Genomic DNA, 115,343 nt, shown 5'->3' with positions numbered 1-115,343 from the left:
CGCCCCTCGGCGGGAACGCGACATTCTAGCCGTTCACGGGGCGTGATGAGTGAATCCGGACGGGCCGCCCGGCGCTTCCCGCATCAATGAAAAAAGGCCGCTTTCGCGGCCTTTTTCCATGTCGCAGCCCCTCGCGGGACGCGGCGCTTACTTCAGCTTCGCATCGCTGCGCAGCGCGTCGGCGCGGTCGGTCTTCTCCCACGAGAAGGCCGTGGCGGTCTGCTTCTTGCCGGCGCCGTCGACGTAGGTCACTTCCTTCGGCTTGCGGCCGAAGTGGCCGTAGGCGGCCGTGTCCTGGTAGACCGGGTGGATCAGGTCGAGCATCTTCACGATGCCGTACGGGCGCAGGTCGAAGTGCTTGCGGATCAGCTTCTCGATCTTCTCGTCCGGGATCTTGCCGGTGCCGAAGGTGGTGACCGAGATCGAGGTCGGCTCGGCCACGCCGATGGCGTAGGAGACCTGCACCTCGCAGCGGTCGGCCAGGCCGGCGGCCACGATGTTCTTGGCGACGTAACGCGCGGCGTAGGCGGCCGAACGGTCCACCTTCGACGGATCCTTGCCCGAGAACGCGCCACCGCCGTGACGGGCCATGCCGCCGTAGCTGTCGACGATGATCTTGCGGCCGGTCAGGCCGCAGTCGCCCACCGGGCCGCCGATCACGAAGATGCCGGTCGGGTTGATGTGGATCTTGTTCTTCGGCAGCGACTCGAGCCACTTCTTCGGCAGCACCGGGCGCAGGATGTTCTCGTACACGCCTTCGACCAGGTCCTTCTGCTTGATGCCCGGATCGTGCTGCGTGGACAGCACGACGGCGTCGAGGCCGGCGACGTTGTGGTTGGCGTCGTAGCGCAGGGTGACCTGCGACTTCGCGTCCGGACGCAGCCACGGCAGCGGCGAGTTCTTCTTCTTGCGGATCTTGGCCTGCTGCTCGACCAGGCGGTGCGAGTAGTAGATCGGCGCGGGCATGAATTCCGGCGCCTCGTTGCAGGCGTAGCCGAACATCAGGCCCTGGTCGCCCGCGCCCTGTTCTTCCGGCTTCTTGCGATCCACGCCCGCGGCGATGTCCGGCGACTGCTTGCCGAGCATGTTGATGATCGCGCAGGTGTGGCCGTCGAAGCCGACGTCGGAATTGTTGTAGCCGATCTCGTTGATGACGCGGCGCGCCAGCGACTCGATGTCGACCCACGCGGTGGTGGTGACCTCGCCGGCGACGATGGCGGCGCCGGTCTTCACCAGCGTCTCGCAGGCCACGCGCGCGCGCTTGTCCTGGGCCAGGATCGCGTCCAGGACGGCATCGGAGATCTGGTCGGCGATCTTGTCCGGATGGCCTTCGGAGACGGATTCGGAGGTGAACAGGTAGCTGGACATCGAGGTCAATATCCCTTGATTCGGATGAAAGGATGGCCGGGCATGATACAGGCTTGCTCCGGTCGGCGCATTGTGCGCCACGGAGATGTTGCGCGGTGGTTAAGCGCGAGCCCGCCGTGACGGGCTTCCGGCCGCCGGCACGGCTGTCACGGTCCTGACGCGAAACCGCCACCGCCCTGTCGCCGGGGCGTCCCAACCTTCCGCGGCGAAAGCCCCGCCGGGGCGATCCGCGCCGACGCATGCCACTCGAACGCCGCCTGCAAGAACGATTTCCGCACTGGTTCCGGGGACGCCGTGCGAACGTCGCCCGGCCGCTGCTGCGAACGATCGGCCGCTGGTCGGGCTTCGACCAGGTCGAGGCGTTCCTGTCGGCCAACGGCCACCTGCGGGATTTCGATTTCGTCGCCGCCGGACTCGATCACCTGCAGGCGCGCTACGTGGTCGATGCCGCGGAACTGGGGCGGATTCCCGCCAGCGGCCGGCTGCTGATCGTCGCCAACCACCCGTCCGGCGCGCTCGACGCGCTGGCGCTGCTGGACGCCGTCGGCCGCGTGCGGCGCGACGTGCGCATCGTCGCGAACGACCTGCTCGGTGCGCTGGAGCCGCTCTCGGGGTTGCTGCTGCCGGTGCGCATCCTGGGTGGCCGCCCGACGCCGCAGAGTCTTGGGGCGATCGACGACGCGCTGCGCGCCGACCAGTGCGTGATCGTGTTTCCGGCCGGCGAAGTGGCACGGCTCGGGCTGGGCGGGGTAACGGACGGACGCTGGCGCCGCGGTTTCCTGCGCTTCGCGCGCACGGCCGATGCGCCGGTGTTGCCGGTGCGCATCGAGGCGCGCAATTCGGCGCTGTTCTACGGCGCGTCGGCCTTGTTCAAGCCCGTCGGCACCGCGTTGCTGGCGCGGGAGATGTTCGCGCGCCGTGCGCACCGCATCGTGCTGCGCATCGGCCATCCGCTGACGCTGCCACCGGACGGCGATCCCCAGCAGCTGCTGCGCGAGGTGCGCCGCGAGCTGTTCTCGCTCGGCCGGCGTCGCGCGGGCATGCATGTCGCGCCTGTCGAAACGAATGTCGTCCCGCTCATCGCGCCGCTGATCGATCCGGTCGATGCGACGCAGGTGCGCGACGGCATCGAAGCACTGGCGCTGCTCGGCCGCACTATCGACGGCAAGCAGATCCGCGTCGGGCGACTTGCCGCCGGCTCGCCGCTGTTGCAGGAAATCGGCCGCCTGCGCGAACTCACGTTCCGCGCGGTGGGCGAGGGCACCGGCCAGCGGCTGGACGTCGATCTCTACGACAGCTGGTACGAACACATCGTGCTGTGGGATGCGGAGGTGTCGAAGATCGCCGGCGCGTACCGCATCGCGCGCGGCGCAAGCGTGCTGGCCGAACGCGGCTTGGCCGGCTTCTACACCGCCTCGCTCTTCCAGTACGCCGACGACGCGGTGCCGCGCATCGCGCAGGGCATGGAGCTGGGCCGCAGCTTCGTCGTGCCCGACTACTGGGGCAGCCGCAGCATCGACTACCTGTGGCAGGGCATCGGCGCGTACCTGGGCAGGCATCCGAGCGTGCGCTACCTGTTCGGCCCGGTGTCGATCAGCGCAGCCCTGCCGGCCTCGGCGCGCGAGCAGATCGTCGCGTACTACGCGCGCTACTACGGCAGCGAGGCCACGCGCGCGGTATCGCGCCAGCCTTTCGTCTACCAGGCTGCGCCGCCGCAGTTCGGCGAGGTCGATGCGGGCACCGCGTTCCGCGTGCTGAAGACCAACCTCGACGCGCTCGGCGCCACGCTGCCGATGCTCTACAAGCAATACACCGACCTGTGCGAGCCAGGCGGCGCGCGCTTCCTCGCTTTCGGCGTGGACCCGGCCTTCAGCGATGCGGTCGATGGATTGATCGAAGTCGACCTGAATCTGCTTCGACCGAAAAAACGCGAACGCTACCTCGGCGTCGCGCCCGTCGAGCCGTGCATGGAGACCGCAGGATGACGTCGATGCCGACCGTGTTGCCGCCGCGCCGTCGCGCGGTCTTCGTGTCCGACGTCCACCTGGGTTCCAAACACTGCCACGCCGCCGAATTCGCCGACTTCCTCGGCGGACTCCGCTGCGATCGCCTGTACCTGGTCGGCGACATCGTCGACCTGTGGTGGATGGCGCAACGCCGCGCGCGCTGGGGCGCGCCGCACAACCGCGTGGTCGAGGCGCTGCACGCGCTGCGTCGCAGCGGCACCGAACTGATCTACGTGCCGGGCAACCACGATCGCCCGATCCGCCGCTTCTGCGGTCTCGCGTTGCCGCGCATGCGGGTGCGCCGACGCATGGTGCATGTCACCGCCGACGGACGCCGCCTGCTGGTCACGCATGGCGACGACTACGACGGCGTCACGCATTTCGGCGGACTGCAGGAGCAGTTCGGCGACTGGCTGTACTACCGCATCCTCACCGGCAACCAGTGGCTTAACCGCGCACGGCGCATGGCCGGCCAGCGTTACTGGTCGCTGTCGGAATTCCTGAAGCGGCAGAGCGGTGCGGCCGAACGCTACATCGAACGCTTCGTCCACGCGGGACTCGATGACGCGCGACGTCGCGGCCTGGACGGCATCGTCTGCGGCCACATCCATCGCGCGGCGCTCATCGAGCGCGACGGCCTGATCTACGCCAACGACGGCGACTGGGTCGAAAGCCTCAGCGCGCTGGCGGAGGATCCGGACGGCACGTTGCGTCTCCTGACGCATACGGGCGACACGCGCGCACTGATCGAGCCGCGTCACCGTTCCGAGGCGATGGAGCAGCCGCGGGCGGCGTGAGTCCGCCGGTTCGCTGCGGTGACGACCTGGAGTCGCGAAGCCGCTAGCATCGCCGGATGGATTCCTTCACGCAGATCGTCCTCGGCGCGGCCGTCGCCGCCGCCATCGCCCCGCCGCAACATCGTCGTGCCGCGCTCATCGCCGGCGCAGCACTGGGCACCTTGCCCGACCTCGACGTGTTGCCCATCAACCTGATCACCGACGACCCGGTCGCGCGCATGACATGGCATCGCAGCTGGAGCCATTCGTTGCTCGTGCTGCCGTTCGTCGCGTGGGCGCTGTGGGCGTGGTTCCGGTCGCGCGGCGGCCGTGTGGCCCAATCGCCAACGCGGTGGTTCTGGGCGATGCAGGGCGCGTTGCTGACGCATCCGCTGCTGGACGCCTTCACCGTCTACGGCACGCAGCTGCTCTGGCCGTTGCCGACGCAGCCGGTGATGTGGTCCAGCGTGTTCATCATCGATCCGCTCTATACGGTGTGGCTGCTGCTCGCGTGCGTCGTCGCATGGTTCGCGCGCGAGCGCCGGATCGCGCAGCCGGCGCTCATCGCGGGACTGGCCTTGAGTTCGCTGTACCTGGGCCTGTCCCTCCTCGCGAAACATCAGGTCGAACGCGCGGCGGAACAGGCACTGGCCTCGCAGGAACTCGCGACCGCGCCGAGGCTTTCCGTGCCGATGCCGTTCAACATCCTGCTGTGGCGCGTGGTGGCGATGACGCCGGAGGGCTTCGTCGAAGGCGAACGCTCACTGGTGGCCGACTCGGGACCGATGCAGTTTCGCCGTCATGCATCGGACGTGGCCGCGATGGAGCAGGTGCGCGACTTTCCCGCCGTGCAGCGGCTGCAGTGGTTCAACCGCGGGTTCATGAAGGCGCAGGTACGCGAAGGCGAACTCGTGCTCTCCGACCTGCGCATGGGCGCCGAGCCCGACTACAGCTTCCGTTTCGCCGTCGCGCGCAAGGACGCCGACGGCCGCTGGGCGCAGATTCAGCCGCGACAGCTGCAGTGGCCATGGGAAGCCGGGCGTCGCCTGCGCACGATGTGGGAGCGCATCTGGCACGAACCCGCAGACGGAACCGCTGCGGCCGACGCCGACGGCGTGACGATCGAACGATCCCCAGGATCTGGAAACTGAAAAGGCGAACATTGACGCCGGGGCCGCGTGGCGTGCACACGCGGTCCCTTCAGGCGGACGTTGAGCTGTTCACTTTCAGCACCTTGTGAAGGACGAAACCCGGCCGGTCCGGAGCGCGCGCGTCGCGTGCGCCCCGAACCGACTCACAGCGCGTTGTGCGCTTCCAGCAACGCGTCGTCGATCTGCACGATGTACTCGTTGCCCTTGGCGTCGTGCAGCGCGACGGCTTCGCCGTCCATGAGGCGGTTGTAGTTGTCCTTGCCGATGGCGGCGACGAATTTGTCGAGCGCGCGATCGTAGGTATACGGATACTCGGCAAACGCGGTGCGGTTGCCGACGATCATCTGTACCTTGCGCTCGGACAGTCCGGTGATCTTCGACAGATCGCCCACCGGATCGGCGGCCCATGCCGGCGCCGTTACCGCCATCGCCAGCGCGATGAATGCAATCTTGGCTTTCATGTGTGGCCTCCTGGTCCGCCGGGGCGCTGCGGTGGCCCGCAGAGGGGACGCCCCGACGCTTGCAGGTTGGGTCATGCGGACCAGAAAAACATCGGCCGAAGGGGGCTGTTACTTTCGACCTGCACCGCTCGTCGCGAGCGCGATGAGCGCACATGCGCATGAAGGTTTCATGCGAAAGCGCTTCGCGTTCTTCACCTTTCTCACGAAACCGGAAACCTCAGTAAACGACCGCGCGCGCCTGCACGAACGCATAGAAGAACACGGCGTTCGGATCGTTCTGCACCTGATGCATTTCGCGTCGCATGCCATCGACGACGTCCTGCGTCACCTTGCCGGCCTGGATGAGCTGGTCGGCCGCGGACAGCAGCAGCTCTTCCCAGAACGCGATCATCGTCTTGCGCCGCGCGGGTTCGCGGTTGTCGAAATAGAACGTCTTCACGTCGGTGGTGACATCGCGGAACCCGCCCGCCAGTAGCAGGTTGCCGAGCTTGGCGCCGACGAACGGATCGCCGCCGCTGTCGTACTGGAAATCGTTGAATGCCATCCAATAACGCCACACGTTCGGCGAGTACGGATCGAGCAGGAAAGAGGAGTTCATCACCTCGGTGATGTACACCGGCGAGCCCGGCGCGAGCACGCGACGCACCTCGTTGAGCACGCGCGCCGGCGAGGGCACGTGTTCGAGCACCCAGCACAGGAACGCGGCATCGAAGGTGCGCGGTTCGAATGGCAGGTTCGTCGCGTCGGACTGATGCAGTTCGTAGCGCCCTTTCAGCCACGGCATCGCGTCGAGGTTGGTGCGGGCCGCATCGAGCTGCGCCTCGTTGAGGTCGACGCAGGTCGCGTGCAGCTCGGGAAAGCGGCGCAGCAGGATCTCGGTCTGCGCGCCGACGCCGCTCCCCACTTCGAGCAGCCGCCTCGCGTTGCTGTAGTCGATGTCGTGGAAGATCGTCGATTCGGCCAGCCGGGCCTGCTTCACCAGGCGCGCCTGTTCGGTCGAGGAGAAGCCGTGCAGATAGGGAAAGTCGGAGCAGGAAGACGACGTGTCGGACATGGCCGCACCCTTGGCGTTCGGATGCGCAGATGCTCGCACGGGAGAAGTTAAGGGCGAGCCGTCGTCCCGACTTTCGTCTACGCGGCGACGCCCAGCGGCTGCACGCCTGCGATCAGCGCGTCGAAGTAGTCGCGCGTGAGTGTCAGCTGGGCTTCGGCGGTCTCGGCACGATTGACCACGGCGCGGAACGCCGCGTTCTCCGGCCGGTCCTTCGCGTACCACCCCAGGTGCTTGCGCGCGATGCGCACGCCGGAGGTCTCGCCGTAGAACGCGTGAAGGTGTTCCAGGTGCCCGAGCAGCACATCGCGCACCTCGGCCAGTGTCGGCTCCGCAAGCACGTCGCCGTGTTCGAGGTAATGCGCGATCTCGCGGAAGATCCACGGCCGGCCCTGCGCGGCGCGGCCGACGAGCACCGCGTCGCAGCCCGTATGCGCCAGCACCTGCGCCGCCTTCTGCGGCGAATCGATGTCGCCGTTGGCGAACACCGGGATCGACAGCGCGGCCTTCACCTCGGCGATCGTGTCGTACTCGGCGACGCCGGTGTACTGCTGGTCGCGCGTGCGGCCGTGGACGGCGAGCGCGGCGATGCCGGCGTCCTGCGCGATGCGCGCGATCTGCAGCGCGTTGCGCTGGCCTTCGGCCCAGCCGGTGCGGATCTTCAACGTGACCGGCACGTTCACCGCGCGCACGACGGCGTCGAGGATGCGCGCGACGAGTTCGGGTTCGCGCATCAGCGCCGAACCCGCCCACGCGTTGCACACCTTCTTCGCGGGGCAGCCCATGTTGATGTCGATGATCTGCGCGCCGTGGTCGACGTTGTAGCGCGCCGCGTCGGCCATCACCTCGGGCACCGTGCCGGCGATCTGAACGCTGATCGGCGACGGTTCGCCGTCGTGGTCCATGCGATGGCGCGATTTCGAGGTCGACCAGAAGCGGGGATCGGACGTCGTCATCTCCGACACGCACAGCCCGGCCCCCATGCGCTTGCACAGGATGCGAAAGGGCTTGTCGGTCACGCCCGCCATCGGCGCCAGGACGACGCGCGGGGCGATTTCGTGCGGACCGATGCGGAAGGAGAGGGCGGACATGGGTCGATTGTACCGGGCCCCCAACCGTCATCCCGGCGAAAGCCGGGACGCGGGGTCCCGAACCATCCGCGAGCCCGAAGTTCAGCGCTTCCCGCGCCGCCGCCGCCAGAACAGGAAACCGGTGACCAGCAGGAACATCGGCAACAGGCCGGTGAACGCGGTGATCCATTTCATCGCCGTGCCGCCCACCGCGCCGACGTGCAGCGGATAGAAGGCCTGGCTCATGCGCATACCGAGCCTGTGCGTCGTCGCGTCGAAGGCCTGCACGACGCGGCCATCGCGCGACATCACCACCGTGCTGCGGCCGACGGGGTGCCATTCGCCCTTCGCCTGCAGGCGGAACGACACCGCACCTTCACTCGCATCGGGCACCGACACGCGCGCCAGCCGTGCCTCGGGAATCGCGATGCGCGCTTGCGCGATGGCGCGCGTCCAATCGATCGCCGCATCGCTTGCGGGCAGTTCCGGCGCCTTCACGTTCTTCCCGCCGAACGTTGCCGTCAGCGCCTTCTGGAAGGCCTTCGAATACACCATGCCGACGCCGGTCACCGTCGCCAGCAACAGCAGCGGAAGCAGGATCACGCCGGAGCTGCGATGCCACGTGAGCCAGCGCCGCACCGGCGGGCCGGCGTGCATCTTTAGCTGTGCAACGAATCGCCCGCGTTTCGGCCACCACAGGTACAGGCCGATGAGGATCATCGCCAGGCTGATGCAGCCGATCACGCCCCACACTTCGCGGCCGGTCTTTCCGCCGAGCAGGTCGACGTGCCATTCGTGCAGCCACAGCAGCACGTCGTCGTGCTGGCTGCGATAGAGCAGCAGCGCGCCGTCTTCGGGCGCGAAGTACTGGCGATGACCATCCTCGAAATACGCCTGCCAGACCGGCAGTTCATCACGCGGAACGTCGAGCGAGCGCATGCCCTCCGGGCCCCAGCGTTCGATCAGCTGCGCGAGCACGCGTCCATCGGCAACGGGCGCGTGCTGCGCGAGTTGCGGATGCTGCAGCTTGAGCAGGTCGACATGGAACACCAGCACCGTGCCGGCGAGCGAGGCCAGCGCGAACACCAGCCCCGCCGTCAGCCCGGTCCACAGGTGCAGCCAGGACAGCACCGCCCGCAGCCGCCGTTTCGGCACTGCTTTCGTGGCGGGCGTTGTCGCGGCCATGTCCATCGGAGCGATTTATCAGAACCGGTGCGACCAGCCCACCGTCAGCACGCGACCGCGGCCTGCGGTGTAAGTGTCGGCGCGCGGCGTGGTCTGCGAGTAGTACGTCGTGTACTGCTCGCCGAACAGGTTCTCGACGCCGACGTTCAGCGCGCCCAGCGGCAGCTGGAAGCGCGCCTGCAGGTCGACCGTCGTGTAGCCCTCGAAGTCGTCCGGCAGCGTGGTGCCGCGATAGTCGAAATCGCGATCGAACGAATGGCTGGCCTGCAGGCGCGTGGAGATCGCCTGTGTCCACGTCTGGTCCCAGAACGCGGTCGCGCGGTCGGGCGCGACGTTGATGCCGGGCAGGTCGCTGTCGACGCGGTCGTCGCCGTTGCTGTCGTAGCGGCCGTCGGTCTTCGCGTAGGCCACGCCGACGCGCGTGGCGTCGGTGAACTGGTAGGCGACGCTGCCTTCGAAACCGTCGATCTCGGTGCGCTCGCGCACGACGTTGTACGTCTGCGTGGCGTTGTCGAACGCCAGGCGCGAACCGAGGTCGGAATCCGACCAGTACGCGGCCAGGTGCACCAGCCAGCGGCCGTCGTCGTAGTCGAGGCCGATTTCCTGGTTGTCGGCGATCACCGGCTGCAGGTCGACGAGCGTGTCCACGCGCTGGTTCGGCGTGTTGATCGCGCGCAGCACGCGACCGATGTCGGCGACCGTATAGCCTTCCGAATACGACGCGTAGAGCTTCAGCGCGTCGGTGGCTCCCCACACGATGCCGACGTTGGGCAGCGTTTCGCTCGTTTCCGGAGAGCCGCCTTCGACCAGGTAGCGGCGACCGTGCACGGCAGGCGCGAGGCGCTGGTCGGGAATGGTGAGGTAGTCGTCGACGTCCAGCTTGCCGCGCTCGTGGCGCAGGCCGCCGGTGAGCATGACCGAGTCGGCCACCCACCATTCCAGCTGCACGAAGGGCGACACCGATTCGTACGAAGTTTCCGGGACCCAGTCCATGCCCGCGCGCACGAGTTCCTGCGAGGTCGTATCGCGCGCGATGTCCAGGCCGACCGTAGCGCGCAGGCGCAGGCCGAACAGGTCGCCGCGCGACCAGCTGAACTTGCCACCGAGCTTCTCGGAGAGGTTCTGCGACTGGTCGAACCAGTTTGGATCGCGGCCATCGCCCCAGAAATCGCCCCAGTAGCTGCCGCCGTAGAGGGCTTCGAAATCGACCCAGTACAGCTGCGCCTGGAAGTAGCCGCCGGCAAGCGCCTTGTCGGTGTAGTCCAGCGTCAGCGACGTGGAGCGGTTGCGCGGGCCCTCGCCGATGCTGCCGCCGCGCGCGGACGTCGCCAGCTGGCCCGTCGCGGGGTTGCCGTTGACCGCGTGGTAGTTGTTGTTGCCCTGCAGTTCGTAGCGGTTCGCGCTGAGCTGCAGGCGGCGGGTTTCGCCGAGGTTCCAGCCGGCCTTCGCGAAGAGGTTGTAGCTCTCCGCGTCCATCAGGTCGCCCTGCACGTCGTTGACCGCGATGGAGTCGCCGTCGCCGTCGTAGTACAGGCCCTCGCTGGCGAAGGACGCGCCGCCGACGAAATCGAACGCACCCGAGCGCGTGCCGAACAGGTACGAGGCGCGATAGCCGGTGCTGTCGCTTTCGTGCGGAACGGCCGTCGATGCGGCGACGGAAACGTCCTGGAACGTCGCGCCATCCTCGCGCGGCGCGCGCTTGGTGATGATGTTGATGATGCCGCCCGACGCGCCCAGGCCCTGCAGCGCGTTGGCGCCGTGGATGACCTCGATGCGTTCGATCATCGACGGATCGATGGTGTGGCCGTCGCGGCCGCCGTCGCGCAGCGGCGTGGACTGCGGCACGCCGTCCACCAGGTACAGCGGCTTGCGGCCGCGCAGCGTCTCGCCGCTGTTGGTGAGCTTCTGGCGGGACGGCGCGAAGGAGGGAATCAGGTTCGCCAGCACCTGCGAGACGTCCTGCGTCAGCGCGAGCTGCTGCTGCAGCTGCGCCTGGTCGATCACCGTGATCGTGTTGGGCAGCGCGGCTTCGGAATCGGGAACGCGGCTGGTGCTGGCCGAGACGGTGACGCGATCGATGTCGGTGGCCTCATCGGCGTGGGCGACGGGCACGACAAGGGCGGCCAGCAGGGCGCTGGCGAGGGCATGGCGGCGGAGCATCGTGGAATCCGGGACTTTCGAAGCCCGCCATGGTAATGCGAATAATTCTTATTTGATAGGGCGCGGGCTTGTGGCAGCGGGCCGGGCAGGCGCGCGCATCCCGACGGTTAAAGCCCCTCTCCCGGTGGGAGAGGGCTCAAGCGTCAGCTGAAGCGCTTCCGCACATCCACGTCGCGCGGCATCGAAGCGGCTGCGCCCGCGCTTTCCGTCGACAACGCCGCGTACCGGTTCGCGTAGTGCAGGTGGTCGGCGAACGCGGCGTCCGGTCGCAGCGCCCACGACGCCGCAAGCGCGCCGTTGAACGCATCGCCGGCGCCGGTGGTGTCCTGCGGCTGCACCTTCGCGCCGGGCACGCGGTAGTGCGTCCGGGCGTCGCGGTGCAGTACATCGTCGGCGTGCGAAACGAAGCAGCCCGCCGCGCCCAGCGTCACGACCACCGTGCCGTGCGGAAGCAGGCGGCGGCACCAGGCGTGGAGCGTGTCGTCGTCCTGCGTGGCGACGATCGACGCATCGACGCGCTCGCCGACGTGCCGTTCAAGCTGCGCGCAGAACTCGCTTTCGTTAGGCGTGATCACGTCGCTCAACGCGAGCAGCGAAGCCGGCACGCGCGCGTCGGCCGGCGCGGGATTGAGCATCGTGCGCACGCCGGCGTCGCGTGCGATCGCGAATGCGGCCTCGATCGACGCCAGCGGCGATTCCAGCTGTGCGAGCAGCACGTGCGCGCCATGGATGACGTCGCGCTGCGATCGCACGAAATCAACGGGAAGGTCGGCGTTGGCGCCAGGGCCGATCACGATGGAATTGCGGCCGTCGTGATCGACGTAGATGCCGGCGGTGCCGGTCGGCGCCTGGCTGGAATGCTCGCGAAGATCGAGCCCGTCGGCGGTGGCAAGCGCGCGTGCGAGCTGCCCGCCGAGGTCCTCGCCGAGGGCGCACACGAACGTCGTCGCCGCGCCCGCGCGGACCGCGGCGGTGGCCTGGTTGAAGCCCTTTCCGCCGGGGCCGGTGTGGTACTGCCCGCTGAGCGTCTCGCCCGGCCGCGGCAGCGCCGCGACGGTCCACACGTGGTCGACGTTGAACGAACCGACGACGACTATGGAGCCGGGATTGGTGATTCGTGATTCGTGATTCGTTGAAGCAACGCTCATCGCTACGCCTGCCGAAGGTTGTGGCCGATCGGGGATCCGCCTTTGCGAATCACGAATCCCCAATCACGAATCACGGCATCTTCAGCTGCCAAACCACGTCAGCACGCCCGCGATCGTTGCCGTCATGAACGTCGCGATCGAACCGCCGAGCACGGCGCGCAGGCCGAAGCGGGCGAGGTCCTGGCGACGTTCCGGCGCGAGGCCCCCTATGCCGCCGATCTGGATCGCAATCGACGAGAAGTTGGCGAAGCCGCACAGCGCGTAGGTCGCGATCAGGCGGCCCTGGTCGGTCAGCGTCACGCCGGCGACCTTGCCGTTGACGATGTCGGCCAGCTGCAGGTACGCCACGAACTCATTGATGACGATCTTCTGGCCGATCAGGCTGCCGACGGTGGACGCGTCCTGCCACGGCGTGCCGATCACCCACGCCAGCGGCGCGAGCACGTAGCCGAAGATGGTCGCCAGGTCGAACGGCTTGCCGATGGCGGCCGAAATGCCGGTGACGTCGCCGAACCACGACAGCGGCCAGTTCACCAGCGCGATCAGCGCGATGAAGGCCAGCAGCATCGCGCCGATGTTCAGCGCCAGGCGCAGGCCGTCGCCCGCGCCGGCTGCGGCGGCGTCGATGATGTTGGCGGTGTTCTTCTCCACTTCCATCTTCACCGTGCCGCGCGTGAGCGGTTCGCCGGTTTCGGGAATGAGGATCTTGGCGATGACCAGCGTCGCCGGCGCGGCCATGATCGACGCCGCGAGCAGGTGCTTGGCGTAGAACGCCTGCTGCTCCGGATCGCCGCCGCCGAGCATCCCCACGTATGCCGCGAGCACGCCGCCGGCAATGTGCGCCATGCCGCCGATCATCATCGTGATCAGCTCCGACTCGGTCATCTTCGGGATGTACGGGCGCACCGTCAGCGGCGCCTCGGTCTGGCCGATGAACACGCTGGCGCAGACACTGGTGGTTTCCGCGCCGGACACGCGCATCACCTTGGTGATCACCCACGCCATGCCGCGCACGACCGCCTGCATCACGCCCAGGTGGTAGAGCACGCCCATCAGCGCGGCGAAGAAGATGATCGTCGGCAACACCTGGAAGGCGAAGATGAAGCCGTAGGTGTTCACGTCCATCAGGTTGCCGAAGATGAACTTCGAGCCTTCGCCGACGAAGCTGAGCACCTTCACGAAGCCGTGGCCGATGGCGTCGAAGACGTCCTTGCCGCCGGGCACCAGCAGCACCAGCGCGGCGAAGGCGACCTGCAGGCTGACGCCGGTGATCACCAGCTTCCAGTCCACGCGACGCTTGTTGTTCGAGAACAGCCACGCGATGCCGATGAGCACCGCAAGACCAAACAGGCCAAAGGCCACCCGGGTAATGGCTTCCACTCAGTTCTCCCCTGCAACCGGCGGCCGGCAGCGAGTCTTGTCGTTCAGGAATGATGCGGCCTGAGCCCTCGCGGGGGCGGGTCATGGCTGCGGCGGCGCGTAGTTTACGACGAGGCCGCCCGGCCGCGAGGGCCGGTACTTCCAGAGGGGACCGCCGCGGCAGCGTGTCGGAAAAATGCGCGTCGTGGGGTCAGGTATCGCGCGCGACGACCCGGTTCCGTCCCTGGAGCTTGGCCTGCTGGAGACGGCCGTCCGCGCGGCGCAGCAGGCGCGAGAGGTCCGAGCCCTCGTGCGGGAAGCCCGCCAGTCCGGCGCTGAAGCTCAGCGCGACGGTGTCGGCGCCGCGCTCGGGTTCGAACGGCCGCTCGCCGAGGGCGCGGCGGATGGCGTCCACGCGTTCCCAGGCCGTGCCGATCGGCTTGCGCAGCAGCAGCACGAATTCCTCGCCGCCGATGCGCACCAGCCATTCGCCCGGTTCGGCCAGCTCGCGCAGGACCGACACGACGTGGCGAAGCGCGCGGTCGCCCGCGTGGTGGCCGTGGGCGTCGTTGATGCGCTTGAAGTGGTCCAGGTCGATCAGCGCCAGGGTCAGGCTGTCGCCGTCGTGGCGGACGCTGTCGAACAGGCGCGGCACGCGGTACATCAGCCACGTGCGATTCGGGAGGCGCGTCAGGCCGTCGGTGCCGGACATCTCGACCAGCCGCTGCATCCGGTAGACCACCATCGCGGTGATCAGCGTGAACACGCCCAGCAGGATCACGCGCTGCAGCTGGCCGGGCAGGGTGATCGCGCCGTAGTCGCTGGAAATCAGCTGCTCCGGCGAACCGGCAGATGCGAACGCCCACAGCGCGAGCAGGCTGTACTGGCCGATCGCCAGCGCGCCCGCGAACAGCGCAATGCGGCCGTCGCTGCGCGGCGCGGTGAGCACGATCGCCACCACGTAGCCGCACCAGGCGGTGAGGTTGTTGAGGCCGGCGGGCAGGTGATCGGCGGCGAGGATGATCAGCAGTACGGTCGTGGCGGTGACGTCGAACGCCGACGACGCGAACGGCAGCCAGCGGAACAGCCGCCGCCGACGCGCGAGCGCCAGCCACAGGTGCGCGAAGATGTTGATGACGATCGCGCCGGCGAGGCCGATCAGGGTGTCCTTGACGCTGCCGCCGGCGAGCGCGTTCGTCACCGGCAGCACCAGAAGCATCGCGGCGATGACCACGCGCAGGCGCGCGACCATCAGCTCGCCGCCGGCGCCGATCTCCAACATGATTTCGTCCGGCCGCGCCAGCAGCGCGGCGACGACGTCGCGGACCCTTCCGCCGGTTCCGAGCATGCGCTTCCCCCGCTTGCCGGCCCGTCACGGGCCGCGCCGAGCATAACGCGCCCGGGCGGCCTGCCGCGTGGCGCGCTCCTTCGGCCTGAAGCAGCGCGCCGACGCAGGCTTATCCGATGCCGCGCACCGCGGCCCAGATCGCCAGCACCAGGAAGACCACTGCCGCCGTATAGCGCGCCGCCTTCAGCGGCAGGCGGTCGGCCAGCTTGCTGCCCAGCAGCACCACCGGCACGTTGGCCAGCAGCATGCCGACGGTCGTGCCGACGACCACTTCCCACAGTGGCGAATACTTGGCGGCCAGCAGCACGGTCGCGACCTGCGTCTTGTCGCCGATCTCGGCCAGGAAGAAGGCGAACGTCGTGGCGACGAACGCCCCGCGTGCCGGCAGCGATTCCTCGCCTTCGTCGAGCTTGTCCGGCTTGAGCGTCCAGATGGCGACCGCCAGGAAGCTGATCGCCACGACCCAGCGCAGCACGTCGGGCGTCAGCCATTGCGCCACCAGCGTGCCGAACCAGCCGGCCAGCGCGTGGTTGAGCAGCGTGGCGACCAGGATGCCGGCGATGATCGGCAGCGGCTTGCGGAAGCGCGCGGCGAGCAGCAGCGCGAGCAGCTGCGTCTTGTCGCCGATCTCGGCCAGCGCGACGGTGCCCGTGGAGATCGCGGCCGTCATCAGGGGAAAGTGATCCATCATGAAACTCCGGGGTCGGGCTTTCGCGTGGACGCGAAAGGCAGCCGTCACACGGCCCGACCCGGCTGATTGCCAGTTGCGCGCGCGACGCCTGCCTTCGGTCTTGCCCGTGGTCGCTGGCCGTGCCCGAGGGCGTCCGGCTGGCTGCCGCTCCCGCGCCATGGCCTGTGGGCCAAGTGTGTTGACGCGGGTCCCCGCCGGCGTGCCGCGGGCGGAGGGGCTACTCCCCGGAGGAGGAAGTGCGCGCATTGTACCGACCGGACGCGCACGGCGGCAGGGCTAAACTGAACGACTCCGCCCGCCAGCCCCAATCCGGAGCACCCCACATGCAATACCGCCGCCTCGGTTCATCCGGCCTGCAACTTTCGGCGCTGTCCTTCGGCGCCTGGCTCACCTTCGGCGCGCAGATCGGGCGCTCGACCGCGCGCGACCTGGTCGCCGCCGCCTGGGACAACGGCGTCAACTTCTTCGACAACGCCGAGACCTACGCCAATGGCGAGGCCGAGAAGGTCATGGGCGACGTGATCGCCGACCTCCGCCTACCGCGCGACGGCTTCTGCGTTTCAAGCAAAGTGTTCTTCGGCGCGGTCGATGCTCCCGGCCCGACGCAGCGCGGCCTGTCGCGAAAGCACGTCACCGACGCCTGCCACGCGGCGCTCAAGCGGCTGCGCGTGGAGACGCTCGATCTGTACTACTGCCATCGTCCCGATCCGGACACGCCCATCGAGGAAACCGTAGGTGCGATGGACGCGCTTATCCGCCAGGGCAAGGTGCTGTACTGGGGAACGTCGGAATGGACCGCGGCGCAGATCCGCGACGCGCACCGCATCGCGCACGCACGCAACTGGTATGCGCCGACGATGGAACAGCCGCAGTACAACCTGCTGCATCGCGAGCGCGTCGAACTCGAGTACGCGCCGCTGTACGCCGAATACGGACTGGGTACGACGATCTGGTCGCCGCTCGCGTCGGGCCTGCTGACGGGCAAGTACAACGCCGGCGTTCCGACCGAAGCGCGCCTGGGGCGCGAAGGCCTCGGCTGGCTGCAGCGTTCGGTGCTCGGCGAGGAGGGCGCACGCGTCGAACGGGCGCGTCGTTTCGTCGCCACCGCGCAGGAACTCGGCGTCGCGCCGGCGCCGCTCGCCATCGCGTGGTGCCTGCGCAACCCGCACGTGTCGAGCGTGATCCTGGGTGCGAGCCGGCCGGAGCAGCTGATCCAGAACCTCGAGGCGCTGGAGCTGGCCGAACGCCTGGCCCAAGGCGACTGGCAGCGGGTCGAAGCCGCCGTCGGATGAGCGGTCGCGGGGCGGGTTGACTGTCAAATGAGAATCATTATCATCCGTGGCGAGCCCTCGAACGAGCCACGCCCATGTCGACGCGCCCCACGCTGCTACAGCTCAAGCCCCGAACCCAACGCCTATCGCCGCCGATCGCGTCCGTAGCCGCGATCCCGTCGGCCTCGACGCTGCCCGCCAGCGCACCGTTCGCCCAGGGGTTGCTCGACAGCGACGACCTGCTGCGCGGTGGCCGTGAAGTGCTGATCCGCCACGGCGACGAGGTCTATCGTCTGCGCCACACGCGCAACGACAAGCTGATCCTCACCAAGTAATCCTTCCCTGACGGCGGCCCCTGCGGCCGCCGCAATGCACGACCGCGCGGCGATTCCTTGGGGAAGGACGCCGCGCACGGCCGCATCCGGCGGCACCACCTTCTCTCAATCCCACTCTCTCTCCCAAGGCAAGCAAGCCCGCCGGCAACGGCTGCCAGCCGCCTCGGAATCACTCCGAGACCGCGCATGCACCCTGTACGCAACACCCTGGCCCTTGCCCTGATGCTCGCCATTCCCGCCGTCGCGATCGCCGACGACGTGGCGCCCGACGGTAGCGACCCCTCGATCGCTGCCGCCGCCACGGGCGCAATCGCCGCCAACGAGTTCGACCGCATCGTCGTCACCGCCACCCTGACCGAGCGTGCGCTGGACGACGTGCCGAACGTCGTCACCGCGATCAATCGCGACGAGATGGACCGCAACCTCGTGCGCGACCTGAAGGGCCTGTTCCGCTACGAGCCGGGCATCACCGTGTCGGGCGGTTCGGGACGTTTCGGCGGATTGGGCGACATCCGCATCCGCGGCCTCGGCGGCAACCGCGTGCGCATCGAAACCGACGGCATCGCGGTGCCGGACGCGTTCTCGATCGGCAGCTTCTCCAGCGCGAACCGCAACTTCGTCGATCTCGACACGCTCAAGGCGGTCGAAGTCGTGCGCGGCCCGGGCAGCGCGCTGTACGGTTCCGACGCGCTGGGTGGCGTGGTCTCGTTCGTCACGAAGGATCCGTCGGACTACCTGACGGACGGCAAGGACGCCTATTTCGGCCTGAAATTCGGCTACTTTGGCGAGGACAACGGCCTGTTCGGCGGCGCGACGGCGGCCTTCGGCGGCGAGCGCTGGTCGGGCCTGGCCGCGATCGGGCATCACCAGGGCCAGGAACGCGAGAACATGGGCGAGAACCGCGGCACGGGTTCGTCGCGCACCGCGCCGAATCCGCAGGAGTACGACGGCCGCAGCCTGCTGGCGAAGCTGGTGTTCGAAACGAGCGAGAACCAGCGCTTCAAGCTCACCGTCGAAGGCAACGAGGACAATGTCGATACCGACGTGCTCACCGCGCTCGGCGACACCTCGACGATTCCCGGTACGCCGCCGTCGGTGCGCGTCGCCTCGCAGACCGGCGACGACAAGCAGACCCGGGCGCGGGTCGCGTTCTCGCATGAGGTCGATGCGCTGGATGCCGCGTTCGCCGATTCGCTGCAGTGGCAGCTCTATCGCCAGGACAGCGAAACCACGCAGCGCACGCGCGAGGAACGCGCCACGCTGCGCAATGGCGTGGCCATCAATCCGGTGCTGCGCGAACGCGAGTTCAACTTCGACCAGCGCCTCACCGGTTTCGACGCCGTGCTGCACAAGGAGGCCACGACCGGCCCGGCAGACCACGCCATCACCTACGGCTTGGAACTCGCGCGCACCGAGTTCAAACAGAAGCGCGACGGCCGCGCGACCAACCTGCTGACCGGCACCGTGACGAACGTGATTTCGCCCGACACGTTCCCGGTGCGCGACTTCCCCGTCAGCGACACGACGCAGGCCGCGCTCTTCGTGCAGGACGAGATGTCGTTCGCCGGCGGCACGTTCCGCCTGATCCCGGCCGTGCGCGTGGATTACTACAAGCTCGAACCCAAGCCCGACGCGACCTTCACCGACGACAACCCGGGCGTCGAAGTGGCGGAGCTGAGCGAGACCAGCGTATCGCCCAAGCTCGGCGCGGTCTGGCACTTCAGCGAGGGCTGGTCGCTGTTCGGCGGCTACCAGCATGGCTTCCGCGCTCCGCCCTACAGCGACGTCAACCTCGGCTTCACCAACCTGCAGTTCGGTTACACCGCGATTCCGAATCCGGACCTGAAGCCGGAGAAAAGCAACGGCGTCGAACTCGGCCTGCGCTTCTCGAACGAGGCGGTGTACGCCGAAGTGTCGGGCTACTACAACCGCTACGACGACTTCATCGAATCTTCCGTGCAGTTGAGCGCGCCGCCGCAGACGCCGTTGATCGTGTTCCAGTCGCAGAACATCGAGGATGCGGAAATCCACGGCATCGAAGCGCGCGCGGGTGTGGACCTGGGCGCGTACAGCGACGCGCTGGCGGGCTGGTCCATTCGCGGTGCCGCCGCGTGGTCGAAGGGCGAAGACCGCACGACGAACGAGCCGCTGCCGTCGATCGATCCGCTGCGCGCCACGCTTGGCGTGGCGTACGACGCCGACACGTGGGGTGTCGAACTCGCCGGTCGCTTCGCCGCACGCAAGGATGACCTGCCCGCCGCGAACCAGTTCGAAGTGCCGGGTTACGGCGTCGTCGACCTGCTCGCGCACTGGAATTTCGCGCCGGGCGCGGTGTTCGACGTGGGCGTGTTCAACCTGGCCGATCGCAAGTACTGGGACGCCGCGGATGTGCCGGCCGGGACACTCGCGTCGAGCACGGTGCTCGACCGTTACACCAGTTCGGGCCGAAACGTCGGCGTCAGCCTGGCGGTGAGCTGGTGAGCCGTCTTTCATTCCTTCCGACCAACCCAAACGAGCCAGCCATGAAAATCCGCACGCTCGCCCTGAACCTGGGCCTCCTCGCCGCTGCCGCTTCACCAGCCGCGTTCGCCGGCACCTCGCGCGACCACGATTCGATCCTGGCGATGCAGGGCGAATACATCGTCGATTTCGCTTTCGATGAAACCGTGCTGCTTCAACCGGGCTATGAGCGCCATCCGGCGATGCGCAGCGGCGGCAACGAAACGGTGATCGTCGTGCAGGACACGCCGACGAAGATCGTGCTGCAGCACATCCTCGTGGACGGGAAGAGCGGCCACGTGACCAAGCACTGGCGGCAGGACTGGACGTTCGAGGCGCCGACGCGTTTCGAGTTCAGCGGCGACCAGACCTGGCAGGTCCGCGCGATTCCGGCGGAACTCACGCGTGGCGCGTGGACGCAGTGCGTGTACGAGGTCAGCGACGCGCCGCGCTACTGCGGCACGGGCAAGTGGACTTACGACAACGACGTGCCGACGTGGACGAGCGATACCAGTTGGCGACCGCTGCCGCGTCGCGAGTACACCAGGCGCAGCGATTACAACGCCATCAGTGCGGTCAATCGCCACACGCTGACCCCGAGCGGCTGGACGCACGAGCAGTTCAACACCAAGGTGCTGCGCAAGCCGGACGGCACGCACGTGGAACTGGCGCGTGAGTTCGGTTTCAACGACTACCAGAAGACCACCGATGTCGACTTCAAGCCCGCCTACATGTACTGGACGGCGACGAAGGAGTACTGGGCGAAGGTGCGCGCCCGCTGGGAGCGTTACCTCGGCCAGCCGCCGGGCGTGCGCCTGAAGACGAAGGTGGACGGCATGGCGATGATCATTCCGCTGTTCGAGCAGGCCGGCTCGCTGGAAGAGGGCAGGAAGGTGCGCGATGCGCAGATCGATGCGGTGTTCGACAAGTGGGTCGAGCGCGCGCCGACGGAGGCTTCGGCGCAGCGGTGATCGCGAGGTAAGCAATATCTTCGGGAAGCCGTCATCCCGGCGAGGGCCGGGATCCAGGCCGTCACGCTTTTCGAACTCCCGGCGTCATCGACCGACCGCTGCTTCTCTCTCCGACAGCATCGCGATCGACGCCGAACAACTTGCGGGCTCCCTCCCTCACCCCAACCCCTCTCCCGCGCTACGGGGGAGGGGCTTTTTTTATTCACTACTTATTGGTGTGGTTCATTGCTGTGGTTCCGCTCACAGCGAGATCGCGTAGTTCACGAGTTCCTGCGGGGGTTCCGGCGCCTTCGGTGGCGCGGGAGGCGCCGGCGGCGTCACCACCTGCGCGGGTTTGGGGAGCGCGGGCGGTGCGGCCGGAGCGGCAGGCGGTGCGGGCACAGCCGGAGCGCCCGGTGCCTTCGGCGCGGCGGGTGGCGCCGGCGGCATCGGCGGACGCGGAATGCGCAGCATCGCGGTCTTCGGCACGGTGATCTGCGTCGTCGCGCTCTTGCGATCGCGCAGGTAGGTCACCGCCACGCGGCTGTCGGCCGGCTTGTCGCGCAATGCAGCCATCGCCTCGCGCGGAGAGTTCACCGGCTTGCCGTCGATGCGCTGGATCACATCGCCTGTCTGCAGGCCTGCCAGGTCCGCTCCGGTGCTCAGCACCAGCACGCCGCGATCGGCGCCGAAGTAGCGGCCCAGCTGCGCGTCGACGGTCGCCAGGTTCAGTCCGTTCCAGCGGAAGGCCTCCGACAGCAGCGGCAGGCGGCAGTCGCTGTCGTCGTCTTCGCAATCGAGCCGGATGAGTTCGTTGCGCACCTGCGGCGCGACCATCGGCATCGAGCGTGCGAGCGGGTTGCCGTCGGCATCGCGCGCGACCACCAGGCGATCGCCGAGCATCGGCGTGGCGCGCGCGGTCGCGGTGCGGCCGTCGCGCGTGTAGGTCAGCGCGACCGTCTTGCCGGTTTCCAGCAGGCGCAGCCGCGAACGCGCCTTCTCCAGGCGCGCTGTCGGACTGCCGGTATCCAGCCGCGTGTCGCCGATCGAGGTGAGGACGTCGCCGGCGCGCAGGCCGGCCTTCGCCGCCGCGCTGTCGGGCGTCACGGCCGCGATGCGCACGCCGGACTTCGGATCGGGCGACAGCACCACGCCAAGCACGGGTTGGCGTGCGAAGCGCTTTTCGAATTCGCGCTCGAACTGCGCGCGGTCGAAGTCCGCGTGGCGCCGCGTGAGTTCGGCGTAGCGCTGTGCGGCGCGGTTGAGGTCGGCGCGTGCGGCTTCGATCTGTCGCGTGCGTTCGGCATCCTGCCGCGCCTTGCTGGCGTCCTGTCGGGCGTGCTCGGCTTCCTGCCGCGCCTTCGCGGCGTCCTGGCGCGCGCGTTCGGCATCGGCCTTCGGCGTCTGCGCGCCGGCGCCCATGCACATCAGGAGCAGGGCGATCGTCGCGGCCAGGCGCGTCGTGTTGCGGGTACGGATCATGGGCGTGGGTCCTGCGGGTGAAAGGGGTCAGTCGACGCTCACGAGCGCGCCGTCGTAGCGTTCGCCGCTGGACTGCAGCCAGCGCTGGGTGGTTTCGATGCCGGCCAGTTCGCGCATCGTCGACACGCGCGCCTGCCACAGCGCCGCACGATCGACGTCGTCCAGGCCCGGCTGCGAGAGCGAGGCGTCGATGCGGCCGATGCGGCGATCGAACTCGACCGCGAGCGCCGCGCCGCTTGCCGAGGCGACGCGGTCGTCGCGCGCAATGGCCAGCAGCGCTTCCAGCTGCGCCGACTCGGACTGCAACGCGGCCACGTGGTCGCGAAGTTGCGCGGCGCGTGCATCGCGCCCGGCGTCGTCCGGCGTCTTGGTCGCGACGCGGGTCGCGTCGTCCGGCTTCAAGGCAGGCGGCGCGCTTTCGGCGGGCTTCGTGTCGTTGGACGGTGCGGCTTCGGTCGTGTCCGCCACGCGCGTTTCCGGACGCTTCGATGCCGCCAGCGGCGGGCGCGAGGTGTCGATCGGCGCGCGCTTGCGGGCGGCCAGTTCGGTGGATTCCGACGGAGCCTGGCGATCGGCGAGACGAAGCACCGGCACGAGCGCGACGGCGCCGATCGCGGCCGCGGCGAGCCACATCGGCCACTGGCGTCGCGTCCGGCGGGCGGGCGTCGCATCGAGCGCGCGCTGCATGCGCTGCCATCCGCCGGCCGGCGGCGTTTCCATCGGCAGCGCGGCGAAGGCGCCGCTCCAGTCGGCGGGCGAATCGTTGCGGTCGGTGTCAGGCATGGGCCTTCTCCGGTTCGAGTAGTTCACGCAGGCGGCGACCGCCGCGTGCGAGCTGGGATTTCGAGAAGCTCGCCGTGCGCTGCATCAGCGCCGCGATCTCCTCGTGGGTGTAGCCCTCGGCGTGGTACAGCCAAAGCACGCTGCGCGTGGCGGCGGGCAGGCGGGCGAGGGCGCGGTTCAGTGCGGCCGCGTCGGCCGCCGCGGTGGGCAGCGGGCCGGTGTCGACGGCGAACTCGTCGTCTTCCAGCGCCACGTCGTGCAGGTGCCGGCGCTGGCCGCGCAGCCGCATCAACGTTTCGTTCACCGCGATCTGCCGCACCCAGCCCCAGAACGGACTGGCGCCGTCGCCGTTGCCGCCGCTTGCCGCGCCGCGGAAGTCGCCGATCTTGTTGAACACCTTGAGCATGGTTTCCTGCAGCACGTCGGCCGCCTCCTCGACGCCGTCAGGCCCGTGCGCGCCGCCGAGCATGCGCAGCGCCAGGTTGAACACGGGCCGCTCGAAACGGCGGTAGATCTGTTCGAATGCCGCCCGTTCGCCGGCGCGAACGCGCGCCAGCAACGCCTCGGGGACGTCGATGGCGAAGCTGCTCCGGGGCGCGTCGGTGGCGGTTGGCACGCTGGTGGGCAAGGGCTCGCGTCCTGCGTTTGTTGGATCGTCCTTCCCCTAGATGCAGGGGGCGCGGAAACCGTCGCAGCCGTCGGCCTATACTCGGCTCGACAACAAGGAGGGGATCATGGGACTGAGTGCGGTGCTGAGCGTCGTCCTGCTGTTCGCGGGCGTCATCCTGGTGCTGAAGGCCGTGCGGATGGTGCCGCAGGGTTATGAATGGACGGTGGAGCGGTTCGGCCGCTACACCCACACCATGGACCCGGGCCTGCATTTCCTGATCCCGATCGTCTACGGCGTGGGCCGCAAGATCAACATGATGGAGCAGGTGATGGAGGTCCCCAGCCAGGACGTCATCACCAAGGACAACGCCGTGGTGAAGGTCGACGGCATCGTCTACTTCCAGGTGCTCGACGCCGCCAAGGCCGCTTACGAGGTCGCGCAGCTCGAGGTCGCCATCCTCAACCTGGTGATGACCAACATCCGCACCGCGATCGGCTCGCTGGACCTGGACGAATCGCTGTCGAAGCGCGACGAGATCAACGCGAAGGTGCTCGTCGCCGTGGACCAGGCCACGCACCCGTGGGGCCTGAAGGTCAACCGCATCGAGCTCAAGGACATCCAGCCGCCGCGCGACCTGGTCGATTCGATGGCGCGCCAGATGAAGGCCGAGCGCGAGAAGCGCGCCAACATCCTGGAAGCCGAGGGTCACCGGCAGTCGGAAATCCTGCGCGCCGAAGGCGACAAGCAGGCGGCGATCCTGGAAGCCGAAGGCAAGCGCGAGGCCGCCTTCCGCGAAGCCGAAGCGCGCGAGCGCCTGGCCGAAGCCGAAGCCAAGGCGACGCAGCTGGTGTCCGACGCCATCGCCGGCGGCAACGTCAACGCCATCAACTATTTCGTGGCGCAGAAGTACATCGAGGCGTTCAAGGCGCTGGCCGAGGCGCCGAACCAGAAGTTCGTGATGATGCCGATGGAAGCCACCGGCGTGATCGGCTCGCTCGCCGGCATCGCCGAACTGGCGAAGAACGCGCTGGGCAGCGACGCGCTCGCCGCGCAGGCATCGACCACGCGCACGCCGCCGCCGTCGCCGCGCCCGGGAGGCTGACCCATGCAATGGAACACCGAAACGGTGACCTGGGCGGTGGTGGCGCTGCTGCTGTTCGCCGCCGAGGCGATGGCGCCGGGGGCCTTCATGCTGTGGCTCGGCTTCGCCGCGGCCGCGGTGTTCGCCATCGTGCTCCTGGTCCCGAACGTGCCGGTGCTCGCGCAAGTGGCGGCGTTCGTGGTGCTGAGCTTCGTGTCGATCCAGGTGTACCGCAGCTGGTTCCGCGGCCGCGAACCGCGCAGCGACAAGCCCACGCTCAACCGGCGCACCGAAGCGCTGGTCGGGCAGGTCGTGCCGCTGGAGCGCGCGATCGTCAACGGACACGGTCGCGTGCAGATCGCCGACGCGTTCTGGGACGTCACCGGCCCCGAGCTTCCCGCCGGCACGGTGGTGCGCATCGTCTCCAGTCGCGGCATGAGCCTGCTGGTCGAGCCCGCCGTATGACGCGAACGTCCGCTGCGTGCTGGCTCGCGACGCTGTGCGTCGCGGGCAGCGCGTGGGCGGGGGGCAATCCGATGATGATCGGCAAAGTCGTGCCGCCGTATCCCGAGGGCTTCCGGTCCAACACCGGCAGCTGCGTGGGCGTGGGCACCGGCATCGACCAGTTGTGCGCACGAAGCATCGCCACGCTCGACGACGACGAGGACCGCACGGTCCAGCTGCTCGCCGCGCAGTTCGTCGACCGCGTCGGCGACCAGCCGCGCTGGCGCATCACCGATTCGGTTCCGTATCCGGCATTGCGTCGCGACGAGCTCGTTGCCATCGCCACCTGCCAGCGCAACGGCGTCGACGACACCGGCGTGGTCGCGATCATCGACACCGGTGCCGACGGCGCGTCTGGACTGGAGATGCTTCCGGCCGTGCGCTGGGCGATGCGGCTGGATCGCGGTACCGGCAAGTTCCTGCGTGTCACGCCGTCGAGCGTGCGCTGCTACAACGAAGGCCTGAGCGAGTAGCGGAACCGTTTTCGACGGCGACCATTCGCCGGCGTAGGCGCGAGCAGAATCCGCACGAAAGCCGGCGCCGCCGGGTTCTGGGATAATCGCGGGCTCGCTCCCGCAGACAGGTTCCCAGCGCCATGACCCAGAAGACCATCCTCAACCAGACCCACCGCGACCTCGGCGCCAAGATGGTCGACTTCGGTGGCTGGGACATGCCGATCCATTACGGCTCGCAGATCGAGGAACACCACCAGGTGCGTCGCGACGCCGGCATGTTCGACGTGAGCCACATGACGGTGGTGGACCTGCGTGGCGCGAAGGTGCGCGACTTCCTGCGTCGCCTGGTCGCCAACTCGGTCGACAAGCTCAAGGTGCCGGGCAAGGCGCTGTACACCTGCATGCTCAACCCGCAGGGCGGCGTGATTGACGACCTCATCATTTATTACCGTGCCGAGGACTTCTTCCGCCTTGTCGTCAACGCCGCCACGCGCGAGAAGGACCTGGCGTGGATCACCGAGCAGGCGAAGGCCTTCGACGTGACCGTCACCGAACGTCCCGACTTCGGCATGATCGCCGTGCAGGGCCCGAACGCCCGCGCGAAGGTGCTGGGCCTGCTGCGCGAGGAAGACCGTGATGCGATCGGCAAGCTCGGCAAGTTCGCCGCCGGCGAAGCGAAGACGACCGGCGGCATCGACGTGTTCGTCGCGCGCACCGGCTACACGGGCGAGGACGGTTTCGAGGTCGTGGTACCGGAAGCGCAGACGGTCGCGTTCTGGAACGCGCTGCTCGACGTGGGCGTGAAGCCGGCGGGCCTGGGCGCGCGCGACACGCTGCGCCTGGAAGCCGGCATGAATCTTTACGGGCAGGACATGGACGACACGGTCTCGCCGTACGAAGCCGCGCTCGCGTGGACCGTGGCGCTCGACGAAGGGCGGGACTTCATAGGCCGCGACGTGCTCGAAGCGCAGAAGGCCGCCGGTGCGCCGCGCCAGATGATTGCGCTGGTGATGGACGAGAAGGGCGTGCTGCGTCACGGCCAGAAGGTGATCACCGAGCACGGCGATGGCGAAATCCTCTCGGGCACCTTCTCGCCGACGCTCGGCAAGGCGATCGCGTTCGCCCGCGTGCCCGCGGGCAAGATCGCGCTGGGCACGGCAGGCAACGTGCGCGTCGACATCCGCGGCAAGGAAGTGCCGGTTCGCGTCGTGAAGTTCCCGTTCGTGCGCGATGGGCAGCCGCAGGAAGGCGTGCTCGCCTGAGTGCCGTGCCCGCGACGGAAGGCCCCTGTCGCACGCCCCATCCGGCGCCGTTAGACTAGGCGCCGACAACCGCTGTCCCGTGCCCCCGCAAACGTTTCGAGGCTCCCGTCATGAGTGAAATTCCCGGCGATCTGAAGTTCATGAAGTCCCATGAGTGGGCCCGCGTCGATGGCGACGGCAAGGTGACCGTCGGCATCTCCGACCACGCACAGGGCCTGCTCGGCGACCTGGTGTACGTCGAGCTGCCGAACGTCGGCGACCGCGTCGAAGCCGGCGCCGCTTCCGCCGTCGTCGAGTCGGTCAAGGCCGCTTCCGACGTCTACGCGCCGGTCACCGGCAAGGTCGTCTCGGTCAACACCGCGCTGACCGACAAGCCGGAGACCATCAACGAGGACGCCTACGGCGAAGGCTGGATCTACACGCTGGAGATCGAGGACGCCGACCAGCTCAACGAGCTGCTCGCTCCGGACGACTACGCCGAGCTGCTGGAAGAAGAAGACCACTGATCGAACTGCGCATTCCCGCCACGCGCGGGAGCAAGCGATCACCGACCGGCCGCCTCGTGCGGCCGGTTTTGTTTTTGCGGCATGCGATGCGCGTTGCGGAAAGTGACGGTCCGGTGAGCAACCCCTCGCACGCCTCCGCGAAAAACACCGGATCAAGCGCATCGGTGGACCCGCGCGACGCGACAGGCGACACGTTCCGGGCGCGCGTCGAACCGTGTCGACGGGTTCGTCGGGTGCGATGCGGGTGGCGCGTCGAAGTGCATCGACTGCATCGCGAAGGTCGTCGCCGACATGCCCGATGCGATGTTCGCGAACGCGTCGGATGGTCGTCGAAGCGACGTCGGCACCTCGTCGGAGTTCGCGCACTTTCGCGCAAATCGGGTTTGTGCGACGCGAAACGAGGGCGTCGTCGGAGATTTTTTTCGGGCGTCTCGAACCGCCTTTCCGGGAGACTGTCGCGACCGCCACGCGTGGATGCGAACGCGTCGTCGAACATGCCGCTGCGTCGATGCGTTTTCGCAAACCCCTTAAAAAAAGCGGTTTGCGAAAAGCATGTCGGCGATGCAGACGAACAGCGATCGTCGTCGTCGTCGTTCGACGCGTCGTCCGGACAGGCGATGGCCGTGACGCCACGCCGACCTGCCTGAAAAAAAAATGAGCGAAGTTGTTGACAGTGCGAAAAAGCGTGATTAGGTTTCGCCCAGCAGCGTCTCCTGCGGAAGAGAGTGAGTACAGACAACGCGACAACTCGCGGCACAAAACGAACCTCCGACCGGGCTGTCGAAACGGTGGACGCAGGGTTCGTTTCCCCCGCGAAAACGCGCACCGTGCACACGCAGGCCAGGCACTCCATCCAACCCGGTCCGCTCATGGCGCGCCGGGTTTTTGTTTGCCCGCACATGCGGGCGGCACCAAATCCGTACCGGCGCGTCCGCGCGTCGGCGGCTGCTCGCGGGTCCGACTCCCGCGGCTTAGGTTCTACTGGGCGATAGACCTGCACGACCACTGATCAATGCTGATCAACCACTGACGAGGAGCCATACCATGGCCATGAAGAAAGCTGCGAAGAAAAAGACCGCCGCCAAGAAGGCGACGAAGAAGGTCGCCAAGAAGGCTGGCGCGAAGAAGACCGTGAAGAAGGCCGCCAAGAAGGCGACCAAGCGTCCGGCCAAGAAGGTCGCGAAGAAGGCCGCCAAGAAGACCGGCGCCCGCAAGACCGCGAAGAAGGCGACCCGCAAGACCGCCGCCAAGAAGGCCACCAAGAAGACTGGCGCCCGCAAGACCGCCGCCAAGAAGACCGCGAAGAAGGCCACCAAGAAGGCCGGCGCGCGCAAGACCGCCAAGAAGGCTGGCGCGAAGAAGACCGCCAAGAAGGCGACCAAGAAGGCGGCTCCGAAGAAGGCTGCCAAGAAGTCGAGCCGCAAGAAGACCGCCAAGAAGGCGGCTGTGACGGCGATGCCGGCCACCCCGGCGCCGATGATCTAAGAAAGCCCCGAAGACCGTAATCGAGCTCTCTCCCCGCAGCCCAGGCGGGGGGAGAGTTTTTTTTGGGAGATCGAAAGGCGCGGGCGACGCATCGTCGGCCTTGGCTTCCGGCACAGGTGCGCGCTTGGCAGCGCGTTCCCGCAGGCGCAACGTCGCGGAACGATCGAGCGACAGCCGGTGTCCCGCCGAGTGGCAGCCACGAACCTGCCTAATGAGTTGGCTCCAAGGACGGCGCGGTTGCCGTCATCGGCAGCAGGTTGACCTACGCATAGCCTGGACCAGTAAGAGGCGGCAGCCGGCCTTCATCGCTACGGTGGGTGGACGGCGTGCCGTCATGTCACCGACGCGCTGCCCTTGAACAGCGAACGCGGCTGCAGCCGGATAAGCGGGCGCGCACCCGAGTGCTGTCACGCCCACGCCGGGTGCGCTGCGCTTACCCGGGCTACAAAGGCTGGAATGGGCGCATAGCCGCACGTCGGATGACGGCGCGAGCATCGTGGCGCCCGCGCCAATGCGAACACCGAACGCTTCGGCGGCACCCGACGGCGAACATGGAATCAAGGGGGAACGAACGCCGGGAACTGCACCGGCGTCCATGACGCGCGAGTCGCGCGGGTCGAAGCGAAGCCGCTTACTGCGGCGCGGCGGTCGAAGCCGACGCGTGCGCGCCCGGTGCGTGCGGGGCATCGGGCGACGTATCGTCGGTCGCCTCGGCGTACAGCGTCGGGTCGATGTCGTCGTCCAGCCACTGGCCCGGCGGCAGGCCGAGGGCGGTGTCGAGGATGGTCGGCAGCATGCCGGAGGGAAGCGAGCTCTCGCTGTTCCACATCAGCGCCACGCCGAAATCGAGCTCCGGCACCATCGCGATCAGGCCGCGATAGCCCTGCACGGCGCCGCCGTGGAAGACCACGTCGTGCCCGGCGTACTTGTAGGTGCGCCAGCCGAGTGCGTAGCCGGCGCCGGTCAGGCGCGTGCGACGCCACGACGAACCGCGGATCTCGCTCGGCGTGTCGACCAGCTGGTGGTGCAGCGTGGCCAGCAGCGGCGCGGGCAGCACGTCGGGACGATGGCCGGTGTGCGCGAGCAGGTACTGCGCCATGTCGCTGGCGCTGGCGTTGACGCCCGCGGCCGGCAACACCTGGTAGTAGGTGGTCTTGGGCATCATCGACACCCAGCCGCCGCGACCGCGCACATGCGGGCGGGCCCAGCTCGGGCTGGCCTGGATACCTTCAAGGCCCAGGCTCGCATCGTTCATGCCCAGCGGCTTGAAGATGCGGCGCTGCACTTCCTGCGCGTAGAAGTCGCCGGTCGCGGCGAACACCATGTCGCCGACCAGGCTGAAGGCGACGTTCTGGTAGCTGTAGCAGGTGCCCGGCGCGCACTGCAGCGGCGCGTAGGCGAGCTTCTGCGTGAGCGTGCGGAAATCGACGTACTGCTCGAGGTCGCGATCGAATGCGTTGTGCGTCAGGCCCACGCGATGGCTGAGCAGGTCGGCGACGGTGAGCTGCTGCGACGCGGCCGGATTGCTCAGGCGGAAGGAGGGCAGGTAATCGACGAGCTTGCTGTCCCAGCGGAGCGAACCGTCATTGACGAGCAGGCCCGTCATCGTGCCGGCGAAGCTCTTGGACAGCGAGGCCAGGCGGAACACGGTGTGCGAATCGACCGGCGTCGCGCGGCTGGTATCGGTGATGCCGTACCCACGCGCGCTGAGGATGCGGCCGTTGTGCACCATCGCCATCGCAAGGCCCGGTACGCGCTGGCCCGCGACGAGCTGCTGCGCCATCGATTCGAACTGACGTACGTCGAAGTCGGCAGGCAGCGGCACGGCAGGCGGAAGCGGTGCCGCGACCGGGCGGACGTTCGCCGTGGTGAAGGCATTGGGCATGGCGACCGGCGCGCCCGAGTGCTGCGGCGTCTGCGCGGTCGAGCCGAGCGTGAGCGGCAACAGCAGCGCGATGGCACCGATGCGGCGCAGGCTGCGCGAAGGCTTTTTCACGTTGCTTTTCATGGCCTTCGCCCCTGCTTCACGATCTCGCGGGATCATAGCGCCAATCTCAGGGGGCAGCGCAACACTCCGCAACACAGCACTGATTTTTCAGGCTTTAGTGGACTGTGTCGCAGTTCGTGAGCCGCCCTTTTTCGTATTCACTTTTGTGGATGCGCCCGACTGCGTGAAGACTGCGCGAACCGGCGCGTTCAGATTGCGCGGCTCAGGACCATCAGCCGGCGCGGATGAGGTCGGCCGCGCGCTCGGCGATCATCATCGTCGGCGCGTTGGTGTTGCCGCCGATGAGCGTCGGCATCACCGATGCATCGACCACGCGCAGGCCTTCGACGCCGCGCACACGCAACTGCGGATCGACCACCGACAATGCGTCCGAACCCATGCGGCACGTGCCCACCGGGTGGTAGATGGTTTCGGCCTTCGCGCGGATGAAGGCGACGAGATCGTCGTCGTCGAGGTCGTCGCGCGCGGGGAAGATCGGGGCGCCGCGGTACTCGTCGAACGCGGGCTGCGCGAGCAGTTCGCGCGAGAGCTTCGCGCACTCGACCATCATCTTCAGGTCGAAGCCCTCCGCATCGCTGAGGTAGTTCGCCTCGATGCGCACGTGGTCGCCGGCATGCGCGCTCATCAGTCGCACGCGACCGCGACTGCGCGGCCGCAGGAAACAGGCGTGCACGGTGTAGCCGTCGCCGGGTAGGCGATGGCGGCCGTGATCGTCGAGCATCGCCGGTACGAAATGCAGCTGGATGTCGGGGCGTTCGTCCGGCGCAAGGCGCGAACGCACGAAGCCGCCGGCTTCGGCGATGTTGCTCGAGCCGATGCCGCTGTGCCCGCGCAGGTAGTAGTCGAACGCGATGCGCGCGTCGCTGAGGCGGTCGTAGGTGATCGGCTTCGGGCAATGCCGCAGCGTGCAGATGTCCAGGTGATCCTGCAGGTTCTCGCCGACCTGCGGCGCATCGACCACCACGTCGATGCCGTGCCGGCGCAGCTGCATCGCCGGGCCGATGCCCGACAACATCAGCATCTGCGGCGAGTTGAGCGCGCCGCCGCACAGCAACACTTCGCGCGCCGCGGCCTGGTGGAAGGCGCGCCCATTCGCCCGATACACCACGCCGTTCGCGCGGCCGTGCTGGAAGGTGATGCGGTTGGCCTGTGCGCCGGTGACGATGGTGAGGTTGGGGCGACGGCGCACCGGGTCGAGGTAGGCGACCGCGCTCGAACAACGCGCACCGTTCTTCTGCGTGACCTGGTAGAGGCCGAAGCCGTCCTGCCGCGGGCCGTTGAAGTCGTCGTTGACCGCGAAACCCGCCTGCCGGCCGGCTTCGACGAAGACGTGCGAAAGCGGATTGCTGTAGCGAAGGTCGGACACGTACAGCGGGCCGTCGTCGCCATGAAGCGCATCGGCGCCGCGCGAGTTGCGTTCGCTGCGGCGGAACCAGGGCAGCACCGAGTTCCAGTCCCAGCCCGTCGCGCCCTGCATCGCCCACTCGTCGTAATCGACGGGGACGCCGCGCGTGTAGCACATGGCGTTGATCGAGCTGGAGCCGCCCAGCACCTTGCCGCGCGGCCACCACAGCGTGCGGTCGTCGAGCGCCGGCTCCGGTGCGGTGTGGTAATCCCAGTTCACGCGCCGGTTGTTCACCAGCTTCGCCAGGCCGGCGGGCATGTGGATGAAGGGGTGGCTGTCGCGCGGGCCGGCTTCCAGCAGCAGGACCTTGACGTCGGGATCGGCGGAGAGCCGGTTGGCGAGCACGCAGCCGGCCGAGCCGGCGCCGATGATGATGTAGTCGAACACGTGTGCCCTTGTCCCGAACCGCCGAGTTGCCGGCCGACCGTAAGTGGCGCCATTAGAGCAAATGCTCCCCGTGCGCACCCGTTCCCGCGCCCAAGCCCGCTTCGGGCATGGCGGGCGGGGCGGGCAGGCGAGTGAGGCAAAGCCCGGTCATCGGGGCCGGTTAGACTCGCGCCATCGTCCCCGGAGTTCCCACCGCGATGCCGCAGGCTCACGAAGAAGGCGTGCCCGCAGCAACGGGCGCCCGCGTCCGCGGCGGCGAATGGCCTGCGGTGGCGCTGTCGTTCGCCTACTTCTTCTGCGTGCTCGCGGCGTACTACGTGATCCGGCCGCTGCGCGAGCAACTCGTGGCCGCGGTCGGTTCGACGCAGCTGCCGTGGTTCTACGGCGCGACGTTCATCGCGACGCTCATCCTCACGCCCGTGTTCGCGTGGCTGATCGCCCGCTACTCGCGGCGCATCGTCGTGCCGCTGGTGTACCTGTTCTTCATAGGCTGCCTGTTCGCGTTCGTGCCGCTGTTCGCCGACCCGGCGCTCATCGGTCCGCGCGCGCTCGGCACGGTGTTCTTCGTCTGGGTGAGCGTGTTCAACCTGTTCGTCGTGTCGGTGTTCTGGATCTTCATGTCCGACATCTGGAACGTCGAGCAGGCCAAGCGTCTGTTCCCGATCATCGCGGTGGCGGGCACCGCGGGCGCACTGTCGGGCCCGACGCTCACCGCGACGCTGGTGAACATCATCGGCGTCGCGCCGCTGCTGCTGGTGTCGGCGTCGCTGCTCGGGCTGGCGGTGGTGTGCATCGTGCTGCTCGGGCGCTGGGCGCGAACGCATGGCGAACGCCGCTTCGAAGCCGCGCAGGAGGCGCCCATCGGCGGGGGCATGCTCGACGGCCTGAAGCAGGTGTTCACCGATCCGTTCATGCGGAACATGGCGATCCTGCTGCTGCTCGCCGACGGCATCGGCACGGTGAACTACGCGCTGGTGGCCGACTATTCCGGCACGGCGTTGACCGATGCGGTCTCGCGCACTGCCTTCGCCGCGCGCGTGGACCAGGTGGCGAACCTGCTGACCGCGATCACCCAGCTCACGCTGACGCGCTGGTTGCTGCCGCGTCGCGGGCCGGGGCCGGTGATCCTGGTGTGGGCGATCGTGAGCATGCTCGCGTTGTCGCTGGTCGTCTTCTCGCCCGATCCCCACGCGCCGATGGCCTTCGGGCTGCCCGCCGTGGCACTGGCGCTGATCGTCAGCCGCGGCCTCGCGTACGGCATGGCCGAACCGGCCCGCCACAGCCTTTACGCGCGCGTGCCGCGCAACGTCCGCTACAAGGGCCAGAACGCGGTGGACACGGCGGTGTGGCGTTTCGGCGACACGGCCATCGCGCTCGGCATGAACGCCCTGCGCACGCTGGGCGTGACCACCGGCGGCTTCGCCAGCATCAGCGCGCTGGCGGCGCTCAGCGCGGCGACGATCGGCTGGCGCATGTCGCGACGCGTGGAAGCGACGCCGGCGGCGGAGGCGCAGCCGGCGACGTCGTAAGTTTCAGCCAGGATCGAGCGCGCTCGCCGCATTCTTCGAGACCAGCGTCATCCCGGCGAAGGTCGGGATCCAGACCGTCACGTCGTCCGCCGCATCGCTTCGCGTCAGGCTTGGCACGCTGAACGAACACGTGCATCACGCCGCAGCAAACGCTACGGTGCGCTTGCCAGCCTGGATCCCGGCCTTCGCCGGGATGACGGCTTCCAGAAGCAGTCACGCGGAGAATCGGAATGTCCATGCTTGTGCTGCTGCTGATCGCCCTCGTCGCACTCCTGCACGCGTACTTCCTCGTGCTCGAAATGTTCCTCTGGACGCGCCCGCTCGGCATGAAGGTCTTCCGCCTCTCGCGCGAGAAGGCCGAATCGACGAAGGCCCTCGCGGCGAACCAGGGCCTCTACAACGGCTTCCTTGCCGCGGGCCTGGTGTGGTCGATCATCGGCGAGCGCCGAGACGTGGCGACGTTCTTCCTCGCGTGCGTGGTCATCGCCGGCGTCTACGGCGCGGCGACGGTCAACAAGCGGATCTTCTTCGTGCAGGCCGTGCCGGCGCTGGTTGCGCTGGCCGCGCTGTGGTTCGTCGGTTGACGCGGAAACTCACTTTCGCGGCGACACCCACATCGCGATCGACGCGCGGAACACGGCTTCGCCCGCGTCGTTCTTCACGATGACGGTGACGGGCAGTTCGTAACCCGACGTGGATTCGACCACCGGAACCTCCGGCGTCGCGACGCCGTGCATCGTGCCGGTGGCCTTCTTCAGGTATTCGACGGTCATGCCCTTGGGAATCCAGCGCATCGACGCGGGCAGCGTCGCGTCGGTCATCACGCCGGCGGCGAGTTCGGCCAGGTTGCACAGCGCGATCGCGTGCACCGTGCCGATGTGGTTGTGCACGCGGCGGCGGTCGGCGATGCGCACCTCGCAGCGGTTCGGCTCCAGCGACACGATGCGCGGCGCGATCGTGCCGAAGTAGGGCGCCTTGAAACAGATCGCGCGCGAGAACAGCCAGTGGCCGGCGGGCCAGCGCGTGAATTTGCGATACAGCGAGAGCAGGGGCGTGGACATGGCGGACGTGTTCCAGTGGCCGGATACGACGACGGCGGGACATGCCCGCCGTCGTTGGTTTCAGATCGCGTCGCCTCAGGCGGCGTAGCGGCTGTCGCGCTTGCCGATTTCCGAGGTGGCGGCGCGCAGCTCGGACGGATCGAAGTCGTCGACGCTGATCGTGTCGATCGTCAGCTCGCGCAGCTCTTCCAGCTGGCGCCGCTCGTCGGCGGTGATCCAGCCTTCGCGCACGCCTTCCTCGAGCTGCGAGGCGAAATCGTGCGCCTCGATGCCCTTCTGTTTCAGCGCCTTCAGGAACTTGCGCTCCACCGGCTCGGCGAGCACGGCCTTCTGCAGGTAGCTGGCGATGCGGCCGCCCGGGTTGTTGGCGGTAGGCGTCAGGAACACGCCCTTGCCGAGGCGATCGCGCGCTTCGTTCGGCGACATCAGCAAGGAAGCGACCTTGTGGCCCAGGCGATCGCTCGGGTACTGCGCGCGACGACCCAGCGGGAACACCAGCGCCCACAGCAGCCAGCCGACCGGACGGATCGGGAAGTTGCGCAGCGCGCCGGAGAACGCCTTCTCGATCTTGAACGTCGCGTTGTGGATCGACCACGCCAGCAGCGGCTGGTCGGTGACCGGGCAGCCTTCGTCCTGGTAGCGCTTGAGCAGCGCGCTGGCGATGTACAGGTTGCTCAGCACGTCGCCCAGGCGGCCTGACAGCGATTCCTTGAACTTCAGCTTGCCGCCGAGCAGCAGCATCGAGGTGTCCGCGCACAGTGCCAGCGCCGCCGAATAGCGGTTGAGCTTGCGGTAGTAGCGACGCGTGTAGGCGTCACCGGGCGCCTTGCCCAGGCGCGCCGACGTCAGGCCGAACCAGAACGAACGCACCGCATTGGAGATCGCAAACCCGATATGGCCGAACAGGTTGCGGTCGAACTCGCGCAGGCGCTCGGCCGGGTCTGGCAGCGTCGCCGCCTTCATTTCCTTCAGCACCCACGGATGGCACAGGATCGCGCCCTGGCCGAAGATCATCAGCGAGCGCGTCATGATGTTCGCGCCTTCCACCGTGATCATGATCGGCGCGGCCTGCCAGTTGCGGCCGGCGAAGTTGCGCGGGCCGAGGATGATGCCCTTGCCGCCGATGATGTCCATCGTGTCGCGCGCGACTTCACGGCCCAGCTCGGTGCAGTGGTACTTCGAGATGGTCGACGGCACCGCCGGCAGTTCGCCGCGCGCCACGGCCGCGGCCGAGGCTTCGGCCAGCGCGCTGATGGTGTACGCGTTGCCGCCGATGCGGGCCAGCGCTTCTTCCACGCCTTCGAAACGGCCGACCGACAGGCCGAACTGCTTGCGGATGCGCGCATACGAACCGGTGACGACCGCACCGAACTTCGAGCCGCCCGACGCGGTGGACGGCAGCGTGATCGAGCGGCCGATCGACAGGCACTCGACCAGCATCTGCCAGCCCTTGCCGGCGTAGGCTTCGCCGCCGATGAGCTGGCTCAGCGGAATGAAGACGTCCTTGCCGCGGATCGGGCCGTTCTGGAACGGGCTGTTGAGCGGCATCGCGCGGCGGCCGATCTCGACGCCGGCGGTGTCGCGCGGCAGCAGTGCGAGCGTGATGCCGATGTCCTGCTTGTCGCCGATCAGGCCTTCCGGGTCGTACATGCGGAACGCCAGGCCGATCAGCGTGGCGACCGGGGCGAGCGTGATGTAGCGCTTGTCGAACGTCAGCTTCACGCCGACCACGCGCGCGCCGTTCCATTCGCCCATGCAGACGATGCCGTAGTCGGGGATCGACGTCGCATCCGAACCGGCCCACGGGCCGGTCAGGCCGAAGCACGGCACTTCACGGCCGTCGGCCAGGCGCGGCAGGTAATGGTCCTTCTGTTCCTGCGTGCCGTAGTGCATCAGCAGCTCGGCCGGGCCGAGCGAGTTCGGCACGCCGACGGTGGAGGACACCACCGAGGACATCGACGCGAGCTTCTGGATCACCTTGTGGTTGCCCAGCGCGGTGAAGCCCAGGCCGCCGTATTCCTTCGGCACGATCATGCCGAAGAACTTGTTCTTCTTGATGAAATCCCACAGCTCCGGCGAGAGGTCGGCGTCGACGTGGGTGATCTGCCAGTCGTCGATCATCTTGCACAGTTCTTCGACCGGGCCATCGAGGAAGGCCTGCTCGTCGGCGCTCAGCGTCGGACGCGGCTGGTTGTGCAGCACGTCCCAGTCGGGCTTGCCGGAGAACAGCTGGCCTTCCCAGCCGACGGTGCCGGCTTCCAGCGCGACGCGTTCGGTTTCCGACAGCGGCGGCAGGATCTTCGTGTAGAAGCCCAGCAGCGGCTTGGTGATGAACGGCAGGCGGAACTGCGGCAGCAGCAGCGGCACCGCGATCACCGCGGTGACGACGGCGGCGACGATGGTGGCCGTGCCGTTGGCGCCAAGGAGCCAGCACGCGACCAGCGCGGTGGCGGTCAGCGCGGCCCAGACCGGCAGTCGCAGGCGGTGGTAGGCGGCGATGGCGCCGACCAGCAGGAAGGCAATGAAGGGAATCGCGATGCTCATGACAGCGCTCCAGCAGCGGTGCGGCGGTACGTATTAAAGGTAAGTGTGGTCGGGTCGCGGCGATGCGCAGGTGCCTTTCCGGGAACATCCCGTTTACCGCTCGGCATTCAAGCGCGCGCATCAAACGCTTGCCATACGGGCGAGTATGGTAAGATCGCCGCGCTACTGTCAACCGCACCTTTGCCAGACCGGCTCGCCTTCATGCCTTCTTTCGGGGTTCTTGACGGCCTGCATACTGTTCCCGCCGCTGGCGTATGGTTAAACTGGAAACCATGAGCTCAGACGCCCAGACCAAGCACGAAGGAGCCGGACAGGACCGTCCCGGCGAACGCGCAACCGGCGAGAGGACGGGACAGGCACGATCCGCGCCTGAACGCACCGGCCGCCTGAGCGCCGACGACTGGGCCCAGGCCGCGCTGGACCTCATTGCCGAACAAGGCGTCGCCGCGGTTGCGGTCGAACCGCTCGCGCGCCGGCTCGGCGTGACGAAGGGCAGCTTCTACTGGCATTTCCCGTCCCGCGATGCGCTGCTCGTCGCCGCGCTGGAGCGCTGGGAGAAGGTCGAGCAGGAAACCGTCTTCGGCCAGCTCGAACCCATTTCCGACCCGCGCGAGCGCCTGCGCGCGCTGTTCACGCTGGTCGCGCACGAATTCAAGTCGCACGTCATCTATTCCGAGCTGCTCAAGGCGCTGGACCATCCGGCGGTGCAGCCGGTGATCGGACGCGTGTCCGAGCGTCGCCTGGAGTACCTCACCGCGTCATTCCGCCAGGCCGGGCTCAGCCGTACCGACGCCCAGCACCGCGCGCGCCTGCTGTATGCCGCCTATGTCGGCTTCCTGCAGCTGAACCTGCAGCTGCACCAGGCGCGCATGCAGCACGACGAATTCGAGGCCTACGTCGAGCACATGATGGCCACGCTGATTCCTTCAGCATGAGCCCGATCGTCAGCCAGATTTCCCATAAAGCCGGCCCCCGCTGGAGGTAGTTCCGCAATGAATGCCATTTCCCATGACGTCGCCAAACAACCTGCCGTCGCCCCGGGGAGCGAAGGCAGCAAGCTCGCCGCGCTCAATGCGTGGGTCGCCGAAGTCGCCGCGCTGACCAAGCCCGACGCCATCCACTGGTGCGATGGCAGCGATGCCGAGAACGCCGCGCTGATCGCGCAGATGCAGGCCGACGGCACGTTGATCAAGCTCAACGAGACCACGCATCCGAACAGCTACCTGCACCGCTCGCATCCGGACGACGTCGCCCGTGTCGAACACCTCACCTTCGTCTGCACGACGAAGCAGGACGACGCCGGCCCGAACAACCACTGGATGGCGCCGGCTGACGGCCACGCGAAGATGGACGCGCTCTTCGACGGCTGCATGAAGGGCCGCACGATGTACGTGATCCCGTACTGCATGGGCCCGATCGATTCGCCGCTGTCGCGTTGCGGCGTGGAAATCACCGACAGCCCGTACGTCGTGGCGAACATGCGCATCATGACCCGCATGGGCGCGGCTCCGCTGGCGCGCATCGAGCGCGAAGGCAAGTTCGTGCGCGGCCTGCATTCGATCGGCGAACTCGACCCGGAGCGCCGCTTCATCATGCATTTCCCGGAAGAACTGACGATCAAGTCGTTCGGTTCGGGCTACGGCGGCAACGCGCTGCTGGGCAAGAAGTGCCACGCGCTGCGCATCGCCTCGCACCAGGCACGTTCGGAAGGGTGGCTCGCCGAACACATGCTGATCCTCGGCCTGGAAAACCCGCAGGGCGAAACGCACTACATCGCCGCGGCATTCCCGTCCGCGTGCGGCAAGACCAACCTGGCGATGCTGATTCCGCCGGAGGGCTACCGCGCCAACGGCTGGAAGGTGTGGACGGTGGGCGATGACATCTGCTGGATGCGCCCGGGTGCCGATGGCCGCCTGTACGCGATCAATCCGGAAGCCGGCTTCTTCGGCGTCGCGCCGGGCACGTCGGCCAAGTCGAACCCGAACGCGCTCAAGTCGATCCAGAGCAACACGATCTTCACCAATGTCGGCGTCACCGCCAACAACCAGCCGTGGTGGGAAGGCCTCGACGACGGCCAGCAGCCGGCCACCGACTGGCGTGGCAACGCGTACGACGCGGCCAAGGGCCCGGCCGCGCACCCGAACTCGCGCTTCACCGTGAGCGCCAAGCAGTGCCCGAGCTACTCGCCTGAAGCGGAAAACGCCGCCGGCGTGCCGATCAGCGCGATCGTGTTCGGTGGGCGTCGTCCGTCGCTGGTGCCGCTGGTGTTCGAAGCCCGCGACTGGACGCACGGCGTGCTCGTCGGCGCCGCGATGGGTTCGGAAACCACCGCTGCGGCAACCGGTGCCGTGGGCGTGATGCGCCGCGATCCGATGGCGATGAAACCGTTTTGCGGCTACAACTTCGCCGACTACTTCACGCACTGGCTCTCCTTCGACCAGGCGGGCGCGAAGCTGCCGAAGATCTTCCACGTCAACTGGTTCCGCAAGGGCGACGACGGTTCGTTCCTGTGGCCGGGCTTCGGCGAGAACCTGCGCGTGCTGGAGTGGATGATCCAGCGCGTGAAGGGCGAAGCCGGTTCGGTCGAAACGCCGATCGGCCACCTGCCGAAGGACGACGAGATCAACCTCGACGGCGTGGAACTCACCGACGAAGCGCGCGCCAAGCTGTTCGGTTTCGAACGCGAAGGCTGGCAGGCCGAATTCGCCAGCATCGGCGAGTACCTGGACGAGTACGGCCCGCGCATGCCGCAGGCGCTGAAGGACGAACAGCAGCGCATCGCGAAGGCGCTGCAGAACTGAGGCCTGCATGACACCGAACCCCGCCGCGCTCGCGGCCAGTCGTGAATTCGAGATCGACGGCCGCCCGCTGCGGGTGTTCGACGGCCACCTGCCCAACGTGGCCGATTACGTGCGCGGCCTGGCCAAGGCCGCGTTCACGCGTACCGAAGTCGCCCGGCCGGAAACGGCCGAGCACAAGCACTGGGCGACCGAAATCAAGCTCGAAGCGCTCGTGCAGCAGCCGATTTTCGACGTCACCGCGCGTGCGGTGCTCGGCTTCACCACGCGCGAGTACGGCTACCGCCCGTACCGCGCGTACACCAACGTCGCGACCTTCGGCGACATGCTCTTCAGCCATACCGACTGCCTGCCCGACCAGCACGACCTCACCGCGCTGTGGTACCTGTGCGAGCACTGGGACCTGGAATGGGGCGGCGAGACGATGTTCTTCGACGCGAACGACGAAGTCGCCGCCGCGGTGCAGCCGCGCCCGGGCCGGCTGGTGATCTTCGACGGCGCGATCAAGCACGTCGGTCGGCCGCCAAACCGCATCTGCTACGCGCCGCGGTACACGTTCGCGATCAAGTTCGAGCGCCAGCGCGCTCCCGCCTGACGCACCCGAGCAGGCAATCATCCCGGGAGGGCGCGTGGAGACGGCGAGCTTCGATGCAACGTTGCCGGTGCGCGCGACTGATGCGCGCTGGTTTCCCGTCGACCTTCACGTGCCGGAGCGTCGCTTCGACATGGCGACACTCGACGTCGAAGTGCTCGAACGCTCGACCTTCCTCGACACGCGACTGGACGCGACGCTCGCGTCGATCGAGCACGTGCCGGCCGACCGCTTCGCCGGTTTGCCGTCGCAGCGCGCGCCGGCCTGGCTGTTCCACACGTCGTTCTGCGGCTCGACGCTGCTCGCGCGCGCCGCGCACGTGCCCGATTTCCAGGTCGCGCTGAAGGAACCGCTGGTGCTGCGGCGCCTCGGCGATGCACGTCATTCGGGCTGGTCGATCGACGGCCTGTGCGACACGACGGTACGCCTGCTCTCGCGTCCGTGGACGCCCGATGGCAGCGTGCTGGTGAAGGCCACGCACGCGGCGCTCAACATCGCGCCGGACCTGCTGCGCGCGACGCCGGAAAGCCGCGCGGTGCTGCTGACCTCGACCCTGGACGATTTCCTCGTCTCCAACATCAAGAAAACCCCGGAAACGCAGGCAAAAGTACCGGAACTCGCCGAGCGCGCGCTGAGCGCCGGAACGCTCCACCAGCGCCTTCCGGCGCAGGCGTTGCAGCCGCCGGACCTGCTGTGCGCGGTCGCACTGCAATGGGCGGCACAGCGCGACCTGCTCGCCGGGCTCGTGCGCGATTTCGGCGAACGCGTGCGCGTGCTCGATTTCGCGACCCTCGCTGACGATCCCGAGAACGTCGTCGTCGCCTGCGCGCGCTGGTGGCGGATGCCATCGCCGGAAGACGCGCTGCGCCTTCGCGCGCGCGAGGTCGCCCACCGCAATGCGAAGGCGATGTCGGTGGAATACAGTGCGGAGCAACGCGCACGGGAAGCGCGCATGGTCCAGGAACGCTTCGGCGCTGAACTCGCACGCGCCCGCGACTGGGCGCAGCGCTTCGTGCTGCCGCACCTGGGATCGCCGCTGCCCATGCAACCGCCACGGGACTGGACATGAACGCCGCAACGCTCTGGCAGCGCGCCGAGACCTACGCGAAGCAGGGCCAATGGGCGGCCGCGCTGACCGCGTACGACGGCGTGCTCGAACACGATCCGGGCCACGTCATGGCGATGCTGCGTGCCTCCCGCATGGCGCTGTCGCTGGGGCGCTACCGCGATTCGCGCGAGTACGCCGTGCGCGCGCTCGCCGCGCGTCCGCAGGGCGACGAGGCCGTGCTCAACCTCGCGCGCGCGCTGCGGCTGTTCAACGAGCCTGCACTGCTGATGGAGTGCCTGGCGCATTCGCGCTGGCAGGAACGCCGCTCGGCGGCATGGCTCACCGAAGTGGCGATGCTCGTCAGCACCAGCGGCGAGAACGAACTGGCGATGCAACTGCTCGACCTGGCCGTGCAACGCGATCCTCGCCACGCGCCCGCGCGCTATTTCCGCGGCGTGGTGCACATGTTCTTCGGCCAGATGGAGCAGGCGGAAGACGAACTCGAACAGTGCGTCGCAATCCTGCCGACGTATGCGCAGGCGCATTGGGTGCTCTCGCGCCTGCGCAAGCAGACGCCTGAAAACAACCACGTCGCGCGCATGAAGGCGCTCATCCCGCGCGTCCCGGCCGGCAGCGAAAGCCGCGTGTACCTGGCCTACGCCGTGCACAACGAGGCGCACGACATCGGCGCGTACGACGAATCGTGGCAGGCGCTGGAACATGCCTGCCGCACCAAGCGCCAGCTGTCGCCGCACGACCGGACCGATGCGCGACGCATGTACGAAGGCCTGGCGAAGCTGTGCGACGCGGACTTCGTCGCGGCAGGCCAGCCGCATGCCGATGAGCCGGCGCCGTATCGCCCGGTGTTCGTGGTGGGTATGCACCGCTCCGGCAGCACGCTGCTGGAACAGTTGCTCGGCGGGCATCCGGACGTCACCGACGGCGGCGAGACGTATTCGTTCGCCTCGCAGATGCGCTACTTCGCCGACTACCGCAGCCGCGGCGTCCTCGACGCCGAACTCGTGCGCCGGGCGGACAAGGTCGATTACGCCGCGCTCGGACGTCGCTTCCTCGAACACACGGCGGCGCGCGCGAAGGGCAGGGCGGTGCTGACCGAAAAGCTCCCGTCGAACTTCCTGCACCTGGGTTTCATCGCCCGCGCGCTGCCGCATGCGCGGATCCTGCACACGGTGCGCGACCCGGTCGACACGTGTTTCTCGAACCTGCGCACGATGTTCTCCGACGTGAACACGTTCTCCTACGACCAGCGCGAGCTGGCCGAGTGGTACGGCCAGTACCGCGGCCTGATGGCGCACTGGCACGCGGTGATGCCGGGCCGGATCCTCGACGTGCGCTACGACGAGCTGGTGGCCGATCCGGAGGGCGTGATGCGCCGGGTCCTCGCCTTCTGCGAGCTGCCGTGGGACACGGCCGCGACCACGCTCGACCGCCCCGGCGCCGTGGCCACCGCCAGCAGCCCGCAGATGCGCGGGGGCATCATCAAGGACCGCAAGGCGGCCTGGGCCCCGTACGCCGACAGGCTGGGTCCGCTGCTCGAGGCCCTGGCGCCCTGGCGCGAGCCGCAGGCGTCCCCTTAAACCCGCGCCCCGTCCGGCGCATCCATATGGACATGCTGACCGTCGTGACCGAAAGCCTGACCGATGCCCCCGCCGTCCCGGACGACGGCAGCGAGGAACGCAGCCTCGTGTCGGCGGCCGCGCGCGGCGAGATGCGCGCCTTCGAGGCGCTGTATCGCCGCCATGCCGGGCGCGTCCACGGCGTCATCGCCCGCCTGGTCGGCGGCCACGGCGCCCGGGCGGAGGACCTGACGCAGGAAGCCTTCGTCCGCGCGTGGCAGGCGCTGCCGGCGTTCCGCTTCGAGTCGGCGTTCTCGACCTGGCTGCACCGGCTGGCCGTGAACACCGCACTGATGGAACTGCGCAGCCGCCGCAGCCGCCCGCAGGACGAGGGCGACTCGGACGAAGAAGTTTTCGACTTGATCGGCAGTGCCGATTCGGCGGGACATACCACCGCGCTGTCCATGGACCTGGAACGCGCCGTCGCCAGCCTGCCGCCGCGCGCCCGCGCGGTGCTGGTCCTGTACGACGTGGAAGGCTGGAAGCACGAGGAGATCGCCGCCGAACTCGGCATGGCGGTCGGCAGTTCGAAGGCGCAATTGCACCGCGCGCGCAACCTGCTGCGCGACCGGTTGGAGGCACACGCATGAACACGAACCACACCGAAAACACCGGTCGCGACGATCTCCCCGACGCGCTGCGCTGGCAGTTGCGGGCGATGCGCCGCGACGAAGCGCCCGAGCACGACCTCTGGGCCGGCATCGCCGAGCGCATCCAGGCGCAGCCGCGCCAGGTGCAGAAGCAGCGTCCGCGGTGGATCGCGCCGGTCGCGATGGCCGCTACCCTCGTGCTCGCCGTCGGCGTGGTCGGGCTGTGGCGCAGCGGTGGCGAAGGCCCGGCGCTTCCCGGCAACGCGACCGCGCAGCGCGACACGCTCGTGCAGCTGGAAGCGCAGGGCATGCGCCGCCAGTACCAGGCCGCGATGATCGAAGTCGGTACGGGCCGGCCGCCGGCGGAACTGCAGCCGGCGTTCGACGAACTCGACCGCAACGCCGCGCTGATCCTCGATGCGCTGGCGCACGATCCGAACTCGCGCCTGCTGCTCGAACAGCTTCGCAAGACCTACGCACGGCGCCTCGCACTGGCGCAACGCGTCGCCTACGCATGACCGGTGCCATCCAGATGCCGCCGACCACTTTCACCACCCAAGAACCGAAGCCTGATTCCCGGAGAACGTCCATGACCCGCGCCCACATCCAACGCCTCGCATTCGGCCTGGCCCTGCTGACGGCGCACGGCGCCTTCGCCGCCACGCCGATCAACGAGTCGCGTCCGCTGGACCCGCGTGGCCGGGTCGAGATCGAGAACGTCAAGGGCAGCGTCGAAGTGCGCGCCTGGGACAAGCCCGAAGTGAAGATCGAAGGCAGCCTCGGCGAAGGCGTCGAGCGCCTTGAGATCGACGGCGACCGCGAACACCTCAGCATCCGCGTGAAGTACCCCAACCGCAGCGGCATGGGTGTGTTCGGCGGCGGCGACAAGAGCGAGCCGACCGACCTGCGCCTGATGGTGCCGATCCGCGCCGACCTCGACATCGACGTGGTCTCCGCCGACGTCAACGTCGAAGGCGTCGCGTCGAACGAGTTGTCCATCGACTCGGTCAGCGGCGAGGTGACCGTCGCCGCCGCGCCGCGCGAAGCCGACTTCGACAGCGTCAGCGGCGACCTGATGCTCACCGTCAACTCCAGCCGCGTCAGCGCCGAAACGGTGAGCGGCGACCTCAACCTGCGCGGCCGCCTCGACGGCGAGGTGCGCGTGGAAACCGTGTCGGGCCGCGTCGACGTGAGCACGCTCAACACGCGCGTGCAGAAGCTGTCCGGCTCCACGGTGTCGGGCGACATCCGCATCAACACCGCGCTGGCGAACAACGGACGCGTCACGCTGGAAACCGTCAGCGGCGACCTCGACCTCACGCTGCCGAAGAACCTGTCGGCGAACGTGCGCGGCGAAAGCTTCAGCGGCGACCTGGCCGCACCGGGCGCGCAGATCAATCGTCCGAAGCATGGTCCGGGTTCGAGCTTCGACCACCGCTACGGGAACGGCGATGGCGACGTGTCGATCGAAAGCTTCTCGGGAGATGCGACGCTTCGCCTGGAATGAGTGCGTCGAGGCAGGTGCGAAAAAGGCAAAAAAGCCGCCTTTTTGGCGGCTTTTTTGATCCTTGGTGCACCAGAAGCAGTGCGCGCGAGCTCAGCCGTTTTTCATCCCGAACCAGCAATTGAACGCGATGGTGATGCGTTCGTCGTCGCCGAAGAACGGCATCACTTCGTGCTGCAACCATGACGGGAACAACACGAGTTGCCCCGCCTGGAAGCGGACGTTCCACGTGCCGTGGTGATACGGAGCACGCAGGCGTGCGTTGCCGGCGTCGAGGAAGTAGTTGCTGTAATGATGCGGATTGTGGAAGCGCAGCACGCCCGAATCGGGGCGATCAGCCGGCGTGGTGCCCGGATCCACGCAGTACACGCCGGACCACGAGGCCATCGGATGCGTGTGGTTGATGGTGAAGCCGCCGTTGCGCGTTACGTGGAACCACGTGTGCGAGAAGATCTGCAGCCGCTTCATTTCATCGGCGCTGTAGCCGTTCAGGTCGGCGATCGTGCGGCCGAGCACGGACCAGCAGAACTGGCGAAGTTGCTGGATGCACGCGTCCGGCCAGGCGAACAGGTTGAAGTCGCTCTCGAACACGCCCGGCTGCTGCTGCAGCGATGGATTCGGATTTGCGTAGCGCGCGCCCTCGGCTTCGCGCGACAGGATCAAGGCCCGCAGTTGCGGATTGAGCGCGGCGGCGTCGGGCAGCATGTCCTGCGCGAAGGGGACCGAAAAGACGGGGCTGATCTCGAAGCTCATGCGATCGCTGCGGCGCGTTGGGAATGCCGAGTTTAGCCCGGTCGGCGCATCCCGGATAAAGCGGCGGCCCCTTGCGGGGCCGCTGCGAATGAACCTTCGCGGGGAAGGATCAGAACTTCTGCGAATACCGGAAGTAGAAGAAGCGTCCCGGCACGTCGTACTGCGGATCGAACGAGTTGGCGAAGGCGGTGTACGCGATCGGCGGGTTCTTGTCGAAGATGTTGTTGATGCCGACGGTCACCTTCGCATTCCACGGCGCGTTCCAGTAGAGGCTCGCGTCATGGAAGGTCGAGGCGCCCACATGGTGCTCGTTCGCCGCGACGACGGTGAAGTCGTCGCCGCCGGCCGTACCGTCCCAGGTGCCGTTGCCGTTGGCATCGGTCGGGATGCTGCGGAAGCGGTCGGTGGTGGTGCAGAGCCAACCGTAGCCGTAGTCCTCGAAGGTCTGGCAAGGCTCGGTCTGGTCGGAGTAGTAGCGCACGTTCCACGTCGCGCCCCAGTCGCCCTTTTCCCAGCGTGCCGCGAGGTTCGAACGGATGCGCCAGTAGTTGAGCAGGTTCGGACCGTCGTATTCGCCGACGAGGTTGCCGCCTTCGTTCGCCGCCATCGCCGAACCGATCGCGGGCTCCTTGAAGATGTCCTCGCCGTAGATGCCGTCGCCGTCGTTGTCGTTGAGGAATTCCGACAGATAGGTCGTGTCCCACGTGAAGCTGAACTTGCCCCACGAGTTCTCGGGCAGGCGATAGCTCACCGTCATGTCCCAGCCTTCGACCTTCGTGCCGCCGATGTTGGTCGTGGTGTTGAGCAGGGTGAGGATTTCGCCACCGGGCTGGCGGCTGTACAGATCGCAGGTCGCGCCGGTGCCGCCGGAGTCGATGCACTGCTGGATGATCGCGGTCGCGCCGACGGTGGTGATGGCGTCCTCGATCTTGATCTTCCACCAGTCCAGCGAAACGTCGAGTCCTTCGACGAAGCTCGGGCTGTAGACCAGGCCGGCCGTGGTCGATTCGGCCTTCTCGGGCAGCAGGTTCGGATTGCCGCCGACGGTGATGCGGATCTGCGTGTTGTTCTGCGCGTAGCCGCCCGCGGGTACGCCTTCGGCCTGGCAGCGTGCCTGCGCCGGCGGCGTCTGGTTGCCGAAGTTGGCCTGGTTGCAGGGATCGCTGACCTGCGGGAACGAGTCGGCCTGGCCGGCGAACAGTTCGGCGATCGACGGCGCGCGGAAACCTTCGGACCAGTTGCCGCGGACCAGCAGGTCTTCGATCGGCTTCCAGCGGAAACCGAACTTGCTGTTGAGCGTGTCGCCGAAGTTGCTGTAGTCGGAATAACGCGTGGCGACCGAGAAATCCAGCAGCTTCGCGCCGGGCACGTCGGCGAGCACCGGGATGGCGAGTTCGAGGTACGCCTCGTCCACGTCATAGCCACCGTTGGTGGCGGTGCGTGCATTGCCGGTGGTGTTGCCGGAGTTGATCAGCGCATCGGGCGAGTCGTAGCCCTCCTCGGTACGGTGTTCGAGGCCGACCGAGAATCCGAGCGGGCCGCCGGGCAGGTCGAACAGGTCGCCGCCGATGTTGGCGTAGTAGGTCTTCTGCGTGTAGCTGTACTCGTCGTGCGCGACGAAGGTCGCGTAGTCGAGCATGTCCTGCGTCAGGCTACCCACGCCGCCGAGCATGTTCATCGGCACGCAGCCGGCGATCGGCGAGTCGGGAGTTCCGCAGGTCGGCACGCCTTCGTCATCGATGAACGACGGCCCCAGCGCGTTGCCCAGCGCGATCACGTTGAACAGGCCGTTGGTCGTGTTGTTCGCCTTGTTGCGACCGTAGAAATAGCCCGCTTCCCAGTCGTAGTACTTGTCGGCGAAGTTCAGCGTGCCCTCGAAGCCGGCGTTCATCGCGAAGGTGCGCACGTCCTGGCTGAAGCGACGACCGCCGGTTTCCACTGCACGGCGCTGCACCCAGTCGATGTCCTCGCCGAACGGGTTGTAGATGCTGTCGGCACTGATGACGACGTTGCCGGCGTTGGTGCCGGTGACCGGCACGCCCAGCGTGATCGGCATCGCCGCCAGCAACTGTTCGGATTGCCGTTCGTTGTAGGTAAGCGTCGTCTTGAAGCGTACGTTGTCGGTGATGTCCACCGACGCGTTGCCGAAGACCGACCGACGTTCCTGCGGGGTCAGCAGGTAGTTGTCCGGCGCGAAGTTGTAGATGTCGGCACCGGTGAAGTTGCGCCAGTTCGCCGCGCCTGCGCCCGGATCGTAGGTGAAGCTGCCAGGCGTGCCGTTCGGACGGCAACGCGTGGCGGTGTCGGGATCGGTCGGGTCCGTGAAGCACTCACCGAAGCGCACCGAGAAGTTGCCGTTCGGCGTCGTCGAGCTGCCGCCCAGCGCCGCACCGGTGGTGTAGATCGGCTCCTTGGAGATGTAGCGGTCGCCCGCCATCACCGGATCTTCCTTGACGTAGCCGAAGCCCAGCATCACCGCGAATCGGTCGGACGTGCTGCCGATGGTGAAGTCGTACGACTGGCGGAATCCGTCGCCCTTGTCGAACTGGCCGATGTAGGCGTTGGCTTCGGCGCCTTCGAAGTTCTGGCGCAGGATGATGTTGACCACGCCTGCGATCGCATCGGAACCGTAGATCGCCGAGGCGCCATCCTTCAGCACTTCGACGCGTTCGACGGCCGCGGTCGGGATCGAGTTGAGGTCGACCTGGCCACCCAGGCCGGTGCCGGATGCGCCGCCGACCCACCGGCGTCCGTTGACCAGCACCAGCGTCCGGTTCGCGCCGAGGTTGCGCAGGCTGACGCCGGTGTCGCCGTTGCCGCCGTTGTTGAAGGTCGTGTTGAGCGTGGAACCGTTGGCGGTGATGTTCTGGATCACGTCGCCGACGGAAGTGAGGCCCTGCGCGGTGATGTCATCGCGACTGAGCGAGAAGATCGGCTGCGAAGTCTCGATGTCGGCGCGCTTGATGCGCGAACCGGTGACTTCGATGCGGTCGAGGGTGGTCGCTTCCTGGGCGGGGGCGGGAGCAGGGTCCTGGGCCTGTGCTGCGCCGATGCCGGCCGCAGTCGTGGTGCCCAGTGCGAGCGTTACGCGAATTGCGTCCCGGAGCTTTGTTGTCTTCAAGATCATCGCTCTCTCCAAGTCGGTCTAAGTTGTTCCCATGGGAACCACGCCGGGCGGAGCAAACAACCACGCCAAGTCCGGCAAGGTCGGGCCCGATGGTAGACCCGCGGAGCGAATACTTAAAGTGTTGTTAATCTTCAACAGTCTGAACGGGCATTGTTTCATTCTTGAAACGCCCACAAAAAAACACGGCCCCTTTCGGGGCCGTGTTCGTGGTGCAAGTGCCGTTGGTACCGATCAGAACTTCTGCGAGTAGCGGAAGTAGAAGAACTGGCCCGGCAGCTCGTACTGCGGATCGAACGTGTTGGCGAACGCGTTGAGCACGATCGGCGGGTTCTTGTCGAACAGGTTGTTGATGCCGACCGTGACGCGGGCGTTCCACGGCGCGTTCCAGTACACGCTCACGTCGTGGTACGTCGTGGCGCCGATGTGGTGCTGCGATTCCTTGATCGAGGTGATCGAATCGCCGCCGGCCGTACCGTCCCACACGCCGTTGTTGTTGGCGTCGGTCGGGATGCCGATGAAACGGTCGGTTTCCGTGCACAGGTAGCCGAAGCCGTATTCCTCGAAGCCCGGATCGCACACCTCGTCCTGCGACGAGTAGTAGCGGACGTTCCAGGTCGCGCCCCAGTCGCCCATCTCCCAACGGGTCGACAGGTTGGAGCGGATGCGCCACTTGTTGTCGTTCTGCGCGTACTCGCCGACCAGGTTGCCGCCTTCGTTGTAGTTCAGCGGCTGGCCGATCGCCGGAGCCTGCTGCTCGTCTTCGCCGAAGATGCCATCGCCGTCGACGTCGTCCTTCTGTTCGGCCAGGTACGTGGTATCCCACGTGAAGCTGAACTTGCCCCACGCGGTTTCCGGCAGACGGTAGCCGACGGTCAGGTCGTAGCCTTCCACCTTCGTACCACCGATGTTGGTGGTGGTGTTGAGCAGCGTCAGGATGTTGCCGTCGGGCTGGCGGGTGTACAGACCGCAGGTCGGGCCGGTGCCGCCGGAATCGACGCACTGCTCGATGATGGTCTGGCCACCGATCGTGGTGATCGCGTCATCCAGCTTGATCTTCCACCAGTCCAGCGAGACGTCGAGGCCTTCGACGTAGCTCGGGCTGTAGACGAAACCGAAGGTCGTGGTTTCGGCCTTCTCCGGCTGCAGGTTCGGGTTGCCGCCGACGGTGATGCGGATCTGCTGGCTGTCCTGGCGGTAGCCGCCGGCCGGAACGCCCTCGGCGCGGCAACGCGCCTGCGCCTGCGGCGCGAGCGTGTTGTAGTTGGCCGTGTTGCAGGGATCGCTCAGGCTCGGGAACGAGTCGGCCTGGCCCGAGAACAGCTCGGCGATCGACGGAGCGCGGAAGCCCTCCGACCAGTTGCCGCGGACCAGCAGGTCCTCGATCGGCTTCCAGCGGAAACCGAACTTGCTGTTGAGCGTGTCGCCGAAGTTCGAGTAGTCGGAGTAGCGCGTGGCCACCGAGAAGTCGAGCAACTTCGCGCCCGGCACGTCGGCCAGCACCGGGATGGCCAGTTCGAGGTAGGCCTCGTCCAGGTCGTACGCACCCGCCGTGGCGGTGCGGGCGTTACCCGTCGTGCTGCCCGAATTGATCAGCGCGTCCGGCGAGTCGTAGCCTTCTTCAGTGCGGTGTTCCAGGCCGAACGAGAAGCCCAGCGGGCCGCCCGGCAGCGCGAACAGGTCGCCGCTGATGTTGGCGTAGTAGGACTGCTGGGTGTAGCTGTACTCGTCGTGCGCGGTGAACGTCGAGTAGTCCAGCATTTCCTGCGTGATGCCGCCGACGCCGCCGAGGAAGTTCATCGGCACGCAGCCGCTGACCACGGTCGCTGCAGAGGTGCCGCAACGCAGGGTGCCATCGGCGTCGCGGAACGACGGGCCGAGGGCGCTACGCAGCGCTTCGACGTTGAACAGGCCGTAGGTCGTGTTGTTGGCCTTGTTCTGGCCGCGGAAATAGCCCGCTTCCCAGTCGAAGTACTTCTCGGCGAAGTTCAGCGTGCCTTCGAAACCGGCGGACATCGCGAACGTGCGCACGTCCTGGTTGAAGGAGCGACCGCCCGTCTCCGTCGTACGACGGCTGATGCGGGTGATGTCCTCGCCGAACGGGTTGTAGGCGTTGTCCGCATCGATGACGACCGAACCCGAGCGGGTGCCGGCGACCGGCTGGCCGAGCGTGACCGGCATCGCCGCGAGCAGCTGCTCGGAGACGCGCTCGTTGTAGGTCATCGTGGTCTTGAAGCGGATGTCGTCGGTGATGTCCACCGACGCATTGCCGAAGACCGAGCGACGTTCCTGCGGCGTCAGCAGGTAGTTCTCGGGAGCGAAGTTGTACGCGTCCTGGCCCGGGACGTACGGACGGGCGGGCGTGCCGGCGCCGTCGTAGGTCAGCGTGCCCGGGACGCAGAGCGCCGAACCCGGCAGCTTGGCGCCGCGCGCCACGCGTGCGCGGGTGCCGGTGTTGGTGGTCGTCAGATTGCCGGCGGCGGTGACGTACAGCGGAGCACCCGCGGCGTTGACGCGATCGCAGCCTTCGCCCGCACCGAAGCGGCCGTTCGGGCTGGTGCCCGAGCCGAAGAAGTTGCCGGTGGTGTAGGTCGGCTCCTTCGAGATGTAACGGTCGCCGGCCATGACCGGCTCTTCCTTGACGTAGCCGTAGCCCAGCATCGCCGAGAAGCGGTCGCCGCTCGTGCCGATGATGAAGTCGTAGGCTTGACGCGTACCGTCGCCCTTGTCGAACTGGCCGATGTACGCGTTGGCTTCGGCGCCTTCGAAGTTCTGGCGCAGGATCACGTTCACCACGCCGGCGATGGCGTCCGAACCGTAGATCGTCGACGCGCCGTCCTTCAGCACTTCGATGCGCTCGACCGCGGCGGTCGGGATCGTGTTGAGGTCGACCGCGCCGCCCAGGCCCGTACCACCGACCCAGCGACGACCGTTCACCAGCACCAGCGTGCGGTTCGAACCGAGGTTGCGCAGGTTGACGCGCGTCTCGCCGTTACCGCCGTTGTTGTAGGTGCTGTTGAGCGTCGAACCGTTGGCGGTGATGTTCTGGATCACATCGCCGACGGAGGTCAGGCCCTGCGCCGTGATGTCGTCGCGGCTGAGCGAGAAGATCGGCTGGGACGTTTCGATGTCTGCGCGCTTGATGCGCGAACCCGTCACCTCGATGCGATCGAGGGTCGTGGCTTTCTCGCCTTCCTGGGCGAAGGCGACGCCGGTGCCGGCCGCCGCGGTGGTGCCCACGGCGAGCGCGAAGGTAATCGCGTCGCGGAGCTGGGTGGTCTTCAAGGTCATCTCTCTCTCCGAAAAACTCAGGTGGTACTTCCCATGGGGCCCAGCCGACGGAGTCAAATCAGACGCCAAAAGCGGCAAGGCTTAACCCGATCCTAACCCCCTCAACAGAAAAGTGAAAGAGACGTTAACGACCGGTTATCGGATCGTGACAACCCGATGTTGCGCCCCGGAAAGCCTGAATCGGCACAGGAAAAGGGCCCGGCCAAACCCGGCGTACGGGGGAGCCGATTCGACCCGTCGGCGTCCCGAAACGGCGGCGGGGCAATCCCGACGGCGTCGATCAGGCAAAAAAAAGCGGCCCCTTTCGGGGCCGCTCGATTACTCCATCCGGGGATGGATCAGAAGCGCTGCTGGTACTTCATGTAGATGAAACGGCCGATGTCGAACTGGCCCTGGTAGGACACGTTCGCGCTCGGCTGGCTGTACAGCACCGGACCGACATGGTCGAACACGTTGTTGGCACCCAGTGCCACCGTGGCGTTCCACGGCGCCTTCCAACGCACTTCCAGGTCGTGGAAGGTGTTGGAGCCCACTTCGTTGATCGGACGCGCCTGCGCCGGCACCGGATTGGCCGCGGCGAACTCCGGATTCGAGCACTCATCCGGGAACAGCGCCGCCGAGAGGCAGGTTTCCTTCTGGCTGGAGTAGTAACGCGCACCCCAGGTGGCGCTCCACATGCCCATGTCCCACGTCAGGCTGGCGTTGGAACGGATGCGGAAGGTGCCCAGGAAGCCCGGCGAGGTCGCGTAACCCACCAGCTGCTGCGGCGGCGTCGCCGGGTTCGTGTCGGTCTTGATCTCGTCGCGGCTGGTGTAGGTCGTCTGCCACGAAAGATTGTAGGTACCGAAACGATCGGTCGGCAGGCGATAACCCAGATCCAGGTCGTAGCCTTCCGCTTCGCGGTAACCGGCGTTGATGCCGGTGAAGGACAGCGTGTCGACGAAACCACGCGCAGCCTCGCGGGTGAACGAACTGCAGCGCGTCAGGTCGTTCTGGATGTAGCAGTCATTGAGCATCTGCGTGGGCGTGTCGGCCACGATGGTGTCGTCGATGCGGATCTTCCACCAGTCGAGACTGACGTTCAGGCCCTGCACGAACTCCGGGCTCCACACGACGCCCAGCGTCTTGGACTCGGACGTTTCCGGAATCAGGTTCGGGTTGGAACCGGAGAAGAACGGAACCGGCGTCTGCGAGTTCGTGCCACCGGCCGTCACGAAGCCCTGTGCCAGCTGGCGGTAGGTGTTCGGATCCGGCACGCGCGGGCGGTCGGACGAACCGCACGCCGCGCGCACGGCCGGCTGGTTGGCCGCCGCACCGAAGCTGGTATCGCAGGGGTCGGTGAAGAACGAGAACGTCTGCGAGCCGCCACCGTACAGATCGTTGATCGTCGGTGCGCGGAAGCCCTCGGCGTAGGTGCCGCGGAACAGCAGCGAGTCAAGCGGCTTCCACTTGAAGCCGAACTTGCTGTTGACCGTATCGCCGAAGGTGTCGTAGTCCGAGTAACGGCTGGCGACGTTGAAGCTCAGCTCCTTCGCGCCCGGCAGGTCGGCCAGCACGGGGATGAAGAGTTCGGCGTAGACCTCGTCAACCGTGTAGCTGCCCTGCGTCGGGCCGCCGGCCAGCGTCGTCGAGTTGCCGGTCACGGCCTGCGCATCCGGGATGAAGCGACCTTCTTCCTTACGGTTTTCGTAACCGACGGCGACACCCAGGTCGCCCCCCGGCAACGTGGCGACCGAGCCGCTGATGTTCGCCGAGTACACCGTCGTCTCGGTTTCACCCGACGAGTTCAGGCGCTGGAACAGCCAGTCCTGCAGGGCCTGGTTGCCGGTCAGGCCGCCGTCGCCCACGCGACCGTACGGGATGAACGGATTCCACGGCACGCAGCCGACGACCACCGCACCCGGCGCGCCGCACTTGACGACGCCATCGGTGTCCAGGAACGACGGGCCGACCGCCTGACGCGTGCGATCGATGTTGAGGTTGCCGTAGTTTTCCTGGGTGACCTTGTTGTTGTTGTAGAGGTAGTTGACGTCCCAGTCGAAGATCCGGTCGGCGACGCCGAAGCTGCCTTCGATCGCGCTGGAGAAGCGCCACGTGGTCGAGGTCGGCTTGTCCACGCGCGGCACTTCCCACGTACGGCGCCAGAAATTGACGTCCTGCGGGGTCGCAAAACCCTGGTCCACGCCGACCGGGTTGTAGTAGCTGTCACGCGACATGCGGAAGCCGCCCGGGACCGGGCCGGCCGTCGCGCTCTGGAACGGATAGCCTGCGACCTGGCGCTCGGCGGTGCGGTCGGTGTACAGCACGTCACCGCGGAAACGCACGTTCTCGGTGATGTCGAACAGGCCGTTGACGAACAGCGACTTGCTTTCCAGCGGCGTGCGAAGGTGCGTCTGCTGGTTGGTGTTGCTCTTGTCGACGGTCGAACCGTTCGGGTCGGCCGCGGTGGTGCCGGTGTTGGTGTTGAGCGCGTGGTAGTTGGCGAGGCTGCGCCAGTCGCCGCCCTCGTTGAGCACGCGGTTGCCGCCCAGGCTGGCCGGCAGGTTGATCACGCCCCACTGGCTCACCGTCGTCCAGTTGCGCGTGGGGTGGCGGTCGCTCTGCGGGTACGCCGAGTACGGACGATCGCGCGCGAAGACTTCCTCTTCCTTGCGGTATTCGACCGCAGCGGTGATCGAGCCGCGATCACCGGTGAAGCCCAGGATGCCCGACGCGCGCGTGGTCTCGCCGTCGCCTTCGCTGTACTGGCCGTAGTACGCATCGACCGTGGCGCCTTCGAAGTTCGAGCGCGTGATGATGTTCACCACGCCGGCGATGGCGTCGGAACCGTAGATCGACGAGGCGCCGTCCTTCAGCACTTCGACGCGTTCGACGGCTACGGTGGGGATGAGCGACACGTCCTGGTTGCCGCTGGTGCTGATGCCCAGGCGCTTGCCGTTGACCAGGATCAGCGTGCGCTGCGTACCCATGTTGCGCATGCTGATGAACTGGCCGCCGACGTTCTCGCCCGCGGTCAGCGGGGAGGCGCGGCTGATGGCCGGGGCGCCGACTGCGGAAATGTTCTGCAGGATGTCGGCGACCGACTGGAAGCCCTGCTGTTCGATGTCCGCGCGGGTGATGGTCAGGACCGGCGCTTCGGTCTCGATGTCGACCTGGCGGATGCGCGAGCCGGTGACCTCGATGCGATCGAGCGTGGTGGTCTGCTGCGGGGTGGTGTCCTGTGCGAAGGCGACGCCGGTACCGGCGATCGCCGTGGTGCCGACCGCGAGCGAATAGACAATCGCGTCGCGGAGCGGGGTGGTCTTCAAGTTCATCTCTCTCTCCAAGCGTGAGTCGATGGATCCCATGGGACCTGGCCGGTGGCGTCAAACAGAACGCCAAAAACGGCAAGGCAACCCGATCCTAACCAGCTTGCGCGAGAAGTGAAAGTGTCGTTAATACGCAGTTTTGAACACGTGAAACCGTACGCCTTGGTACTGCGGCGTATGGAGTCGACACCCGGCGACCCAAACGCAAAACGGCCGCGCTGGGTGCGCGGCCGTCATGGGTTGATACGGGATCAGGGGCGATGCGCCGCGGCTGATATGGCGTCAGAGATCTTGCTCGTACCGGACGTAGGGCACCGTGCCTTCGTCCTTGTCGACGTTCTCCGGCGCGAACGGATTCTTGCCGCGAGTCACGAGGTTCTCTGCACCGACCGTGAGCTGTCCGCTCCACGGCGTGCGCCAGGTCAGGCCGACGCCGAGGCCTTCCCACTGGCCAGGTTCGCCTGGGGTGTCGACCACGCGGCCGACGATGTTCGCGCTGAAATTGCCCATGCCGGCGCCGACGGTAAGGCTGTGGCTGCTCCAACGATCGGCCAGCGCAGGCATTTCGCCGGCGGGGATGAGCTTCGCCCGCGCCCAGGTGCCACCGATCGATACCGTGGCTTCGCGGCCGATGTTCTTCTGGCCGTAGACGGTGAGGGTGTTCTGGTCGACCTTGCTGAACTTCGCGTTCGGGCTCAGCCAGGCGGGCAGGGTGTCGCGCCCGGTGCCGAGCGCCAGGCCGACCTTGCCGCCGGCGCGGCTCAGGCTTGCGCCAAGCGTGCCGGTACGGGCCGCGGTGCGATCGTCGTCCTCGTCGAGCGAGGCGAGTGCGCAATGGTTGGCGAGGTTGCCGATGGCGCCGGCCAGGCCGGTCTTGCGATCGCAGACCAGGCCGAGCGTGTCGCCTGCTTCCAGGCCGAAGGCCGCATCGAGCGTGTTGCTGCCCACGCGCCAGCGGGCGCCTGCGACGGGCGCGCCGGTAGGTTCGAGCTGCAGGAGGTATTCGAGCTTGCCGCTGCTCTGGTTCCAGACCGGCAGGTAGGTCGTATCCGCGGCCGTGGTGCGGGACTGCGCGTGCACGCCTGCCGCCACGCCAATGGCGAGCATCAGGGTCAACGGCAGTCGAAGCAGGCGCGTGTTCATGTCTTGGATACGACCGGTTTGACCGGGCGGAGTTCCCCTCTCCTGAGGACCGCGACTATAGACCGTTTATGTTTATTTAACAATTCCCCGGGGCGTCCGGACGGTCACTGGACCCTGTCCGGGGCCGCCAGTTCCGTCGTTGCCACGGTGAACAAGCTAGCGATTTCCTCTGCGTCGAAACGGTAACTCTGTCCGCAAAACTCGCAACGGATCTCGGCGGCGCCACCGGCCGCCTCGACGGCCGCCTCCGCCTCGGCCTGGCCGAGGGAGACGAGCATCGACTCCACCCGCTCGCGCGAACACGAGCATGCGAAGCGAAGCGGCTTTTGCCCCAGCACCTGCACCCCGTCCTCGTGGAACAGTCGGGTCAGCAGGTCATCCGCGGACCATTCCAGCAGCTCGCGCGTGGTGAGCGTGTCGAACAGCGCACCCACCCGCGACCAGCCGTCGTCGTCGCCATGATCCCCCGGCAGCTTCTGCAACATCAGCCCCGCGGCCTGCCGTTCGTCGGCGGCGAGCAGGAGCCTCGTCGGCAACTGCTCGGACTGGCGGAAGTAGTCCTCGAAGGCGCCGGCGAGCGAGTCCGACTCCAGCGACACCAGGCCCTGGTAGCGCATGGGTTCGCGTCCATCGAGCGACGGGTTCTCGATGGTGATGGCCAGCAGCGCGCCTTCGCCGAGGTCGCGCAGGTCGCGCGAAACGGTCCCGGCGTCCTCATCGACCTGCGCGATGCCGCGCAAGGTGCCGGCGGCGGTGCACTCGGCAAACAGGGTGCGCAGGGCGCCATGGCCCCGCAGCTGCACCGACAGCCGGCCGTCGACCTTGGCGTGGCCGGTGAATGCAGCCGCTGCGACGAGCGCCTCGCCGAGCAGTTCGGCCGCGGCCTGCGGGTACTCGGCGCGTTCGCGGACCTGCGTCCACGTATCGGCCAGGTGCACGCGCACGCCGCGTACGCCGGCGGTCTCGATGAGGAAGCGGGTCAACTGGTCGCGGTCGCCGACGGGCGCGGTATCGGTCTGGGGCATGCGGAACTCGTGCGGTTGGCGCGCGTCGTTGGAATAATGCGCGCGGTCGTGTGAAGAGGCGTCAAGTTTGAAAAGTCGACACCACCATGGGGACGGAGCATCGCCCGTGCAAGAGTTGGACGCCGCGGCATCGCCGGCGCACGGGCGCGCGTTGCCGCGCCGACGCCGTCGCTGGCTGCGCTGGTTGATCGCGCTTCCGCTTGCGGCGCTGGTGCTGAGCGTGGTGCAGGTGGCGACGCTGCGCTTCGTCGATCCGCCCTTCAGTGCCTTCATGGTTTGGCGCCAGCTGGAAGCCTGGGGCGATGGCGACTGGTCGTTCCGCATCGCGCACGACTGGCGTGACCTGGACGACATCTCGCCCTATGTGCCGCTGGCGGTGATCGCCTCGGAAGACCAGACCTTCGCCGAGCACTACGGCTTCGACCTCAAGGCCATCGAGCGCGCGCGCAAGAACAACGAGCGCGGCCGCAAGGTGCGCGGCGGCAGCACCATCAGCCAGCAGACGGCGAAGAACCTGTTCCTGTGGAGCGGACGCAGCTGGGTGCGCAAGGGCATCGAGGCCTGGTACACCGTGCTGATCGAGACGATGTGGCCCAAGCACCGCATCGTCGAGGTGTACGTCAACGTCGCCGAGTTCGGTGACGGGGTGTACGGCGCGCAGGCCGCCGCGCGCACGTACTTCCGGAAGGACGCCGCGCGGCTCACCGCAGCAGAGGCCGCCCGCATGGCCGCCGTGCTGCCGAGCCCGCGTCGCTACAGCATCGCGAAGCCCGGTCCATATGTGCAGCGGCGTGCTCAGGCGATCCAGCGGCAGATGCGATACATGGGCGGCACCGGATACCTGCAGCGCCTCGAATGAGCTCCAGCTCCCGATCACCCAGTACCATCCCGCCATGACCGCCGAACGCCTCACGATCGTCATTGCCGCCTTCAACGAGGCCGACAGCCTGCCGGTGCTGCACCCGCGCATCGAGGCGCAGCTCGACGCGCTCGCGCGCGACGGCGTCGACGCGCAGGTGCTGTATGTCGACGACGGCAGCCGCGACGCGACCTGGCAGGTGATGCAGCACCTCGCGGCGGCCGATCGCCGGATCGCACTGCTGCGCCTGTCGCGCAATTTCGGCAAGGAGCTGGCGCTGACCGCGGGACTGGACCGCGTGGACGAAGGGGCCGCGCTGATCCTCGACGCCGACGGGCAGGATCCGCCGGAACTGATTCCGCAATTCGTCGCCAAGTGGCGCGAAGGCTACGATGACATCCACGGCACGCGCATGGAGCGCGAAGGCGAAAGGTGGCTCAAGCGCGTCACCGCCCACGCGTTCTATCGCGTGATCGGCGCGCTTTCGAAGACGCCGATTCCCGCCGACACCGGTGATTTCCGCTTGCTCTCGGCCCGCGCGCTGCATGCATTGCAGCAGCTGCGCGAACGCCATCGCTTCATGAAGGGCCTGTTCGGCTGGGTCGGCTACAACCGCGTCGCGATTCCTTATCACCGCGACCCGCGCATGGCCGGCAGCAGCAAGTTCAATTTCTGGCGCCTGTGGAACCTCGCGCTGGAAGGCATCACCAGCTTTTCCACTGCCCCGTTGCGACTGGCCACGTATCTGGGCCTGCTGACCGCGCTGGTCGCCTTCCTCTATGGCGTGGCGATCATCGTCAAGGCACTGCTGTGGGGCGATCCCGTGGCCGGCTGGCCGACGATGATGTCGGTGATCCTCTTCCTCGGCGGGGTACAGCTGATCGCGCTGGGCGTGATCGGCGAGTATCTCGGTCGCCTCTACGACGAATCCAAGCAACGCCCGCTCTATCTGGTGGACAGCTGGCAGCCGGCGTCTCCCGCCCGGCCGGCGCACGCGGCCGGCGAGGGCGATCGCGTGCAGCGGCTGCACGGTTCGGCGGTGGACTGAGCGGGCTTCGACACACGTCGGATCGGGGTCCCGTCGCGCGTTCACGCCTTCGCATGCGTTGACGTCGCGCTGGAGTATGCTCGGCCGCAAGCCCCCAGGAACATGGAGTCGGCCATGCGCACCGTGCGGCAACTGCTGGAAGCCAAGGCGCCGGAAGTGTTCGCGATCGGCCCGGACGCGCCCGTCATCGACGCGATCCGCCTCATGGCCGAAAAGCGCATTGGTGCGGTACTGGTGCTCGAGGGCGGACGGCTGGTAGGCATTCTTTCCGAACGCGATTACGCCCGGAAGATCGTGCTGCAGGGCCGCTCCTCGGCCGACACACCGGTGCGCACCATCATGACGGCCGAAGTGATCAGCATCGGCCTGGACGACACCACCGATCGCTGCATGCAGATCGTGACCGACCGCCGCATCCGCCACCTGCCGGTCGTGCACAACGGGCAGGTGCTTGGCGTGGTGTCGATCGGCGACCTCGTGAAGGCGGTGATCGAAGACCAGCAACTCGAACTGGACCAGCTGCAGCGCTACATCGCCAGCTGACGCGAGCGATACGGCGGCCGGGACCTACTTCGCGTACTTGCCGCCGCAACCGGAGTCTTCGCCCGGACCCAGTTCCAGCGTCGCCAGCAACGCCGCCGGCGGCGTGATCGTCGCCAACGTCAGCGCGATCGCGCCACGCAGGCCGACCTTCGCCAGGTCCGGATGCACCGCAGGCTTCTTGAACGTGCCATCCACGCGCAGCGGCGTGCGGAAGGCGAGCAGGCTGCGGTCCTTCGGACGCGGCCGGATCGTGAGATCGAGCTTCTCGTCGCGCAGGTTCACCGTGCCGGAGCCGATGAGGATCGTATCGCTAGTATCGAAGGCGAGCGAGCGCGTGGTCATCAAGCCGTCGTCGACGCCGAAGTCTGCGAACGCGCAGCGCACGGGGATCTGCTTGTCGCCGCCGAGCTTGAACTTGATGATCTCGGCCAGGTCGATGCCGGCCATCTCCATCAACAGGTTGCTGATGCGGCCCTGTCCCATGCCGACGGCGATGTTGCCGTCGCTGCTGCCGAGCATCGCGGCGATGGAATTGCCGGTGCCTTCGATGCCGACCTTGCCGCTGATCTTGCCGATCGCGTTCTGCGTGATCTCGACCTTGGGCAGCAGCTTGCCGAGGTTCAATCCGGCGATGTCCGCATCGGCTCGCGTGCGGATCGTGTCGGTGCGCGCGTCCATGCGGATGCGCGAGCGGATGTCGCCTTCGGCCACGCCGAAATTGAGCGGGTCGAGCTTGAGCATGCCGCCTTCGAGCAGCAGGTGCGCGTCCATGTCGTCCAGCGGCAGGCTGGGCGCGTTGATGCGCATCGCGCGCAGGCGGACGTCGGCATCCATCGCGCGCAGCTTAGTGAGGTTGTACGGCGTCTGCGGCAGCAGGCGCGCGCTCGCATCCTGCTGCGCCGCATCCTTGTCCTGCTCGGCGTTGGCGGTCTCGCCGCGACCGGTCTGTGGCGTGCCGCCGACGAAACCGGCGAGGTCGTCGAAGTCCAGGCGGCGCGAGGTCAGGTCCGCGCGCAGGTACGGGCGCTTGCCGGAGGTGTCGACGCTCGCATCGCCGTGCATGTCGCTGTCGCCGATGCGGCCATCGAACTTGCGGTAATGCCAGACCTCGCCCTCGCGGCTGAAGCGCCCGTCGAGCGAGTACGGCGGCGTGTGTGGAATCGCCAGGCCGAGCAGCGGATACAGATCGCCCAGGTCGCGTCCCGACAGCTTCATCTGCAGGTCGAACCCGCGAAGGCGGAGCGGATCGAGCAGCGTGCCGCGCGCATGTGCGTGCGTCGCGCCAGCGGAGGCGCGCACGTTGATGCGGTATGGGGCCGTGCGATCGCGCAGCAACAGCGGCGAAGCGGCATTGCCCTGCAGGACGAACCGGTTGTTCTGCCACAGGCCGCCGCCCACCACGGACACCGGCGCGGAGGCATCGCGCGCGGCCTTGTGCTGGCTGCTGACGCCGACTCGGATGTCGGTGCGGTTGGGTGCATCGAGGAACTGCACGAAGCCCCGCTGGATATCGACGCGACGGAATTGCACGTCGGTGTCGCCTCCCTTCTTGCCGAAGATCCAGTTGCCGTCGCCGCCTTTCGGGTTGGTCTCCAGCAGCAGGCGCGGGTTGTCGAGCCGGATCAGCGGCAGCAACACCTGGCGACGCAGCAATGGCCACAGTGCGATGCCTATTTCGGCGCGGTCGGCGGTTGCCATCTGCGGCGCGCGCGACCATTCGGCGTTACCGAAGCTGACCTTTTCGGCGGACACGACCGGCGTCCAGCCCAGGTCGACATCGAGGTTCCCGCCGATGTGGAACTCACGGCCGGTGCGCGCCTTGACCTGGCGTTCGACCGGGCCCTTGAACCAGTTCCAGTCCCAGATCGCGATGAGGATGGCGACGAGCACCGCCACGATCGCCAGTGCCGTCATTACCGGATGGCGATGCGGCCACGCGCGGCCGTTCGCGTCTTCCCGTCCCGCTGCGTGTGCGCTGCGCCAGGACATGCGTCACGCGCGCGCGCCGCAGCGCACGCGAAGCTCGGGAATGAATGGGAGACGCAATCGGTTCACTGCACGCTTCCGCAAGGATCGCCCCCACCATCGGCGGCGCGCGGTAAAGCGAAAGTGAATGCGTTCGCGAGCAGTTCAGGTCGGAAGCAGGGTTCCGGGCGTGACGACCTGCGCCATCACGGCAACGTAATGGCACACGCTTCCTGCGACGACGAACAGATGCCAGATCGCGTGCGAGTACGGCAGCGACGGCCGGTGGTAGAACACCGTGCCCAGCGTATAGAAGAGGCCGCCACCGAACAGCCAGCCGATGGTCCAGCCGTCGAGCGCGCCGATCAGCGGCTTGATCGCGACCAGCACCAGCCAGCCCATGGCGATGTAGATGCCGGTCGACAGCAACTTGAAGCGCCCGGTGAAGAACAGCTTGAACACGACGCCCGCCAGCGCCAGCGTCCAGATTGCCGCGAACAGGCCCCAGCCCCACGGCCCGCGCAGCCCTATGAGCGTGAAGGGCGTGTAGGTGCCCGCGATCAGCAGGTAGATCGCGCAGTGATCCACCACCTTCAGGCGGGCCTTGGCGACCGGATGCTGGATCGCGTGGTACAGCGTGGACGCGAGGTAGAGCGCCAGCAGGCAAATGCCGAATACGATCGCGCTGCCCAGTTGCCAGCCGTCGCCGAACAGCGCGGCGAGGGTGATCAGGACCGCGCCGCCGGCGAGCGCGGCGGTCGCGCCCAGGCCGTGGGTCAGCGCGTTGACCAGTTCCTCGCGGACCGAATGCGGCTCGTCCGCCGCGGAAGGCCGCGCGGAGGGCGCAATGGGCGGCTCGACAGGAGCGGAGCCGTCATGGACGGAGCGTGCGGGGGGCATGGTTCGAGCATCCTAGCGCAGGCTGGAGTATTTGCTCTGATGTGGGCCGTTCCTTTCGCCCGGGCTGTGACGCGGCGCGCAGGATGCGCACGCCGTCGCGACCCGCTCGTGAGCCGCGCCGCGCTCTATGATGGCCGGCAGAGCCAATCGCGTCGGGGACCGATGATCATCTCGCACCAGCACCGCTTCGTTTTCGCCGCCATTCCCAAGACCGGCACGCATTCGGTGCGGCAGGCGCTGCGCGAGCACATGAGCGAGGACGATCTCGAACAGGTCGGCCTGTTCGTCAACAAGCGGTTCCCGTTCGAGGAACTCGCCGCGATCAAGCACGGCCACATCACGTTGAAGCAGATCCGTCCGTTCCTCGGCGACGAGGCATTCGCGTCGTACTTCAAGTTCGCCTTCGTGCGTAACCCGTTCGACCGCTTCATCTCGTACTGCGCGTTCATGACGCGCGCCGACGGGGCGTTCCTGAAGAATCCGCAGCAGGTGATGCGCTACATCCTGCAGGACCCGCGCGCCCGGCAGCACATCCTCTTCCAGCCGCAGCACACCTTCGTCACCGGTGAAGATGGCACGGTGCTCGCCGACCACGTCGGGCGCGTGGAGGACATGCAGGGGTCGTACGATCTGATCTGCGAACGCCTGAAGATCCCCGGGGCGACGCTCGGGCAGGTCAACAGCTCGCGCCGCGGTAGCTACCGCGACTACTACGACGATGCGCTGATCCAGGACGTTGCGTCCGTGTACAAGCGCGACCTCGAACTGTTCGGCTACGAGTTCTGACCATGGCCACCACGACGTTCCCGCCCGCCGGCTTCAAACCGGAAGACATCCAGCCCAATCCGCGCAAGACGACATCGGTGCGACGCCTGGGCCATGTCGACATCGCACGCCTGCGCGAGGCGGTGCTCGCGCTGCCCGAGGCGACATGGGACGCGGAGAACGCCGACAAGCCCAACCGCTTCGAAGCGCTCGATCGCACGCGCCACATCGTGTTCCGCTTCGTCAGCGACTTCCAGGACTGGCGCAAGCACTACGAACGGCCGCTGTGGTCGTCATGGCGCGAGCTGCTCGAGCCCGTCATGGCACAGGCCGTGGCGCCGTACGGCTACGCGAATGCGGAATTCCCGCGCGTGATGCTCGCGCGCATGGCGCCGGGTGGCGTGATCAAGCCGCATCGCGACGCGAACCCGGCCGCGAAGTGGCCGCACAAGATCCACGTGCCGCTGCTCACCAACGACCGCGTCGTGTTCTTCATCGACGGCACCGGCTACCACTTCGTCGAAGGCGAGGCGGTGGAAGTGAGCAACATGGCCGTGCACGCCGTGGAGAACAACGGCGACACCGACCGCATCCACCTGATCTTCGAATACTTCGACGCGGACCAGCCGATCCCGGACTGGGTAGGGAAGTTGCCGGCGCGTAAGTGACGCGCGCGCGTTAGCGGGACACGTAGAACAGCCCCAGCACGACGACCTGCAGCGCGACGATCGCCATCATCGCCCGGCGGAACGCCGCCTTCGCCGTCTTGTGCCGGAACAACGCCATCGCCAGCAGGGCGCCCGGCGAGCCGCCGAACAGCGCGAGCGTCAGCAGCGTGCGCTCGGGCACGCGCCGGCGCGCGCCGCCGGCGATTGCCTTGTCGTAGGCGAACACGAGCACGGTAGCGACGTTGAGCGCCAGCCACGCGGCCAGCCACCAAAGCGCCACCGGCGACATCAGTCGAACGCCGCCGCGTGCGCGTGCTCGCGCGTGGCCAGGAACGTCACGTCCGGCGCGCGTTCCTGCGCCAGCTGCAGGTTCACGCGAGTGGGGGCGAGGTAAACCAGCTGGCCGGCCGCGTCGAGCGCGAGGTTCATCGCGTTCTTGTCGCGGAACTCTTCCAGCTTCTTCTCGTTGTCGCAGCGGATCCAGCGCGCGGTCGCCACGCTGACCTGCTCGAAGCTCGCGTCCACGCCGTACTCGTCCTTCAGGCGGTACGCCACGACATCGAACTGCAGCACGCCGACTGCGCCGAGAATCAGGTCGTTGCTCATCAGCGGGCGGAAGAACTGCGTCGCGCCTTCTTCCGACAGCTGCGCGAGGCCCTTCTGCAGCTGCTTCAGTTTCAGCGGATCGCGCAGGCGCGCGCGGCGGAACAGCTCGGGCGCGAAGTTCGGGATGCCGGTGAAGCTCAGGTTCTCGCCTTCGGTGAACGTGTCGCCGATGGAGATCGTGCCGTGGTTGTGGATGCCGATGACGTCGCCCGGCCACGCGCTCTCGGCGATCTCGCGATCGCTCGCCATGAAGGTCAGCGCGTTGGCGAGCTTCACTTCCTTGCCGCTGCGCACGTGAAACGCCTTCATGCCGGCGCTGAACTTGCCCGAGCACACGCGCATGAACGCCACGCGGTCGCGATGCTGCGGGTCCATGTTCGCCTGGATCTTGAAGACGAAGCCGGTGAGCTTGGGCTCGTACGCGGCGACTTCGCGCGACGTGGTGGCGCGCGGCTTCGGCGAAGGCGCGTGCTCGACGAAGAAGTCCAGCAGCAGCTGCACGCCGAAGTTGTTCACGGCCGAGCCGAAGAACACCGGCGTCTGTTCGCCGGCCAGATACTTCGCGACGTCGAACGGATGCGAGGCGCCTTCGACCAGTTCCAGCTCGTCTCGCAGCTCCTGCAGCATCTGCGCACCGATGCGCGCTTCCAGCGCCGGGTCGTCGATGGACGGGAAAATCGTCGAATCCTGGCGCGTGAAGTTGCGGCCCTGTTCGTACAGGTGCACCTCGCCGGTGACCAGATGCACCACGCCCTTCAGGCGCTGGCCCATGCCGATGGGCCAGGTGATCGGTGCGCACTGGATCTTCAGCACGCTTTCCACTTCATCCAGCAGTTCGATCGGGTTCTTGCCCTCGCGGTCGAGCTTGTTGATGAAGGTCATGATCGGTGTGTCGCGCAGGCGGCACACCTCCATCAGCTTGATCGTGCGCTCCTCGACGCCCTTGGCGACGTCGATGACCATCAGCGCCGAGTCCACCGCGGTGAGCACGCGGTAGGTGTCCTCGCCGAAGTCGGCGTGGCCCGGGGTGTCGAGCAGGTTGACGATGCTGCCCTCATAGGGGAACTGCATCACCGAGCTGGTCACCGAGATGCCGCGCTCCTTTTCCAGCGCCATCCAGTCGGAGGTCGCGTGGCGCGCGGCCTTGCGGCCCTTGACCGAGCCGGCCATCTGGATCGCACCGCCGAACAGCAGCAGCTTTTCGGTGAGCGTGGTCTTGCCCGCGTCGGGGTGCGAGATGATCGCGAACGTGCGGCGGCGGGCGGCTTCGAGGGAAACGTCGGACATGGCAACGGCGGGCGCGGACGGGCCGGAGACGGCGGTCCGCGGGTCGGTAGTCGGGAAGGGCGGGAATTATACGCGGCTGGCCCCGGCGGCCGTCGGGAGCAGGGCGGCCGGCGTTCGGGCGCGCGATATCCGGGCTAGAAGCCTGGCGATCCGAGCTCCGGGTTCGGCGTCCGGGGCTTGAGGCTCGGCGGTCCGAGCTCCGGGCTCCGTGTTCGGAGCTGAGAGCTCGGCGGCTCAAGCTCCGAGCTCGGCGTTCGGGGCAAATAGCTCGGCGGTCCGGGCTCCGAGCTCGGCATTCGGAGCAAAAGGCTCGATGGACCGAGCTCCGGGCTCGGTGTTTGGAGTTGAGAGCTCGGCGATCCGGGCCTCGAACTCGGCGTCCCGGGCAAACGGCTCGACGGTCGGAGCGAATTGCTCGACCGCCGAGCATCGGGCTCGATGCCGGATGGGTTGGACCGAAAGTGTGCGCCCGCTCCCAATTCAGAACATCCCCGTTCAGCAGTTCCTAAAGCCCGGCCTATGCGTGCCGCTACCCGTCATGGATATTCGCATTCCGTATTTCCGGGGGTTGCAGTGCGCATCGTGATCGTGGGTGAGGACGCCGGCCGCGCCGGCGAATTCGAGGAGTCGCTGAGTTATTTCGATCTGGGCTGGAATGTGCAGTGGCTGGCCGAACCCGATGCGGCACTGTCGTCGGGCGAGCCGGTCGACGTCTTCATCTGCGGCCTGCGCCTGGGCGTCGTGCCGGGTCCGGTCCTGCTGAGCCAGGTGGCGGCGCTGCACCCGCAGGCGGTGCGCATCCTGCTGCTGGATCCGGACGAGGACAGCGGCAGCATGCAGGGCCTGGATTGCGCGCACCGGCTGCTGTCGCGACCGCTGGATGCCGGCGAGTTGATCGAGGCCATCGACAGCGTGGCCGAACTGCGCAACGTGCTGGGCAGCGAGGAACTCAAGCAGGCCGTGGGCCGCGTCGGCTCGCTGCCGCCGCCGCCGCGCCTGTACCTGGAACTCTCGCGCCTGCTGCGCGATCCGGATGCGAGCAACGCGGCCATCGCGCAGATGCTGTCGCAGGACCCGGCGATCGTCGCCAAGGTGCTGCGCCTGTGCAATTCGGCGTACTTCTCCGGCGGTCGCGAAATCACCGACATCCGCGCTGCGGTCACGCGACTGGGCCATCAGCAGCTGCTGCGCCTGGTGCTGGCCAGCGAGGCCTTCGGCCCGAACCAGCTGGCCGGGAAGGAACGCGAGGCGATCCAGGACCGCGCGCTGCGGACCTCGCGCCTGGCGCGTCGCCTGCTCGCGGGCCCGAGCGCCGAACTGGCCGCGACCGCCGGCCTGCTGGCGGAAGTCGGCAAGCTGCTGCCGGGCGTGTCCGACGGTTCGGAAGGTTCGAGCGGCCCGCACTACGCCGAAGCCGGTGCGTACCTGCTGGGCCTGTGGGGACTGCCGATGCCGATCGTCGAAGGCGTCGCGTTCCAGCACCGCCCGGGTCGCCTGAAGGCGAGCGGCTTCTGGGTCGCCGGTGCCGTGCACGTGGCCTCGTCGCTGGTCGCCGGTGCGCCGGTGGACGAGGGTTACCTGCGAGGCGTCAATGTCCTCGACCGCCTGCCGCAATGGCGCGATCTGGTGGAGCCGTCGGCGGCGCAGGCCGCGTAAGCGGTTCGGTTCGAAGTGTTTTGCGAAGGGGCGCGTCGGTGACGCGCCCTTTTTTGTTTCTGCGCGCTTGCGACGCGTAGCGGTCGCGCGGGATAAGTGAGTCCACGTTCCGCTGGAATGACGAGGCGCGCTTCAAGCCCCTCTCCGACCGGGAGAGGGGTTGGGGTGAGGGGTAACGAAGCCCTGGCGGTGAACGAACCTTGCCGCACAGCGCTGCGCTGTTGCTCGGTGCTTCGCACGCAGAAGAAAAATGGATTCCAGCTTTCGCTGGAATGACGAGCGTCTTAGCCCCTCTCCCCTCGGGAGAGGGGTTGGGGTGAGGGGCAACGAAGCCGTAGTGGTGAACGAACGGTGCCGCACAGCGCTGCGCTGTTGCTCGGTGCTCCACACGCAGAAGGAAGATGGATTCCATCATTCGCTGGAATCCCGCGGGCTTGAGCCCCTCTCCCATCGGGAGAGGGGTTGGGGTGAGGGGCAACGAAGCCGTAGCGGCGAACGAACCTTGTCGCGCAGCACTGCGCTGTTGCTTGGTGCTCCACATGCAGAAGAAAGATGGATTCCAGCTTTCGCTGAGCGACGGTGATGCGGTTCGCCGCTAAGGAGGACCCACGCGCTACGGGCCTGGATCCCGGCTTTCGCCGGGATGACGGTGTATCAAGGTAATCGGGCATGCGGCAGGCCGCGCGGCAGTGCCGCGGGCACCGTCTTCGAAAGGGACACGGCTGCCATCCATGGCGTCACGCGACCGGCTTCGGAACGCCCGGCCCGACCCTCCGTGGTCGGGCGTTCGGCAGGCCGCGCGGCAGTGCCGCGGGCACCGTCTTCGAAAGGGACACGGCTGCCATCCATGGCGTCACGCGACCGGCTTCGGAACGCCCGGCCCGACCCTCCGTGGTCGGGCGTTCGACCGCGCGCGAACCAGTGGTTCGCAAGCGCGCGGTCTCACCCCCCGGCAATTCGCAGGGGGCCTTGCGGGCCGGTCATGCGGAACGGGATCGACTCCAGCTTCATCCCGCGATTGACCTGCACCGCGAAGTGCAGATGCGGGCCGGTGGTGAAACCGGTGTTGCCCGACAGCCCGATCTGCTGGCCTGCGCGCACGCGCTGGCCCACGCGCACCAGCGCGCCTTCGGCCTTGAGGTGCGCGTACAGCGTCATCGTGCCGTCCTCGTGCAGGATGCGCACGAAGTTGGCGCGGCCGCCGAAACGCTCCAGGTTCAGGCCCGCCTTGTCGAAGTCCGACTCCACCTGCATCACGACGCCATCGCGCGCGGCGAGGACGGGCGTGCCGATGTCGGCGGCGAAATCCACCGCATAACGGTTCTGTTCGTCGCGATGGCTGAAATGGCCGCCATAGCCCTGGTCGATGCGGAACTGCGCCTGCTGCAACGGCAACAGGTACTCGACATCGCGCGGGCGCGCCGACGGATCGCCCGGCAGGCTGTCCATCTGCAGTTCGAAATCGAAACCGCGATCCGGATCGGCCGAGCTGAGCACCGCGACCAGCGCGCTGCCCTGCGGCGCCACAGTCGCGCGCGCAGGCAGCACCGGGTTGCCGATCACGTTGTCGCTGCGGCTGAAATCCAGCTGCACCTGCACCGGGCCGGACAGGCGGTTGTCGGCGAAGGCGAGGAAACGATCGCCGTCGTTCTCGATGCGCAGCCGCGCGATCGCGCTGGGCTCGCCCTCGACCGGGATCACCTTCAGCGCATCCTTCATCTGCGAAGGCGCGACGTCCGGCACATGGTCGCCGTAATGCGTGATGCCGGCGCGGTCGGTCCAGCGATACACCTTGGCCGCGCCCGCGCCGAACGCCGCCAGCAGCGCGACGCTGCCGAGGATCCAGACCGCAGGGCGGGGCGCGCGGGGCATCGCGTTACTGCGCGCAGCCGGGCGAGAGCTGCAGCACACGCGCGACTTCCGCCAGGTCGAAAGCCGACACCGACTTGTCGTCGTGCACCGCGAACAGCGCGCCGTTCGGGAACGCGAGCGTGGACGCCGCATGCAGCGCGACGCCGTCGGTATGCGCGGTGGTCTCGCCCTCGAAACTGCCGCGCGGCGCGAGCGTGGCGCGATCGAACAGATGGAAGATCGTCAGCGGCGCGAGCTGGTCTACGGCAATCCAGTAACCGCCGCCATCGGCGCAGCTCCATAGCGCGACGCCTTCGGCCTCGGCGCCGAAGCTTTTCTCCGGCAGGCTACGGCCGGTGTACTTGCCGCTGAAGCTGTACTCGCGCAGCGTGGATTCGTGGCGACGGTCCTCGTCGGCGATCAGCAGGCGGTCGTTTCCCGGATCGCCGGCGATGGATTCGACCATGCGCAGCGCGGCCTCCTGCGAGGTGTCGCCGAACGAACCCGCATACGTCGCACGCAGGCGGCCGGCCTGGTCGAACTGCACGCGGTAGCGGCGCACGCGCTGGTCGAGTTCGGCCAGCGGCGGTACCTCGTCGAACTTCTTGCCGTACATGAAGCTGTCGGTGACGTAGATCTCCAGCTCACCCGGTTCCGTCTCGGTAAGCCAGATGCCGTACGGGCTGCGCAGTTCCTTAGTGCCGAACGTGCCGACCGGCGCGAAGTCCGGCAGCGACAGCACCTGCACGCGGTGGTTGTCGCGTTCGACGACGAACACGTAGTCGCCGTACACGGCGATGCCGTTGGGACGGTCGAACTGCCCCGGCTCGCTGCCTTCGCCGCCGACATCGCGCAGGCGCCGGCCGGTATCGGCATCGAACACGACCAGGCGATGCGCGGACTTGGCGGTGGCGATGAGCCACGTCGCGCCGTCTTCGGTCGTCCAGGTGGCGAGGGAGTCCAGCTCGTCCTGCGGGCTTTCGGCCGAGACGAAGCGTTCGGGCACGGTGCGGACTTCGGGCGTCGCGGCGGGCACGGGCGTGCTTGCGGGCGCGACGGGGCGGGTGGTGGTGCAGGCGGGGGCCAGGGCCGCCAGCGCGATCGCGATGGCGGCGGGGGCCGAAAGGCGGAAGGTCATGGAGCCGAAGTGTATTCGGGCCGCCTTTGCGCGGGGAGCCGGGGACGTGACGGACATAATAAATCGCTATATGCGGATGAAGCGATTGACACCGCTCAAGGCCAGGGGCAGACTGCGGCCATCCATCGAGACCGGCTGAGGGACAGGCCCTTTGAAGCCGGGGCAACCCAACCCAGCGCGCAAGCGCGGGCGAAGGTGCCAACTCCTGCGACGGGGCGCGTCAGGCGCCGGTCGAAAGATGGTTGTGATGCGCGCCCCACGTGGGCGTGCACTGCGACTCGCAGGCTCGGTGGCCCTTATGTCTTCAAGGATGCCGCCATGAGCTTCGCCCCCGTCTCCGCCGCCGCTTCCGATGCCGCGACCGCCGAACGCGCGGACGCCTTCGATCCCGTCGTTCATGCCGCCGTGTTCTCCCATGCGCTCCACGCGCAGCGCGGCGAATGCACCGTCGAACTCGACCTGCGCCACGCCGGCACGCGCCGCATCGCGCTGCGTTACGAAATCCTCGGCGACCGCACGCTGCCGGCGGTGTTCGTCGCGGGCGGCATCTCGGCGCATCGCCATCTCGCCGCCAGCGCGACGTTCCCGGAGAACGGCTGGTGGGAACAGCAGATCGGCGTCGGCAAGGCGCTGGATCCGCGCGAACGCTGCCTGATCGCCTTCGACTGGATCGGCGCCGACGGTTCGCTCGATGCGCCGCTGGATCCGGCCGACCAGGCCGACGCCATCGCCGCGCTGCTCGACGTGCTGCACGTATCGCGCCTGCAGGCGTTCGTCGGCTGCTCGTACGGCGCGATGGTCGGCCTGCAGTTCGCGGCGCGTCACGGTTCGCGCCTGGAGCAGCTCGTGGCGATCAGCGGCGTGCACCGCGCGCATCCCTATGCCAGCGCGTGGCGCGCGCTGCAGCGTCGTGCCGTCGCGCTGGGCGCATTGCAGTGCGATGAAACGCATGGCCTCGCGCTGGCGCGCCAGCTGGCGATCCTGAGCTACCGCACGCCGGAGGAATTCGCTGCGCGCTTCGCGCCGGCGCAGGTGAGCGAAGGCCGCGTGCGCGTGGGCGCGGAGGATTACCTCGACCATTGCGGTGCCGCCTACGTGCAGCGCACCTCGCCGACGGCCTATCTGCGGCTGTCCGAATCCATCGACCTGCAGGACGTGGATCCGACCGCCATCCGCCTGCCGGTCACCGTGGTCGCCGTCGCCGAAGACCGCTTGGTGCCGGTATCGGACGCCTACGATCTGGTCGAACGCCTGCGCGGCGAAACGCGCCTTCGCGTGGTGCGCTCGCTGTATGGCCACGACGCCTTCCTGAAGGAGGAGCGCGCGATCGCGGAGCTGCTCTGCGAAGCGCTCGACGACGTGCTGGAGGTGGCGGCATGAGCACCACGCGCAACCGCTGTACCGCCGCCGTCCGCGCCGGCATCGATCGCGACACCGCCTTCGGCGCCGTCACGCCGCCGCTGGTGCTGTCGTCCAACTTCAGCTTCGCCGGCTTCAACGAGAAGCGGCAGTACGACTACACGCGCAGCGGAAACCCGACCCGCGACCTGCTGGGCGAGGCGCTGGCCGAGCTCGAAGGCGGCGCCGGCGGCGTGGTCACCGCCACGGGCATGGGTGCGATCACGCTGCTGCTGCACGCGCTGCTCAAGCCGGGCGATCGCCTCGTCGTGCCGCACGACGGCTACGGCGGCAGCTGGCGTTTGTTCAACGCGCTGGCGAAGAAGGGCGCGTTCGAGCTGATCACGGCCGATCTCACCGATCCGCGCGCGCTGACCGATGCGCTGGCGAGCGATCCGACGGTGGTGTGGATCGAAACGCCGTCGAACCCGTTGCTGCGCATCACCGACCTGCGTTTCGTGATCGAAGCGGCGAAGGCCAAGGGCGCGGTCACCGTGGTCGACAACACCTTCCTGTCGCCGGCGCTGCAGCAGCCGATCGCGTTCGGCGCCGATTACGTCGTGCATTCCACGACCAAGTACATCAACGGACACAGCGACGTCGTCGGTGGCGCGGTCGTCGCGCGCGAAACCGAAGCGCACCAGCAGCTGGTGTGGTGGGCGAACGCGCTGGGCCTGACGGGTTCGCCGTTCGATGCGTTCCTCACGCTGCGCGGCCTGCGCACGCTGGACGCGCGACTGCGCGCGCACCAGGAAAACACACACGCGCTGGTGTCGCTGCTCGATGCGCACCCGGCCGTGCGCGTGGTGCATTACCCGGGGCTGGAATCGCATCCGGGCCACGCGATCGCCGCGCGCCAGCAGGAAGGTTTCGGCGCCATGCTGAGCGTCGAACTCGATGGCGGCGTCGACGCGGTCCGCGCGTTCCTCGACGGCCTGCAGTGCTTCACGCTGGCCGAGTCGCTCGGCGGCGTTGAAAGCCTGGTCGCGCACCCGGCGACGATGACGCACGCGGCGATGTCGCCCGAGGCGCGTGAAGCGGCGGGCATCGGCGACGGTTTGCTGCGCGTGTCGGTGGGCATCGAACATGTCGACGACCTGGTGGCCGACATCGCCGCCGCGCTGGAACGCGCGGAACAGGCTGTCGCCGTCGCCGAGCGCATCAAAGGATGAGCGTCGCCGCGGTCGAAGTCGCGCGCGCTTCGGCCGCGCAGGTCGCACCGGCGCGCGTGGCGCTGCTCGGCACGGGCACGGTGGGCAGCGCGGTGCTGGCGCGGCTCGCATCCTGGCGCGGCTCGCCGCTGGGCGAGCGCGTGTCGCTGGTACATGTAGCCAATTCGAGGGCCTGCGCGGGCGATCGCACGGGCCTCGTCGCGGGCGATGCGCGGCGTCGCCTTGCGCTCGCGCCGCAGGGAAGTTCGCTCGATGCCGTCGATGCGGCGCTGCGCGGAGAGGGACCTCGCGTGGTGATCGATGCGACCGCGAGCGAGAGCGTCGCAGAGCGCCACGCGCACTGGCTGGCGCAAGGCATCCACGTCGCGACCGCGTGCAAGATCGGGCAGGGCACGTCGCTGTCGCGATGGCGCGCGATCCGCGCGGCATCGCGCGCGGGCGACGCGCGCTATGGCGACAGCGCGACGGTCGGTGCCGGGCTTCCACTGTTGCGATCGCTTCGTGAGCTTCAGGACGGTGGCGATCGCATCCACGCCATTGCCGGCGTGCTTTCGGGCTCGCTGGCGTGGTTGTTTAATCAATACGACGGCATGCGTCCGTTCTCCGCGCTGGTGCGGCAGGCGCGCGACGCCGGCTACACCGAACCGGATCCGCGCGACGATCTGTCGGGCGAAGACGTCCGCCGCAAGCTGCTGATCCTCGCGCGCACCGCGGGCGTCGAGCTTGAAGCGGGCGATGTCGAAGTCGCGTCGCTGGTGCCGCCGGAGCTGGCGATCCTGTCGAAGGAGGCGCTCGACGCGGCGCTGCCCGCACTCGACGCACCGCTGCGCGAGCGTTTCCAGTCGGCCTACAAGCGCGGCGAGAAGCTGCGTTTCATCGCGCGGCTGCAGCACGGCCGCGCTAGCGTGGGGCTGGAATCGCTTCCGGCCGATCACCCGCTCGCCGGCGGCGCCGGCACCGACAATCGCGTGGCGATCTGGTCAGATCGGTATTCGACGCAGCCACTGGTGATCCAGGGGCCGGGCGCGGGCGCCGAGGTGACGGCGGCGGGGCTGCTGGACGATGTCTTGAGGTTTGTGCGCTGAGGCGGTGAGTCGCGTAGCAGTCGCTCGCTAGAAAGCTGACGGTGCCCAAGTCCCCGTCATTTGCCGCACGCCATTTCGTCATCCCGGCGAAGGCCGGGACCCAGGCCCGTAACGCTCGGGCACTCTCTCGACGGTTCTGCAACTCACCGTCATCCCGGCGAAGGCCGGAACGCAGGCCCGTAACGCTCGGGCACCCTCGTGCCGGTGAAGCACATCATTCGTCATTCCAGCGAAAGCTGGAATCCATCTTGCCGTTGCCGTTGCCGTTGCTCGTCATTCCCGCGAAGGCGGGAATCCATGGACTTTCCACGCTTTCCCCGTAGCCCGGCAAAGCAAAGAAGAATCACCCGCCAAGCTTCCGATCGCCTGCGGCGCTCGGGTCACTTTTCTTTGCTCGCACAAAGAAAAGTAGAAAGTGCGTGCAAGTCCAACCCAATCCCACGACCGGAAAGCAAAAGGGCGCGTTCGCGATTCGCCATCCATGGCTCAGCGCTCACCGCCGCACATCCTGTGCGGCGCCCTTCGGGGCTAGCAACGAATAGGCGGTTCGATAGCAACAGCAACAGCAACAGCAACAGCAACAGTGGTGGCGGTTCAACACATCCACGGCATTGCAGCGAAAGCGGGACCCCATTCTTGCTTTGCGGCACTTACGAAGAGCAGCAACCCCGCCGAAGCGCAGACGCATCGCACGCGCCGACCCTCACCCCAACCCCTCTCCCGAGGGGAGAGGGGATCAAAGCCGTCATCCCGGCGAACGCCGGGATCCAGGCCCTCAAGCCATCAGCAATTCGCGAATCAGCGCGTCCGCGCCAACGCCTCCAGCAACGCCTTCTCGAAACGCGCCGGCGCTTCCACCTGCGGCGAATGGCCGAGGTCGTCGAATTCCACCAGCGTAGCGCCCGGGATCGCTTTCGCCGCGCGTTTGCCCAGCGCCGGGTAATCGCCGAGTCGTTCGCGCAGCTCCGGCGAGGCGCGGTCGCGGCCGATGGCGGTGCGGTCGCGCTGGCCGATGAAGAGCGTCGTCGGCACGCGGATCTGCGGGAACTCATGCACGACCGGCTGCGTGAAGACCATATCCGTCGTCAGCGCCTGGTTCCACGCGATGCGCTGCTTGCCGGGGCCCGCGTAGAGGCCGGCAAGCATCGACACCCAGCGGTCGTACTCGGGCTTCCACTGCCCGCTGTAATACACCTGCTGCTGGTAACGCTTGATCGACTCGAAGTTCGTCTTCAACTCGCCCGCGAGGTTCGCGTCCACGCTCGCCCACGGCACGCCGAGCGCCTTCCAGTCTTCCAGGCCGATCGGATTGACCAGCATCAGCGCCTCGGTGCGCTGCGGGTACATCAGCGCGTAGCGCGTGGCGAGCATGCCGCCCATCGAGTGGCCGACGATGGAGGCGCGTTCGATGCCCAGCGATTCCAGCAACGCGTTCGTGTTCGAAGCGAGCTGCTGGAAGCTGTACTGGTAATGCTCGGGCTTGCTCGACTTGCAGAAGCCGATCTGATCTGGCGCGATGACGCGATAGCCCGCGCCCGTGAGCGCGCGGATCGCCGATTCCCATGTCGCCGCGCAGAAGTTCTTGCCGTGCAGCAACACCACGGTGCGGCCGTTAGGCGTGATCGGCGCGACATCCAGATACGCCATCCGCAGCGCCTCGCCCTGCGAGGTGAACGCGTGGTGCTTCACCGGGAACGGATAGTCGAAGCCCTCCAGTTCCATGCCATACGAGGGGACGTCGGCGGCGAGGGCGAGGTGGGGCGAGAGGACCAGCGACAGCGCGCAGGCGAGCAGCGACGAGCGCATGAACAGGCTCCATTCGAGGGGGTGCCCGACCATACCGCAGCGCGTGCGACGACCATGAGGCGCTGCCTGCCGTCTCGACACGGCCAGCGGGGTGAACACGGATCACCAACGTTTGGCCCATGCGGCCTGATTTCGGCACTCGCTAGGATCGAACGCACTGCAAGCCATGGGCCGTCCGATGGATCGATCGACCTCGTACGACGCGGAATCGCAGACGCGCTGGCGACTTGACGGCGACGGCTGGTCGCTCCGATGCCCGGATGGCAGCGAGGTCCCGCTCACGCGCGCCGAACGGCTGGTGATCGAACGCCTGCTGCTCACGCCGGGGCGGCTGGTCACGCGCGACGCGCTCGCCGACGCCCTGGCCGATCCGTCCTTCGATTCGCACCGCCTGGATTCGCTCGTCTATCGCCTGCGCCGCAAGGTCGCCGATGGCTGCGGCACGCACCTGCCGCTGGAGGCGATCCACGGCGAGGGCTACATGCTCGACACGCTGCGTTGAGCGCGCGCCTTGTCGTACGACAGGCCGCATAAAAAAGGCGCCGACCAGTGAGATCGGCGCCGAGGGCAAAACCCGTTGACGGGTCTGGAGAGTCGGTTGTGGCCTTGCGATGTCAGCGCATCACTTCAGCCCGTTGTTGATCGTGTTGACCAGCGTGCCGGCCGCGTCGTCGCCGCTGAACTCCCAGAAGAACGCGCCACCCAGGTTCTGCGCCTTCACGTAGCTCATCTTCTCGGTGACCATCGCCGGCGTGTCGTAGCTCCAGAACGTGTTGCCGTCGTACTTCCACGTCGCGCGCGCGTTGGCATCGGTGTAGATCGTGCCGGGGCGATCCTTCAGGACCTTGTAGTCCTCGTTGCCCGCCTCGTACGTGCCCGGCGCCGCCGAACCGCTCTGGTACAGGCCGTTGTTGACGTTCGCAACGCCCGTCCAGCCGCGGCCGTAGAAGCCGATGCCGAGGTTGAGCTTCGACGCCGGCACGCCGCGGGTGAGGAAGGCCTCCATCGCATCGTTGCTGTTGTAGAGCTTCTGGTCGCCCGTGGACGGATCGTTGGGCGAATCGAACAGCGCGGAGTGATGGTTCGTGCGCGCATCCCACGTGCCGTGGAAGTCGTACGTCATCACGTTGATGTAATCCAGGTACTGGTGGTACGCGGCCGGATCGGTGACGCGCACCTTGTCCACGCCCGCACCGGCGGCGATGGTCAGCAGCAGGCCCGGGCGCACCGCGTTGAGCTGGCGGCGGAACTCGGCCAGCAGCGCGGTGAAGTTGGCGCTTTCCTCCGGCGTGCCGCAGGTGAGCCCGCAGGCCGACGGGTATTCCCAGTCGAGGTCGATGCCGTCGAACACGCCCGCTGCCGCGCCCGCACCGCCCGCGCCGTCGGTGACGGGCAGGTTGCCGCGGATGTACGCGTCGATGCACGAGGACACGAACGCCACGCGGTTCTCCGGGCGCGCCGCGCTCGCGAAGCCCCGCGACCAGGTCCAGCCGCCGAGCGAGATCAGCACCTTCAGGTTCGGATACTTCGCCTTGAGCTGCTTGAGCTGGTTCCAGTTGCCGCGCAACGGCTGATCCCAGGTGTCGGCCGCGCCGCTCACGCTTTCGCCGGCCTGGAAAGCCTTGGTGTAGTCGGCGAACGCATCGCCGCCTTCACCCGTGCTTTCGTTCGTCGGGATCGTCACACCGACCTGGCAGCGGTTGTTGCGCACGTTGCCGAAGGCGTAGTTGATGTGCGTGATCTTCGACGCCGAGCCGCTGGTGTCGATGTTCTTCACGCGGTAGTTGCGGGCGTAGATGCCCCACTGCGCGAAGTAGCCGATCACGCGCTTGTTGCCGCCGGTGCCGCCGTCGAGCGTCTTCGCGCTCACCGCGCTGCTCTGCGCGGACGCGTTGGACGGACTGGCCGCATCGCGCGCACGCACGGTGTAGCTGTAGGTGGTGTTCGCCGTCAGCCCGGTGTTGGTGTAGCTGGTGGTCGTCGGCGAAGCGATCAGCGTGCCGCCGCGATACACGTCGTAGCCCGCCACGCCCGCGCCGCCGGCATTGTCGGTGGAGGCGTTCCAACTCAGCGCGATGCTGCTGGACGACAGCGCCGTCGCCGACAGGCCCGTCGGCACGCTGGGCGGCGTCGTGTCGGTCGGCGGCGTTCCGTTGACGGTGATGTTCGCCGCGCTGGAGGTCGTCGTCGCGCCCTGGTTATCGGTGGCCTTCGCGGTGAAGCTGTGGCTGCCGGCGGTGGCATTGCTCCAGGTCACCGCGTACGGCGCGCTGGTATCGACGCCGAGCGATACCGAGCCGCGGAAGAACTCGACGCTTGCGACGGTGCCGTCGCTGTCGCTCGCATTGGCGGTGACGGCGATGCTGCTGCCGGCGTTGTAGGTAGCGCCGTTGGCGGGCGAGGTGAGTGTCACGGTCGGCGCCTGGTTCTGCCCGCCCGTGCCGCATGCGCCGAGGTCGGTGTACCAGCCACACGTCGGACAATGCGTCGGTGGCGCGTTCCAGATCTGGATGTTCGCCTGATACAGGCGGTTCTGATACACCAGCTTGTCGCCGGGGTTGTAGATGGTGGACGCGGTCCACGCGGGTATCGCGGCGCACGACACCGTCTGCGCCTGCACCGCGGGGATCGTCCCCATCAATGCGAGCAGCGACGAAAGCGCGAACGCGACCGGTCTTGCGGCACTCCTGTTTGCATCTCTCACGAGCTTCCCTCCGATACGAGATTGACCGCCACACATGCCGGACCCGACCGGGCCCGGCTCCTTAGCTGTTCGGGAATGCCGCCGGACGAGGCCCGCCATCGCGGGCGCCGCGCGCGAGGCGCTGGTCGGCGTTGAAGGCGTACAGGCGCGAATCCGACACGCTGACCTCCGCAGGACGGAACCGGTGGCTGGCGGCGTCTTGCCGCGGACATTGGCCCGGTCGATGGCTGACAACGTTGTCAGCGGGTCCGGGGTCGATCCGTGATCACGTCCGCACTTTGCGGTGCGCACCGTTCGACGCCGACGAACGTACGCGCGCATCGCACGGAAAACGGGTGCGCGTCACGCAGGTTTAATGAATGTCTCAGGACATTCGTTAAACGCGACGAGACAGCCTTGAAGCCGATCGCCGCGATGTTGCACTGCCGCACGCGACCGGCGTGCGGCGTGGCAATCAATGCCTGCTGCGCGCGTTGCGCAGCTCGCGCACGGCAGCTTCGGTTACCGCTGCCGTCTGTCCTCCGTGGCGCTGACGCAGCCACGTGGCGAGTGCAGCGACCTCGGCGTCGCTGAGGTCGTCGGCGAAGCCCGGCATGTCCTGCATGCGCGCGATGCCGGGGAAGTCGTGCACCGGCAGGCCGTCGAGGATGGCCACGATCAAATTGTGCGGATCGGCCTCGCGCAGGCTGCTGCTCTCGCGCAGGCTCACCGCGACGTTCGGCACGCCCTGGCCGTCCTTGCCGTGGCAACCGGCGCAGAGGTTGAAGTAGCTGCGTTGCGCGGGCCCTTCGCCGATCGCCGCGTTCATGGCGATCGTCTTCGGCGCCGGCGGCGTGTCGCCGAGCAGGTAGGTCGTCATCGCGGCGAGGTCGTCCTCGCTCAACCGGCTCGTCGACAGCCCGACCACCATCAGCATTTCGTTGGACGCGACGGCGCGTTTGCTCATGCCGGTGGAAAGATAGTCGCGCAGCATCGCCGCATCCCAGCCGCGTGCGGCGAGGCCGGCGGGCGTGATGTCCGGCGCGGCGAAACGGCCGAGGTCCGAGTTGCCCGATAGCGGTCGATCGAGCTTCATCTGGCCCAGCGCGCCGCGAGGGGTGTGGCATTCGCCGCAATGACCGAGCGTGTCGACCAGATAGCGCCCGCGCTGCCATCGCGCCGATGCACCGCTTGACGCCGCCGGGATATCGCGCGCGGCGAAGAGCAGGTTCCAGCCATGCAGCGCGGTGCGGAAGTTTGCGGGGAACTGCACGTCGTTCTCCGCGTTCGGCTGCGCCACGGCCGGCTGGTTCATCAGGTACGCGTAGATCGCGTCGCTGTCCTCGCGCGGGATCGTGCGGTACGACGCGTACGGCATCGCCGGATAGAGCTGGTGCCCGTCGCGCGCTTCGCCGCGGGTGAGCGCATGGAAGAACTCGTCGGCGGTATAGCGGCCGATGCCGTGGTCGGGATCGGGCGTGATGTTGGTGCCGTGGATCGTGCCGAACGGCGTCCGCATGGCGTAACCGCCGGCGAACGGTGCGCCACCGGGTGCGGTGTGGCAGGCCGCGCAGTCGGCGGCATCGGTGAGGTAGCGCCCGTGCGCGAGTTGTTCAGCCGTCGCCGCGACATGCTGCACCGGCCCGCGACGCGCGTGCCAGCCAAGCAACAGGTTCGCGAGTACGACGACGATGACGATGAGCACCAGCCACGCGAACACGCGTTTCATGCCGACGCGGGTCATGGCGCCTGCTCCTTCGTGCCGTCCTTCACCAGCCCCGGCGTGGTCAGCACGAGATCCTTCACCGCCTGGTAATAGCGCACGTAGCCGGTGCAGCGGCACAGGTGCGGATTGAGCGCTTCCAGCACCGTCGATTCGACGTCGTCCTTCGCGATGGGGTGCTTCGCAAGGTTCTCGATCAGCACCGTCGCCGCGTTGACGAAGCCCGGCGTGCAGTAGCCGCACTGGAAGCTGAAGTGGTCGAGGAAAGCCTGCTGCACCCGCGACAGTTCGACGATGTTTCCGGCTTCGTCGCGACGCGCGTGGCCTTCGACGGTGCGAATGCGCTTGCCGGCGAAGTAGTGCGCGCCGGTGATGCAGCTGCGCACTTCACGCGGGCCGCGGCGGTTGTCGTTCGAATCATCATCGACGATGACCGTGCACGCGCGGCATTCGCCCTGGCCGCAGCCGAAGCGCGTGCCGGTGAGGCCGAGGAAATCGTGCAGCACGTCGATCAGCATCATGTCTTCGGGCACGTCGAGCGGCCCGTACGAGCGCCCGTTGATCTGCAGCGTCAGCGGACGCTTGTTTGCCGGAACCGTGCTCATGCCGGCTGCTCCTGTTTCGTTGCGGGCGCGTTGCGAAGCGCCGCCATGACGGCCCTCGCGCGTAATGGGCAGTTCGCGGAAGCGATGCCCCGTTGCGTGCGCGACGGCATTGGCGATCGCCGGCACGACGGCGATCATCACCACCTCCGCCATGCCTTTCGGTGGATCGGTGTCCGACAGCGGCGGCAGCACATCGCCGGTCTGCGTCCACACGGCGACGTCCTTCGCGCGCGGCAACGTGTAGCGGTTGAAGTTCCACGTGCCGTTGCCCGGGCCGTCCTCGTACAGCGGCAGGCCTTCGTGCAGCACGTGGCCGATGCCCATCGCGAGGCCACCCTGCAACTGGCCGGAGACGAGGTCGGGCACGATCGGCTTGCCGCATTCGAGCACGGAGTGATGGTTGAGCAGTTCGACGGTGCCGGTGGCGGTGTCCACGGCGACTTCGGCAATGGTGCCGATCGCGCTGTAGTACACGACGCCTGCGTTGTTGCGCTGTGCCGGCGGGTAGTACGCGCGCGTGCGCTCGATCATGCGATAGCCGTTCGCGGTCGGCGTGCCGCGCCCGTTCGCGCTGCCGTCGCCCCAGCGCAGCGCGACGCCGTCCAGGGGCAGTCGCGCGTCATCGCCGTCGAGCGGGAAATCCGCCTCGGCCCATTGCCAGCGGTTGAACGTGTGCACGATCGCGCCTGTGACGAGGCCCATCTCGTAGACCTTGTCGACCAGCGCCTGCAACGGCAGCGGCGCGAGGCTGTGCGCGGTGAGCTTGCCGTCGACCCAGCGTGCGTCCTCGCGACGCACCACCAGCGGCGCGAGCTGTCCGCCGCCGAAACCCTGTCCCCAGATCGCCAGCGCCGCCGGCCACAGTCCCTGCGTGAAGAGCAGTCGCGCCGCCTCGCGCGTGGTATGGCTGAAGAAGTACGCGGAGTTGCTTGCGCTGCTGGGACTGACAAGGTTCGGCGTCCAGCGCGGATTGCCGACGTTGCGATCCTGTTCGGCCTGCGACATCAGCCATGGATCGGCGTTGGCGAACATCGGCAGCTCGGTCCATGCGCTCTCGCCGGTCAACACGTCATCGGCAGGGCGTCCGAGCCACTGGATGCACACCGCCGCCTGGCTGGTCGCCATGCCGGTGCCCATCTCCACGCCGACGTGGCGCAGGCGCACGCGGCCGTTCTTCGACAGGGACACTTCCGCGAAGGCCGCTTCCGCGCCGGTGCCGAAATCCTTCTGCACGCAGCCGAACCCGATGCCGTGGCGCTTGCCGGGGTGGCTTGCTTCGTACTCCGCCTTGCGCTGCGCACGCTGCGCCCACAGCGGATGCGTGCGGCATCGGGCCAGCACTTCGTCCGCACGCTGCGCGCCACCGGGAATCGCGCCCTGCGTGTTCTTCATGCCGGTGGCGAAGACGTTGCGCTGGCGCAGGTCGATGGCATCGAGCCCGAGTTCGTCGGCGATCTCGTCGATCATCATTTCCGTCGCGCCCATGCTTTGCAGCGTGCCGTAGCCGCGCGCGGAACCGGCATCGAGCGCGCGCGAGGAAATCACGGTGCTCGCCAGGTCGCTGCGCGGGAAGTAGTAGATCGACTGCGCCGCCGTCGCCGCGACCAGGCACACCGACGGCGAAAAATTCATGCGACCGCCGCCATCGCCGACCATGTCGGCGGCGAAGGCCTGCAACTTGCCGCTCTTGCGATCGACCGACATGCGGTACTTCATGCGGAAGCTGTGGCGCTTGAGGCTCGACTGGAACTGCTCGTAGCGGTCGTTCGCCAGCCGTACCGGCTTGCCGTCGCCGTAGAGTCCCGCCATCAGCGCGTAGAACGGGAACGGGTTGTGGTCCTTCGACCCGTAGCCGACGGTGTAGCAGGGATGCAGCACGAGGTTGCGCACGCCCAGTCGGCTGGCAGCGAGCATCGTCGCGCCGGCTTCGGCGACTTCCTGCGGCGACTGCGTGGCCGACACCAAATGCAATGTCGCCGTGGCTGCTTCGAACCACGCGTTGCCGTTGTCCGGTTCCAGCGCCGCGGTATCGATGGACGGCGAGAAGTACTCGCGTTCCATCACCAGCGTGCCGTCGGCGGGCGCATCGAGTTCGGCCGCCATGTCCGCCGCGAACGCCGCGCCCTGCGCATCGAGCGAGCCGTGCGCGTTCGCCTGCGGCCACAGCGGGCGCTTGCGGTCGAAGCCGGACGGGAGCAGCGGCGTGTCCTTCAGCGACGAATATGCGTCGTCATCGAACGGCGTCGCGCCGCCGACGCGCACGTAACGGAACGCGGCCCACGGCGGGCGCTCGAGCGGCCCCGTCTGCGCGCCCCAGCGGATCGTGTCGTCGCGGAACTTCAGTGCGTTTTTCGCCGCGCGGAAGCGCGCGAAATCATGGAAGACCAGCAGCGCAACCGCCTGCCCGAGGTAGGCGGGCGTTTTTCCTTCCGGAAGCAGCATGTCCTCGCCGTAGAACGCGGGGAACGCCACGCCGTCGCGCTGCAGGTCGGCGGCGGTGACGATTCGGTCCGGTTTCAGCGCATCGCCGAGCACGGACAGGTCGAAGCCGGCGTAGAGGTGGTCGGCCTGCGTGACGCGCAGCAGCATCGCGTGCGATTGCTGCTCCGGCCAGCCGGGCAGGTCGCGTGCCCGCATGTCGAAGGAGAACACCTTCTCGCCGGTGACCTTGGCGGTGGCGTCGGTGCGGTAGCGGATCTTCCCGGTGCGTGCATCCCACGGCATCGGCCGCAGGCGTTCGGTTTCGAACAGCGCCGCCAGCGCGGTGCTGCCAGGCGGGGCGATGTAGACGCCGATGCCGGCGACGACGCCGAGCTTGAGGAAATCCCGGCGACTCAGGCGGGCAGACATGGCGTACCTCCAGCGGACTCAGCCGCGCGATGGTACGCATGCCGTGCGTTTCGCCTATGCGAAAACCTCAGGCTGGCATGGGCCGCAGAAGTCGCCTTTCGAACTCTGACGCCAGCATCGGCGCGCCGAAGAGGAAGCCCTGCACCTGGGCGCATTCGGACGCCAGCAGCGGCGCGACCTGCGCCTCGCGCTCGACCCCTTCGGCCACCACCTGCATGCCGAGGTTGCGCCCCAGTTCGACCACCGCGCGCACGATCGCCAGCCCGGCCGGATCGCGGTCGATCTGGTCGGTGAAGGCGCGGTCGATCTTCAGCTTGCGCAATGGAAATTCGCGCAGATGGCTCAGGCTGGAATAACCCGTGCCGAAATCGTCCAGCGCCATCGCGACGCCGAGGTCGGACAGCGCGACCATCGTTGCGATGCTTGAGGCCGGATCGGTCATGATCTGGCGCTCGGTGATTTCCAGCTCCAGTCCGTCGGCCGGATAGCCGTGCCGGCGCAGCACGCGATCGACCGCGTTGCGCAGCCGGTTCGCATCGCGGAACTGCGCGCTGGAGACGTTCACGGCCATGCGCATCGGCATCAACCCGCGCGTGCGCCACGCGGCCGACTGGCGCACCGCTTCCTCCAGCACCCATTCGCCGAGCTGTTCGATCAGGCCGTGTTCCTCGGCCACCGGGATGAACGTGGATGGCGTGATGCGCCCGTGCCGCGGGTGATCCCAGTACACCAGCGCCTCGGCGCCGATAACGCGCCGGTCGCGCAGCTGGATGATCGGCTGGTACAGCAGCACCAACTGGCCGAGTTCCTGCGCGTTGCGCAGTTCGTTGAGCATCGCGAAGCGGCGCGTCACCGAGGCTTCCATGTCCGGCAGGAAACGCAGGTGCACGTTCTTGCCGGCGCCCTTGGCCTGGTACATCGCGATGTCGGCGCGCTTGAGCAGCTGGTCGTGGTCGCGTCCGTGTTCGGGATGGCGCACGCTGCCCAGGCTTAACGTGACGCCGAGCTGTTCGCCTTCCATCCACAGCGGCACCGCGACGCGGCGTATCAGTTCCTCCGCGATGCCCGCATCGCGCGACGGCGAACCGCTGGGCAGCAGGATGATGAACTCGTCGCCACCGAAGCGGAACACCTCGCCGCGCTCGCCGACGCCTTCGCGCAGGCGATGGGCGATCTGCGCCAGCACGCGATCGCCTGCGCTGTGCCCGAGCGAGTCGTTGATCTCCTTGAAACCGTCCAGGTCGGCGAAGATCAGGCCGAAGCCGTCGGGATCGCGCTGCGCCAGCGCCTGCTCGAGCCTGACTTCGAACTTGCTGCGGTTGGGAAGGCCGGTGAGCGTGTCGAAGTACGCCAGGTGCGCGATGCGGTCCTGCGCCTGCTTGCGCTCGGTGAGGTCGATGATCGACGCCACCACCAGGTTGCGGCCCTGCACGGTGATCGGGCTCAGGCCCAGTTCGACCGGCACTTCAACGCCGTCGCGGCGCAGGCAGTGCAGCTCGTGCTCGCCGGCGCCCAGGTGCGTGCGGCGCTGCACCTGCAGGAAACGCGCGCGTTCGGCGGGGCAGCGCGGAAGCAGACGGGCGGGAACCAGGACTTCGACCGCACATCCCACCAGTTCGCCGCGCGAATAGCCGAGCAGGCGCTCGGCTTCGACATTGGCCAGCGAGATGCGGCCGTCGGCATCGACGATGATCATCGCGCCGGGCGCGCCGTCGACGAGCGCACGGAAGCGCTGTTCGCTGGCGTGCAGGTCGCGTTGCGAGCCGATGGTGATCGCCGCCAGGTACAGCAGCGCGATGCCCACGATCACCAGGTTCAGGCGTTCGCCGGGTATCGCGCCGGGCGCGAGCAGGCACATCGCGTCGGGCGCGATCTGCAGCGCCGCCATGCCGGTGTAGTGCGTGCCGCACACGCCCAGCGCCATCAGCGCGGCCGCGCCGAGCTGCACGCCGAAGCGCGGTTCGTTGCCGATCCACGAGAACCGCGTGAGCAGGTGCAGCGCGACCAGCGACACGGCAAAGGCGACGACGACCGACGCCGCGACCCAGAACGTGGAATACGTCGCCGCGGGCGAGAAGGGAATCGCCGCCATGCCGATGTAATGCATGCTGCAGATGCCCATCGCCATGAACGCCGCGGCGAGCAACACCTGCCCGAAGTTGCGCCGGCGCGTGCCGGCCACGTACAGCGCGAGCACCGAGGCGAGCACGGCCGGCACCACCGACAGCGCGGTGAGGCGAATGTCGAACATCATCGGCAGGGGCAGGCGGAAGGCCATCATCCCCGTGAAGTGCATCGACCAGATGCCCAGCCCGAACGCGATGCCGCCCGCCCACGCCCACAGCGGCGTACGGCGCGACGTCGCGCTGCGGACGCGCCCGGCGAGCTGGATCGCGACGAACGCCGCGAACCACGCGATGAGGAACGACAGGACAAGGGTCCTGAAGTCGTAACTGCCCTGCATGCCGCTCCCCTCCCCAGAGAAGCAGACCGATGGTCTCAATGCCTATCGGCCGGGGTCGGGGGAACTTTAGGGCGGAGGTTGGCGGTTCGTTGGGCGGGCTGGGGTGGTTGGTGGCAGGAGCGGCGCGTCCGTAGCCCCTCTCCCGCGTGCGGGACAGGGGTTGGGGTGAGGGCAGCTCTTGTGCGCGGGAAAACGAAGCGCGCACCTCGGCGCTCAGGCAGCCATCATCAAGGCGCCGAAAAACGAACGGGCCGCTTGCGCGGCCCGTTCAATGCCCCAACGAGGTCGCCCCGTCAGCACTCGATGACGTTCACCGCCAGGCCGCCGCGCGAGGTTTCCTTGTACTTGTCCTGCATGTCGCGTCCGGTGTCGCGCATGGTCTTGATGACCTTGTCGAGCGAGACCTTGTGCTTGCCGTCGCCGCGCATCGCCATGCGGCTGGCGTTGATGGCCTTCACCGCGCCCATGGCATTGCGCTCGATGCACGGGATCTGCACCAGGCCGCCGATCGGATCGCACGTCAGGCCGAGGTTGTGTTCCATGCCGATTTCCGCGGCGTTCTCGATCTGGCTCGACGTGCCGCCGATCGCCGCGGTCAAACCCGCGGCCGCCATCGAACACGCGACGCCGACTTCGCCCTGGCAGCCGACTTCGGCACCGGAAATGCTCGCGTTTTCCTTGTAGAGGATGCCCACCGCCGCAGCGGTCAGCAGGAACGTGCGCACGCCCTGGATGTTGGCGCCGGGGCAGAAGCGATCGTAGTAATGCAGCACCGCCGGGATGATGCCGGCCGCACCGTTGGTCGGTGCGGTGACGACGCGCCCGCCCGCGGCGTTCTCCTCGTTCACGGCCAGTGCGTAGAGGTTCACCCAGTCCAGCGTGGTGAGCGGGTCGCGCATCGCCGCTTCCGGGCGCGAAGCGAGTTCGTTGTGCAGCGCCGGCGCGCGACGCGACACGTGCAGTCCGCCCGGCAGCGTGCCCTTCTCGCGGATGCCGCGCGCGACGCACGCCTGCATCGCGTTCCAGATCTCGTCCAGGCCCGCGTCGATCTGCTCCGGCGTGCGCCATACCTGTTCGTTGGCGTACATCAGCTGCGCGATGCTCAGGCCGCTGTCGCGACTGCGCGCCAGCAGTTCGTCGCCGGAGCGGAACGGATGCGGCAGTTCGGTGGTGTCGGCGACGATGCGGTCTTCGGCCGCTTCGTCCTGGTTCACCACGAAGCCGCCACCGACGGAGTAGTAATCGCGCGTCGCGATCACGTTGCCTTCGGCGTCGAATGCAGTGAAGCGCATGCCGTTGGTGTGGAACGGCAGCTTCTGGCGCTTGTTCATGATGAGGTCGTGCTTCTCGTCGAAGCCGATCTCGTGGCGATCGAACAGGCGGATCCGCTTGCTGCTGCGGATGCGTTCGAGCGCGGCCGGAATCAGGTCCGGGTCGATCTCGTTGGGGAGGTGGCCTTCCAGTCCCATCAGCACCGCCTTGTCGGTGCCGTGGCCGCGACCGGTGAGGGCCAGCGAGCCGAACACCTCGGCGCGCACGCGTGCGGTGCGTGCGAGGTCGCTGCCGTCGCCGTTGCCGCCTTCGAGCAGCCAGCGCTGCACGAAACGCGCGGCGGCACGCATCGGGCCGACGGTGTGGGACGAACTCGGCCCGATGCCGATCTTGAAGAGGTCGAAACTGCTGACGGCCACGTACTGCTCCGGAAGAGGGCACGGCGCGCACGACGGCAGCGCCGGAATTCCCGCTATTCTACGCGGCCCGCGGGGCCCGCCCCGCCATACTCCGGCGCATTGCGATGCAGGACGTGCCCACCGTCGCACCCCCGCTGACGCTGTTCCAGCGCGACGATTGCCATTTGTGCGACCTGGCGCTGGAGGTGCTCGCGCTGGCGCGCGCACCGGAGTTCGAGAGCGTGTTCATCGACGACAACGATGCGCTGGAGTCGCGCTACGGGGTGCGCGTGCCGGTGCTGCGCGACGAGACGCGCGGGATTGAACTGGACTGGCCGTTCGACGTCGCGGCGGTGTCGCGGTTTCTTGCGGACGCGTAGTCGTTCTTGCGGGCGCGTAGTCGACTTTTTTTGAATCAGGCTTAACCGACGCGTTGCACGTTACCCGTCATCCCGGCGAAGGCCGGGATCCAGGCCCGCATCGTTCGGGCACTCTCGCGTCGGTGGCCCACTCCACCGTCATTCCAGCGAAAGCTGGAATCCATCTTGATCTTGCCGCTGCCGCTGCCGTGGCCGTGGCCGTGGCCGTTGCCGTTGCCGTTGCTCTTGCTCGTCATTCCCGCGAAGGCGGGAATCCAGGGACTTTCCATGCTTTAGCCGTAGCCCGGCAAAGCAAAGAAGAATCACCCGCCAAGCTTCCGATCGCCTGCGGCGCTCGGGTCACTTTTCTTTGCTCGCACAAAGAAAAGTAACCCAAAGAAAGTGCGTACAAGTCCAACCCAGTCCCACGACCGGAAAGCGAAAGGGCGCGTTCGCGATTCGCCATCCATGGCTCAGCGCTCACCGCCGCACATCCTGTGCGGCGCCCTCCGGGGCTAGCGACGAATAGGCTGTTCAACAGCAACAGCAACAGCAACAGCAACAGCAACAGCAACGCCAACGCCAACGCCAACGCCAACGCCAACGCCAACGGCAACGGCAGGTGGATTCCAGCTTTCGCTGGAAATTACGGCGCGTGCTCCGTAGCCCCTCTCCCGCGTGCGGGAGAGGGGTTGGGGTGAGGGCAGCTCTGTGGACCGGGCAAGCGAAGCGCACCCGGATAACCGGCGCAGCTACGTCCTTCGCGAATGCCTATCCCGATACCGCAACAGGCGAATTACTTCGCCGGCGCGAATACCACCTTCGTGCTCACCGCGACTTCGTTCGGGATCAGAGCGGTGTCGGCCCAGTCGCCGCCGCCGACGCCGAAGTCCAGTCGCTTCACCGTCGCCTTGCCACTCAGCACCGGCTGCGCGCCGGGGGTCCAGGTGAAGGTCAGCGTCACCGGCTTGGCGACGCCGCGCAGGGTCAGCGTGCCGTCGGCGGCGTACTGGTTGCCGCCGAGGCTGCGGAACTTCGTCGCGGTGTAGCGCGCCTGCGGGAACTTGGCGATCGAGAAGAAATCCGCGCCGCGAAGCGTGTCGTCGCGATCGCTGTTGGCGGTGCTGGCGCCGGCGAGCGGAATGGCCACGTCGAGTTTGGAGGTCGCCAGCTTCGCCGGATCGAAGCTCAGCTTCGTCGCGAAGCCCGGGATCTTGCCGGTGAACACTTCGCCTTCGTACTTGCTCGCGAAGGTCAGCGACGAGCCTGCGGCCTGCACGTAATCGGCGGCGAAGGCGGGAAGGGCGAACGCGGCCAGCGCGGTCGCCAGCAGGGCGGGCGCCAGCAGGACGGGCTTGGTAGACATCAATGGATCTCCGGAACGGGGGACGGATCGGGGGAGGCCGCGCGACGACGACGCGGCAGCATGCGCGCGAGCGTGTCGTCGTGCTGGAACAGGTGGTGGTAGAACGCCGCCGCCGCGTGCACCGCGACCAGTGCGATCAGCGCCCAGAACAGCCATTCGTGCGTGTCGCGCATGACCGGCGCCAGCGCCTGGCTCGGATCGGCGAGCTTGGGCACCTTGAACTGGCCGAACCAGCGCAGCGGACGCAGGCCGCTCAGCGAGTCGTAGATCCAGCCCGACAACGGCACGGCGAAGGTCAGCACGTACAACAGCACGTGCGTGACCGTCGCCACGCGTTCCTGCACGCGCGGCGTGCCGGCCACCGGTTTCGGCGCGCCGGCGAACCAGCGCCACAGCAGTCGCATGACGACGAGCGCGAGCACGGTCAGGCCGAATGACTTGTGCAGGTCGTAGACCCAGAACCAGCGCGGCGACTTGGGCAGTTCGACCATGACCAGGCCGACCACGCCGAGCCCGAGGATCAGCAGCACGATCAGCCAATGCAGCAGCTGGCTGACGGGACCCCAACGGTCGGCGGAATTTCTCAACATCATGGCGTGGGCTCGGGTTGGGTTTCGGGCGGGGTTTCGGGGTGCGATTCGACGGGCGTTTCCGGCGACCCGGAAGGTTCCGTCGAGTCCGGCGCCTGCTGCGCATCGGTTCCGTTGCGCGCGCGTTCGGCTTCGGCCTCGATGCGAAGTTCGACCTGATCGCCGATGACCGTGGGCCACGCGCTCATGCCGAACGCGCTGCGGTTGAGCGTTGCGGTCGCGGAAAACCCCGCGGTACGGCGGAACGGCGGCAGCGGATGGCGCTTGAGTGCGTTGAAGGTCACATCCATGCACAGCGGCTTCGTGACGCCGCGAAGGGTGAGGTCGCCGCAGACCTTCGCATGGTCGGCGTCGGTCGCTTCGATCTTCGTCGAGACGAAATGCGCGTCAGGATGGCGCTTCGTATCGAGCAGGTTGGTGGCGCGCACCGCGTCGTTCCATTTCGCGTCGCCGAGGTCCAGGCGCTCCAGCGGCACGCGTACGTCCAGACGCGCGCTGGCCCAGTCGTCGCGATCGAACACCAGCGTGCCGGTGCTGCCCGAAACGGTGCCCATCGCCTTCGAAAACCCGGCGTGGTCGATCGCGAACAGCACCCGCGTGTGGACCGGGTCGATCGCGTAGGTCTCGGGCTCGAACGCCTGGGCGGCCGGCACCACGCACAGCGCGGCGAGGGCGAGCCACGCGGCGCGATACGGCGGTCGGAGGGCGGGAGGCTTCCGCGCCGGAGCGGGGCGGTCGGGCATCGGGCTCTCCGGCGTGGACGATGCCGGGATTCTAGGCGCAGCCGGGTGAACAGGGCGGGCGAGTGGCGTAACGAACCGTTGCAGCCGCGAAGGCGGCCCGGGACCGCCGGAAAAGGCCCATTCCCCTTGCCGATCCCGCCCGACCCACGTAAGACGTGCACCTGTAGAGACAGGGGAATTCGATGATCCGTTTGCTGTGGGCGCTGCTGTTGTGCGCCGTGTGCCATGCCGCCTGGTCGGTCGCGTGGGCCAGTCCCGCGATCCCGCGCCCGCGGCAGCTCACGGTCGCCGACGGCCTGCCGTCCAACAGCATCAACGGCATCGCCGAGGACCAGAGCGGCTACCTGTGGATCGCCACCAGCGACGGCCTGGCGCGCTACGACGGCATCACCTTCCGGATCTGGCGCGCCGGCGACGGCCTGCTCGACAACTATCTCTGGTCGGTGCACGTCGACGCGCAGAACCGCATCTGGGTCGGCACCAGCCAGGCGGGCCTGGCGATGCTCGACACCGACCGTCGCACGTTCCGCCATTACGACTCGCACAACACGCCCGGCATCGGCAGCGACAACGTGTGGTCGGTGACGTCCACGCCCGATGGCGCGATCTGGTTCGGCACCGCGTCGGCGGGCCTGCATCGCCTGGATCCCGACGGTCGCGTGCAGCGTTTCGTGCCCCGGCCCGACGACGCGCGCAGCCTGCCGAGCCTGGAAGTGAGCCAGCTGCGCACCACGCCCGATGGCGACCTGTGGATCGCCACGCGCGATGGCGCCGCGCGCTGGAACGGTCGCGACTTCGATCGCGTGCCGCCGTCGACCTTCGGCTCGCCGGTGATCAATTCCATCGGCGTGCAGCCCGACGGCACGCTGTGGTTCGGCACGCCGCGCGGCGTCGGCACGCGCGGGCGCGACGGTCGCTTCGACGCGACGCCTTTCCGCGCGTTGGGCGAAGGCGCGACGGTGCTCGACATCCTCGTGCGCGACCGCGCCGGGCAGTACTGGTTCGACACGCCGCAAGGCATGGGGATCGAGCAGAACGGCCGGCTGCAGAACGTGCCGCTGTTCAGCGCGTCCTCGCAGGGCATCGTGCGTCCGTCGTGGACCTCGTCGCTGGAAGATCGCGAAGGCGGCGTGTGGTTCGGCAGCGCCGGCAACGGCCTGTGGTACCTGCCGGCGAACTGGCGCCAGTTCGCGCTGTATTCGCGGCAGGTGGACGACCCAACGTCGCTGGGCAATGCCGCCGTCCACGGCATCGCGCCCAGCAGCGACGGCAGCATGTGGCTGGTCGGCACCGGCGGCATGCTGGACCGCTTCGATCCGCGCACCGGCGCGGTGACGCACGTCGCGCGCGATTTCAGCGAGGGCTACATCGTCTACTCCGTGCTCGAAGGCCGCGCCGGCTATGTGTGGATGAGCTACCACGACGGCCTGGTGCGACTGGATCCGCGGACGGGACACGCGCGCCGCTGGACGGCGCACGACGAACGCGACCCGGTCCCGAGCGGCAGCAGTTATCTCGCGCAGACGCCAGACGGGCTGGTCTGGACGGCGGGGCAGGGCGGCGAGGTGCAGGCACGAACGGCCGAGGGCGTGCGCATCGAATCGATCGTTCCCGGCGACCTGCGCGGTCCGCCGGAAGGCGGCACGATCCAGCAGATCGGCGTGGGCCCGAACGGCGCGCTGTGGCTGGCGTGGTCGGACGGCCTGTCGCAATGGGATTACACCGCGCGGCGCTTCGTCCCGGTGCCGGGCGCGCCGTCGGGCACGATCCTCAGCTTCGCGCAGGAAGGTCGCGACCGCATGTGGATCGCACGCCTGGGCGTGCTGGAAGCCTATCGCTGGGACGGCGACAAGCTCACGCGCGTGGAACGCCTGGATCGCCTCGCGGGCATGCCTGAGGTCGCGCTCAACGGACTCGCGGTGGATCCCGACGGCGTGGTCTGGGCCACCACCGTGCGCGGTCTGCTGCGCGTGGAGCCCAAGCGCCGCGTCGTGCGCGTGTACGGCGTGCGCGATGGCCTGTCCAACCAGGAATTCCCGAGCCGGCCGGTGATGACGCGCGATCGCGACCGCATCCTGGTCGGTTCGCCCGATGGGCTGGTGATGTTCGCGCCGGCCGACGTGCATCCCTCGGTGGAGCCGCCGCGCCTGCTGGTGCAGAGCGTCGACGTGAGCCGCGCCGACCTGCGCACGCCGCTGGATGCCTCCAAGCCGATCGTGCTCAAGCCTGGCGACCGCGACCTGCGCGTGGTCGCGCGACTGCTGTCGTTCAACGATGCGCGCAACCACGCGTTCCGCTTCCGCCTGCGCGGTTACGACGCCGACTGGGTCGACGTCGACTCGACGGGCGAACGCGTCTATTCGCAGCTCGATCCCGGCGACTACACGCTGCAGATCGTCGCGCGCGCGGCCGACAACATCTGGTCGCCGCCGCAGACGCTGTCCGTCAGCGTGCAACCGCCGTGGTGGCAGACGTGGATCGCGATGACCGCTTTCGCCGGCATCGTCGTCGCGGTGGGCTGGTGGAGCGCCGACGCCTACCGTCGCCGCCTCAAGCGACGCCACGCGTGGCAGTTGTCCGAGCGCGAACGCGAGTTCGCCGAACAGGCCTCGCTCGCCAAGACGCGCTTCCTCGCCACGCTCGGCCATGAAGTGCGCACGCCGATGACGGGCGTGCTGGGCATGAGCGAGCTGCTGCTCGACACGCCGCTGGACGGGCAGCAACGCAGCCACGTCGAGTCGATCCGTCGCGCCGGCCGCCACCTGCTGCGGCTGGTGAACGACGCGCTCGACCTGGCGCGCATCGAATCCGGCCGCCTGGAACTGGCCGACGAGCCGTTCGATCTTCGCGACGTCGTAGACGAGGCGACGACGCTGATGGCGCCGCTGGCCAAGCAGAAGGGCCTGGCGTTCCGCGTCATCGTGGACGACGACGCGCCGGCCGGCATGCGCGGCGACGCGAGCCGCGTGTGCCAGATCCTGCTGAACCTGCTCGCCAACGCGATCAAGTTCACCGAACGCGGCGGCGTCGAACTGCGCGTGGGCGCGCTGTCGCCGCGCGGCGTGCGATTCGAAGTGATCGACACGGGCCCCGGCCTGAGTCGCGAACAGCAGGCGCGCCTGTTCCGCCGCTTCGAACAGGCCGAAGGCGCGCGCACGGCCGCGCGCTACGGCGGCAGCGGGCTGGGCCTGGCGATCTGCCAGGAACTCTCGGCGGAAATGGGCGGCTCGATCGAGCTGGAGAGTGCGCCCGGCGAAGGCGCGCGCTTCATCGTCGTGCTGCCGTTGCCGCACGCGGTCGTGCCCGGAACCCACGACGACGCGCAGGCGCTGCTCGACTCGCGCGGCGGCCCGCTGACGCTGCTGCTGGTGGAAGACGATCCGACGGTGGCCGAGGTGATCTGCGGCCTGCTGCGCGCGCAGGGCCATCGCGTCACGCATGTCTCGCATGCGCTGGCTGCGCTCGCCGAATCGGCGACCGGAACCTTCGACGCGGCGCTGCTCGACCTGGACCTGCCCGGCATGGACGGCCTCGCGCTGGCGTCGCACCTGCGGATGCAGGGCTTCGACCGGCCGCTGCTGGCGATCACCGCCCGCGCCGACGCCGACGCAGAACCGCAGGCAATGGCCTCGGGTTTCCAGGGCTTCCTGCGCAAGCCGGTGACCGGCGCGATGCTGGCCGCGCTGCTGCAGGGCGTTCCGCGGGTGGAGATGGCGTAGGGGTTCCTCACCAGCGCCGACGGCCTCTTCTGCGCCGTCATCCCGGCGGAGGCCGGGACCCAGGCCGTCAGCGTGGGGCGCTCCGCGTTGGGGCACTCCGCCGCGGGCGAGCCATGTCAGCCCTAGCAGCACCGTCATCCCCGCGGAAGCCGGGACCCAGGCCCTCAGCCTTGGGGCACTCCGCGTCGGGCGAGCCATGTCAGCCCTAACAGCACCGTCATCCCGGCGAAAGCCGGGATCCAGGCCCTCAGCGTTCGGGCACTCCAGCACACGTGAACCGCGGCTTCGTCATTCCAGCGAAAGCTGGAATCCATTCTGATGGGCGTGAGATCCGGCAGAGCAACAGTGCAGTTTTTCACTGCACTCGCTGTTGAGCGCCACACCTTCGTTGCCCCTCACCCCAACCCCTCTCCCGGTGGCAGAGGGGCTCAAAGCGGCGCTAGCGGCGCAGCGTCACGCCTCGAACGATCAACGCAAGAACGATCAACGCAAGAACGATCAACGCAAAAAGATCAACGCAAAAAGATCAACGCAAAAAGATCAACGAACGGGCTATCAACGCATTGATCGCCTTACCGCGCGCTCAACTCATGCACCGCCGCGACCAGCGCGGCGACGTGGTCGGGGCTCATGTCGGGCGACATGCCGTGGCCCAGGTTGAAGACGTGGCCTTCGCGGGAGCCGCCGTTGCCCTGCGCGTAATCGTCGAGCGCGCGCCCGACTTCGCGGCGGATCGCGTCGGGCTGGGCGTACAGCGTCACCGGGTCGAGGTTGCCCTGCAGCGCGACCTTGCCACCGGTGCGGCGTGCTGCATCGCCCAGGCCGACGGTCCAGTCGATGCCGACGCCTTCGGCGCCGCTGTCGGCCAACTCTTCCAGGTAAGCGCCATTGCCCTTGCCGAACAGGATCAGCGGGGTTTGTTCCTCACCGCGCGGCAGCGCCTGCGCGATCTTCTTCAGGTAGCGCAGCGAAAACTCGTGATACATCGACGGCGACAGCACGCCGCCCCACGTATCGAACACCTGCAGCGCCTGCGCGCCGGCCTGGCGCTGCGCGTCGAGGTACGCGATGACGGCATCGCTCACTACCTCGAGCAGGCGGTGCATCGCCGCCGGATCGTTCAGCGCCAGCGCCTTCACCTTCGAGAAGTTCTCGCTGCCGCCGCCTTCGATCATGTAGCAGGCCAGCGTCCACGGGCTGCCGGAAAAACCGATCAGCGGCACGGCGTTGTCGAGTTCGCGACGGATCGTGCGCACCGCGTCGGTGACGTAGCGCAGCTCACGGTCCATGTCGGGCACGGCGAGTTTCGCGATGTCCTCGTGCGTACGCACCGGGCGCTCGAACTTCGGGCCTTCGCCTTCGACGAAATACAGCCCCAGGCCCATCGCGTCGGGCACGGTCAGGATGTCGGAGAACAGGATCGCCGCGTCGAGCGGGAAACGGCGCAGCGGTTGCAGCGTCACCTCGCAGGCCAGTTCGGGATTCTTCGCCATGCCCAGGAAGCTGCCGGCCGCGGCGCGCGTGGCGCGGTATTCCGGCAGGTAACGGCCGGCCTGCCGCATCAGCCACACGGGCGTGCGGTCGACGGGCTCGCGCCGCAGGGCGCGCAGGAAACGGTCGTTCTTCGGGGGCGTGGCGGTCATCGGTGATCCTTGCTTTCGGGGGCGCGCGACGCGGGGCATCGGCGGAGCGGCGGGTCGAACGGCCGCCATTATCGCGGCTCGCGCCGTGCCCGCTCGGGGCCGCGCGAACCGGACTGTTTCGGCGGGCGGCTATTTCGGGGCGTCGGCGCCCTGCACGAACATCAGCTGGAAGCCGCGCTTGAGCTGCTGGTCGCGCGCCGACTCCAGCGCGGCCATGGCGCTGGCCTGGTCGAGGAACTGCTCGCGCCGCAGCGTGCTGCGCCCGCCGATCTGGCCGCTTTCGCGCACCAGCGTCCATCCGCCGAGCAGGTCGGGCTGCAGCATGAGCTGGACGAAGCGGGGCGCTTCGCGGCCGTCGGGCCGTTGTTGCAGGAGCAGTCGCATGGCCGGATTGTAACGAGCGCGGGTGTACGAGGCGCCGTCAGCGGCCGCGCAGCACGTCCAGGACCCGCTCGTCCGGCACGCCGGAGACGATCTTCGCCAGCCCCGCGCGTTCCCACAGCACGAAGCGCAGGCCATGGGCCTCGGCCTTCTTGTCCAGGCGCATGCGGTCGAGCAGCGCCTCGGCTTCCAGGCCGGCCGGGATCACCGTCGGCAGGCCCAGCCGCTGCAGCAGCGCCTGCAGGCGATGCGTATCCGACGCGTGCGCCAGACCGAGGGCCGCCGACAGCCGGGCCGCCAGCACCATGCCCACCGCCACCGCCTCGCCGTGGTTCAGCGCGGCGCTGCCGGCGCCGGCGTAGCCCTGCGCGGCCTCGATCGCATGGCCGAAGGTGTGGCCGAAATTGAGCAACGCGCGCTCGCCGTGTTCGTAGGGATCGCGCGACACGACTTCGGCCTTGTACTGGCACGAACGCGCGATGGCCTCCGACAGCGCCGCGTCGTCGCCGGCCAGCAGCGCGTCGGCATGATGTTCCAGCCACGTCAGGAATTCGGCGTCGAAGATCGCGCCGTACTTCACGACTTCCGCCAGTCCCGCGCGCAGCTCGCGTTCGGGCAGCGTGCGCAGCGTGGTGGTGTCGGCGATCACCGCGCGCGGCGGATGGAACGCGCCGACGAGGTTCTTGCCCGCCGGCAGGTCGACGGCGGTCTTGCCGCCAACGGAGGAATCCACCATCGCCAGCAGCGTCGTCGGCAGCTGCACCACGTCGATGCCGCGCATCCAGCACGCCGCGGCGAAACCGGCGAGGTCGCCCACCACGCCGCCGCCGAGCGCGATCACCGTCGCGTCGCGCGTCGCACAGAGCTTCGCCAGCGCGTCGAGCGCCTCGCAGAAACGCGCGAGCGTCTTCTCCTGTTCGCCCGGTGGGATCACGAAGCAGGCGATGGAGAGCGTCGGCCGCGCGGCACGCAGCGTGGCCTCGACGCGGTCGGCGTACAGCGGCGCGACGTTGCCATCGCTGACGATCAGCGCATGGCGTCCGCGCAGCGCATGCGAGAGCAGCGCCGAATCGCCGAGCAGGTTCGGTCCGATGCAGATGTCGTAGCGCGCCTCGCCATCGACCTTGACCGTGCGCATGGTGCTCATGGGAATTCCGGAGTGGGGGACGACGGGCGCGGCGCGGATTCGCCGTCCGCAGCCTCGTCATCCTGAAGTTCGCATTGTCCCGCCGGGGACGATGAAGCCGGCGTGTCGGTCGCGCGCTGCCAGCGCACGTCGAGCTCGCGGGCGAGGAGTTCGGCAGCGGCGGCGCTGTCGTGGGCGTCGGTGTCGAACACCAGGTCGGCCACTTCGGCGTACAGCGGGGCGCGGCGCGTCGAGAGATCGCGCAGCACCTGCTCGCGATCGCCGCGTGCCAGCAGCGGCCGGCTGCGGTCGCGTGCCAGGCGCGCGAGCTGCTGCTCCACGCTCACCACCAGGTGCACGACGAAGCCGCGTTCGCGCATGCGGCGGCGATTGTCCGGATCGAGCACCGCGCCGCCGCCGGTGGACAGCACGATGCCGTCCTGCGCCAGCAACGCGGCGAGCACGGCGCTTTCGCGTGCGCGGAAACCGGCTTCGCCTTCGACCTCGAAAATCGTGTTGATGCTCGTGCCGGCAAGGCGCTCGATCTCGTGGTCGGCATCCACCAGCCGCAGCCCGAAGCGCTCGGCCACGCGGCGCCCGACGCAGGTCTTGCCTGCGCCCATGGGGCCGACGAGGACGAGGTTGGACGCGGGGTTCATCCCGAGGATTCTAAGCGCTGCGTCACCCGACCGGGCGTCGCTGCGCGTCGAGCCGCAGCGTCCGGTCGGCGATGCCGGGCAGCGTGCGCAGCGCCTGCCGGCTCACGCGTTCGAACAGCGCGACGAAGCGGTCGATGTCGGCACCGGACATGCCATGCGCGGCCCGTCGACGCGCCTGCATCGCCTGCTCCTGCTGCCAGCGCCATCGCGGCACGGTCTCGAAGCCCGGCGGCTGCAGGAACAGCAGGCGGTCGATGCGCGACCACAGCGCGGGATAGTCGCGTGCGAGCGCATCGTTGCAGTAACGACGCCACGTGCCGTCGGCATCTTCATCGCGTTCGACGGCGTTGATCGGCTCGCGCAGCGCGGCCTCGTCCTGCGGCGGCGTGCACAGGAACCAGCCTTCGAACAGGACCAGGTCCACCGCCTCGACGCGTCGCCAGCGCGATGGCGGCAGGCGCGTGTCGGCGAGCTTGTCGAAGCGCGGCAGTGCGACGGGCGTGCCCGCGCGCAGCGCGTCGAGCGTGGCGCAGCCCAATGTCACATCGTGCGTGCCCGGCGGCCCACGCGTGGCGAGCAGCGGATGCACGCGTCGCGCCAGGCGCCGGCGTTCGCCACGCCCGAAGTACAGGTCGTCCACCGAAAGCACCGCGACGCGCAGCCCGCGTGAACGCGCCATCGCGGCGAGCTGCGCGGCCAGCGTGGATTTTCCCGAGCCCTGCAGGCCGCAGATGCCGTACACGTTCACGCCCGGCGCCAGCGCATCGGCGAGGAGGTCCGCCACCAGCGCAGCGTCGAATCCGGCGGCGGGGTGCACACGGGGCGGCATCGGCCCACAATAGCGCAATGGACACGCCCGACCTGCTCAACGAAGCCCTCGCCACGTTCGATGCGCTGTTCGACGAAGCGCAACGTGCCGGCGAGCCCGACCGCACCGCGATGACCGTCGCCACCGCCAGCCTCGACGCGCGACCGTCGGCGCGCACGGTGCTGCTCAAGGCGCACGACGCGCGCGGGTTCGTGTTCTACACGCACCTGGACGGGCGCAAGGGCCGCGAACTGCAGGCCAATCCGCACGCCGCGCTGCTGTTCCACTGGCCGCGCGTGCGCGACGGCGTGCAGGTGCGCATCGAAGGGCCGGTGGAAATCGTCAGCGACGAGGAAGCCGACGCGTACTTCGCATCGCGTCCGCGCGGGAGCCAGCTCGGCGCATGGGCGTCGAAGCAGTCCGAAACACTGGAAGCGCGCGAGCAGTTCGAGGAGCGACTCGCGCAGGCAGAACGCGAATTCGAAGGCCGCGACGTGCCGCGTCCGCCGCGCTGGACCGGGTTGCGCGTGAAGCCGGACACGATCGAGTTCTGGTACGGCGCGAATTTCCGCCTGCACGAGCGCCAGGCCTACGAGCGCGACGTCGCCGGCGACTGGCATCGCCGGATGCTCTTCCCATGAGATCGGCGGGCTTGAAGCGCGTCGCCGCAGGACAGGGCGCATGAGCCTCCACGGCGTGCGTCGCGCCGACACGCGGGATCTGGCGTCGTGGATGGCGATGCGGCTGTCGCTGTGGCCCGATGCCGAAGACACCGTCGATGCCTTGCTCGCGCAGCTGGAAGAAGACGATCAGCTCGTGTTGCTCGCGTTCGATGCGGATGGCCGGGCGATCGGGTTTGCCGAAGCGACCCTCCGCCACGACTACGTCAACGGTACGGAAAGCTCGCCGGTCGGCTTCCTCGAAGGCCTGTACGTGGTTCCGCCGGCTCGTCGCAGCGGTGTCGGCCGCGCGCTGGTCGATGCGGTCGAACGGTGGACGCGCGAGCGCGGATGCCAGGAGCTCGCGTCCGATGCATTGATCGACAACACCGCCAGCCACGCCGCGCACGCTGCGTACGGCTTCGAGGAAACCGAGCGCGTGGTGTATTTCCGCAAGGCGCTTGCGGGAGCGGCGCGATGACGCACGGGCCGCGCCGCATCGTCTGCCTCACCGAGGAACCGACCGAAACGCTGTACGCGCTTGGCGAGCAGGATCGCATCGTCGGCATCAGCGGGTTCACCGTGCGCCCGGCGATCGCGCGCAAGGAGAAGCCGAAAGTCAGCGCGTTCACCAGCGCGAAGATCGGCGAGATCCTGAAGCTGCGGCCCGACTTCGTGATCGGCTTTTCCGACATCCAGGCGGAAATCGCCGGCGAGCTGATCCGCCACGGCGTGGAGGTGTGGATCAGCAACCATCGCAGCGTGGACGGCATCATCGATTACGTGCGTCGGCTCGGCGCGCTCGTCGGCGTGGCCGATCGCGCCAACGCGTACGCCGACGAACTGCAGCGCGGTCTGGACGACATCGCCGCGCAGGCCGCGAAACTCCCGCGGCGGCCGAAGGTGTATTTCGAGGAATGGGACGAGCCGCTGATCAGCGGCATCCAGTGGGTCGCCGAGCTGGTACGCATCGCCGGTGGCGACGATGTTTTTCCCGAACGCGCGGCCGAATCGCTGGCGAAACAACGCATCCTCGAGGATCCGTCGGAGGTCGTGCGACGCGCGCCGGACATCATCCTCGGGTCATGGTGCGGCAAGAAGTTCCGCCCCGAGAAAGTAGCCGCACGCCCGGGCTGGGACGCGATCCCCGCGGTGCGCGACGGCGAACTGCACGAGATCAAGTCGCCGATCATCCTGCAGCCGGGACCGGCATCGCTGACCGATGGCGTTGGCGAGATCGCGAGGGTGATTCGGCGCTGGGCGGAGCGGGGCGGGTAGTCGACTGGTCAGACCGGGACGTCGACGGCTGTCGTCATCCCGGCGAAGGCCGGGATCCAGGCTGTCACGTCGTCGGTTCCGCGCATCTGAAGGCCTGATGGCCTGCGTTCCAGCTTTCGCTGGAATGACGCGAAGGTGGTTGACCGGTGAGGGAGTGCCCCGGGCGCTGTGGGCCTGGGTCCCGGCTTTCGCCGGGATGACGGCTTCGGAGATGCTCAGCGGATCCCGAATCCCGAATCACCGCGGATAGAAATCCCGCGAGAACTGCATCTGCGACGTCGCGCCGTTCTCGCGGACGATCTGCACGTCGAAGCGCAGCGTGTCCGGCGGGGACACCTCGACGGTGCCGACGTAATCGAGCAGCGCCTGCGGCGATCCGGGATCGCCGCTGCGCAACTCGCGCATGTCGATGACGTGCTTGCGGCCGCGCAGGTCGCTCGCGGTGGCGACGATCCGCGCCGGAAGCGCGGTTTCCTGCGCGCCTTCGCCCTGCCGCACGCCGATGAGCAGCATCACCGTGTCGTCGTTGCGCGCGATGCCGTACTGGCGCGCGACCGGTTCGCTCAAGGTCGAGGTGGGAATCGCGGACGCGCGGATCGTGACATCGCCGATGCGGCTGACGGCTTCCTGCGACGCAGATGCGCTCGCGGGCGCCGACGGCGGCGCAGGCGGCGCGCTTCCGCCACAGGCGGTCAGCGCGACGGATAGCAGGGACACGACGAGGACGTGGCGGGGGCTGGGAACGTGCATGGTTCGCTCCGGTCAGTCGTTGGCGGCGGACAACTGGCGGCCGCGTTCGGTCGCCGCCGCGATGGCGCGGTCGACCAGTTCGCGGAAGCCGCCCGCCTCGAAGGTTTCGATCGCGGCCTGCGTGGTGCCGCCGGGGGACGTCACCCGCGTGCGCAGCACGTCGGCGGGTTCGTCCTGCTTCACCAGCATCGTCGCGGCGCCGAGCAGCGTCTGCCGGACCAGCGCCCGCGCCGCGTCGGCGGGCAGGCCCTGTGCGATGCCCGCGGCTTGCATCGCCTCGGCGAGCAGGAACACGTAAGCCGGGCCGCTGCCGGATACGGCGGTCACCGCATCCATCGTCGCTTCGTCGTCGATCCAGACCGTCGGGCCGACGGCATCGAGCAGCGCATCCGCGTCCGCGCGTTGCGCATCGTTCGTGCGCGCGTTGGCGAACAGGCCGGTGATGCCGGCCCCTATCAGCGCGGGCGTGTTCGGCATCGCGCGCACGACGGGGAGGTCGCCGCCGAGCCAGCGCTCGAGTTGCGCGGTGGTGATGCCGGCGGCGATCGACACCACCACCGGGCGATGCGCCTGCGCCAGCGGAGCCAGGACCGCGCAGACCTCGCGCATGACCTGCGGCTTCACCGCGAGCACCCAGACGTCCGCGCCCTCGGCCGCGGACGTGGCGTGCTCGGCGCAGGTCACGCCGAAGTCGGCCTGCAGGGCATCGCGCAGGGCGGCGACGGGCTCGGCGACGCGGATGGCGCCGGCCGAGCGGCCGCGTGCGACGAGGCCGCCGATCAGGCTGCGGGCCATGTTGCCGCCGCCGATGAAGGCGACGGTCGGTGTGCGGGGAGCGGAATCGTTCATGCCGGCAGGATACCAACGCGACCGGCGGCCGCCGGGCTACGTGCCCTTGGGCGGCCGCGCGCCGAACAGCGCGGTGCCGATGCGCACCATCGTCGCCCCTTCGGCGATCGCGATGGCGTAGTCGTCGCTCATGCCCATCGACAGCGTGTCGACGGTCGGATACCCGGCGCGCAGCGCATCGAACAGCGCGTGCGTTCGGCGAAAGGCGCCGCGGCGCCGTCCCGGATCCGGATGCGGGGTCGGGATCGCCATCAGCCCGCGCAGGCACAGCCGCGGCTCGGCGGCGATGGCCCGCGCGAGGGCAGGGACGTCGTCGGGCTGGCAGCCGTGCTTGCTGGCCTCGTCGTCGATGTTCACCTGGATCAGCACGTTCAGCGGCGGGCGATCGGCGGGGCGGTGGCGCGCCAGCGCCTCCACGAGCTTGGGGCGGTCGACCGTCTGGACCCAGTCGAACAGGGTCGCGGCGACCGGGGCCTTGTTCGACTGCAGGTGACCGATGAGGTGCCATTCCAGCCCCCGACCGGCGAGTTCGGCGGCCTTGCCGGCCGCCTCCTGGACGTAGTTCTCGCCGAAGGCGCGCTGGCCGGCATCGGCCAGTTCCGCGACGGCGGTCGCATCCTGGGTCTTGCTGACTGCGAGCAGGCGCGGGCCTGGCCTGCCGGCGGCGGCGGCCGCGTTTTGAAGCTGGAGCGTAATGTCCTTCAGGGCGCGCGCGCGCACGTCTCAGTTCCTGACAAAAGTGCTGGAAATGGGGCAAGGGGGCAGGGCTATACTGCCGTCAGGGGAAATTCCGTACCACCGTTTCATTCCAGCTGTGCAGGGGAGCACGAATGGATATCGCCGAACTTCTGGCGTTCTCGGTCAAGAACAAAGCATCCGACCTGCACCTGTCCGCCGGCCTGCCGCCGATGATCCGCGTGGACGGCGACGTTCGCCGCATCAACATCCCGGCGCTGGACCACAAGCAGGTCCACGCGCTGGTGTACGACATCATGTCGGACAAGCAGCGCCGCGATTACGAGGAATTCCTCGAAGTCGACTTCTCGTTCGAGATTCCCGGCCTGGCGCGCTTCCGCGTCAACGCGTTCAACCAGAACCGCGGCGCCGGTGCGGTGTTCCGTACGATTCCGTCAGAAGTGCTCACGCTCGACGACCTGGGCTGCCCGCCGATCTTCCGCGAGCTGATCCAGCAGCCGCAGGGCCTGATCCTGGTGACCGGTCCGACCGGCTCGGGCAAGTCGACCACGCTCGCGGCGATGATCGACCACATCAACAAGAACGAATACGGCCACATCCTCTCCGTCGAGGATCCGATCGAATTCGTGCACACCTCGCAGAAGTGCCTGATCAACCAGCGCGAGGTGCACCGCGACACGCACGGCTTCAACGAGGCGCTGCGCTCGGCGCTGCGCGAAGACCCCGACTACATCCTCGTGGGCGAGTTGCGTGACCTGGAAACCATCCGCCTGGCGCTGACCGCCGCGGAGACCGGCCACCTGGTGTTCGGCACGCTGCACACCTCGTCGGCGGCCAAGACCGTGGACCGAATCATCGACGTGTTCCCCGCCGGCGAGAAGCCGATGGTGCGCTCGATGCTCTCCGAATCGCTGCGTGCGGTGATCTCGCAGTCGCTGCTGAAGAAGGTCGGCGGCGGTCGTACCGCGGCGTGGGAAATCATGGTCGGCATCCCGGCCATCCGTAACCTGATCCGCGAAGACAAGGTCGCGCAGATGTACTCGGCGATCCAGACCGGCCAGAACTACGGAATGATGACGCTCGACCAGCACCTGCAGGACCTCGTCAAGCGCGGCCTGATCCTGCGTCCGCAGGCGAAGGAATACGCGAAGGACAAGCGGTTGTTCGAGTAATTCCGGGATTGGGGAATCGGGATTCGGGATTCGTAAAACCGCGGAGCGGGATCGGGTCGGGACGCAGGGGCGGTCGCTCCAGCCAATCCCGCAGCCCAGATCGCCGGTCGCGGCCAAGGGGAAAAACGCATGAGCACCAACACCACCGGCACCACGCCCGCCACCAACGCCTCCGGCGCCATCGACTTCACCTCGTTCCTGAAGCTGATGGCGCACCAGAAGGCGTCGGACCTGTTCATCACCGCCGGCATGCCGCCGTCGATGAAGGTGCACGGCAAGATCGCGCCGATCACGCCCAACGCCCTGACGCCACAGCAGTCGCGCGACATGGTGCTGAACGTGATGAACCCGCAGCAGCGCGAGGAATTCGAGAAGACGCACGAGTGCAACTTCGCCATCGGCGTCGCCGGCGTCGGCCGCTTCCGCGTGAGCTGCTTCTACCAGCGCAACCAGGTCGGCATGGTGCTTCGCCGCATCGAGACGAAGATCCCGACGGTGGAAGAACTGAACCTCCCGCCGGTGATCAAGACGCTGGCGATGACCAAGCGCGGCATCATCATCTTCGTCGGCGCGACGGGCACGGGTAAGTCCACCTCGCTCGCGGCGATGATCGGCTACCGCAACCTCAACTCGACCGGCCACATCATCACCATCGAGGACCCGATCGAATTCGTGCACAAGCACGAGGGCTGCATCATCACGCAGCGCGAAGTGGGCATCGACACCGACAGCTGGGAAGCGGCGCTGAAGAACACGCTGCGCCAGGCGCCGGACGTGATCATGATCGGCGAGGTGCGCACGCGCGAAGGCATGGACCACGCCATCGCCTTCGCCGAAACCGGCCACCTGGTGCTGTGCACGCTGCACGCCAACAACGCCAACCAGGCGATGGACCGCATCATCAACTTCTTCCCGGAAGACCGCCGCCAGCAGCTGCTGATGGACTTGTCCCTGAACCTGAAGGGCGTGGTCGCGCAGCAGCTGATCCCGACGCCGGACGGCAAGGGCCGCCGCGTGGCGATGGAAATCCTGCTGGGCACGCCGCTGGTGCAGGACTACATCCGCGATGGCGAGATCCACAAGCTCAAGGAAGTGATGAAGGAATCCGTGCAGCTGGGCATGAAGACCTTCGACCAGGCGCTGTTCGAGCTGTACCAGGCCGGCGAGATTTCCTACGAGGACGCGCTGCGCTACGCCGACTCGCAGAACGAAGTGCGCCTGCGCATCAAGCTCGCGCAGGGCGGCGACGCGAAGACGCTCGCCGCCGGCCTCGACGGCGTGGAGCTGGCACAGGTCCGCTGATCCCGGTCTTTCGATCTACGCAGAAGCCCCGCGCAAGCGGGGCTTTTTCGTTATGGCCAGTGACGATGCGGAGCGCCGCGCCTACGTGGATACGCGCGAGGACGCCTGCAGCCACTGCATCAGCTCCGCGATCTCCACCGGCTTGATGAAGTGGCGATCGAAGCCCGCCTCGAGCGCGCGCTTCACGTCGTCGGGCTGGCCGTAGCCGCTGATGGCGATCAGGTGCACCGCGTCGCCGCCCGGCGCATGGCGCACGCGGCGCGCGACCTCGAAGCCGTCGATATCGGGCAGGCCCAGGTCGAGCAGCACGATCTCCGGCCGCCACGCATGGATCAGATCCAGCGCGCCGGTGCCGTCGCGCGCGGTGCGCACCAGCGCGCCCTGGATCTCCAGCAGCACCGCCAGCGAGTCGGCGTAATCTTCGCGATCGTCCACGACCAGGATGCGCCGCGCGACGAGCGAACCGGCGCGCGAGGGCTCATCCGCCGCGGTGTCGTCGACCGCGTCGCGCGAACGCAGCGGCAGCCGGACGATGAATTCCGAACCCTGTCCCGGCCCGTCGCTCTGCGCGCGCACCGTGCCGCCATGCAGCTCGACCAGCTGCTTGACGATGGTGAGGCCCACGCCCAGCCCGCCCTGCGAACGCGCGAGTCCGCGCTCGGCCTGCGCGAAAAGATCGAACACGCGCTCGGTGACTTCGCGCGACATGCCGATGCCGTTGTCGCTCACGCGCAGTTCGGCGTTGCCGTCCTCCACGCCGACGGCCACGCGGATGCGCCCGCCGGGATCGGTGTATTTGACGGCATTGCCGATGAGGTTGAGGGCGATCTGTTCCAGCCGGCCCGGATCGCCGACGACGCGCACCGGCTCGCCCGTGGCGACCAGTTCGAGTTCGTGCCCCTTGCTGCCGATCATCGGCTGCAGGCTCGCCAACGCGTGGTGCGCGACCGACTGCAGGTCGCACGGTTCCTGCCGCAGCGTGATCAGCCCGCGCGTGATGCGCGAGACGTCGAGCAGGTCGTTGACCAGGTCCGTCAGCAGCGTGACCTGCCGGTCGATCAGTGCAGAGCAGCGCGAAGTCGAGACCGCATCGGGGCTGTTCAGCAGCAGGTAGCTCGCGTTGCGGATAGCCGCGATCGGATTGCGCAGTTCGTGCGCGAGCATCGCGAGGAACTCGTCCTTGCGACGCGCGGCATCGCGCAGCGCGGCTTCGCTCTCGCGCAACGCGGCGGCGGTGCGCCGGCGCGCGGTGGCTTCGCTGTCGCGCGAGATGATGATCGCGGCGGTCTGCGTGAGACGCCCGACCAGCTCGATGTGGCGCGGCGTGGCCTCGCACGGGACCGGCCAGTACAGCGCGAACGTGCCGACGAACGTGCCGGCGGCGGTGTGGATCGGGAAGCTCCAGCACGCGCGATAGCCGAAGCGTTCGGCCAGCCATCGCCATGGCTCCCAGCGCGGCTCCTCGTGCACGTCGGAGGTCAACACCGGCGTGCCGGTCGCGGCCGCCAGCCCGCAGGCGAGGGATTCCGGGCCGATCAGGAAGCCGCTCACCTCCTTCGCGTACTCGTTACCCATGCCGACGACGTGGTTGAGCCGCTTGCCCTCCGGATCGACGAGATAGAACGCCGCGCGCACGCCGTCGTCGAGCTCGTGCGTGGCCGTCCGCACGAGGATGCCCAGCGAGGTGGGCAGCGGTTCGCCGTCCATAGCGGCCTGCATCGCTTCCTTCTGCCCGGTCATCCACGCTTCGCGCTCGCGCAGTTCGGCTTCGGTCTGGCTGCGTTCGAGCAGGTCGGCGGCCTGGCGCACGAGGATGTCGAACAGGCGGAACTGGTCCGCCGTGGGCCGGTACGGGCTGCGCCAGTGCGTGGACAGCATGCCGAGCAGGCGCCCGCCGCGCGTGACCAGCGGCGTGGCCTGCACGGCGACCAGGCCGACGCGGCGATACATCGCGAGATCCTCTTCGGACGTGGAAGGATCCGCGGTGACGTCGCTGCACATGAACCGCTCGCCGAGCCGCAGCGCAGACCCTGAACTGCAGGTGGAAGTGGAGCGCACGACGCCCCAGAACTGCTCGGCTTCGGCCGGGAAGCCGCGCGCCACCATCAGCCGCAGCTGCGGCCCGTGCGCGCCCGTTTCGAGCACCTGCAGGCTGCCGAAATCCGAACGCATGATCGCCATCGCCGCATCCACCAGCTTGCGGTAGATGACGCCGCCGTCTTCCTGGCTGATCAGCTCGGCGCTGATCTGGTGCAGCAGCACCGTATCGGCCAGCTGGGTGGCCGTCAGCGGTGCGGCGTCGGTGGACGCCGGCGTGGCCGAGGGGGCGAGCTGCTGCCCGTAGGGTGTGGTCATCGCGTACGCCCTGGGGTTCGCGTGCCTTACGTTACACCCGCCCGCAGAGGCCGGTGTGAGCGCGCACGGCGCTCGCAGCAGGCGCCGCGGGAATCGCGAGCCGGTTTCGTCACGCCGCGCGAATGCTTCGTCGGCGCGGGCGCACCTGCCGCCGCGTGCGTTGACGCGACCCTTCACGCCGATGGCACAAGATGCGTGGATGCACGATCGACAGATTCCGACCGATGGCTGCCACCCATAGCCCGGGGCGGCCAGGCGACCCGGCACGGACGAACGACCTGCGGGTCCAGCTGGCGCTGGATGCCGCGGGCCTGGGAAGTTTCATCTGGTACCCGGCGGACGACCGCGGCGTGCCGGATGCGCGCCTGCTCGCGTTGTTCGGCCTGCCGCCCGGTTCGTCCCTCAGCCTGGCGCGCGCGTTGGCCTCGACGATCCATCCCGACGATCGCGAAACGTTTCGCGATGCCATGGATCGCGCGCTCGACCCGGACGGCACGGGCCTGCTGCAGGAAGACGTCCGCATCGTCCGCCCCGATGGCTCGCAGCGGTGGATCGCCGTCAGCGGGCAGACCTCGTTCGAAGGCGCGCCACCGCAGCCGACGCGCATGGATGGCGTGGCGATGGACATCACCGATCGCAAGCAGGCCGAGGCCGTGCTGCGAGCGAACGCGCGGACGCAGCGTTTCCTGCTCGCGCTGGGCGACGCGCTGCGACCGCTCGCCGATGCGGGCGCGATCATGCGCACGGCGATGGGCATGCTGGCCGAGCACCTGGACGTCAACCGCGGCTACTACGGCGAGGTCGAACACAACGGCACGTATTGCCGCGTGCGCGACAGCTTCAACCGGGGCGTGCAGAGCCTGGACGGGCGCTATCGGCTGGACGATTACAGTTCGTCGAAGATGGACCTGCTGCGCGCGGCGCGAAACCTCGTCATCACCGATGCCGAACACGATGCCGATATCGGGCAGGCCGAGCGCGACCGCTACCTCGCGCTGAGCATCCGCTCGCTGATCAACGTGCCGCTGGTGAAGAACGAGCACTTCATCGCCGTGCTCGGCGTCAGCGACGAGCGCGCCCGCGACTGGAGCGAGGAGGAGATCGAGGTCGTGCGCGAAACCGCCGAGCGCACGTGGGCCGCGGTGGAACGCGCGCGTGCCGAAGCCGCGCTTCGACAGAGCGAGAAGCGCTTCCAGCAGGTCGCACGGAACCTCGATGCGGCGTTCTACGTCGTGGACATGTCGCAGGACCGCATGCACCACCTCAACGACGCGCATCGCCGCCTGTGGCCGATCGAACCGGCGCGGCGACGCGAAGCGTGGTTCCAGCGCGTGCATCCCGACGACGCGCAACGCGTGCGCGCGCTGCACGAGTCGTTCGCGCTGGGTAAATCGTCGGCGTTCGACGCGCAGTACCGCATCGTGCTCGACGACGCCTGCGTGCGCTGGGTGCACGACCGCGCCGTGGTCGGCAGCCGCAACGAGGACGGTCGCGTGCGCACCGTCACCGGCATGATGCAGGACATCACGCAGCAGAAGCACGACGCGCGCCTGCTGCGGCAATCGGAAGAGAAATACCGCCACCTGTTCGACTCGATCGATCAGGGCTTCACGCTGCTCGAGATGATCTTCGATGGCGACCGGGCGGTGGATTACCGCTTCGTGGAGATCAACCCGGCGTTCGAGCGCCAGACCGGCCTGGTGAATGCGCTCGGCCGCACCATGCGCGAGTGCGCATCGGACCACGAGCAGGCCTGGTTCGACACGTACGGTGAAGTCGCACGCACCGGCAAACCACTCCGCTTCCAGCGGCGCGCCGACGCGCTCGATCGCGATTTCGACGTGTACGCCTTCCGCGTCGGCCCGGCCGATGCACCGAAGGTCGCGGTGCTCTTTGCCGACATCACCGATCGCCGCATCATGGAAGATGCGCTGCGCCAGGCCGATCGCCGCAAGGACGAATTCCTGGCGACGCTCGCGCACGAGTTGCGCAACCCGCTCGCGCCGCTGCGCACCGGGCTGGAGCTGCTGCGCCGCTGGAACGTGCGCGAGGATGCCGGTGCGACGCTGGGCATGATGGAGCGACAGGTTCGCCATCTGGTGCGCATGGTGGACGACCTGCTCGACATCAGCCGCATCAGTCGCGGCAAGGTGGAGCTGGATCGGCGTCGCGTCGATCTCGTGCACGAGGTGCGCGTCGCCGCCGAGGCGATGCAGCCGACCTACGAAGCGGAGAACCGCACGTTGTCGATCGACCTGACGCCGTCGCCGCTGATGGTCTGCGCCGATACGACGCGCGTGATGCAGGTGCTCGGAAACCTGCTCAGCAACGCGCTCAAGTTCACGCCGGAAGGCGGGCACATCCGCGTGTCGCTTGCGCGCGAGGGCGACGAAGCGGTGCTGTGCGTGCGCGACGACGGTATCGGCATCGCCGACGACGACCTCGAACAGATCTTCGCCAGCTTCATGCAGGTCGATACTTCGCTCGAACGCGGGCAGAACGGTCTTGGCCTCGGCCTCGCGGTCGCAAAGGAACTCGTGTCGATGCACGGCGGCCGCATCCAGGCGCGCAGCAAGGGCCTGGGCGAAGGCAGCGAATTCATGGTCCGTCTGCCGCTGGACGAAATCCCAGAAACGTTCGAGTTCGAACCTGTTGATGTGTCGGGCGCGCCGCTGGTGATCGAGTGTCCCGACGCGCACGCATGGAGGCGCGTGCTGGTGGTCGACGACAACCGCGCCTCCGCCGACACCCTGGCACTGCTGCTGCGGTTGTCGGGCTTCGAAGTCGCCGTCGCTTACGAGGGCCAGCAGGCGGTCGATCGCGCGAGGGCGTGGCGCCCGGATGCGGTGGTGATGGACATCGGCATGCCCGACCTCAACGGGTTCGAGGCCTGTCGTGCGATGCGCGTCGACGCGGAAGGCCGGCCGTTCGTGGCGATCGCACTGACCGGCTGGGGCGGGGCGGACGCGAAGCAGGCCAGTCGCGATGCCGGTTTCGACCTGCACCTGGTGAAGCCGGCCGAGCCGAGCGCGATCACCGAACTGCTGGAAATGCGGCTGTCTGCGCTGGCGCGGCAGCCGTCCTGACGATCAGAGCTTGCGCCGCCACGCGGGATCCAGCGGCGGCTTGAGCTTCAGGATCTTCTTCTGCGCGGGGCAATCGTCGCGGTGCGCGCCGGGCAGGTAGCCCAGGCTCATCAGGAACTCGTTGGTGATCTCGCCGCCGGTGAAGCGGAAGGTCTTCTTGAACAGCTTGATCCAGCCGGCCTTGTCGCGGCGCTTGCCGGCATCGTCGAGCAGTTGCGCATCGAGCCATTGCGCGAAGCTGCCATGCGATGCGCGCAGCTCGCGGATCACCTTCGCATTGTGGATAGCCGCATCCACCTTCAGGCGATTGCGGATGATGCCCGCATCATTCAACAGGCGCTCGCGATCTCTGTCGCCGTATCTGGCGACCTTGTCCACGTCGAAGCCGCTGTACGCGCGATGGAACCCCTCGCGCTTGCGCAGCATGGTCTCCCAGCTCAGTCCGGCCTGGTTGATCTCGAGGATCAGGCGCTCGAACAGCACGGCTTCGTCGCGCTGCGGGAAGCCGTATTCGGTGTCGTGGTAAGGGCCGTGGAGCGGGTGGCCGGGGGCGGAGTCGCAGTAGCCGGACATTGGATTTCGCTGGTTTGGTGGTGTGGAGGCTGGGCGGTGCGTGGTGCTTGTCGCTTCGCGAAGCGTCGCGTTCGCTTCGCTTGTGGCTTGTGGCTTGTGGCTTGTGGCTTGTGGCTTGTCGCTGTTGCTCTTCGCTCGTCATTCCCGCGAAGGCGGGAATCCAGGGACTTCTCACGCTTAACCGGAATTGCTTTAGACGCGGAAGCCGAACGCTCCAGGCCGTAAGACTGCGGGGAAAGCGTGCAACGTCCCTGGATTCCCGCCTTCGCGGGAATGACGATGAGGTGGGCGGGCGGTCGCGGGAGTGCCCATCCGCACCAGCGCGATGGAGTGCGAGCCGCCTTACTTCCCCGGAGTCGCGAACGCCTGCAACCCCAGCGTCTCCAGCCCCTGCTCGAAACGGATGTCGATCGGGATCTTCGCGTCCTTCAGCCGCGCCAGGTCCGACGCGAGTTCTGGCTTGATCACGCCCATCGTCTCGGTCATGCGCTTGGCTTCGGCGTAATCGCCGTCGCCCTGCACGGTGAGCAGCTTCGCGCTGAGCGCGTTCATCGCCTCGCGCATCTTGTCGAAGTCGACGCGGTAGCGGCCGTCGGCGTCGCGCGTGAACGCGCCGCGCTCGGCGAAGAAGTTGAAGCGCACCATGTTCGCCTTGCCGTGCGCGTCGCTCGCGCCGAAACGCACCGAGCGCAGGATGCCGGCGAGGAAGGTCACGTAGCCGTCCATCAGCTTGCTTTCGTCGAGTTCGCCCTGGCGGCTGAGCGCGTCGATCATGTACAGCCCGAGGATGTCGGCCTTGCCCTCCTCGAAGCTGGAGGAATATTCCTTCAGCGCCTCGTCGACCGTGCCCTTGCCGTCGAGCGTCTTCTTGATGCCCAGGCCATGCGCGACTTCATGGAACATCACGTCCTCGAAGAACGCATCGAACGTGACGTGCTTGAGCTGGTCCTTCGCGATCAGCTGGTTCGCGATCGGCACCAGGATCGCGTCGAACTTCGCGCGCATCACGTTCTCCAGCTGGAGCCGGCGCGTGCCCTTCTTCAGCTGCACTTCCTCGTCGTTGGGCAGGTTGATCGCGATCGTCTTGCCGCCGACGTTCGCATTGCCGCCGTAATAGACGACCTGGTACGCGTTGAGGTCGGCGTCGGAGCCGGGCATTTCCGCCTTGTATTTCGCGTCCACCGGCAGGCCCTTCTGCAGCGCCGGCAGGAAACTCGCGAAGCGCGCGAGCTTCTGGCTCCACTCCACGTCCTTCACCAGCACCAGGCCTTCGTAGGCGGCCTTGTAGCCGAAGAGCTGATCCTCGTAGGTCTCGATCGGGCCGATGACGACGTCGACCGGATTGGTCTTCATGTCCATCCACGCCATGTCGCTGGGACGGAAATCGTCGCTGAGCAGCGCGTCGGCGCGCATGTTCAGGTAATTGCCGAACGACTTGTCGCTGCTGAGCTTCGCCGCTTCGCGCAGCAGCGTCGCGATGCGTTCCAGCTCGGGCTTGTAGGCCACGTGATAGGGCACCGTGACGAGCTTGCCGTTCTCTCGACGCAGCAGGGTGTAGTTGGACGTCTTGTCCGGCAGCTGCGCGGCTTCGAACTCGGCCTTGGTCATGTCGGCCGGATAGAACGGGCCGCCCGGCGGACGCGGGCCGACGCCGTCGATGAAGGGCGTGTCCTCGTTCAGGCGATCCCACGGGCCGAAATTGATCTCCGCCAGCTCGCGCGTCGCCGCATCCGGCGCGCGCGC

Annotated in this window: 90 protein-coding genes, 1 pseudogene and 2 riboswitches (2 of these 93 running past the window's edge); of the genes and pseudogenes, 40 read left to right on the top strand and 51 right to left on the bottom strand. The window is 67.9% G+C overall.

Annotation, left to right across the window (positions count from 1 at the left end):
• Positions 1-14, bottom strand: a riboswitch (S-adenosyl-L-homocysteine riboswitch); it reaches 80 nt to the left of the window's first position.
• 133 nt (positions 15-147) lie between these two features.
• The gene (gene metK / locus ABIE51_RS16480; protein ID WP_115843457.1) at positions 148-1,368 is read right to left on the bottom strand and encodes a methionine adenosyltransferase; all 1,221 of its coding nucleotides are present in this window, start codon (positions 1,366-1,368) and stop codon (positions 148-150) included.
• Positions 1,369-1,607: 239 nt separating this feature from the next.
• Here metK and olsF point away from each other — a divergent pair, with 239 nt between their 5' ends.
• From olsF to ABIE51_RS16465, 3 genes are read left to right on the top strand one after another with little or no spacing between them, the layout of a single operon-like run.
• Positions 1,608-3,353: a bifunctional ornithine lipid synthase OlsF gene (gene olsF, locus ABIE51_RS16475; protein ID WP_192631508.1), complete on the top strand. Its 1,746-nt coding sequence runs from the start codon at positions 1,608-1,610 to the stop codon at positions 3,351-3,353.
• Positions 3,350-4,171 (top strand): UDP-2,3-diacylglucosamine diphosphatase, encoded by an 822-nt coding sequence (locus ABIE51_RS16470; protein WP_192631507.1) that lies wholly within the window; start codon positions 3,350-3,352, stop codon positions 4,169-4,171. The genes olsF and ABIE51_RS16470 overlap by 4 nt, the downstream gene beginning before the upstream one ends.
• 56 nt (positions 4,172-4,227) lie before the next feature.
• On the top strand, positions 4,228-5,301 hold the full coding sequence (locus ABIE51_RS16465; protein ID WP_192631506.1) for a metal-dependent hydrolase: 1,074 nt from the start codon (positions 4,228-4,230) through the stop codon (positions 5,299-5,301).
• A gap of 143 nt (positions 5,302-5,444) precedes the next feature.
• Here the strand turns inward: ABIE51_RS16465 and ABIE51_RS16460 are convergent, their stop codons facing one another.
• From ABIE51_RS16460 to ABIE51_RS16420, 9 genes are all read right to left on the bottom strand, one after another.
• Positions 5,445-5,762: a hypothetical protein gene (locus tag ABIE51_RS16460; RefSeq protein WP_192631505.1), complete on the bottom strand. Its 318-nt coding sequence runs from the start codon at positions 5,760-5,762 to the stop codon at positions 5,445-5,447.
• 217 nt (positions 5,763-5,979) lie between these two features.
• Entirely contained in the window at positions 5,980-6,816 is an 837-nt protein-coding gene (locus ABIE51_RS16455; RefSeq protein ID WP_192631504.1) for a methyltransferase domain-containing protein, read from the bottom strand.
• Between the two features lie 77 nt (positions 6,817-6,893).
• A complete protein-coding gene (gene dusB, locus ABIE51_RS16450) occupies positions 6,894-7,904 on the bottom strand; it encodes a tRNA dihydrouridine synthase DusB (RefSeq protein WP_192631503.1) in 1,011 nt (336 codons plus the stop codon).
• Positions 7,905-7,985: 81 nt separating this feature from the next.
• Positions 7,986-9,014, bottom strand: a complete 1,029-nt coding sequence (locus ABIE51_RS16445) for a PepSY-associated TM helix domain-containing protein (RefSeq protein ID WP_192631502.1) — start codon at positions 9,012-9,014, stop codon at positions 7,986-7,988.
• A 72-nt stretch (positions 9,015-9,086) separates the two neighbouring features.
• A complete protein-coding gene (locus ABIE51_RS16440) occupies positions 9,087-11,228 on the bottom strand; it encodes a TonB-dependent receptor (protein ID WP_192631501.1) in 2,142 nt (713 codons plus the stop codon).
• Positions 11,229-11,371: 143 nt separating this feature from the next.
• Positions 11,372-12,376 (bottom strand): ribokinase, encoded by a 1,005-nt coding sequence (locus ABIE51_RS16435; RefSeq protein WP_192631500.1) that lies wholly within the window; start codon positions 12,374-12,376, stop codon positions 11,372-11,374.
• 81 nt (positions 12,377-12,457) lie between these two features.
• A complete protein-coding gene (locus ABIE51_RS16430) occupies positions 12,458-13,756 on the bottom strand; it encodes a NupC/NupG family nucleoside CNT transporter (protein ID WP_192631499.1) in 1,299 nt (432 codons plus the stop codon).
• A 190-nt stretch (positions 13,757-13,946) separates the two neighbouring features.
• Positions 13,947-15,083, bottom strand: coding sequence for a GGDEF domain-containing protein (locus tag ABIE51_RS16425; protein ID WP_192631498.1), 1,137 nt, complete (start codon positions 15,081-15,083; stop codon positions 13,947-13,949).
• A 109-nt stretch (positions 15,084-15,192) separates the two neighbouring features.
• Positions 15,193-15,771 carry a TMEM165/GDT1 family protein gene (locus tag ABIE51_RS16420; RefSeq protein WP_198173706.1) on the bottom strand — a complete coding sequence of 193 codons (579 nt, stop codon included), beginning with the start codon at positions 15,769-15,771 and terminating at the stop codon, positions 15,193-15,195.
• Positions 15,772-16,097: 326 nt separating this feature from the next.
• Here ABIE51_RS16420 and ABIE51_RS16415 point away from each other — a divergent pair, with 326 nt between their 5' ends.
• From ABIE51_RS16415 to ABIE51_RS16400, 4 genes are all read left to right on the top strand, one after another.
• A complete protein-coding gene (locus ABIE51_RS16415; RefSeq protein WP_192631497.1) occupies positions 16,098-17,066 on the top strand; it encodes an aldo/keto reductase in 969 nt (322 codons plus the stop codon).
• Positions 17,067-17,140: 74 nt separating this feature from the next.
• Complete coding sequence (locus ABIE51_RS16410; RefSeq protein ID WP_192631496.1) at positions 17,141-17,380, top strand: hemin uptake protein HemP; 240 nt, start codon at positions 17,141-17,143, stop codon at positions 17,378-17,380.
• Between the two features lie 186 nt (positions 17,381-17,566).
• Positions 17,567-19,861 (top strand): TonB-dependent hemoglobin/transferrin/lactoferrin family receptor, encoded by a 2,295-nt coding sequence (locus ABIE51_RS16405; protein WP_192631495.1) that lies wholly within the window; start codon positions 17,567-17,569, stop codon positions 19,859-19,861.
• Between the two features lie 41 nt (positions 19,862-19,902).
• On the top strand, positions 19,903-20,850 hold the full coding sequence (locus tag ABIE51_RS16400) for a DUF6607 family protein (protein ID WP_192631494.1): 948 nt from the start codon (positions 19,903-19,905) through the stop codon (positions 20,848-20,850).
• Between the two features lie 240 nt (positions 20,851-21,090).
• On the opposite strand, the gene ABIE51_RS16395 is transcribed toward ABIE51_RS16400, so the two are convergent.
• From ABIE51_RS16395 to ABIE51_RS16385, 3 genes are read right to left on the bottom strand one after another with little or no spacing between them, the layout of a single operon-like run.
• On the bottom strand, positions 21,091-22,311 hold the full coding sequence (locus tag ABIE51_RS16395; protein WP_192631493.1) for a PDZ domain-containing protein: 1,221 nt from the start codon (positions 22,309-22,311) through the stop codon (positions 21,091-21,093).
• Positions 22,312-22,338: 27 nt separating this feature from the next.
• Entirely contained in the window at positions 22,339-23,094 is a 756-nt protein-coding gene (locus tag ABIE51_RS16390) for a hypothetical protein (RefSeq protein ID WP_192631492.1), read from the bottom strand.
• Positions 23,087-23,722 carry an RNA polymerase sigma factor gene (locus tag ABIE51_RS16385; RefSeq protein ID WP_192631491.1) on the bottom strand — a complete coding sequence of 212 codons (636 nt, stop codon included), beginning with the start codon at positions 23,720-23,722 and terminating at the stop codon, positions 23,087-23,089. Before ABIE51_RS16385 ends, ABIE51_RS16390 begins: the two co-directional genes overlap by 8 nt.
• A 106-nt stretch (positions 23,723-23,828) precedes the next feature.
• Between ABIE51_RS16385 and ABIE51_RS16380 the strand changes: the two genes are divergently transcribed.
• The 5 genes from ABIE51_RS16380 (at position 23,829) to gcvH (ending at position 27,512) form a co-directional block, all read left to right on the top strand.
• Complete coding sequence (locus ABIE51_RS16380; protein ID WP_115843421.1) at positions 23,829-24,806, top strand: SPFH domain-containing protein; 978 nt, start codon at positions 23,829-23,831, stop codon at positions 24,804-24,806.
• Between the two features lie 3 nt (positions 24,807-24,809).
• Positions 24,810-25,250, top strand: coding sequence for an NfeD family protein (locus ABIE51_RS16375; protein ID WP_115843419.1), 441 nt, complete (start codon positions 24,810-24,812; stop codon positions 25,248-25,250).
• Entirely contained in the window at positions 25,247-25,762 is a 516-nt protein-coding gene (locus ABIE51_RS16370) for a hypothetical protein (RefSeq protein ID WP_192631490.1), read from the top strand. The genes ABIE51_RS16375 and ABIE51_RS16370 overlap by 4 nt, the downstream gene beginning before the upstream one ends.
• Before the next feature lie 122 nt (positions 25,763-25,884).
• A complete protein-coding gene (gene gcvT, locus ABIE51_RS16365; RefSeq protein WP_192631489.1) occupies positions 25,885-27,006 on the top strand; it encodes a glycine cleavage system aminomethyltransferase GcvT in 1,122 nt (373 codons plus the stop codon).
• A gap of 110 nt (positions 27,007-27,116) precedes the next feature.
• A complete protein-coding gene (gene gcvH / locus ABIE51_RS16360) occupies positions 27,117-27,512 on the top strand; it encodes a glycine cleavage system protein GcvH (RefSeq protein WP_115843413.1) in 396 nt (131 codons plus the stop codon).
• A gap of 1,019 nt (positions 27,513-28,531) precedes the next feature.
• Here the strand turns inward: gcvH and ABIE51_RS16355 are convergent.
• From ABIE51_RS16355 to ABIE51_RS16345, 3 genes are all read right to left on the bottom strand, one after another.
• Positions 28,532-28,990 carry a hypothetical protein gene (locus tag ABIE51_RS16355; protein ID WP_386840412.1) on the bottom strand — a complete coding sequence of 153 codons (459 nt, stop codon included), beginning with the start codon at positions 28,988-28,990 and terminating at the stop codon, positions 28,532-28,534.
• Between the two features lie 638 nt (positions 28,991-29,628).
• The gene (locus tag ABIE51_RS16350; protein WP_115843409.1) at positions 29,629-31,005 is read right to left on the bottom strand and encodes a serine hydrolase domain-containing protein; all 1,377 of its coding nucleotides are present in this window, start codon (positions 31,003-31,005) and stop codon (positions 29,629-29,631) included.
• Between the two features lie 211 nt (positions 31,006-31,216).
• Entirely contained in the window at positions 31,217-32,797 is a 1,581-nt protein-coding gene (locus tag ABIE51_RS16345; RefSeq protein ID WP_192631488.1) for a GMC family oxidoreductase, read from the bottom strand.
• A 221-nt stretch (positions 32,798-33,018) separates the two neighbouring features.
• Between ABIE51_RS16345 and ABIE51_RS16340 the strand changes: the two genes are divergently transcribed.
• The gene (locus ABIE51_RS16340) at positions 33,019-34,326 is read left to right on the top strand and encodes an NTP/NDP exchange transporter (protein WP_354504532.1); all 1,308 of its coding nucleotides are present in this window, start codon (positions 33,019-33,021) and stop codon (positions 34,324-34,326) included.
• Positions 34,327-34,556: 230 nt separating this feature from the next.
• Positions 34,557-34,910: a DUF1304 domain-containing protein gene (locus ABIE51_RS16335; RefSeq protein ID WP_192631486.1), complete on the top strand. Its 354-nt coding sequence runs from the start codon at positions 34,557-34,559 to the stop codon at positions 34,908-34,910.
• A gap of 9 nt (positions 34,911-34,919) precedes the next feature.
• Here the strand turns inward: ABIE51_RS16335 and ABIE51_RS16330 are convergent, their stop codons facing one another.
• Positions 34,920-35,387, bottom strand: coding sequence for a hotdog fold domain-containing protein (locus ABIE51_RS16330; RefSeq protein ID WP_192631485.1), 468 nt, complete (start codon positions 35,385-35,387; stop codon positions 34,920-34,922).
• A gap of 75 nt (positions 35,388-35,462) precedes the next feature.
• Positions 35,463-37,931 (bottom strand): acyl-CoA dehydrogenase, encoded by a 2,469-nt coding sequence (locus tag ABIE51_RS16325; RefSeq protein ID WP_192631484.1) that lies wholly within the window; start codon positions 37,929-37,931, stop codon positions 35,463-35,465.
• 272 nt (positions 37,932-38,203) lie between these two features.
• Between ABIE51_RS16325 and ABIE51_RS16320 the strand changes: the two genes are divergently transcribed.
• The 8 genes from ABIE51_RS16320 to ABIE51_RS16285 all read left to right on the top strand — a co-directional run bounded on the left by ABIE51_RS16320 (position 38,204) and on the right by ABIE51_RS16285 (position 46,103).
• A complete protein-coding gene (locus ABIE51_RS16320) occupies positions 38,204-38,866 on the top strand; it encodes a TetR/AcrR family transcriptional regulator (protein WP_192631483.1) in 663 nt (220 codons plus the stop codon).
• Between the two features lie 57 nt (positions 38,867-38,923).
• Complete coding sequence (locus ABIE51_RS16315; RefSeq protein ID WP_192631482.1) at positions 38,924-40,732, top strand: phosphoenolpyruvate carboxykinase (GTP); 1,809 nt, start codon at positions 38,924-38,926, stop codon at positions 40,730-40,732.
• A gap of 7 nt (positions 40,733-40,739) precedes the next feature.
• On the top strand, positions 40,740-41,324 hold the full coding sequence (locus ABIE51_RS16310) for a 2OG-Fe(II) oxygenase (RefSeq protein ID WP_115843392.1): 585 nt from the start codon (positions 40,740-40,742) through the stop codon (positions 41,322-41,324).
• 34 nt (positions 41,325-41,358) lie between these two features.
• A complete protein-coding gene (locus ABIE51_RS16305) occupies positions 41,359-42,390 on the top strand; it encodes a hypothetical protein (RefSeq protein ID WP_192631481.1) in 1,032 nt (343 codons plus the stop codon).
• Positions 42,387-43,967, top strand: a complete 1,581-nt coding sequence (locus ABIE51_RS16300; protein ID WP_192631480.1) for a tetratricopeptide repeat-containing sulfotransferase family protein — start codon at positions 42,387-42,389, stop codon at positions 43,965-43,967. Before ABIE51_RS16305 ends, ABIE51_RS16300 begins: the two co-directional genes overlap by 4 nt.
• Before the next feature lie 26 nt (positions 43,968-43,993).
• Positions 43,994-44,596 (top strand): RNA polymerase sigma factor, encoded by a 603-nt coding sequence (locus ABIE51_RS16295; protein ID WP_232338446.1) that lies wholly within the window; start codon positions 43,994-43,996, stop codon positions 44,594-44,596.
• Positions 44,593-45,114, top strand: a complete 522-nt coding sequence (locus ABIE51_RS16290) for a hypothetical protein (protein ID WP_192631479.1) — start codon at positions 44,593-44,595, stop codon at positions 45,112-45,114. Before ABIE51_RS16295 ends, ABIE51_RS16290 begins: the two co-directional genes overlap by 4 nt.
• 71 nt (positions 45,115-45,185) lie before the next feature.
• Complete coding sequence (locus ABIE51_RS16285) at positions 45,186-46,103, top strand: DUF4097 family beta strand repeat-containing protein (RefSeq protein WP_181902841.1); 918 nt, start codon at positions 45,186-45,188, stop codon at positions 46,101-46,103.
• 90 nt (positions 46,104-46,193) lie between these two features.
• Here ABIE51_RS16285 and ABIE51_RS16280 read toward each other — a convergent pair whose 3' ends face one another.
• From ABIE51_RS16280 to hslO, 6 genes are all read right to left on the bottom strand, one after another.
• On the bottom strand, positions 46,194-46,853 hold the full coding sequence (locus tag ABIE51_RS16280; RefSeq protein WP_192631478.1) for a TIGR02466 family protein: 660 nt from the start codon (positions 46,851-46,853) through the stop codon (positions 46,194-46,196).
• Between the two features lie 109 nt (positions 46,854-46,962).
• A complete protein-coding gene (locus ABIE51_RS16275) occupies positions 46,963-49,980 on the bottom strand; it encodes a TonB-dependent receptor domain-containing protein (protein WP_192631477.1) in 3,018 nt (1,005 codons plus the stop codon).
• Positions 49,981-50,211: 231 nt separating this feature from the next.
• Positions 50,212-53,268: a TonB-dependent receptor domain-containing protein gene (locus tag ABIE51_RS16270; RefSeq protein ID WP_192631476.1), complete on the bottom strand. Its 3,057-nt coding sequence runs from the start codon at positions 53,266-53,268 to the stop codon at positions 50,212-50,214.
• Positions 53,269-53,606: 338 nt separating this feature from the next.
• Positions 53,607-56,582 (bottom strand): TonB-dependent receptor domain-containing protein, encoded by a 2,976-nt coding sequence (locus ABIE51_RS16265; protein WP_192631475.1) that lies wholly within the window; start codon positions 56,580-56,582, stop codon positions 53,607-53,609.
• A gap of 276 nt (positions 56,583-56,858) precedes the next feature.
• The gene (locus ABIE51_RS16260) at positions 56,859-57,683 is read right to left on the bottom strand and encodes an XOO1806 family protein (RefSeq protein WP_192631746.1); all 825 of its coding nucleotides are present in this window, start codon (positions 57,681-57,683) and stop codon (positions 56,859-56,861) included.
• A 140-nt stretch (positions 57,684-57,823) separates the two neighbouring features.
• Positions 57,824-58,744: an Hsp33 family molecular chaperone HslO gene (hslO, locus tag ABIE51_RS16255; protein ID WP_192631474.1), complete on the bottom strand. Its 921-nt coding sequence runs from the start codon at positions 58,742-58,744 to the stop codon at positions 57,824-57,826.
• A gap of 115 nt (positions 58,745-58,859) precedes the next feature.
• Between hslO and mtgA the strand changes: the two genes are divergently transcribed.
• The 3 genes from mtgA (at position 58,860) to ABIE51_RS16240 (ending at position 61,194) form a co-directional block, all read left to right on the top strand.
• On the top strand, positions 58,860-59,603 hold the full coding sequence (gene mtgA / locus ABIE51_RS16250) for a monofunctional biosynthetic peptidoglycan transglycosylase (protein WP_354504899.1): 744 nt from the start codon (positions 58,860-58,862) through the stop codon (positions 59,601-59,603).
• 34 nt (positions 59,604-59,637) lie between these two features.
• The gene (locus ABIE51_RS16245) at positions 59,638-60,651 is read left to right on the top strand and encodes a glycosyltransferase family 2 protein (RefSeq protein WP_192631473.1); all 1,014 of its coding nucleotides are present in this window, start codon (positions 59,638-59,640) and stop codon (positions 60,649-60,651) included.
• A 114-nt stretch (positions 60,652-60,765) separates the two neighbouring features.
• Positions 60,766-61,194: a CBS domain-containing protein gene (locus tag ABIE51_RS16240; RefSeq protein WP_115843552.1), complete on the top strand. Its 429-nt coding sequence runs from the start codon at positions 60,766-60,768 to the stop codon at positions 61,192-61,194.
• Positions 61,195-61,218: 24 nt separating this feature from the next.
• Here ABIE51_RS16240 and ABIE51_RS16235 read toward each other — a convergent pair whose 3' ends face one another.
• Both ABIE51_RS16235 and trhA read right to left on the bottom strand, forming a co-directional pair.
• Entirely contained in the window at positions 61,219-63,183 is a 1,965-nt protein-coding gene (locus tag ABIE51_RS16235; protein WP_354504525.1) for an AsmA family protein, read from the bottom strand.
• 141 nt (positions 63,184-63,324) lie between these two features.
• A complete protein-coding gene (gene trhA, locus ABIE51_RS16230; RefSeq protein WP_115843366.1) occupies positions 63,325-64,059 on the bottom strand; it encodes a PAQR family membrane homeostasis protein TrhA in 735 nt (244 codons plus the stop codon).
• Positions 64,060-64,221: 162 nt separating this feature from the next.
• Between trhA and ABIE51_RS16225 the strand changes: the two genes are divergently transcribed.
• Both ABIE51_RS16225 and ABIE51_RS16220 read left to right on the top strand, forming a co-directional pair.
• Positions 64,222-64,845: a sulfotransferase family 2 domain-containing protein gene (locus tag ABIE51_RS16225; protein ID WP_192631472.1), complete on the top strand. Its 624-nt coding sequence runs from the start codon at positions 64,222-64,224 to the stop codon at positions 64,843-64,845.
• Between the two features lie 2 nt (positions 64,846-64,847).
• Complete coding sequence (locus tag ABIE51_RS16220; protein WP_192631471.1) at positions 64,848-65,492, top strand: aspartyl/asparaginyl beta-hydroxylase domain-containing protein; 645 nt, start codon at positions 64,848-64,850, stop codon at positions 65,490-65,492.
• 10 nt (positions 65,493-65,502) lie between these two features.
• Here the strand turns inward: ABIE51_RS16220 and ABIE51_RS16215 are convergent, their stop codons facing one another.
• The gene (locus ABIE51_RS16215) at positions 65,503-65,781 is read right to left on the bottom strand and encodes a DUF1294 domain-containing protein (protein ID WP_192631470.1); all 279 of its coding nucleotides are present in this window, start codon (positions 65,779-65,781) and stop codon (positions 65,503-65,505) included.
• Entirely contained in the window at positions 65,781-67,385 is a 1,605-nt protein-coding gene (locus ABIE51_RS16210) for a peptide chain release factor 3 (RefSeq protein WP_115843358.1), read from the bottom strand. Before ABIE51_RS16210 ends, ABIE51_RS16215 begins: the two co-directional genes overlap by 1 nt.
• Before the next feature lie 573 nt (positions 67,386-67,958).
• On the opposite strand from ABIE51_RS16210, the gene ABIE51_RS16205 reads away from it, so the two are divergent.
• On the top strand, positions 67,959-69,041 hold the full coding sequence (locus ABIE51_RS16205; RefSeq protein WP_233433597.1) for an HDOD domain-containing protein: 1,083 nt from the start codon (positions 67,959-67,961) through the stop codon (positions 69,039-69,041).
• A gap of 942 nt (positions 69,042-69,983) precedes the next feature.
• Here the strand turns inward: ABIE51_RS16205 and ABIE51_RS16200 are convergent.
• Positions 69,984-70,913: a peptidoglycan DD-metalloendopeptidase family protein gene (locus ABIE51_RS16200; RefSeq protein ID WP_192631469.1), complete on the bottom strand. Its 930-nt coding sequence runs from the start codon at positions 70,911-70,913 to the stop codon at positions 69,984-69,986.
• Between the two features lie 4 nt (positions 70,914-70,917).
• The gene (locus ABIE51_RS16195; RefSeq protein WP_192631468.1) at positions 70,918-72,030 is read right to left on the bottom strand and encodes a phytase; all 1,113 of its coding nucleotides are present in this window, start codon (positions 72,028-72,030) and stop codon (positions 70,918-70,920) included.
• A 119-nt stretch (positions 72,031-72,149) separates the two neighbouring features.
• Positions 72,150-72,275: riboswitch (SAM riboswitch) on the top strand.
• Positions 72,276-72,348: 73 nt separating this feature from the next.
• On the opposite strand from ABIE51_RS16195, the gene metX reads away from it, so the two are divergent.
• The 3 genes from metX to ABIE51_RS16180 are packed head-to-tail and all read left to right on the top strand — an operon-like array spanning position 72,349 to position 75,685.
• Positions 72,349-73,410 (top strand): homoserine O-succinyltransferase MetX, encoded by a 1,062-nt coding sequence (gene metX, locus ABIE51_RS16190; RefSeq protein ID WP_192631467.1) that lies wholly within the window; start codon positions 72,349-72,351, stop codon positions 73,408-73,410.
• The gene (locus tag ABIE51_RS16185) at positions 73,407-74,600 is read left to right on the top strand and encodes an O-succinylhomoserine (thiol)-lyase (protein WP_192631466.1); all 1,194 of its coding nucleotides are present in this window, start codon (positions 73,407-73,409) and stop codon (positions 74,598-74,600) included. The genes metX and ABIE51_RS16185 overlap by 4 nt, the downstream gene beginning before the upstream one ends.
• Complete coding sequence (locus tag ABIE51_RS16180; RefSeq protein WP_192631465.1) at positions 74,597-75,685, top strand: homoserine dehydrogenase family protein; 1,089 nt, start codon at positions 74,597-74,599, stop codon at positions 75,683-75,685. The genes ABIE51_RS16185 and ABIE51_RS16180 overlap by 4 nt, the downstream gene beginning before the upstream one ends.
• A 798-nt stretch (positions 75,686-76,483) precedes the next feature.
• On the opposite strand, the gene ABIE51_RS16175 is transcribed toward ABIE51_RS16180, so the two are convergent.
• Complete coding sequence (locus ABIE51_RS16175; protein WP_192631464.1) at positions 76,484-77,491, bottom strand: alpha/beta fold hydrolase; 1,008 nt, start codon at positions 77,489-77,491, stop codon at positions 76,484-76,486.
• Between the two features lie 178 nt (positions 77,492-77,669).
• Here ABIE51_RS16175 and ABIE51_RS16170 point away from each other — a divergent pair, with 178 nt between their 5' ends.
• Positions 77,670-77,993: a helix-turn-helix domain-containing protein gene (locus tag ABIE51_RS16170; protein WP_192631463.1), complete on the top strand. Its 324-nt coding sequence runs from the start codon at positions 77,670-77,672 to the stop codon at positions 77,991-77,993.
• A 120-nt stretch (positions 77,994-78,113) separates the two neighbouring features.
• Here the strand turns inward: ABIE51_RS16170 and ABIE51_RS16165 are convergent, their stop codons facing one another.
• The 5 genes from ABIE51_RS16165 to ABIE51_RS16145 form a co-directional block, all read right to left on the bottom strand.
• On the bottom strand, positions 78,114-80,210 hold the full coding sequence (locus ABIE51_RS16165) for a glycosyl hydrolase family 18 protein (protein WP_325050570.1): 2,097 nt from the start codon (positions 80,208-80,210) through the stop codon (positions 78,114-78,116).
• A gap of 439 nt (positions 80,211-80,649) precedes the next feature.
• Entirely contained in the window at positions 80,650-81,918 is a 1,269-nt protein-coding gene (locus ABIE51_RS16160) for a c-type cytochrome (protein ID WP_354504519.1), read from the bottom strand.
• Complete coding sequence (locus ABIE51_RS16155) at positions 81,915-85,352, bottom strand: molybdopterin cofactor-binding domain-containing protein (protein ID WP_354504517.1); 3,438 nt, start codon at positions 85,350-85,352, stop codon at positions 81,915-81,917. Before ABIE51_RS16155 ends, ABIE51_RS16160 begins: the two co-directional genes overlap by 4 nt.
• Positions 85,353-85,419: 67 nt before the next feature.
• A complete protein-coding gene (locus tag ABIE51_RS16150; RefSeq protein ID WP_192631461.1) occupies positions 85,420-87,816 on the bottom strand; it encodes a bifunctional diguanylate cyclase/phosphodiesterase in 2,397 nt (798 codons plus the stop codon).
• Positions 87,817-88,109: 293 nt separating this feature from the next.
• Positions 88,110-89,507, bottom strand: a complete 1,398-nt coding sequence (locus tag ABIE51_RS16145) for an L-serine ammonia-lyase (protein ID WP_157030981.1) — start codon at positions 89,505-89,507, stop codon at positions 88,110-88,112.
• Between the two features lie 104 nt (positions 89,508-89,611).
• On the opposite strand from ABIE51_RS16145, the gene ABIE51_RS16140 reads away from it, so the two are divergent.
• Entirely contained in the window at positions 89,612-89,866 is a 255-nt protein-coding gene (locus ABIE51_RS16140; protein ID WP_192631460.1) for a glutaredoxin family protein, read from the top strand.
• Between the two features lie 41 nt (positions 89,867-89,907).
• Here the strand turns inward: ABIE51_RS16140 and ABIE51_RS16135 are convergent, their stop codons facing one another.
• The 4 genes from ABIE51_RS16135 to ABIE51_RS16120 form a co-directional block, all read right to left on the bottom strand.
• Positions 89,908-90,102 (bottom strand): hypothetical protein, encoded by a 195-nt coding sequence (locus tag ABIE51_RS16135; protein WP_192631459.1) that lies wholly within the window; start codon positions 90,100-90,102, stop codon positions 89,908-89,910.
• A 539-nt stretch (positions 90,103-90,641) separates the two neighbouring features.
• Positions 90,642-91,211, bottom strand: a complete 570-nt coding sequence (locus ABIE51_RS16130) for a YceI family protein (protein WP_192631458.1) — start codon at positions 91,209-91,211, stop codon at positions 90,642-90,644.
• Positions 91,211-91,804: a cytochrome b gene (locus ABIE51_RS16125; protein ID WP_192631457.1), complete on the bottom strand. Its 594-nt coding sequence runs from the start codon at positions 91,802-91,804 to the stop codon at positions 91,211-91,213. Before ABIE51_RS16125 ends, ABIE51_RS16130 begins: the two co-directional genes overlap by 1 nt.
• On the bottom strand, positions 91,801-92,544 hold the full coding sequence (locus ABIE51_RS16120) for a YceI family protein (protein WP_192631456.1): 744 nt from the start codon (positions 92,542-92,544) through the stop codon (positions 91,801-91,803). The genes ABIE51_RS16125 and ABIE51_RS16120 overlap by 4 nt, the downstream gene beginning before the upstream one ends.
• Positions 92,545-92,726: 182 nt before the next feature.
• Here ABIE51_RS16120 and ABIE51_RS16115 point away from each other — a divergent pair, with 182 nt between their 5' ends.
• Positions 92,727-96,263, top strand: a complete 3,537-nt coding sequence (locus tag ABIE51_RS16115; protein WP_192631455.1) for a ligand-binding sensor domain-containing protein — start codon at positions 92,727-92,729, stop codon at positions 96,261-96,263.
• Between the two features lie 572 nt (positions 96,264-96,835).
• Here the strand turns inward: ABIE51_RS16115 and hemE are convergent.
• The 5 genes and pseudogenes from hemE to ABIE51_RS16090 all read right to left on the bottom strand — a co-directional run bounded on the left by hemE (position 96,836) and on the right by ABIE51_RS16090 (position 100,901).
• Positions 96,836-97,906: a uroporphyrinogen decarboxylase gene (gene hemE, locus ABIE51_RS16110; protein ID WP_192631454.1), complete on the bottom strand. Its 1,071-nt coding sequence runs from the start codon at positions 97,904-97,906 to the stop codon at positions 96,836-96,838.
• A gap of 129 nt (positions 97,907-98,035) precedes the next feature.
• Positions 98,036-98,290, bottom strand: coding sequence for a WGR domain-containing protein (locus ABIE51_RS16105; RefSeq protein ID WP_115842577.1), 255 nt, complete (start codon positions 98,288-98,290; stop codon positions 98,036-98,038).
• Positions 98,291-98,327: 37 nt separating this feature from the next.
• Positions 98,328-99,434, bottom strand: coding sequence for a 3-dehydroquinate synthase (gene aroB, locus ABIE51_RS16100; protein WP_192631453.1), 1,107 nt, complete (start codon positions 99,432-99,434; stop codon positions 98,328-98,330).
• Positions 99,435-99,547: 113 nt separating this feature from the next.
• Positions 99,548-100,072: pseudogene (locus ABIE51_RS16095) on the bottom strand (shikimate kinase); the annotation flags it as partial.
• 22 nt (positions 100,073-100,094) lie between these two features.
• Positions 100,095-100,901, bottom strand: coding sequence for a kinase (locus tag ABIE51_RS16090; RefSeq protein WP_192631451.1), 807 nt, complete (start codon positions 100,899-100,901; stop codon positions 100,095-100,097).
• A gap of 17 nt (positions 100,902-100,918) precedes the next feature.
• On the opposite strand from ABIE51_RS16090, the gene pdxH reads away from it, so the two are divergent.
• From pdxH to ABIE51_RS16075, 3 genes are read left to right on the top strand one after another with little or no spacing between them, the layout of a single operon-like run.
• On the top strand, positions 100,919-101,521 hold the full coding sequence (gene pdxH, locus ABIE51_RS16085) for a pyridoxamine 5'-phosphate oxidase (RefSeq protein ID WP_192631450.1): 603 nt from the start codon (positions 100,919-100,921) through the stop codon (positions 101,519-101,521).
• Between the two features lie 40 nt (positions 101,522-101,561).
• The gene (gene aac(6'), locus ABIE51_RS16080) at positions 101,562-102,020 is read left to right on the top strand and encodes an aminoglycoside 6'-N-acetyltransferase (protein ID WP_192631449.1); all 459 of its coding nucleotides are present in this window, start codon (positions 101,562-101,564) and stop codon (positions 102,018-102,020) included.
• The gene (locus ABIE51_RS16075; protein WP_192631448.1) at positions 102,017-102,817 is read left to right on the top strand and encodes a cobalamin-binding protein; all 801 of its coding nucleotides are present in this window, start codon (positions 102,017-102,019) and stop codon (positions 102,815-102,817) included. Before aac(6') ends, ABIE51_RS16075 begins: the two co-directional genes overlap by 4 nt.
• 237 nt (positions 102,818-103,054) lie before the next feature.
• On the opposite strand, the gene ABIE51_RS16070 is transcribed toward ABIE51_RS16075, so the two are convergent.
• The 3 genes from ABIE51_RS16070 to ABIE51_RS16060 are packed head-to-tail and all read right to left on the bottom strand — an operon-like array spanning position 103,055 to position 105,136.
• Positions 103,055-103,567 carry a DUF4426 domain-containing protein gene (locus ABIE51_RS16070; RefSeq protein WP_192631447.1) on the bottom strand — a complete coding sequence of 171 codons (513 nt, stop codon included), beginning with the start codon at positions 103,565-103,567 and terminating at the stop codon, positions 103,055-103,057.
• 12 nt (positions 103,568-103,579) lie between these two features.
• The gene (gene proC / locus ABIE51_RS16065; RefSeq protein WP_192631446.1) at positions 103,580-104,416 is read right to left on the bottom strand and encodes a pyrroline-5-carboxylate reductase; all 837 of its coding nucleotides are present in this window, start codon (positions 104,414-104,416) and stop codon (positions 103,580-103,582) included.
• 36 nt (positions 104,417-104,452) lie between these two features.
• Entirely contained in the window at positions 104,453-105,136 is a 684-nt protein-coding gene (locus tag ABIE51_RS16060; protein WP_354504509.1) for a YggS family pyridoxal phosphate-dependent enzyme, read from the bottom strand.
• Between the two features lie 110 nt (positions 105,137-105,246).
• Here ABIE51_RS16060 and ABIE51_RS16055 point away from each other — a divergent pair, with 110 nt between their 5' ends.
• Together ABIE51_RS16055 and ABIE51_RS16050 are read left to right on the top strand one after the other, a co-directional pair.
• Positions 105,247-106,284 carry a type IV pilus twitching motility protein PilT gene (locus tag ABIE51_RS16055; protein WP_115842568.1) on the top strand — a complete coding sequence of 346 codons (1,038 nt, stop codon included), beginning with the start codon at positions 105,247-105,249 and terminating at the stop codon, positions 106,282-106,284.
• 129 nt (positions 106,285-106,413) lie between these two features.
• Positions 106,414-107,586 carry a PilT/PilU family type 4a pilus ATPase gene (locus ABIE51_RS16050; RefSeq protein ID WP_115842567.1) on the top strand — a complete coding sequence of 391 codons (1,173 nt, stop codon included), beginning with the start codon at positions 106,414-106,416 and terminating at the stop codon, positions 107,584-107,586.
• A gap of 81 nt (positions 107,587-107,667) precedes the next feature.
• Here the strand turns inward: ABIE51_RS16050 and ABIE51_RS16045 are convergent, their stop codons facing one another.
• Positions 107,668-109,941: an ATP-binding protein gene (locus tag ABIE51_RS16045; protein WP_192631445.1), complete on the bottom strand. Its 2,274-nt coding sequence runs from the start codon at positions 109,939-109,941 to the stop codon at positions 107,668-107,670.
• A 224-nt stretch (positions 109,942-110,165) separates the two neighbouring features.
• On the opposite strand from ABIE51_RS16045, the gene ABIE51_RS16040 reads away from it, so the two are divergent.
• Positions 110,166-113,027: an ATP-binding protein gene (locus ABIE51_RS16040; protein ID WP_192631444.1), complete on the top strand. Its 2,862-nt coding sequence runs from the start codon at positions 110,166-110,168 to the stop codon at positions 113,025-113,027.
• Positions 113,028-113,030: 3 nt separating this feature from the next.
• Here ABIE51_RS16040 and ABIE51_RS16035 read toward each other — a convergent pair whose 3' ends face one another.
• Together ABIE51_RS16035 and ABIE51_RS16030 are read right to left on the bottom strand one after the other, a co-directional pair.
• Positions 113,031-113,600, bottom strand: coding sequence for a DNA-3-methyladenine glycosylase I (locus ABIE51_RS16035; protein WP_192631443.1), 570 nt, complete (start codon positions 113,598-113,600; stop codon positions 113,031-113,033).
• Positions 113,601-113,942: 342 nt separating this feature from the next.
• Positions 113,943-115,343 carry the 3' portion of a dipeptidyl-peptidase 3 family protein gene (locus ABIE51_RS16030; protein WP_192631442.1) on the bottom strand. 300 nt of this gene lie beyond the right edge of the window, so the window shows 1,401 of its 1,701 coding nt (coding positions 301-1,701); its start codon lies beyond the right edge, outside the window; the stop codon is at positions 113,943-113,945.

The organism is Lysobacter sp. OAE881 (assembly GCF_040546665.1).
Taxonomy (GTDB): Bacteria; Pseudomonadota; Gammaproteobacteria; order Xanthomonadales; family Xanthomonadaceae; genus Lysobacter_J; species Lysobacter_J soli.
Note: the sequence above shows the minus strand (reverse complement) of the source record. Positions and strands in the feature narration are given on the sequence as shown.

What these genes read in the sequence shown, in the direction of transcription:
- metK (WP_115843457.1), bottom strand. Translation starts at nt 1,368, where the DNA reads ATGTCCAGCTACCTGTTCACCTCCGAATCCGTCTCCGAAGGCCATCCG.
- ABIE51_RS16050 (WP_115842567.1), top strand. Translation starts at nt 106,414, where the DNA reads ATGAGCACCAACACCACCGGCACCACGCCCGCCACCAACGCCTCCGGC.
- trhA (WP_115843366.1), bottom strand. Translation starts at nt 64,059, where the DNA reads ATGCCCCCCGCACGCTCCGTCCATGACGGCTCCGCTCCTGTCGAGCCG.
- ABIE51_RS16460 (WP_192631505.1), bottom strand. Translation starts at nt 5,762, where the DNA reads ATGAAAGCCAAGATTGCATTCATCGCGCTGGCGATGGCGGTAACGGCG.
- ABIE51_RS16160 (WP_354504519.1), bottom strand. Translation starts at nt 81,918, where the DNA reads ATGACCCGCGTCGGCATGAAACGCGTGTTCGCGTGGCTGGTGCTCATC.
- ABIE51_RS16375 (WP_115843419.1), top strand. Translation starts at nt 24,810, where the DNA reads ATGCAATGGAACACCGAAACGGTGACCTGGGCGGTGGTGGCGCTGCTG.
- ABIE51_RS16240 (WP_115843552.1), top strand. Translation starts at nt 60,766, where the DNA reads ATGCGCACCGTGCGGCAACTGCTGGAAGCCAAGGCGCCGGAAGTGTTC.
- hemE (WP_192631454.1), bottom strand. Translation starts at nt 97,906, where the DNA reads ATGACCGCCACGCCCCCGAAGAACGACCGTTTCCTGCGCGCCCTGCGG.
- ABIE51_RS16320 (WP_192631483.1), top strand. Translation starts at nt 38,204, where the DNA reads ATGAGCTCAGACGCCCAGACCAAGCACGAAGGAGCCGGACAGGACCGT.
- ABIE51_RS16410 (WP_192631496.1), top strand. Translation starts at nt 17,141, where the DNA reads ATGTCGACGCGCCCCACGCTGCTACAGCTCAAGCCCCGAACCCAACGC.
- ABIE51_RS16090 (WP_192631451.1), bottom strand. Translation starts at nt 100,901, where the DNA reads ATGCCGCCCCGTGTGCACCCCGCCGCCGGATTCGACGCTGCGCTGGTG.
- ABIE51_RS16140 (WP_192631460.1), top strand. Translation starts at nt 89,612, where the DNA reads ATGCAGGACGTGCCCACCGTCGCACCCCCGCTGACGCTGTTCCAGCGC.
- ABIE51_RS16440 (WP_192631501.1), bottom strand. Translation starts at nt 11,228, where the DNA reads ATGCTCCGCCGCCATGCCCTCGCCAGCGCCCTGCTGGCCGCCCTTGTC.
- ABIE51_RS16040 (WP_192631444.1), top strand. Translation starts at nt 110,166, where the DNA reads ATGGCTGCCACCCATAGCCCGGGGCGGCCAGGCGACCCGGCACGGACG.
- ABIE51_RS16115 (WP_192631455.1), top strand. Translation starts at nt 92,727, where the DNA reads ATGATCCGTTTGCTGTGGGCGCTGCTGTTGTGCGCCGTGTGCCATGCC.
- ABIE51_RS16455 (WP_192631504.1), bottom strand. Translation starts at nt 6,816, where the DNA reads ATGTCCGACACGTCGTCTTCCTGCTCCGACTTTCCCTATCTGCACGGC.
- ABIE51_RS16270 (WP_192631476.1), bottom strand. Translation starts at nt 53,268, where the DNA reads ATGACCTTGAAGACCACCCAGCTCCGCGACGCGATTACCTTCGCGCTC.
- ABIE51_RS16070 (WP_192631447.1), bottom strand. Translation starts at nt 103,567, where the DNA reads ATGCACGTTCCCAGCCCCCGCCACGTCCTCGTCGTGTCCCTGCTATCC.
- ABIE51_RS16370 (WP_192631490.1), top strand. Translation starts at nt 25,247, where the DNA reads ATGACGCGAACGTCCGCTGCGTGCTGGCTCGCGACGCTGTGCGTCGCG.
- hslO (WP_192631474.1), bottom strand. Translation starts at nt 58,744, where the DNA reads ATGCCCCAGACCGATACCGCGCCCGTCGGCGACCGCGACCAGTTGACC.
- ABIE51_RS16150 (WP_192631461.1), bottom strand. Translation starts at nt 87,816, where the DNA reads ATGCAGGGCAGTTACGACTTCAGGACCCTTGTCCTGTCGTTCCTCATC.
- ABIE51_RS16135 (WP_192631459.1), bottom strand. Translation starts at nt 90,102, where the DNA reads ATGACGAGCAAGAGCAACGGCAACGGCAACGGCCACGGCCACGGCCAC.
- ABIE51_RS16395 (WP_192631493.1), bottom strand. Translation starts at nt 22,311, where the DNA reads ATGATCCGTACCCGCAACACGACGCGCCTGGCCGCGACGATCGCCCTG.
- ABIE51_RS16035 (WP_192631443.1), bottom strand. Translation starts at nt 113,600, where the DNA reads ATGTCCGGCTACTGCGACTCCGCCCCCGGCCACCCGCTCCACGGCCCT.
- ABIE51_RS16420 (WP_198173706.1), bottom strand. Translation starts at nt 15,771, where the DNA reads ATGGATCACTTTCCCCTGATGACGGCCGCGATCTCCACGGGCACCGTC.
- ABIE51_RS16125 (WP_192631457.1), bottom strand. Translation starts at nt 91,804, where the DNA reads ATGATGTTGAGAAATTCCGCCGACCGTTGGGGTCCCGTCAGCCAGCTG.
- ABIE51_RS16470 (WP_192631507.1), top strand. Translation starts at nt 3,350, where the DNA reads ATGACGTCGATGCCGACCGTGTTGCCGCCGCGCCGTCGCGCGGTCTTC.
- ABIE51_RS16225 (WP_192631472.1), top strand. Translation starts at nt 64,222, where the DNA reads ATGATCATCTCGCACCAGCACCGCTTCGTTTTCGCCGCCATTCCCAAG.
- ABIE51_RS16155 (WP_354504517.1), bottom strand. Translation starts at nt 85,352, where the DNA reads ATGTCTGCCCGCCTGAGTCGCCGGGATTTCCTCAAGCTCGGCGTCGTC.
- ABIE51_RS16265 (WP_192631475.1), bottom strand. Translation starts at nt 56,582, where the DNA reads ATGAACTTGAAGACCACCCCGCTCCGCGACGCGATTGTCTATTCGCTC.
- ABIE51_RS16170 (WP_192631463.1), top strand. Translation starts at nt 77,670, where the DNA reads ATGGATCGATCGACCTCGTACGACGCGGAATCGCAGACGCGCTGGCGA.
- ABIE51_RS16260 (WP_192631746.1), bottom strand. Translation starts at nt 57,683, where the DNA reads ATGCTCGCCATTGGCGTGGCGGCAGGCGTGCACGCGCAGTCCCGCACC.
- ABIE51_RS16215 (WP_192631470.1), bottom strand. Translation starts at nt 65,781, where the DNA reads ATGTCGCCGGTGGCGCTTTGGTGGCTGGCCGCGTGGCTGGCGCTCAAC.
- ABIE51_RS16275 (WP_192631477.1), bottom strand. Translation starts at nt 49,980, where the DNA reads ATGATCTTGAAGACAACAAAGCTCCGGGACGCAATTCGCGTAACGCTC.
- ABIE51_RS16280 (WP_192631478.1), bottom strand. Translation starts at nt 46,853, where the DNA reads ATGAGCTTCGAGATCAGCCCCGTCTTTTCGGTCCCCTTCGCGCAGGAC.
- ABIE51_RS16435 (WP_192631500.1), bottom strand. Translation starts at nt 12,376, where the DNA reads ATGAGCGTTGCTTCAACGAATCACGAATCACGAATCACCAATCCCGGC.
- ABIE51_RS16245 (WP_192631473.1), top strand. Translation starts at nt 59,638, where the DNA reads ATGACCGCCGAACGCCTCACGATCGTCATTGCCGCCTTCAACGAGGCC.
- ABIE51_RS16180 (WP_192631465.1), top strand. Translation starts at nt 74,597, where the DNA reads ATGAGCGTCGCCGCGGTCGAAGTCGCGCGCGCTTCGGCCGCGCAGGTC.
- ABIE51_RS16195 (WP_192631468.1), bottom strand. Translation starts at nt 72,030, where the DNA reads ATGACCTTCCGCCTTTCGGCCCCCGCCGCCATCGCGATCGCGCTGGCG.
- dusB (WP_192631503.1), bottom strand. Translation starts at nt 7,904, where the DNA reads ATGTCCGCCCTCTCCTTCCGCATCGGTCCGCACGAAATCGCCCCGCGC.
- ABIE51_RS16130 (WP_192631458.1), bottom strand. Translation starts at nt 91,211, where the DNA reads ATGTCTACCAAGCCCGTCCTGCTGGCGCCCGCCCTGCTGGCGACCGCG.
- ABIE51_RS16075 (WP_192631448.1), top strand. Translation starts at nt 102,017, where the DNA reads ATGACGCACGGGCCGCGCCGCATCGTCTGCCTCACCGAGGAACCGACC.
- ABIE51_RS16220 (WP_192631471.1), top strand. Translation starts at nt 64,848, where the DNA reads ATGGCCACCACGACGTTCCCGCCCGCCGGCTTCAAACCGGAAGACATC.
- ABIE51_RS16335 (WP_192631486.1), top strand. Translation starts at nt 34,557, where the DNA reads ATGTCCATGCTTGTGCTGCTGCTGATCGCCCTCGTCGCACTCCTGCAC.
- ABIE51_RS16235 (WP_354504525.1), bottom strand. Translation starts at nt 63,183, where the DNA reads ATGTCCTGGCGCAGCGCACACGCAGCGGGACGGGAAGACGCGAACGGC.
- ABIE51_RS16210 (WP_115843358.1), bottom strand. Translation starts at nt 67,385, where the DNA reads ATGTCCGACGTTTCCCTCGAAGCCGCCCGCCGCCGCACGTTCGCGATC.
- ABIE51_RS16325 (WP_192631484.1), bottom strand. Translation starts at nt 37,931, where the DNA reads ATGAGCATCGCGATTCCCTTCATTGCCTTCCTGCTGGTCGGCGCCATC.
- ABIE51_RS16405 (WP_192631495.1), top strand. Translation starts at nt 17,567, where the DNA reads ATGCACCCTGTACGCAACACCCTGGCCCTTGCCCTGATGCTCGCCATT.
- ABIE51_RS16105 (WP_115842577.1), bottom strand. Translation starts at nt 98,290, where the DNA reads ATGCGACTGCTCCTGCAACAACGGCCCGACGGCCGCGAAGCGCCCCGC.
- proC (WP_192631446.1), bottom strand. Translation starts at nt 104,416, where the DNA reads ATGAACGATTCCGCTCCCCGCACACCGACCGTCGCCTTCATCGGCGGC.
- ABIE51_RS16295 (WP_232338446.1), top strand. Translation starts at nt 43,994, where the DNA reads ATGGACATGCTGACCGTCGTGACCGAAAGCCTGACCGATGCCCCCGCC.
- ABIE51_RS16380 (WP_115843421.1), top strand. Translation starts at nt 23,829, where the DNA reads ATGGGACTGAGTGCGGTGCTGAGCGTCGTCCTGCTGTTCGCGGGCGTC.
- ABIE51_RS16425 (WP_192631498.1), bottom strand. Translation starts at nt 15,083, where the DNA reads ATGCTCGGAACCGGCGGAAGGGTCCGCGACGTCGTCGCCGCGCTGCTG.
- ABIE51_RS16045 (WP_192631445.1), bottom strand. Translation starts at nt 109,941, where the DNA reads ATGACCACACCCTACGGGCAGCAGCTCGCCCCCTCGGCCACGCCGGCG.
- ABIE51_RS16310 (WP_115843392.1), top strand. Translation starts at nt 40,740, where the DNA reads ATGACACCGAACCCCGCCGCGCTCGCGGCCAGTCGTGAATTCGAGATC.
- ABIE51_RS16285 (WP_181902841.1), top strand. Translation starts at nt 45,186, where the DNA reads ATGACCCGCGCCCACATCCAACGCCTCGCATTCGGCCTGGCCCTGCTG.
- ABIE51_RS16400 (WP_192631494.1), top strand. Translation starts at nt 19,903, where the DNA reads ATGAAAATCCGCACGCTCGCCCTGAACCTGGGCCTCCTCGCCGCTGCC.
- olsF (WP_192631508.1), top strand. Translation starts at nt 1,608, where the DNA reads ATGCCACTCGAACGCCGCCTGCAAGAACGATTTCCGCACTGGTTCCGG.
- ABIE51_RS16315 (WP_192631482.1), top strand. Translation starts at nt 38,924, where the DNA reads ATGAATGCCATTTCCCATGACGTCGCCAAACAACCTGCCGTCGCCCCG.
- ABIE51_RS16185 (WP_192631466.1), top strand. Translation starts at nt 73,407, where the DNA reads ATGAGCACCACGCGCAACCGCTGTACCGCCGCCGTCCGCGCCGGCATC.
- ABIE51_RS16290 (WP_192631479.1), top strand. Translation starts at nt 44,593, where the DNA reads ATGAACACGAACCACACCGAAAACACCGGTCGCGACGATCTCCCCGAC.
- gcvT (WP_192631489.1), top strand. Translation starts at nt 25,885, where the DNA reads ATGACCCAGAAGACCATCCTCAACCAGACCCACCGCGACCTCGGCGCC.
- ABIE51_RS16390 (WP_192631492.1), bottom strand. Translation starts at nt 23,094, where the DNA reads ATGCCTGACACCGACCGCAACGATTCGCCCGCCGACTGGAGCGGCGCC.
- metX (WP_192631467.1), top strand. Translation starts at nt 72,349, where the DNA reads ATGAGCTTCGCCCCCGTCTCCGCCGCCGCTTCCGATGCCGCGACCGCC.
- ABIE51_RS16330 (WP_192631485.1), bottom strand. Translation starts at nt 35,387, where the DNA reads ATGTCCACGCCCCTGCTCTCGCTGTATCGCAAATTCACGCGCTGGCCC.
- ABIE51_RS16350 (WP_115843409.1), bottom strand. Translation starts at nt 31,005, where the DNA reads ATGAAAAGCAACGTGAAAAAGCCTTCGCGCAGCCTGCGCCGCATCGGT.
- ABIE51_RS16465 (WP_192631506.1), top strand. Translation starts at nt 4,228, where the DNA reads ATGGATTCCTTCACGCAGATCGTCCTCGGCGCGGCCGTCGCCGCCGCC.
- gcvH (WP_115843413.1), top strand. Translation starts at nt 27,117, where the DNA reads ATGAGTGAAATTCCCGGCGATCTGAAGTTCATGAAGTCCCATGAGTGG.
- pdxH (WP_192631450.1), top strand. Translation starts at nt 100,919, where the DNA reads ATGGACACGCCCGACCTGCTCAACGAAGCCCTCGCCACGTTCGATGCG.
- ABIE51_RS16175 (WP_192631464.1), bottom strand. Translation starts at nt 77,491, where the DNA reads ATGCGCTCGTCGCTGCTCGCCTGCGCGCTGTCGCTGGTCCTCTCGCCC.
- ABIE51_RS16120 (WP_192631456.1), bottom strand. Translation starts at nt 92,544, where the DNA reads ATGCCCGACCGCCCCGCTCCGGCGCGGAAGCCTCCCGCCCTCCGACCG.
- ABIE51_RS16415 (WP_192631497.1), top strand. Translation starts at nt 16,098, where the DNA reads ATGCAATACCGCCGCCTCGGTTCATCCGGCCTGCAACTTTCGGCGCTG.
- ABIE51_RS16055 (WP_115842568.1), top strand. Translation starts at nt 105,247, where the DNA reads ATGGATATCGCCGAACTTCTGGCGTTCTCGGTCAAGAACAAAGCATCC.
- ABIE51_RS16300 (WP_192631480.1), top strand. Translation starts at nt 42,387, where the DNA reads ATGAACGCCGCAACGCTCTGGCAGCGCGCCGAGACCTACGCGAAGCAG.
- aroB (WP_192631453.1), bottom strand. Translation starts at nt 99,434, where the DNA reads ATGAGCACCATGCGCACGGTCAAGGTCGATGGCGAGGCGCGCTACGAC.
- ABIE51_RS16200 (WP_192631469.1), bottom strand. Translation starts at nt 70,913, where the DNA reads ATGCCCCGCGCGCCCCGCCCTGCGGTCTGGATCCTCGGCAGCGTCGCG.